103 protein-coding genes, 13 tRNA genes and 6 rRNA genes (2 of these 122 cut by a window edge) are annotated in these 115,343 nt (G+C 38.0%); 94 read left to right on the plus strand and 28 right to left on the minus strand.

All coding sequences use genetic code 11. The features are described from left to right. The 11 genes from mfd to MKX39_RS00325 form a co-directional block, all read left to right on the plus strand. On the plus strand, nt 1-2,473 hold the 3' portion of the coding sequence (gene mfd, locus MKX39_RS00280) for a transcription-repair coupling factor (protein ID WP_340767857.1). Its footprint begins 1,061 nt before the window's first position; the window shows 2,473 of its 3,534 coding nt (coding positions 1,062-3,534); the start codon falls outside the window, past its left edge; the stop codon is at nt 2,471-2,473. An 86-nt stretch (nt 2,474-2,559) separates the two neighbouring features. Beyond that, the gene (gene spoVT / locus MKX39_RS00285) at nt 2,560-3,096 is read left to right on the plus strand and encodes a stage V sporulation protein T (RefSeq protein ID WP_340764319.1); all 537 of its coding nucleotides are present in this window, start codon (nt 2,560-2,562) and stop codon (nt 3,094-3,096) included. Between the two features lie 79 nt (nt 3,097-3,175). Continuing rightward, entirely contained in the window at nt 3,176-4,786 is a 1,611-nt protein-coding gene (locus tag MKX39_RS00290) for a putative polysaccharide biosynthesis protein (RefSeq protein WP_340767858.1), read from the plus strand. 13 nt (nt 4,787-4,799) lie between these two features. Next, entirely contained in the window at nt 4,800-6,260 is a 1,461-nt protein-coding gene (gene mazG, locus MKX39_RS00295) for a nucleoside triphosphate pyrophosphohydrolase (protein ID WP_340767859.1), read from the plus strand. A gap of 4 nt (nt 6,261-6,264) precedes the next feature. Then, nucleotides 6,265-6,555: an RNA-binding S4 domain-containing protein gene (locus MKX39_RS00300; RefSeq protein ID WP_093538643.1), complete on the plus strand. Its 291-nt coding sequence runs from the start codon at nt 6,265-6,267 to the stop codon at nt 6,553-6,555. Between the two features lie 750 nt (nt 6,556-7,305). Beyond that, nucleotides 7,306-7,608, plus strand: a complete 303-nt coding sequence (yabP, locus tag MKX39_RS00305; RefSeq protein ID WP_093538644.1) for a sporulation protein YabP — start codon at nt 7,306-7,308, stop codon at nt 7,606-7,608. Further along, nucleotides 7,605-8,108 (plus strand): spore cortex biosynthesis protein YabQ, encoded by a 504-nt coding sequence (gene yabQ, locus MKX39_RS22300; protein WP_340761082.1) that lies wholly within the window; start codon nt 7,605-7,607, stop codon nt 8,106-8,108. Before yabP ends, yabQ begins: the two co-directional genes overlap by 4 nt. Nucleotides 8,109-8,127: 19 nt before the next feature. After that, nucleotides 8,128-8,523 carry an FtsB family cell division protein gene (locus MKX39_RS00310; protein WP_093538646.1) on the plus strand — a complete coding sequence of 132 codons (396 nt, stop codon included), beginning with the start codon at nt 8,128-8,130 and terminating at the stop codon, nt 8,521-8,523. A 139-nt stretch (nt 8,524-8,662) separates the two neighbouring features. After that, nucleotides 8,663-9,097, plus strand: a complete 435-nt coding sequence (locus MKX39_RS00315; protein WP_093496479.1) for a S1 domain-containing RNA-binding protein — start codon at nt 8,663-8,665, stop codon at nt 9,095-9,097. Between the two features lie 163 nt (nt 9,098-9,260). Next, nucleotides 9,261-10,466, plus strand: coding sequence for an EAL-associated domain-containing protein (locus tag MKX39_RS00320; protein WP_340767860.1), 1,206 nt, complete (start codon nt 9,261-9,263; stop codon nt 10,464-10,466). Nucleotides 10,467-10,492: 26 nt separating this feature from the next. Further along, entirely contained in the window at nt 10,493-10,942 is a 450-nt protein-coding gene (locus MKX39_RS00325) for a DinB family protein (RefSeq protein ID WP_340767861.1), read from the plus strand. A 113-nt stretch (nt 10,943-11,055) separates the two neighbouring features. Here the strand turns inward: MKX39_RS00325 and MKX39_RS00330 are convergent. Then, nucleotides 11,056-11,127 (minus strand) — tRNA-Glu (locus MKX39_RS00330). A gap of 8 nt (nt 11,128-11,135) precedes the next feature. Beyond that, nucleotides 11,136-11,209 (minus strand) — tRNA-Met (locus MKX39_RS00335). A gap of 226 nt (nt 11,210-11,435) precedes the next feature. On the opposite strand from MKX39_RS00335, the gene MKX39_RS00340 reads away from it, so the two are divergent. The 7 genes from MKX39_RS00340 to MKX39_RS00370 all read left to right on the plus strand — a co-directional run bounded on the left by MKX39_RS00340 (nt 11,436) and on the right by MKX39_RS00370 (nt 20,921). Beyond that, a complete protein-coding gene (locus MKX39_RS00340; RefSeq protein ID WP_340767862.1) occupies nt 11,436-13,808 on the plus strand; it encodes a SpoIIE family protein phosphatase in 2,373 nt (790 codons plus the stop codon). Nucleotides 13,809-14,186: 378 nt separating this feature from the next. After that, nucleotides 14,187-15,578 carry a tRNA lysidine(34) synthetase TilS gene (tilS, locus tag MKX39_RS00345; RefSeq protein ID WP_340767863.1) on the plus strand — a complete coding sequence of 464 codons (1,392 nt, stop codon included), beginning with the start codon at nt 14,187-14,189 and terminating at the stop codon, nt 15,576-15,578. Nucleotides 15,579-15,597: 19 nt separating this feature from the next. Beyond that, nucleotides 15,598-16,140, plus strand: coding sequence for a hypoxanthine phosphoribosyltransferase (gene hpt / locus MKX39_RS00350; protein ID WP_093538651.1), 543 nt, complete (start codon nt 15,598-15,600; stop codon nt 16,138-16,140). 97 nt (nt 16,141-16,237) lie between these two features. After that, nucleotides 16,238-18,238 (plus strand): ATP-dependent zinc metalloprotease FtsH, encoded by a 2,001-nt coding sequence (gene ftsH, locus MKX39_RS00355; RefSeq protein ID WP_340761088.1) that lies wholly within the window; start codon nt 16,238-16,240, stop codon nt 18,236-18,238. A 114-nt stretch (nt 18,239-18,352) separates the two neighbouring features. Continuing rightward, nucleotides 18,353-19,135 carry a type III pantothenate kinase gene (locus MKX39_RS00360; protein WP_340767865.1) on the plus strand — a complete coding sequence of 261 codons (783 nt, stop codon included), beginning with the start codon at nt 18,353-18,355 and terminating at the stop codon, nt 19,133-19,135. Further along, nucleotides 19,136-20,017, plus strand: a complete 882-nt coding sequence (gene hslO, locus MKX39_RS00365; RefSeq protein WP_093538654.1) for an Hsp33 family molecular chaperone HslO — start codon at nt 19,136-19,138, stop codon at nt 20,015-20,017. Next, on the plus strand, nt 20,001-20,921 hold the full coding sequence (locus MKX39_RS00370; protein ID WP_340767867.1) for a peptidyl-prolyl cis-trans isomerase: 921 nt from the start codon (nt 20,001-20,003) through the stop codon (nt 20,919-20,921). The genes hslO and MKX39_RS00370 overlap by 17 nt, the downstream gene beginning before the upstream one ends. Nucleotides 20,922-20,970: 49 nt before the next feature. On the opposite strand, the gene MKX39_RS00375 is transcribed toward MKX39_RS00370, so the two are convergent. Together MKX39_RS00375 and MKX39_RS00380 are read right to left on the minus strand one after the other, a co-directional pair. Continuing rightward, nucleotides 20,971-21,945 (minus strand): sensor domain-containing diguanylate cyclase, encoded by a 975-nt coding sequence (locus MKX39_RS00375; protein ID WP_340767869.1) that lies wholly within the window; start codon nt 21,943-21,945, stop codon nt 20,971-20,973. 27 nt (nt 21,946-21,972) lie between these two features. Next, nucleotides 21,973-22,773 (minus strand): alpha/beta fold hydrolase, encoded by an 801-nt coding sequence (locus MKX39_RS00380; RefSeq protein WP_340767872.1) that lies wholly within the window; start codon nt 22,771-22,773, stop codon nt 21,973-21,975. A 264-nt stretch (nt 22,774-23,037) separates the two neighbouring features. Between MKX39_RS00380 and cysK the strand changes: the two genes are divergently transcribed. The 27 genes from cysK (at nt 23,038) to rrf (MKX39_RS00515) (ending at nt 43,051) form a co-directional block, all read left to right on the plus strand. After that, entirely contained in the window at nt 23,038-23,961 is a 924-nt protein-coding gene (cysK, locus tag MKX39_RS00385) for a cysteine synthase A (RefSeq protein WP_340767873.1), read from the plus strand. Nucleotides 23,962-24,155: 194 nt separating this feature from the next. Then, nucleotides 24,156-25,535: an anthranilate synthase component I family protein gene (locus MKX39_RS00390; protein ID WP_340771276.1), complete on the plus strand. Its 1,380-nt coding sequence runs from the start codon at nt 24,156-24,158 to the stop codon at nt 25,533-25,535. Continuing rightward, nucleotides 25,532-26,122, plus strand: coding sequence for an aminodeoxychorismate/anthranilate synthase component II (gene pabA / locus MKX39_RS00395; RefSeq protein WP_093538659.1), 591 nt, complete (start codon nt 25,532-25,534; stop codon nt 26,120-26,122). Before MKX39_RS00390 ends, pabA begins: the two co-directional genes overlap by 4 nt. Beyond that, nucleotides 26,123-26,962, plus strand: coding sequence for an aminodeoxychorismate lyase (gene pabC, locus MKX39_RS00400; protein WP_340761094.1), 840 nt, complete (start codon nt 26,123-26,125; stop codon nt 26,960-26,962). It begins immediately after the preceding gene. Then, nucleotides 26,962-27,819 carry a dihydropteroate synthase gene (gene folP, locus MKX39_RS00405; RefSeq protein WP_340771279.1) on the plus strand — a complete coding sequence of 286 codons (858 nt, stop codon included), beginning with the start codon at nt 26,962-26,964 and terminating at the stop codon, nt 27,817-27,819. Before pabC ends, folP begins: the two co-directional genes overlap by 1 nt. A 5-nt stretch (nt 27,820-27,824) precedes the next feature. Continuing rightward, complete coding sequence (gene folB / locus MKX39_RS00410; protein WP_093538661.1) at nt 27,825-28,190, plus strand: dihydroneopterin aldolase; 366 nt, start codon at nt 27,825-27,827, stop codon at nt 28,188-28,190. Then, complete coding sequence (folK, locus tag MKX39_RS00415) at nt 28,187-28,708, plus strand: 2-amino-4-hydroxy-6-hydroxymethyldihydropteridine diphosphokinase (RefSeq protein WP_340761095.1); 522 nt, start codon at nt 28,187-28,189, stop codon at nt 28,706-28,708. The genes folB and folK overlap by 4 nt, the downstream gene beginning before the upstream one ends. Beyond that, nucleotides 28,660-28,881 (plus strand): helix-turn-helix domain-containing protein, encoded by a 222-nt coding sequence (locus MKX39_RS00420; protein ID WP_093538663.1) that lies wholly within the window; start codon nt 28,660-28,662, stop codon nt 28,879-28,881. Before folK ends, MKX39_RS00420 begins: the two co-directional genes overlap by 49 nt. Next, a complete protein-coding gene (dusB, locus tag MKX39_RS00425; RefSeq protein ID WP_340771281.1) occupies nt 28,881-29,906 on the plus strand; it encodes a tRNA dihydrouridine synthase DusB in 1,026 nt (341 codons plus the stop codon). Before MKX39_RS00420 ends, dusB begins: the two co-directional genes overlap by 1 nt. A gap of 178 nt (nt 29,907-30,084) precedes the next feature. Then, nucleotides 30,085-31,575, plus strand: coding sequence for a lysine--tRNA ligase (lysS, locus tag MKX39_RS00430; RefSeq protein WP_340761096.1), 1,491 nt, complete (start codon nt 30,085-30,087; stop codon nt 31,573-31,575). 444 nt (nt 31,576-32,019) lie between these two features. Continuing rightward, nucleotides 32,020-33,573, plus strand: a 16S ribosomal RNA gene (locus MKX39_RS00435). A 195-nt stretch (nt 33,574-33,768) separates the two neighbouring features. Further along, a 23S ribosomal RNA gene (locus MKX39_RS00440) occupies nt 33,769-36,697 on the plus strand. A gap of 120 nt (nt 36,698-36,817) precedes the next feature. Further along, nucleotides 36,818-36,933, plus strand: a 5S ribosomal RNA gene (rrf, locus tag MKX39_RS00445). Nucleotides 36,934-36,957: 24 nt separating this feature from the next. Then, nucleotides 36,958-37,033 (plus strand) — tRNA-Val (locus MKX39_RS00450). Nucleotides 37,034-37,046: 13 nt separating this feature from the next. Continuing rightward, nucleotides 37,047-37,122 (plus strand) — tRNA-Thr (locus MKX39_RS00455). 8 nt (nt 37,123-37,130) lie between these two features. Beyond that, nucleotides 37,131-37,203: transfer RNA gene (locus MKX39_RS00460), tRNA-Lys, on the plus strand. A gap of 28 nt (nt 37,204-37,231) precedes the next feature. Further along, nucleotides 37,232-37,316, plus strand: a tRNA-Leu gene (locus tag MKX39_RS00465). A 17-nt stretch (nt 37,317-37,333) separates the two neighbouring features. After that, nucleotides 37,334-37,408 (plus strand) — tRNA-Gly (locus MKX39_RS00470). Between the two features lie 15 nt (nt 37,409-37,423). Then, nucleotides 37,424-37,512, plus strand: a tRNA-Leu gene (locus tag MKX39_RS00475). A 15-nt stretch (nt 37,513-37,527) separates the two neighbouring features. Next, a tRNA-Arg gene (locus MKX39_RS00480) sits at nt 37,528-37,604 on the plus strand. A 5-nt stretch (nt 37,605-37,609) separates the two neighbouring features. Next, nucleotides 37,610-37,686 (plus strand) — tRNA-Pro (locus MKX39_RS00485). A 12-nt stretch (nt 37,687-37,698) separates the two neighbouring features. Beyond that, nucleotides 37,699-37,774, plus strand: a tRNA-Ala gene (locus tag MKX39_RS00490). Nucleotides 37,775-37,953: 179 nt separating this feature from the next. Beyond that, nucleotides 37,954-39,507 (plus strand): 16S ribosomal RNA (locus tag MKX39_RS00495). Between the two features lie 94 nt (nt 39,508-39,601). Continuing rightward, a tRNA-Ile gene (locus MKX39_RS00500) sits at nt 39,602-39,678 on the plus strand. Between the two features lie 17 nt (nt 39,679-39,695). Further along, nucleotides 39,696-39,771, plus strand: a tRNA-Ala gene (locus MKX39_RS00505). A gap of 115 nt (nt 39,772-39,886) precedes the next feature. Next, nucleotides 39,887-42,815: ribosomal RNA gene (locus MKX39_RS00510) — 23S ribosomal RNA — on the plus strand. Between the two features lie 120 nt (nt 42,816-42,935). Continuing rightward, nucleotides 42,936-43,051, plus strand: a 5S ribosomal RNA gene (gene rrf / locus MKX39_RS00515). The 16S, 23S and 5S rRNA genes sit together here with 11 tRNA genes alongside, the layout of an rRNA operon. A 208-nt stretch (nt 43,052-43,259) precedes the next feature. Here rrf (MKX39_RS00515) and MKX39_RS00520 read toward each other — a convergent pair. Then, a complete protein-coding gene (locus tag MKX39_RS00520) occupies nt 43,260-43,817 on the minus strand; it encodes a GNAT family N-acetyltransferase (RefSeq protein ID WP_340767875.1) in 558 nt (185 codons plus the stop codon). 366 nt (nt 43,818-44,183) lie between these two features. On the opposite strand from MKX39_RS00520, the gene MKX39_RS00525 reads away from it, so the two are divergent. From MKX39_RS00525 to MKX39_RS00540, 4 genes are all read left to right on the plus strand, one after another. After that, nucleotides 44,184-44,858 carry a response regulator transcription factor gene (locus tag MKX39_RS00525; RefSeq protein WP_093536698.1) on the plus strand — a complete coding sequence of 225 codons (675 nt, stop codon included), beginning with the start codon at nt 44,184-44,186 and terminating at the stop codon, nt 44,856-44,858. After that, nucleotides 44,855-46,234 (plus strand): sensor histidine kinase, encoded by a 1,380-nt coding sequence (locus MKX39_RS00530; protein ID WP_340767877.1) that lies wholly within the window; start codon nt 44,855-44,857, stop codon nt 46,232-46,234. Before MKX39_RS00525 ends, MKX39_RS00530 begins: the two co-directional genes overlap by 4 nt. 74 nt (nt 46,235-46,308) lie before the next feature. Further along, nucleotides 46,309-48,279: an MMPL family transporter gene (locus MKX39_RS00535; protein ID WP_340767878.1), complete on the plus strand. Its 1,971-nt coding sequence runs from the start codon at nt 46,309-46,311 to the stop codon at nt 48,277-48,279. Nucleotides 48,280-48,281: 2 nt separating this feature from the next. Then, complete coding sequence (locus MKX39_RS00540; protein WP_340767880.1) at nt 48,282-48,671, plus strand: hypothetical protein; 390 nt, start codon at nt 48,282-48,284, stop codon at nt 48,669-48,671. Between the two features lie 14 nt (nt 48,672-48,685). On the opposite strand, the gene MKX39_RS00545 is transcribed toward MKX39_RS00540, so the two are convergent. Both MKX39_RS00545 and MKX39_RS00550 read right to left on the minus strand, forming a co-directional pair. Beyond that, nucleotides 48,686-49,588 carry an EamA family transporter gene (locus tag MKX39_RS00545; RefSeq protein ID WP_093536692.1) on the minus strand — a complete coding sequence of 301 codons (903 nt, stop codon included), beginning with the start codon at nt 49,586-49,588 and terminating at the stop codon, nt 48,686-48,688. 13 nt (nt 49,589-49,601) lie between these two features. Next, the gene (locus MKX39_RS00550) at nt 49,602-50,174 is read right to left on the minus strand and encodes a GNAT family N-acetyltransferase (RefSeq protein WP_340767881.1); all 573 of its coding nucleotides are present in this window, start codon (nt 50,172-50,174) and stop codon (nt 49,602-49,604) included. Nucleotides 50,175-50,328: 154 nt separating this feature from the next. Between MKX39_RS00550 and MKX39_RS00555 the strand changes: the two genes are divergently transcribed. The 7 genes from MKX39_RS00555 (at nt 50,329) to MKX39_RS00585 (ending at nt 54,970) form a co-directional block, all read left to right on the plus strand. Then, nucleotides 50,329-50,526, plus strand: coding sequence for a PLD nuclease N-terminal domain-containing protein (locus MKX39_RS00555; RefSeq protein ID WP_093536688.1), 198 nt, complete (start codon nt 50,329-50,331; stop codon nt 50,524-50,526). After that, nucleotides 50,523-51,428, plus strand: coding sequence for an ABC transporter ATP-binding protein (locus MKX39_RS00560; RefSeq protein ID WP_093536686.1), 906 nt, complete (start codon nt 50,523-50,525; stop codon nt 51,426-51,428). The genes MKX39_RS00555 and MKX39_RS00560 overlap by 4 nt, the downstream gene beginning before the upstream one ends. Continuing rightward, the gene (locus MKX39_RS00565; protein WP_340767883.1) at nt 51,421-52,203 is read left to right on the plus strand and encodes an ABC transporter permease; all 783 of its coding nucleotides are present in this window, start codon (nt 51,421-51,423) and stop codon (nt 52,201-52,203) included. Before MKX39_RS00560 ends, MKX39_RS00565 begins: the two co-directional genes overlap by 8 nt. Before the next feature lie 17 nt (nt 52,204-52,220). Next, the gene (locus MKX39_RS00570; RefSeq protein WP_340767885.1) at nt 52,221-52,925 is read left to right on the plus strand and encodes a CBS domain-containing protein; all 705 of its coding nucleotides are present in this window, start codon (nt 52,221-52,223) and stop codon (nt 52,923-52,925) included. Nucleotides 52,926-53,013: 88 nt separating this feature from the next. Beyond that, the gene (locus MKX39_RS00575) at nt 53,014-53,289 is read left to right on the plus strand and encodes a hypothetical protein (protein ID WP_340767886.1); all 276 of its coding nucleotides are present in this window, start codon (nt 53,014-53,016) and stop codon (nt 53,287-53,289) included. Between the two features lie 246 nt (nt 53,290-53,535). Further along, nucleotides 53,536-54,162, plus strand: coding sequence for an NAD(P)-dependent oxidoreductase (locus MKX39_RS00580; protein ID WP_340767887.1), 627 nt, complete (start codon nt 53,536-53,538; stop codon nt 54,160-54,162). 10 nt (nt 54,163-54,172) lie between these two features. Continuing rightward, nucleotides 54,173-54,970: a metallophosphoesterase gene (locus tag MKX39_RS00585; protein ID WP_340767888.1), complete on the plus strand. Its 798-nt coding sequence runs from the start codon at nt 54,173-54,175 to the stop codon at nt 54,968-54,970. Nucleotides 54,971-55,016: 46 nt separating this feature from the next. Here the strand turns inward: MKX39_RS00585 and MKX39_RS00590 are convergent, their stop codons facing one another. The 7 genes from MKX39_RS00590 to putP all read right to left on the minus strand — a co-directional run bounded on the left by MKX39_RS00590 (nt 55,017) and on the right by putP (nt 61,317). After that, complete coding sequence (locus MKX39_RS00590; RefSeq protein WP_093536676.1) at nt 55,017-55,208, minus strand: CsbD family protein; 192 nt, start codon at nt 55,206-55,208, stop codon at nt 55,017-55,019. Nucleotides 55,209-55,271: 63 nt separating this feature from the next. Beyond that, nucleotides 55,272-56,009, minus strand: coding sequence for a hypothetical protein (locus MKX39_RS00595; protein ID WP_340767889.1), 738 nt, complete (start codon nt 56,007-56,009; stop codon nt 55,272-55,274). Nucleotides 56,010-56,011: 2 nt separating this feature from the next. Continuing rightward, nucleotides 56,012-56,539: an RNA polymerase sigma factor gene (locus tag MKX39_RS00600; protein WP_340767891.1), complete on the minus strand. Its 528-nt coding sequence runs from the start codon at nt 56,537-56,539 to the stop codon at nt 56,012-56,014. A gap of 105 nt (nt 56,540-56,644) precedes the next feature. Next, on the minus strand, nt 56,645-57,244 hold the full coding sequence (locus MKX39_RS00605; protein WP_093536674.1) for a response regulator transcription factor: 600 nt from the start codon (nt 57,242-57,244) through the stop codon (nt 56,645-56,647). A gap of 2 nt (nt 57,245-57,246) precedes the next feature. Beyond that, nucleotides 57,247-58,377, minus strand: coding sequence for an ATP-binding protein (locus tag MKX39_RS00610; RefSeq protein WP_093536672.1), 1,131 nt, complete (start codon nt 58,375-58,377; stop codon nt 57,247-57,249). Between the two features lie 89 nt (nt 58,378-58,466). Next, complete coding sequence (locus MKX39_RS00615) at nt 58,467-59,519, minus strand: fatty acid desaturase (RefSeq protein ID WP_093536670.1); 1,053 nt, start codon at nt 59,517-59,519, stop codon at nt 58,467-58,469. Between the two features lie 307 nt (nt 59,520-59,826). Beyond that, entirely contained in the window at nt 59,827-61,317 is a 1,491-nt protein-coding gene (gene putP / locus MKX39_RS00620; protein WP_093536668.1) for a sodium/proline symporter PutP, read from the minus strand. A 133-nt stretch (nt 61,318-61,450) separates the two neighbouring features. On the opposite strand from putP, the gene MKX39_RS00625 reads away from it, so the two are divergent. Both MKX39_RS00625 and MKX39_RS00630 read left to right on the plus strand, forming a co-directional pair. Then, the gene (locus tag MKX39_RS00625) at nt 61,451-62,614 is read left to right on the plus strand and encodes an exonuclease SbcCD subunit D (RefSeq protein ID WP_340761110.1); all 1,164 of its coding nucleotides are present in this window, start codon (nt 61,451-61,453) and stop codon (nt 62,612-62,614) included. After that, nucleotides 62,611-65,691 carry an SMC family ATPase gene (locus tag MKX39_RS00630; RefSeq protein ID WP_340767893.1) on the plus strand — a complete coding sequence of 1,027 codons (3,081 nt, stop codon included), beginning with the start codon at nt 62,611-62,613 and terminating at the stop codon, nt 65,689-65,691. The genes MKX39_RS00625 and MKX39_RS00630 overlap by 4 nt, the downstream gene beginning before the upstream one ends. 380 nt (nt 65,692-66,071) lie before the next feature. On the opposite strand, the gene MKX39_RS00635 is transcribed toward MKX39_RS00630, so the two are convergent. Further along, nucleotides 66,072-67,373 carry a M48 family metallopeptidase gene (locus MKX39_RS00635; RefSeq protein ID WP_340761112.1) on the minus strand — a complete coding sequence of 434 codons (1,302 nt, stop codon included), beginning with the start codon at nt 67,371-67,373 and terminating at the stop codon, nt 66,072-66,074. A gap of 150 nt (nt 67,374-67,523) precedes the next feature. Here MKX39_RS00635 and MKX39_RS00640 point away from each other — a divergent pair, with 150 nt between their 5' ends. The 4 genes from MKX39_RS00640 to MKX39_RS00655 all read left to right on the plus strand — a co-directional run bounded on the left by MKX39_RS00640 (nt 67,524) and on the right by MKX39_RS00655 (nt 70,816). After that, nucleotides 67,524-68,345 (plus strand): ABC transporter permease, encoded by an 822-nt coding sequence (locus tag MKX39_RS00640; RefSeq protein WP_093536662.1) that lies wholly within the window; start codon nt 67,524-67,526, stop codon nt 68,343-68,345. A 4-nt stretch (nt 68,346-68,349) separates the two neighbouring features. Then, entirely contained in the window at nt 68,350-69,129 is a 780-nt protein-coding gene (locus MKX39_RS00645) for an ABC transporter ATP-binding protein (protein WP_093536660.1), read from the plus strand. 11 nt (nt 69,130-69,140) lie between these two features. Next, nucleotides 69,141-70,226 carry an ABC transporter substrate-binding protein gene (locus tag MKX39_RS00650; protein WP_093536658.1) on the plus strand — a complete coding sequence of 362 codons (1,086 nt, stop codon included), beginning with the start codon at nt 69,141-69,143 and terminating at the stop codon, nt 70,224-70,226. 137 nt (nt 70,227-70,363) lie between these two features. Beyond that, nucleotides 70,364-70,816 carry a YaiI/YqxD family protein gene (locus MKX39_RS00655; RefSeq protein WP_340767894.1) on the plus strand — a complete coding sequence of 151 codons (453 nt, stop codon included), beginning with the start codon at nt 70,364-70,366 and terminating at the stop codon, nt 70,814-70,816. Nucleotides 70,817-70,820: 4 nt separating this feature from the next. Here the strand turns inward: MKX39_RS00655 and MKX39_RS00660 are convergent, their stop codons facing one another. Further along, a complete protein-coding gene (locus MKX39_RS00660) occupies nt 70,821-71,672 on the minus strand; it encodes a glycerophosphodiester phosphodiesterase family protein (protein WP_340767895.1) in 852 nt (283 codons plus the stop codon). 188 nt (nt 71,673-71,860) lie between these two features. Between MKX39_RS00660 and MKX39_RS00665 the strand changes: the two genes are divergently transcribed. Genes MKX39_RS00665 through MKX39_RS00680 form a run of 4 tightly spaced genes read left to right on the plus strand, consistent with a single transcriptional unit; the run spans nt 71,861 to nt 76,113 of the window. Then, complete coding sequence (locus MKX39_RS00665) at nt 71,861-72,991, plus strand: ABC transporter ATP-binding protein (protein ID WP_340767897.1); 1,131 nt, start codon at nt 71,861-71,863, stop codon at nt 72,989-72,991. After that, complete coding sequence (locus tag MKX39_RS00670; protein WP_093536650.1) at nt 72,988-73,899, plus strand: carbohydrate ABC transporter permease; 912 nt, start codon at nt 72,988-72,990, stop codon at nt 73,897-73,899. The genes MKX39_RS00665 and MKX39_RS00670 overlap by 4 nt, the downstream gene beginning before the upstream one ends. Beyond that, complete coding sequence (locus MKX39_RS00675; RefSeq protein ID WP_093536648.1) at nt 73,896-74,708, plus strand: carbohydrate ABC transporter permease; 813 nt, start codon at nt 73,896-73,898, stop codon at nt 74,706-74,708. Before MKX39_RS00670 ends, MKX39_RS00675 begins: the two co-directional genes overlap by 4 nt. Before the next feature lie 37 nt (nt 74,709-74,745). Next, entirely contained in the window at nt 74,746-76,113 is a 1,368-nt protein-coding gene (locus MKX39_RS00680; RefSeq protein WP_340767898.1) for an ABC transporter substrate-binding protein, read from the plus strand. 150 nt (nt 76,114-76,263) lie between these two features. Here the strand turns inward: MKX39_RS00680 and MKX39_RS00685 are convergent, their stop codons facing one another. Beyond that, nucleotides 76,264-77,031: a hypothetical protein gene (locus MKX39_RS00685; RefSeq protein WP_445678013.1), complete on the minus strand. Its 768-nt coding sequence runs from the start codon at nt 77,029-77,031 to the stop codon at nt 76,264-76,266. 299 nt (nt 77,032-77,330) lie between these two features. On the opposite strand from MKX39_RS00685, the gene trhO reads away from it, so the two are divergent. Then, nucleotides 77,331-78,278, plus strand: a complete 948-nt coding sequence (gene trhO / locus MKX39_RS00690; RefSeq protein WP_340767899.1) for an oxygen-dependent tRNA uridine(34) hydroxylase TrhO — start codon at nt 77,331-77,333, stop codon at nt 78,276-78,278. Nucleotides 78,279-78,369: 91 nt separating this feature from the next. Here trhO and MKX39_RS00695 read toward each other — a convergent pair whose 3' ends face one another. Then, entirely contained in the window at nt 78,370-78,546 is a 177-nt protein-coding gene (locus MKX39_RS00695) for a hypothetical protein (RefSeq protein WP_340767901.1), read from the minus strand. A gap of 255 nt (nt 78,547-78,801) precedes the next feature. Between MKX39_RS00695 and MKX39_RS00700 the strand changes: the two genes are divergently transcribed. The 4 genes from MKX39_RS00700 (at nt 78,802) to MKX39_RS00715 (ending at nt 82,172) form a co-directional block, all read left to right on the plus strand. Then, the gene (locus MKX39_RS00700) at nt 78,802-79,248 is read left to right on the plus strand and encodes a GNAT family N-acetyltransferase (protein ID WP_093536640.1); all 447 of its coding nucleotides are present in this window, start codon (nt 78,802-78,804) and stop codon (nt 79,246-79,248) included. Nucleotides 79,249-79,263: 15 nt separating this feature from the next. After that, nucleotides 79,264-80,568, plus strand: coding sequence for a D-serine ammonia-lyase (locus MKX39_RS00705; RefSeq protein ID WP_340767902.1), 1,305 nt, complete (start codon nt 79,264-79,266; stop codon nt 80,566-80,568). A 111-nt stretch (nt 80,569-80,679) separates the two neighbouring features. Continuing rightward, a complete protein-coding gene (locus MKX39_RS00710) occupies nt 80,680-81,069 on the plus strand; it encodes a GntR family transcriptional regulator (protein ID WP_340761118.1) in 390 nt (129 codons plus the stop codon). After that, nucleotides 81,066-82,172 carry a DUF1648 domain-containing protein gene (locus MKX39_RS00715; protein WP_340767903.1) on the plus strand — a complete coding sequence of 369 codons (1,107 nt, stop codon included), beginning with the start codon at nt 81,066-81,068 and terminating at the stop codon, nt 82,170-82,172. The genes MKX39_RS00710 and MKX39_RS00715 overlap by 4 nt, the downstream gene beginning before the upstream one ends. Before the next feature lie 89 nt (nt 82,173-82,261). Here the strand turns inward: MKX39_RS00715 and MKX39_RS00720 are convergent, their stop codons facing one another. After that, nucleotides 82,262-82,702: a peptidylprolyl isomerase gene (locus MKX39_RS00720; protein WP_093536632.1), complete on the minus strand. Its 441-nt coding sequence runs from the start codon at nt 82,700-82,702 to the stop codon at nt 82,262-82,264. A 289-nt stretch (nt 82,703-82,991) separates the two neighbouring features. Here MKX39_RS00720 and MKX39_RS00725 point away from each other — a divergent pair, with 289 nt between their 5' ends. The 4 genes from MKX39_RS00725 to nhaC all read left to right on the plus strand — a co-directional run bounded on the left by MKX39_RS00725 (nt 82,992) and on the right by nhaC (nt 88,247). Then, nucleotides 82,992-85,217 carry an S-layer homology domain-containing protein gene (locus MKX39_RS00725; RefSeq protein ID WP_340767905.1) on the plus strand — a complete coding sequence of 742 codons (2,226 nt, stop codon included), beginning with the start codon at nt 82,992-82,994 and terminating at the stop codon, nt 85,215-85,217. Nucleotides 85,218-85,392: 175 nt separating this feature from the next. Continuing rightward, nucleotides 85,393-85,587, plus strand: coding sequence for a YwbE family protein (locus MKX39_RS00730; protein ID WP_093536628.1), 195 nt, complete (start codon nt 85,393-85,395; stop codon nt 85,585-85,587). A 30-nt stretch (nt 85,588-85,617) separates the two neighbouring features. Next, nucleotides 85,618-86,715, plus strand: coding sequence for an amidohydrolase (locus tag MKX39_RS00735; protein WP_340767907.1), 1,098 nt, complete (start codon nt 85,618-85,620; stop codon nt 86,713-86,715). A 128-nt stretch (nt 86,716-86,843) separates the two neighbouring features. Beyond that, nucleotides 86,844-88,247: a Na+/H+ antiporter NhaC gene (gene nhaC / locus MKX39_RS00740; protein ID WP_340771285.1), complete on the plus strand. Its 1,404-nt coding sequence runs from the start codon at nt 86,844-86,846 to the stop codon at nt 88,245-88,247. A 290-nt stretch (nt 88,248-88,537) separates the two neighbouring features. Here the strand turns inward: nhaC and MKX39_RS00745 are convergent, their stop codons facing one another. Continuing rightward, on the minus strand, nt 88,538-89,785 hold the full coding sequence (locus MKX39_RS00745; RefSeq protein WP_340767909.1) for a hypothetical protein: 1,248 nt from the start codon (nt 89,783-89,785) through the stop codon (nt 88,538-88,540). Between the two features lie 89 nt (nt 89,786-89,874). Here MKX39_RS00745 and MKX39_RS00750 point away from each other — a divergent pair, with 89 nt between their 5' ends. From MKX39_RS00750 to MKX39_RS00790, 9 genes are all read left to right on the plus strand, one after another. Next, the gene (locus MKX39_RS00750; protein WP_340767910.1) at nt 89,875-90,987 is read left to right on the plus strand and encodes a mandelate racemase/muconate lactonizing enzyme family protein; all 1,113 of its coding nucleotides are present in this window, start codon (nt 89,875-89,877) and stop codon (nt 90,985-90,987) included. Nucleotides 90,988-91,001: 14 nt separating this feature from the next. Then, nucleotides 91,002-91,691, plus strand: a complete 690-nt coding sequence (locus tag MKX39_RS00755; RefSeq protein WP_340767911.1) for a GNAT family N-acetyltransferase — start codon at nt 91,002-91,004, stop codon at nt 91,689-91,691. A 195-nt stretch (nt 91,692-91,886) separates the two neighbouring features. Beyond that, nucleotides 91,887-93,113, plus strand: a complete 1,227-nt coding sequence (locus MKX39_RS00760; RefSeq protein WP_340767912.1) for an MFS transporter — start codon at nt 91,887-91,889, stop codon at nt 93,111-93,113. A gap of 101 nt (nt 93,114-93,214) precedes the next feature. Further along, nucleotides 93,215-94,873 carry a hypothetical protein gene (locus MKX39_RS00765; RefSeq protein ID WP_340767913.1) on the plus strand — a complete coding sequence of 553 codons (1,659 nt, stop codon included), beginning with the start codon at nt 93,215-93,217 and terminating at the stop codon, nt 94,871-94,873. Nucleotides 94,874-94,945: 72 nt separating this feature from the next. Next, nucleotides 94,946-95,785, plus strand: coding sequence for a MerR family transcriptional regulator (locus MKX39_RS00770; protein WP_340767914.1), 840 nt, complete (start codon nt 94,946-94,948; stop codon nt 95,783-95,785). A 66-nt stretch (nt 95,786-95,851) separates the two neighbouring features. Then, nucleotides 95,852-97,039 (plus strand): MFS transporter, encoded by a 1,188-nt coding sequence (locus tag MKX39_RS00775; RefSeq protein WP_340761128.1) that lies wholly within the window; start codon nt 95,852-95,854, stop codon nt 97,037-97,039. A gap of 120 nt (nt 97,040-97,159) precedes the next feature. Further along, nucleotides 97,160-97,981: a squalene/phytoene synthase family protein gene (locus MKX39_RS00780; protein ID WP_093536610.1), complete on the plus strand. Its 822-nt coding sequence runs from the start codon at nt 97,160-97,162 to the stop codon at nt 97,979-97,981. A gap of 75 nt (nt 97,982-98,056) precedes the next feature. Next, nucleotides 98,057-98,563 (plus strand): ferritin, encoded by a 507-nt coding sequence (locus MKX39_RS00785; protein ID WP_093536608.1) that lies wholly within the window; start codon nt 98,057-98,059, stop codon nt 98,561-98,563. Between the two features lie 162 nt (nt 98,564-98,725). Next, the gene (locus tag MKX39_RS00790) at nt 98,726-99,151 is read left to right on the plus strand and encodes a GatB/YqeY domain-containing protein (RefSeq protein ID WP_093536606.1); all 426 of its coding nucleotides are present in this window, start codon (nt 98,726-98,728) and stop codon (nt 99,149-99,151) included. 151 nt (nt 99,152-99,302) lie between these two features. Here MKX39_RS00790 and MKX39_RS00795 read toward each other — a convergent pair whose 3' ends face one another. Continuing rightward, nucleotides 99,303-100,496, minus strand: a complete 1,194-nt coding sequence (locus MKX39_RS00795; protein ID WP_340767916.1) for a class I SAM-dependent rRNA methyltransferase — start codon at nt 100,494-100,496, stop codon at nt 99,303-99,305. Nucleotides 100,497-100,606: 110 nt separating this feature from the next. On the opposite strand from MKX39_RS00795, the gene MKX39_RS00800 reads away from it, so the two are divergent. Together MKX39_RS00800 and recQ are read left to right on the plus strand one after the other, a co-directional pair. Then, the gene (locus MKX39_RS00800) at nt 100,607-100,840 is read left to right on the plus strand and encodes a hypothetical protein (protein ID WP_340767917.1); all 234 of its coding nucleotides are present in this window, start codon (nt 100,607-100,609) and stop codon (nt 100,838-100,840) included. 37 nt (nt 100,841-100,877) lie between these two features. Beyond that, the gene (gene recQ, locus MKX39_RS00805) at nt 100,878-102,644 is read left to right on the plus strand and encodes a DNA helicase RecQ (RefSeq protein ID WP_093536600.1); all 1,767 of its coding nucleotides are present in this window, start codon (nt 100,878-100,880) and stop codon (nt 102,642-102,644) included. On the opposite strand, the gene MKX39_RS00810 is transcribed toward recQ, so the two are convergent. Beyond that, on the minus strand, nt 102,629-102,850 hold the full coding sequence (locus MKX39_RS00810) for a DUF2187 family protein (protein WP_093536598.1): 222 nt from the start codon (nt 102,848-102,850) through the stop codon (nt 102,629-102,631). The genes recQ and MKX39_RS00810 overlap by 16 nt on opposite strands. A gap of 202 nt (nt 102,851-103,052) precedes the next feature. Between MKX39_RS00810 and MKX39_RS00815 the strand changes: the two genes are divergently transcribed. After that, entirely contained in the window at nt 103,053-103,352 is a 300-nt protein-coding gene (locus MKX39_RS00815; protein WP_340767918.1) for a cupin domain-containing protein, read from the plus strand. A 13-nt stretch (nt 103,353-103,365) separates the two neighbouring features. After that, nucleotides 103,366-104,805 (plus strand): DEAD/DEAH box helicase, encoded by a 1,440-nt coding sequence (locus MKX39_RS00820; RefSeq protein WP_093536594.1) that lies wholly within the window; start codon nt 103,366-103,368, stop codon nt 104,803-104,805. A gap of 238 nt (nt 104,806-105,043) precedes the next feature. On the opposite strand, the gene MKX39_RS00825 is transcribed toward MKX39_RS00820, so the two are convergent. Further along, entirely contained in the window at nt 105,044-105,484 is a 441-nt protein-coding gene (locus MKX39_RS00825) for an NUDIX hydrolase (RefSeq protein WP_340767919.1), read from the minus strand. A gap of 136 nt (nt 105,485-105,620) precedes the next feature. Between MKX39_RS00825 and MKX39_RS00830 the strand changes: the two genes are divergently transcribed. From MKX39_RS00830 to MKX39_RS00845, 4 genes are all read left to right on the plus strand, one after another. Beyond that, a complete protein-coding gene (locus tag MKX39_RS00830) occupies nt 105,621-106,700 on the plus strand; it encodes an AI-2E family transporter (RefSeq protein ID WP_340767921.1) in 1,080 nt (359 codons plus the stop codon). Between the two features lie 13 nt (nt 106,701-106,713). Beyond that, nucleotides 106,714-107,178, plus strand: coding sequence for a PH domain-containing protein (locus tag MKX39_RS00835; protein WP_340761140.1), 465 nt, complete (start codon nt 106,714-106,716; stop codon nt 107,176-107,178). A 92-nt stretch (nt 107,179-107,270) separates the two neighbouring features. After that, nucleotides 107,271-107,657, plus strand: coding sequence for a DnaJ family domain-containing protein (locus MKX39_RS00840; protein WP_093536586.1), 387 nt, complete (start codon nt 107,271-107,273; stop codon nt 107,655-107,657). Between the two features lie 158 nt (nt 107,658-107,815). Next, nucleotides 107,816-108,355, plus strand: a complete 540-nt coding sequence (locus MKX39_RS00845) for a biotin transporter BioY (RefSeq protein ID WP_093536584.1) — start codon at nt 107,816-107,818, stop codon at nt 108,353-108,355. 69 nt (nt 108,356-108,424) lie between these two features. On the opposite strand, the gene MKX39_RS00850 is transcribed toward MKX39_RS00845, so the two are convergent. The 3 genes from MKX39_RS00850 to MKX39_RS00860 form a co-directional block, all read right to left on the minus strand. Next, on the minus strand, nt 108,425-108,634 hold the full coding sequence (locus MKX39_RS00850) for a hypothetical protein (protein ID WP_093536582.1): 210 nt from the start codon (nt 108,632-108,634) through the stop codon (nt 108,425-108,427). Further along, complete coding sequence (locus tag MKX39_RS00855) at nt 108,627-108,938, minus strand: DUF3243 domain-containing protein (RefSeq protein ID WP_093536580.1); 312 nt, start codon at nt 108,936-108,938, stop codon at nt 108,627-108,629. The genes MKX39_RS00850 and MKX39_RS00855 overlap by 8 nt, the downstream gene beginning before the upstream one ends. Before the next feature lie 82 nt (nt 108,939-109,020). Further along, the gene (locus MKX39_RS00860; RefSeq protein WP_340761142.1) at nt 109,021-109,713 is read right to left on the minus strand and encodes a hypothetical protein; all 693 of its coding nucleotides are present in this window, start codon (nt 109,711-109,713) and stop codon (nt 109,021-109,023) included. 426 nt (nt 109,714-110,139) lie between these two features. On the opposite strand from MKX39_RS00860, the gene MKX39_RS00865 reads away from it, so the two are divergent. Further along, on the plus strand, nt 110,140-111,336 hold the full coding sequence (locus tag MKX39_RS00865; protein WP_340761143.1) for an NAD(P)-dependent malic enzyme: 1,197 nt from the start codon (nt 110,140-110,142) through the stop codon (nt 111,334-111,336). Nucleotides 111,337-111,538: 202 nt separating this feature from the next. Next, a complete protein-coding gene (locus tag MKX39_RS00870) occupies nt 111,539-113,695 on the plus strand; it encodes a YhgE/Pip domain-containing protein (RefSeq protein ID WP_340767922.1) in 2,157 nt (718 codons plus the stop codon). 113 nt (nt 113,696-113,808) lie between these two features. Here MKX39_RS00870 and MKX39_RS00875 read toward each other — a convergent pair whose 3' ends face one another. Then, a complete protein-coding gene (locus tag MKX39_RS00875; RefSeq protein WP_340767923.1) occupies nt 113,809-114,768 on the minus strand; it encodes a DMT family transporter in 960 nt (319 codons plus the stop codon). 12 nt (nt 114,769-114,780) lie between these two features. Then, nucleotides 114,781-115,343: the end of a peptidase T gene (gene pepT, locus MKX39_RS00880; protein ID WP_340767924.1), read on the minus strand. The gene runs 664 nt beyond the window's last position; only the last 563 of its 1,227 coding nucleotides appear in the window; the start codon falls outside the window, past its right edge — the gene reads right to left on this strand; it ends in the stop codon at nt 114,781-114,783.

Consider the following 115,343-nt stretch of genomic DNA (forward strand, 5'->3'; position numbering starts at 1 on the left):
GATGTTTTCTAACGAAAAGCTATACTTTTCATTATTCTCTCGTACTTTTTCAGGAATTTCGATTAAAAAGAATATTAGTTTCTCTTGTAAGCCAATGCAAAACTTCCATGGACAAATGCATTTATTGAAGAATGAAATCGAGCGATTTACGCAAGGAAAGTTTCGCTTGTTTATACTAGCGGATGGGAAAGATCGCATCCAAAAAATACATGAAGTGTTAGAAGATTATGAGATTCCCTCACAACTGGGTGCTTCAGCCAATGATATGATGTCACCTGGTATTTTTATCATAGAGGGAGATTTAGAAGCTGGTTTTGAACTTCCATTACAAAGAATAGCTGTTATTACCGACTCTGAGTTGTTTAAACAAAAGCATAAGAAAAAAACGAGAGCTCAAAAGGTAACGAATGCGGAGCGTATAAAAAGTTACTCCGAGATAAAACCAGGAGATAACGTTGTACATATACATCATGGTATTGGGAAATATATTGGAATCGAAACATTGCATGTTAATGGAGTTCACAAAGATTATCTTCATATTCGTTATCGTGGAGAGGATAAATTATTTGTTCCTGTTGATCAAATAGATCTTATTCAAAAGTATGTGGCATCTGGTGAAAAAGATCCAAAACTTCATAAGCTAGGCGGAGCAGATTGGAAGAAGACCAAAACAAAGGTATCAGCAGCAGTTCAAGATATTGCGGATGAGTTAATAAAGCTTTATGCAAAACGGGAAGCAGAAGTAGGTTATGCATTTGAACCAGATAGCGATATGCAGCAGTCCTTTGAAGCAGCGTTTCCTTATGAGGAAACGGAGGATCAGCTTCGTACTATAATAGAAGTGAAAAAGGATATGGAAAAACCTAGACCAATGGATCGTCTAGTCTGTGGAGATGTAGGTTATGGAAAAACGGAAGTTGCCATCAGAGCAGCATTTAAAGCCGTCATGGAAGGTAAACAAGTAGCCTTTCTCTGCCCAACAACTATATTGGCCCAACAGCATTATGAGACTATGTTAGAACGTTTTCAAGATTTTCCGATTGAAGTTGGTCTACTAAGCCGCTTCCGCAACAAAAAACAACAAACTGAAACAATTAGTGGGTTGAAAAAAGGACTAGTAGATGTAGTGGTAGGTACACATAGAATTCTATCCAAAGACGTGGAGTATCACGACCTAGGTCTTTTAGTAGTGGATGAGGAACAACGATTTGGAGTTAAACATAAAGAACGGATTAAACAAATGAAGACCAATGTAGATGTCATGACGTTAACAGCTACACCTATACCTCGTACATTACATATGTCGATGATTGGAGTACGTGATCTGTCTGTCATTGAAACTCCCCCTAAAAACCGTTTCCCGGTTCAAACCTATGTGATGGAGCAAAATAGTGGGCTAGTCCGTGAATCAATTGAAAGAGAACTTGCTCGCGGGGGACAGGCATTTTATCTATACAATCGAGTGGAAGATATTACGAGAAAAGTCGATGAAATACAAATGTTAGTTCCAACTGCAAGGGTAGGATTTGCACATGGACAAATGAGTGAAACGGAATTAGAGTCCGTTATCATTAGCTTTATAGAGGGAGAATACGATGTTTTAGTTACTACGACCATTATCGAAACAGGTATCGATATCCCAAATGTAAATACACTTATTATTCAAGACGCTGATAAAATGGGACTTTCCCAATTATATCAACTACGTGGTCGGGTAGGACGATCTAATCGTGTTGCTTATGCTTATTTAATGCATCAAAGAGATAAAGTTTTGACGGATGTCGCAGAAAAACGATTGCAGGCTGTAAAAGAATTTACAGAGCTTGGTTCTGGCTTTAAAATTGCAATGCGTGATCTATCTATCCGGGGTGCCGGAAACCTATTGGGCTCTCAACAGCATGGATTTATTGACTCAGTTGGGTTTGACCTTTATACACAAATGTTAGAAGAAGCTATTGCGGAAAAACGTACTGGTATTAAAAAAGAAGATATACCAGATATGGAAATTGTCCTATCTACGGATGCTTATATATCCGATGAATATATTCCTGATGGATACCAAAAGATCCAAATGTATAAACGTGTTAAAGCAATGGAAAAAGAAGAGGAATATTTTGATCTCCTAGATGAATTCCAAGACCGGTTCGGGGATATACCTCTCGAAGCAGAAAAATTACTTCGTATAGCCCGTATGAAAATTTGGGGCATAGAAGTAGGAGTAGAATCTATTAAGGAAGTAAACAAAGTTATATCAATTTCTATAAGTGCAGAAGGAACAAGGGATATTAATGGAGCGAAACTGGTAGAAGAATCTATGAAGTATGGACGTGCGGTTGGTTTTAATATGGATAACGGTAGTTTAGTACTGACAATTGATGAACGTAAAACAGGTAAATTTAATCCATTTGATGTATTGGAAGAAATGATGAGACTTTTGCCTGAATCTAAAAAAGAAATAGCAGACGTTAAATAGGTCTTTGCATATTTTTGGCTAACATGATGCATACTATGGCAGAAATGAACTTTAGTTTCCAATCTGTCGAAAGTGAGGCATATTACATGAAAGCAACAGGCATCGTACGTCGTATTGATGATTTAGGTAGAGTAGTAATTCCCAAAGAGATACGTCGAACCCTTCGAATCCGAGAAGGAGATCCATTGGAAATTTTCACGGATAGAGAAGGAGAAATAATCTTAAAAAAATATTCACCTATTAGTGAGCTTGGAGATTTTGCGAAAGAATACGCGGAAACCTTATATGAAACTTTAGGTACTCCGGTATTAATATGTGACCGTGACGAAATGATTGCAGCAGCGGGACTCTCAAAGAAGGATTATTTGAATCGTAGGTTAAGTCCTGGGATTGAAGACATTATAGGTCTGCGCTCCATCGTAATGGAGAAACATGAAAACTCAGTTGAGTGGATTCCTGGAGTAGTTGAAACTGTAAAATCATATTGTATTGCCCCTATTATTGCTTCGGGAGATCCAATTGGAGCTGTACTCATTATTTCAAAAGTACATTTTATAGGCGAAGCTGAACTAAAAGCAATTGAAACTGCAGCAAACTTTTTGGCAAAACAAATGGAAAGTTAATAAAATCTTCCTCTTCTACAAAAGAGGAAGATTTTTTTTGTTATACTATTCCTATCGTATTATGGGAGTAGGATTGGTTATGAGTAATGACTGGAATATGAAAACTTATATGAAGGGTGCAGCTATGCTGACGATTGCTGCTATTATCGTCAAGTTACTAAGTGCGGTTTATCGGGTGCCTTTTCAAAATTTAGTAGGTGATGAAGGATTTTATATATACCAACAAGTGTATCCATTCATTGGCATTATCACTACTTGGACATCGTTTGGTTTCGCAGTTGCGCTGTCTAAAATACTATCGGATTATAAAGCGCTTGGAAAAGAGTATGCTATTCCAAGGATAAAAAAAATTACTTTTTATTATATCGGATTTATTTCTATTTTATTTTTTATTTTATTGTTTATGGGAGCTGGATTCTTAGCTGAAGCTATGGGTGATGCAAATCTTGCGCAGTTATTAAAAGCTGGTTCTTTCGTCATTTTACTAATGCCCATGCTTGCTGTATTAAAAGGGGATTTTCAATCGGATGGGCGCATGCAGCCAGTGGCTTATGCACAGGTGTTGGAACAGGCAGTGCGCGTTTTTGTCATATTATTTGGTACTTGGATTATCGTGTCTACAAGTTTTGATCTATATAAGGCGGGAAGTATGGCTATGTATGGTGCAGTGGCAGGTGAATTAGCTGGCGTCGTACTACTATCCTTTATTTATTGGAAATCGATGAAACATACAAAGACTGAAAAGGCTCAACAAAATGTACCTGTGTGGCCAATTATAAAGAACTTAACGCTACTGAGCTTAAGTGCTAGTATAAGTGCACTATTATTCTTACTGTTTCAGCTAGTCGATTCATTTACAGTCTTTCAAGTCCTGATGGAAAGTGGTATGGAAAGACAACAGGCAATGGAGAAAAAAGGCGTCTATGACCGAGGACAACCACTTGTCCAATTAGGTATTGTCATAGCATCTACGCTTTCTTTAGCAATCGTTCCTCTGGTAGCGCACCGGATGGGTAAAAACTCGGGAAGAACAGCAGTGCCTTTCATGCAACTAACATACCGAGTAGCATTTACTTTTGGAATTGCGGCAGCTCTAGGGCTAATTGTTGTTCTTCCATATGTAAATGAGATGCTATTTCAAACAAAAGAGGAATCTATGACGTTAATGGTTTTTTCTTTTCAAATTGTATGGATGTCTTTAATACTTACATTAATGGCAATGTTACAGGGCAGTGGAATGGTGAAGATACCTACGTTTTTCTTGCTGCTTGGAGTTTTGTGTAAGTGGTTGTTAAATAGTTTGCTGGTCCCCACTTATGGAGTATTAGGAGCAGCTATCTCAGGTAATGTAAGTTTAGCGATTATCTATGTGTTGATGTGTTATTATTTTAAAAAGACTTGGAATGTCCAATTTGCTCCTGCAGTTTTCTATAAAGGGATTACAAAAGCCTCCCTATTAATGATCGTGTGTGTTGTTGTTTATGTAGTATTGGCTGATGCCGTGTTATTTGATAATCTTTCTAGTAGAATACAATCGGTTGTCATTTCGTTAACTGCAGTTATGTTGGGTGCGGCAATTTTTTTAGTAAGTATAGCAAAAGATCGTGTGATAGCAGAGAAAGAGTGGTTTTTATTGCCATTTGGTAGACGAATGGCGACTTTTCAGCTTTGGTTAAATAAAGAAAAGTAAGGTTGTGAGTAATATGAATGAAATTACGATTATTGGTCTTGGAGCGGGTGACCTAGATCAGCTGCCATTAGGTATATATAAAAAGTTAAAAACGGCCGAGTACTTGTATGTTCGGACGGAGCAGCACCCAGTTTTAGAAGAGCTAAAAGCAGAAGGACTTTCCTTCACTAGTTTCGATACAGTGTACGAAAATAATGATCAATTCGAAGGTGTCTATGAAGAAATTGTAAAACGGCTTCTAGAATTGGCACAAGAGCAATCAGTTATATATGCAGTACCTGGACATCCATTAGTTGCCGAACAAACAGTTCAGCTCTTAATTGAAGCGGAAAAACAAGGGAAAATTAAAATCCGTATAGAAGGTGGACAAAGTTTTCTAGACCCCATTTTTGGCGCTTTACGGATTGATCCCATTGAAGGGTTTCAATTACTAGACGGAACAAGCTTTAAGCGTGATGAAGTTCAAATGAATGCACATGTGCTAATTGGACAAGTATATGATGCATTTAGTGCTTCCGAAGTAAAGCTAACTCTAATGGAAAAGTATCCTGACGACTATGAGGTAACGATTGTAACTGCTGCAGGGACTGCTACAGAAAGTTTAACGAAGGTCCCCTTATTTGAACTGGACCGAGTGATGAAGTTAGATAATCTTACTACATTATACGTTCCGCCAATCTATAAAAAAGAAGATCGCTTAAAAGAGTGGCAAACACTTCGTCAAATTGTTTCTGAACTAAGGGGTCCTAACGGGTGTCCGTGGGATAAGGAACAAACACATACAACCTTAAAGAAATACGCTGTAGAAGAGGTGTATGAGCTTCTACAGGCGATTGACGAGGAAGACGATGATCATATTGTAGAAGAATTAGGCGACGTTCTGTTACAAGTGTTTTTACATGCACAAATAGGAGAAGATAACGGATATTTTAGTATGGAAGACGTATTAAACGCTATTTCTGACAAAATGATTCGTAGACACCCTCATGTATTTGGTGAAGTAACAGTAGATAGCACTGAAGACGTTCTCCGTAATTGGCAACAAATAAAGGCAGAAGAAAAAAGAGATTCTGGTGATTCTTTATTAGAAGGAGAAATGCGAGCGGACTCTTCCTTGCTTACTTCTTTTAATTATCAAAAGAAAGTTGCGAAGGTTGGTTTTGACTGGCCAGACGTTTCAGGGGCTTGGGAAAAGTTTGAGGAAGAGCTCGGCGAATGGAAGAAAGAATTAGCGGAGGGTACAAAAGATTCACAAGTAGATGAATTAGGTGATTTGCTATTTACTATTGTAAATTTAGCGCGTTTTTATAGTTTATCTCCCGAGCAGGCAATGATTCAGGCTAATAAAAAGTTTAAAAGCAGATTCCAATTTATAGAGAGAAGTGTGAAGAGTGGAAAAGGAGACTTTTCTCACTATACTTTAGAAGAGCTAGATCTCTTTTGGAAAGAAGCTAAAAAATTAGAGGGGCAGTGACGAAATGAGATTAGATAAATACTTAAAGGTTTCCAGACTTATCAAGCGTAGAACATTAGCAAAAGAAGTAGCGGACCAAGGTAGAATAACGATTAATGGCAAAGTAGCAAAAGCAAGCGCAGATGTAAAAGCTGGGGATGAATTGTCCATTAGATTTGGTCAAAAAGTAGTAACTGCAACGGTAGATGCGGTTAGAGATTCTGCGAAAAAAGAAGAGGCATCATTGATGTTTACAATTATAAAAGAAGAGAGATTAGAAAAAGTAGATCCAGAATTTATTGATGATGAAGATTAGTTAGATATTTTACGTCTAAAACTGTTTCTGTAGTATTCGAATGGCTTTGGACTGGCGGGTCGCTTCATTATTACCGAGTGAATTTTTAAAGAGGTGGTTGTGACAGAAGTCACAACCACCTCTTTTTCTATCGAAAATTTTATGGCTTTTGTCTGTCCGCCATCCTTCTATAACTCTTAGAAACAGGTTAGTGCATTTTGAGATAACTAGAGATAAAATACTTTCCTACTTAAAGAGGAAGCTCATGAAGATACAATTTCGCGAGTTACTTCGCTTCTCTATTGGCTATATACTTACCATTTCTCTAGATTTCCACTAGATAATAGAAAATCTACTTTCTTCATCCTTCATGATGAAATAGTATCTCTAATTTTATAGTAACGTACTACTCACATAATTGATTGTAGTGAAAGGTGGCGACTCCGGCGGGATGAGTGAGTCAGATGAGATATCAAAACGACGCGTTAGCGACGGTGATAGCTCATCGCTCACCCCTCGGAGGCCAACAGGATGTTGGTCACGAAGGCGTTGCCACACGAGTGGCGCTCTTAGCCTTTGAACTCCACCTGTAACGGAAATCAGTAGTATTATTATTCCGTAGATCTAATTTTTTAGTATTCAGGTACTCTAGAATCTAGAGAAGTACCAAATAGAAATTAAATAGTTTCTTGTGAAAAAAAGCATGGTAGTTTGTCATGCTTTTTTTTTTGGAGCATACAATAAAATAGGACAAGAGAGGAGAGAGTATATATGCAATATCAAGCAGAAAATCAAACAATTACTATTCCATCGGGGGACCATTTGATTTCGCTTAGAAATCGTAAGCGCATGGACTTAACGTCTGTAAAATCTATTGAAAAATTTGATCAACAAGAATTTTATGTGAGAACTTCTCAAGGTATACTTCACATCAAAGGAGAAGACTTAAAAATTGTCCATCTTGATGTTGATAAAGGATTATTAACTTTGGAAGGAATCGTTCGAGCAATGCAATATGATGATGAGCAAAGTTTAGACGGAGCTAGAGGATTACTTCATAAATTATTCGGATGACACTCTCATTACAATTCTTTAGTCTATTACTAATGGTCTGTAGTGGGGTATTGGTAGGGGCAATAATCGAAGGAACGCGCTTTATAACGGAAAGTTTCCCGAGGCGTTCCTACGTTTATAAATATCGTGTAGTGCTGGAGGTATTTGTTTGGATCGCACTGGGTTTAGGCTCATTTTATATACTTTTTGATGTGCGGGATGGCGTATGGAGAATTTACGACCCATTAGCACAAATAGTAGGTATTCTCTTATACGATCAATTATTTCAGCCAGTGTTTCGTTTAACAGGTAGAATTATCTTGCGTTTGATCTTCCAACCAATTTGGTGGATAATTCATTTCATTTGGATAGTTATTAATAAAGTTATTCATCTTATTTGGATGCTCATCTCCTTCATCTTAAAACCATTTCAATATATATTTCGAAAAACGTGGCATTTGGCCCTTCAGAAAAAGCCAAACTTCCGTTATAATAGAAAGTACACAAAAAAATTGAAATAGTTTGATAGGAGAGAGCAAAATGGGAGAGAAGCAAAGAAACATACCTACACGGAAACAAATTGCATCGATTAATACTGATTATGTTCGCTCTATCGAACGCCAAGAAAATCGGATCAAAGCAAAAAAGGTTCGTTTAGCTAGACGATTAGTATTATTTACAATTTTATCTTTTGCTTTAGTTGGATTATTAGTATCTACCCTATTGAATAGCAAAAGTGCATATGAAGAAAAACAATTACAAAAAGAGCAAGTGGCTCAGGAGTTGGAACAAGTTAAGGAAGAGCAAGAAATTCTTAAAGTGCAAATTTCAAAACTTAACGATGATGAGTACATTGGCAAACTATTAAGAAAGCAATATTTCCTTTCTGAGGAGGGTGAAATAATATTCACTTTGCCTGGAAAAGAAGAAAAATAACTTTAAAAAAACAAAAGCAAAAGAGTAGTCTTATTGACACTCTTTTTTTGTTAGCTATAATAAAGGTAGGGATTTGTACGGAAAAGCGTATAAGTTCGAAAAAAGAGTCGCTTAAATTTTAAGGAGGAGCATTTTTTTTATGTCAATTGAAGTAGGCAGCAAGGTAGAAGGTAAAGTAACAGGAATCACAAATTTCGGAGCATTCGTCGAACTACCAGGAGGCTCAACAGGTCTTGTTCACATTAGTGAAGTGGCGGACAATTATGTAAAAGATATTAATGAGCATCTGAAGGTTGGAGATGTGGTTGAAGTTAAAGTGATGAATGTTGAAGCGGATGGCAAAATCGGATTATCTATTCGAAAAGCAAAGCCTCAAGCGGAAAGACCAGAGAGACCCGAACGTCCTCAACGTCCACGTGGTGGTAATAATCGTCCAAATGATCGCGATCGTCCAATGAAAGAGAATTTTGAGCAAAAAATGACTAGATTCTTGAAGGATAGCGAAGATCGTTTGTCTACGTTGAAGCGCGCGACAGAATCTAAGCGCGGTGGCAGAGGCGCTAAAAGAGGATAATTTGCTGTCTGTTTTATAGGTAGAAAAAATGTCATATAGATGAAAAGGTGTTGGGCTATGCTAACACCTTTTTTTTGTACACAAAATAGAAGATTAAGCATATCCTTAAAGTAAGGTAACATTAAAAACATAGATATGTTTGAACTTTCAAGGAGGTTATTAGATGGATGCAATGGATGTACTAACGAATATAGAACATGTTAAAGCATATTATCAACCAATTTTTAGTGCGGACGAACATATTGTAATTGCGTATGAAGTATTAGGGAAGTTAGTCAACAAAGAGCAGCTTATAAATTTAAATACCTTTGCATATGATGAGGATATTCCGGTAGAGTATCGATTAGAAGTTGAACGTAAAATATTGCGCTTAGCTCTATCAGAGTTAATGGAAAAGACTAATGACTATGATATATACTTGCCGTGCAACGCGAATTTACTAATACTAGACTATGGAGAGAGTTACTTAGATATTATTAATGAGTTTGTCTCAGAAGACTCTCTTTCAAGAATTGTACTAGTCCTTTCAGAGCATGATTATAAAGGTGATTTTGGTAAACTTAGTAATATACTGAAATATTACCGTACTTACGGTATAAAGATAGCTATAAATCAGGTAGGTTCGGAAAGTCATATAGATTATATAAAAATGTTGTCACCAAATATATTAAAAGTAAATATAGAAAAATTGAGTTATGAGTCTTGGAGTGCGCAAAATGACTTATTTACATCCTTAGGATCGCTTGCTCGGAAGATAGGGGCTAATATGCTGTTTGAAGGGATCGATAGTGTACATCAACTTCAATTTGCTTGGAAAAATGGCGGACGATATTATCAGGGGAAATATCTAGCAACAGCTCAAGCAGATACAGTTTCAAGAGAATTGTTAAAAGATCATTTTAAAGAAAAGTTTCAGCAATTTATAACAACAGAAAAGCGATTACTTGAAGAGAAATATAATGAATTAAAAAATTTGCAGAATATGTTAGAAACAGCAATTGGACATATAAATCCAACTAGTGACAATATAGAGCAGCTTTTATTACTTGCAGAAGAGTTAAATGATTGCTCATTCCGAATATATATTTGTAATGAAGATGGATTTCAACTATCCCCTAATATTATGCAAGTCGACAAAAAGTGGACAGTGCAAGAGGATGCTGTCAACAAAAATTGGAGTTGGCGTCCATACTTCTTAAAAACAATTATAAAAATGCGTAATGACCAAAGTGGTGTATTTTCGGACATGTATAGCGACATTGAAACAGGAGAAATGATGCGTACATTCTCCATTCCACTTAACGATAGGGAATATTTGTTTATTGATATCTCATACGACTATTTATTTAAATATAATATTTTTAGGTAAACTCATAAATAATGGGGGCTAAGCTTGTGACGAAAGAGGAACTATTAAAATCTTATAATGAATATATCAATTGGCTGGATTCTTTATATATATTAGACGAAATAAGAGCAACTGCACCATATGCGAACGGAAAATGGTCCCCAAATGAAATAGTGATGCATCTTGCAGAATGGGACCGATTTACTGTGGAACAGCGCCTACCAAATATGAAAGAAGGGGAAAGGTTTGAAGGGTATCCTGATTTTGAAGCATTTAACGCAAAAGCCGCAGCCCTTGCTCATGAACAAACATTTAAAGAAACCCTTTCTTATGCCAAAAAACAACGTCAAAAAATTATCCAAAAACTTCAGCAAATTGATGAAATAGATTGGAACAAAGTTTTTTATATTGGTAATAGTGAGTGTACTGTTAGTAGTTATTTCACAGACTTTTTGGAGCATGATGCACACCATAGAAAACAAATCTCGGCTCTATGAAGGGTCTTGCATTTGTAAGGTTAAAAGGAATCTTTTTAAAGAACTTCGACAAATTGCATACTTTTCAACATAAAAAAGCAGTTCCTAAAATTCTTAGGAACTGCTTTTTGAGATGACCCCTACGGGATTCGAACCCGTGTTACCGCCGTGAAAGGGCGGTGTCTTAACCGCTTGACCAAGGGGCCGTAAAATATGGCGGCCGAGGGGATCGAACCCCCGACCTCACGGGTATGAACCGTACGCTCTAGCCAGCTGAGCTAGGCCGCCGTTTTAACGAACAAATTATATATTACAAGCGTTTTGCCAAAGTGTCAATGCTTCTTTAAGAGAATTTTAAAAAGATTAAAAGAAAGTTTGTTGCAAATATTCAAATCATTTAATTTATTAGCTGATGAAGTCGAAAAGTTATTTTAAGTTCACGTCAGAAACAGACATACTTTTTGTAGTAATACTAGGTATACTTCCATCAATAGTTGAATAGGAGGTATTCGCTTTGAAGGTTTACGAACAGGAACAAAAACGCGGTATATCGATAAGAAAGATTATGGAGGGTTTCAAAGCCAAGAGAGTAACGCTTTTCTTTTCTATCATTTTTCTACTTCTATCATTTTTTCTAGCACAAGTTGTATTGTTCGAGGCCTCGGTTCCATTTTTCCTTCCTCTTTGGGCACTGGTTAATCTGAGGTTTCAACGTTTCGTGCCTTGGACAGTTGCAGGTGCTATTCTAGGAAGCTTTACTCTCGGATTTGGACAAGTAATTATTCACGCTATGCAGGCATTATTATTTCCGTTTTATCAAAATCGATTTATTAGGAAGATCCCACTACCTTTATATGTACTAATAGATGTCGTATGTATACAAATTGTGTGGCAGTTCGTTTCTTATGGGGGAGAGATTCCAGTTTCAATCTGGCTAGCCATTGGATATGAAGGCATACTAAGTCTATTTATGACCATATTTTTGTTTCAGTTATTTCTTCCCTTTCCGGACCTATTGCACAAAAGGTGGACAGGAGAAAGAATGGGCGCTGCATTACTTATAGGAGCACTTGTCTTGACTGGAATGTCTTCGTATATATTTGGTTACGTATCGATTCCGTTAATGGCGGCTCATTTGGTCATAGCGGTATCAGCGGCAATCGGAGGAGTCCAACTGGCAACGGTAGTAGCTGTACTTTCTGGAACAATATTAAGTATTTCGAAGCTTAGCTTTAGCGGTATGATCGCTGTCTACGCGGTAACTGGCTTCTTGGCAGGACTTCATAAGCCTTTTGGGAGACTGTGGCAAGCGTTTAGTATGCTCGGTGCTACATTTTTCTTTATATTATATGATCGCACCTTACCTTTAGACTCTGTATATATAGGATCACTTGTTATTGCCTCTCTATTATTCTTTATGGTTCCTTCTGCGTGGATTAAGCAATTGAAAGATCAATTGTATCCTGATACAACAAGTGTTCTTTTAAGAAGACAAAAGTGGATGACAGAAAAAGTAAATCATCAGCTCCAAGAGTTTCAGCATTTTGTCGACTTTATCACTCGGTTTATATCGGAGAAATTTGATTCGAAGGCGCTGAGAAAGGATGAAAAAACAGTGCCACTCCCAATTTGTCGTTCATGCTTTCAATATGAAAAATGTTGGGGAGAAAAATCCAATGGTATGCCTGTATTGATAAAGGAATGGGAAGACCAACCTAAAAAGTCTAGAATGCAAACAGAGAATAGAATTCAATATAAATGCGTAAAACCAATACAAGTGATGCATGAGCTGAAGGAAAAAGAAGCTAAACAACAGCTCACGTATGAATTACAACATGGAAAGAAGATGTTTGCGCTCAAATTGAAAGACATGGGCAATCACATGAGTGGATTGATGAGCAATTTAGAAAACAATATAACTATGTATTCTTCTCATGAAGAAGTGATTAAAGAAAAGTTCCAACAAGCAAATATTCCCTTCTTCCAAATAGATGTGTTGAATATTGAGATAGGACAAATGGAGATTGTTTGTTGTTTACCAATTGAAGCAAGAGCAAAAATGGTAGGGGAACGTTTAATTGTTCCATTATTATATGACCTGTTGAACGAACCGTTTGAAATTACGGCTATGAAAGAAATCCATCACCCATACGAGCATATTCAATTAACGTGCAAATCGTCTGTTCGTTTTCAACTTACACATGATGTGTATACATCATCAAGTAAAAACACCATCTATTCGGGGGATGCCCATGCAGTATTCCCATTGCATCCAGGATTGATGGCAGTTATTTTATCAGATGGAATGGGGAATGATGTAGAGGCGCATAGAGAAAGTAGACGTGTCATGCAGTTCATGAGGGAGTGTTTAAATAAAAAAATGGATCCAGAAACAACCATGCATACACTGCACTACATGATGAGTCTACAAAATGACAATGATAGCTATGCAACTGTAGACCTTGCATTGATAGATCTGCAAAAAGGAGAATTGTGGTCTTGGAAGGCCGGAAGTATGTCGACATATCTAATTCGCGGAAATGAAATGAGAAAAATAGAAAGTAAACATGTCCCATTCGGATTCCTACCTACTTTCTCAATAGAAGCCAGAAAAATGGACATAAAAGACGGAGATGTATTGGTTATGCTATCAGACGGTGTATTCTCAGGAAACACGACTGTCGAAAAACAGGAGCAATATTATCAAAAAATACTACAAGACCCAACCATGAATGCAGAACGCTTTGTGAAAATGTTAGAACAAACTTACTCACTACCAGGAGACGACCGCACAGTTATTTTCATGCATGTAGAGCATGTAGTACCAGAATGGTCCCTATTCACACCACGCCAAACAGCCAAACACCAAGAAAGAATGGTACACTAATAGAAAAGCGAAAGGTGCCCGTAAGCCTCGACCAGCGCTGGAAGACAAACGGTAAAGGCGCACTTTGCCTTAACCGCTTGTCTGAAGCGACTCGAGAGGCTGGCACCTGTAGCTAGACAGAATAGAAAAGCGAAAGCGCCTATGTCTGCCCTGGCAGGCACTGGAAGAATTTCGTGGAAAGGCGACCTTGCCTTTCTCGAAATTCTGAAGTGACCCGAAGGGCAAGGCGCTGTAGCTAGACAGAGAAGAAAAGCGAAAGCTCCTATAGGGAAGGGTAGTCTAGGATGCACATCGTGTCCTAGACTGCATAACCCTCATCGTGCGGACCCGTAAGGTCGGGTATTCATTAGGAGAGGGACCAATAATAGAGGTGGAAAAATGCATCCTTTCATTTTAAAAGTAAAAAAATATATAGATAAGTACCAGCTAATACAAAGGGGTGATCGTCTTCTTCTAGCTTGTTCTGGAGGAGCAGACTCGGTTGCTGCAGTGCTTACCTTTCATGAACTTAAGAAGTTATATAATTTACAGCTGGGTATTGTTCATACGGATCACCAGCTTCGAGGGGCAGAGTCGGCAGAAGATATGCACTTTGTTGAAAAATTAGCTATTCGATTAGACATTTCTTTTTATGGTACTACACTGGAAGTGCCTTCTAGAGTCGAGGCAGAAGGTGGAAATGTTCAGGTGATATGCAGAGAAGAAAGGTATGCTTACTTTGATACTGTTATGAAACAAGAAAATTTTGATAAGCTAGTATTCGGTCACCATGCTGATGACCAGATAGAAACAATAATAATGTCATTGGTAAGAGGGACGTTGGCATCTTCTCTTACAGGAATACCGATAACAAGACCTTTTTCAAACGGTAGCATCATTCGTCCATTCCTATGTGTAACGAAGGATGAGATTTTGGATTATGTTCAGTTTCAAAAACAAGCATTTAGACATGACCCCAGTAACGATAAACATACATATACAAGAAATCGTTTACGCCATACTGTTGTACCTCTTTTGCGTCAAGAAAATTTACATGTGGCCGATAGTATCCGGACGTTCGTAGAAAAACAACAACAAGATGACGACTTTTTACAGACACTTGCAAAAGAGAAGTTTGACCAGCTTGTGACAGTTAAAAGTAAATCGAGCTTTTTTATGGATTCAAAGCAGTTTAGGGAAATTCCAGTTGCTTTACAAAGAAGAGTGATTCTAATACTATTAAAGTATCTGTATGATAGCTCTAGTGCGCTATTAAATAATCGCTTAATTGAATCTATTTTAACTGCTTGTAATGAGCAGGATGGGAATACAGTGATTCATTTACCAAAAGATTTTTCCCTCATACGTCATTACAGTCAAATTCAGTTTTCCTCCGCTCCCCTAAAGTCTCTACCAATTCAAAGTCAAATAATTGATGAAGACTGCTGGGTAGAAGTTGGCACTGGTTATTCGATATACTTGACTAGAAACTTAAACGAGCAGATTCCTTCCGATGAAAAGTGGTTTATCCAATTGGATAGTGATTCATTACCTCTTTCTATACGAACGAGGATAGAAGGAGATCGAATACATTTAAAAGGGATGTCTACTCCAAAAAAAGTTTCACGATTGTTTATTGATGAAAAAATTTCGAGTGAAAAACGAGAGGGTTGGCCAATACTTATATCAGCTAAAAATGATATAATGGCTGTAATAGGTCTTCGTTGCGGGCAGCAACTTGAAAAGAATAGAACTACGCAAAATTTTGTATTATACGTGAAGAGATATTAAGCCATAGGAGGATTTAACGATGTTAGAAAAGGATATTTTAGAAGTTCTGTTATCTGAGGAACAAATCAATCAAAAAACACGTGAATTGGGAGCCTTATTAACTGAAGAGTACAAGGATCAATACCCACTAGCAATTGGAATTTTAAAAGGTGCAATGCCTTTCATGTCTGATTTGATGAAACGTGTGGATACATACATTGAAATGGATTATATGGATGTATCAAGTTATGGCAATGCAACAGTTTCTTCTGGAGAGGTTAAAATCGTAAAAGATTTGAACACAAGTGTGGAAGGAAGAGATATTTTAATAATCGAAGACATAATCGATAGCGGGATGACATTAAGTTACTTAGTGGACCTTTTCAAATATCGTAAAGCAAAATCGATTAAAATTGTTACTTTGTTAGACAAACCAACTGGTAGAAAAGTAGACTTAAAAGCAGACTTTGTAGGCTTTGAAGTTCCAGATGCATTTGTGGTTGGATACGGATTAGATTATGCAGAAAAGTATCGTAACTTACCATATGTAGGTGTATTGAAGAAAGAAGTTTACAGTTTTTAGTTTTAAGCCTAGTTAAAAGGCTTTTCATTGTACGTCCAAAAATTCGTATGATAAGATAATCATTAGTTTTTCTGTTTACCTTGTGAGGAGGCTGGGAATGAATCGAGCATTGCGCTACGCCATATTATACTTATTAATATTCTTTGTAATCGTTGGGATTTTTGCTACATTCAACACGAGCAATACGACTACTAAAAATATTAAGTTTAACGAGTTTATGACTTCTCTGGAAAAAGGAGAAGTAACAAGTGTTACATTACAACCTGAATCGGGTGTATATTACGCTGAAGGTGAAATGAAAGGCTATAAAAAAGGAGAAAAGTATTTAGCGATTCTCCCATATAATAGCGAAGATTTACAAACTAAAATTTATACATTGGCAACATCCAATTCAGTGCCTGTAGAATATAAAGAAACTCCTAAAACAAGTGGTTGGGTTCAATTCTTCACTGGATTATTGCCGTTCTTAATTATTATCATTTTATTCTTCTTCTTATTAAGCCAATCACAAGGCGGTGGTAACCGTGTGATGAACTTCGGTAAGAGTAAAGCGAAGTTATATGATAATGATAAGAAAAAAGTTAGATTTAATGATGTTGCTGGTGCAGATGAAGAAAAAGCTGAACTAGTTGAAGTAGTAGATTTCTTAAAAGATCCACGCAAATTCGTGGAAATTGGAGCTCGTATACCTAAAGGGATTCTATTAGTAGGTCCTCCGGGTACTGGTAAAACATTACTTGCTCGTGCAGTTGCGGGTGAATCTGGCGTGCCGTTCTTCTCTATTAGTGGATCGGATTTCGTTGAAATGTTTGTTGGAGTAGGGGCTTCCCGAGTACGTGATTTGTTTGAAAACGCTAAGAAAAATGCACCATGTATTATCTTTATAGATGAGATTGATGCAGTAGGTCGTCAACGTGGAGCTGGACTTGGTGGAGGTCACGATGAGCGTGAGCAAACACTAAACCAACTACTTGTTGAAATGGATGGTTTCGGTGCAAACGAAGGTATTATTATCATTGCTGCAACAAATAGACCAGACGTATTAGACCCAGCACTTCTTCGTCCAGGTCGTTTTGACCGTCAAATTACTGTAGGTCGTCCAGACGTTAAAGGTCGTGAGGCGGTACTTCAAGTACATGCTCGTAATAAGCCACTTGATGAATCAGTTGACTTAAAAGCGATTGCACAGCGTACACCAGGATTCTCTGGAGCAGACTTAGAAAACTTATTAAACGAAGCAGCTTTAGTAGCAGCTAGACGTGATAAGAAAAAAGTCGATATGCGAGATATAGATGAAGCGACTGACCGTGTTATTGCAGGTCCGGCAAAAGCTGGAAAAGTCATTTCTGAAAAAGAAAGAAATATTGTTGCATACCATGAAGCAGGGCATGTGGTTGTTGGTTTAACTTTAGATGATGCAGATATCGTTCATAAAGTAACAATCGTTCCTCGTGGTCAAGCAGGTGGATATGCAGTTATGCTTCCTAGAGAAGATCGTTATTTCATGACAAAACCGGAATTACTAGATAAGATTGCTGGTTTGCTTGGTGGTCGTGTAGCAGAGGATATTATTTTCGGTGAAGTTTCTACCGGAGCACATAATGACTTCCAACGCGCAACAGGTATTGCTAGAAAAATGGTTACAGAATATGGGATGAGTGACAAGCTAGGACCAATGCAATTCGGTCAAGCACAAGGAGGCAACGTCTTCTTAGGTCGTGATTTTAACTCTGAACAAAACTATTCGGATGCAATTGCTTATGAAATAGATCAAGAAATGCAAATAATGATTAAAGATCAGTATACTCGTACGAAACAAATATTAACGGAAAAACGTGAATTATTAACATTAATCGCAAAAACGTTACTAGAGGTAGAAACACTAGATGCTGCTCAAATAATGCATTTACAAGAGCATGGTACCCTTCCTGAACGCTCATATGATGAGATAGATCAAAAAGCTGCTATTGAGCTGAAGAAAGAAGAAGTATCGGATGCAGTAGGTGCACCTGCGGATCCATCTATTAGTGATTTACCAAAAGAAGAGGGTTCACTAAGAGAAACAGAAAGCCCAGTTCAAGAAGAACGTAGAGATTAATAGATAAGAATAAGCTGATTGCCTCCTTATAACTCGAGGCAATCAGCTTTTTTCTTCGTATATATATATGGTATGATGTGTGGGAAACGCAACAAAAAGGTGAGGATAAGCTAGATGATACTTGTTTTAGATACAGGAAATACTAATATTGTGTTAGGGGTTTACGAAAACGATAAGCTGATACATCACTGGCGTATGGAGACAGATCGTTTAAAAACGGAAGATGAGTATGGAATGCAGGTGAAGGCATTATTTACTCATGCCGCCATTTCTTTTGATCAAATAGAAGGCATCATAATCTCTTCTGTTGTTCCACCTATTATGTTTTCCTTAGAAGCTATGTGTAAAAAATATTTTAGCATTAAGCCCATTGTGGTTGGTCCTGGAGTCAAAACGGGATTGAATATTAAATATGAAAATCCGCGTGAAGTCGGGGCCGATCGAATAGTAAATGCGGTAGCTGCTATTCATGAATACGGAAGTCCTCTAATCATTGTAGATTTTGGAACTGCTACGACCTATTGTTTTATCAATGAACTTGGAGAGTATATGGGTGGGGCCATTGCTCCGGGTATAGGTATCTCAACAGATGCCCTATTTAATAGAGCTAGTAAGCTTCCGCGTATAGAGTTGACAAGGCCTGAAAATGTCATTGGGAAAAATACAGTTGCTGCAATGCAAGCAGGAATCGTGTACGGTTATGTAGGGCAAGTGGAAGGTATCGTAAACCGTATGAAGCAAGTATCAAAGAAAACACCTAAAGTAATAGCTACAGGTGGTATGGCTTCCTTAATAGGGGACGAAACGACTATAATGGATGTTATTGATCCATTCTTAACGTTGAAAGGTTTATATTTAATATATCAACGAAATATTGATGAAAGAGGTAATAAATAGATGAGTGATTATTTAGTAAGAGCTATAGCGTTTGAAGGGAGTGTACGTGCCTTTGCGGTTCGTACAACTGACACAGTAGGAGAAGCACAAAGACGTCACGGGACTTGGCCAACCGCATCTGCTGCACTTGGAAGATCGATGACGGCTTCACTAATGATGGGTGCTATGTTAAAAGGTGAAGATAAAATAACGGTAAAAGTAGAAGGAAATGGTCCAATTGGTCCAATGATTATTGATAGTAATGCAAAAGGTGAAGTACGTGGTTATGTCACTAATCCTCAAACCCATTTCGATTTAAACGAACATGGTAAATTAGATGTTCGTCGTGCTGTAGGAACAGAGGGTACACTTACGATTGTAAAAGATTTGGGCATGCGAGACTTTTTTACAGGACAAGTTCCAATTGTATCGGGTGAACTTGGCGAAGACTTCACTTATTATTTTGCTGTTTCTGAACAAGTTCCTTCTTCTGTTGGACTTGGCGTTCTTGTAAATCCAGACAACACTATTCTGGCGGCTGGCGGATTTATAATACAATTACTACCTGGAACAGATGATGAAACGATTACAATTATTGAAGAGCATTTATCTAAGATGGAGCCTGTTTCTAAACTAATCGAAAGAGGTTTAACTCCAGAAGAAATACTATTTGAAATTCTTGGTAAAGATAATGTTCGGATTTTAGATTCTGCACCAGTTTCTTTTGATTGTAATTGCTCTAAAGAAAGATTCGGGAAGGCCATTTTCACACTAGGTGAAAAGGAAATTCGTGAAATGATCGAAGAAGACGGAGGGGCCGAAGCACACTGTCATTTCTGTATGGAGAAATACAATTATTCAGTAGATGAATTGGAGTCATTTATCGATGAAATTAACGCATGATAATAATGCCCCTACTAAAAAGCGCTTAAAAACTAAACCGGTATTAGTTGTTCTAAGTATCCTGTTGCTAGGTAATTTACTGTGGTTCATCGCATGGTTAATACCAAACGATACGACTAAATCTAATGATTCGGAAGAAGTTGCGTCCGTAGCGGGAAAAGTTATTACGAAAGAACAATGGATGGCTTCTATGGAGTCTATCTACGGTAAAGAAGTTTTGTTAGATATTGTGAATGCAGAAGTTATGGAAGCTGCGGCTAAAAAATATAAGATTAAAGTAACGGATGACGAAGTGGATTTAGAACTTGCATTAATACGTTCAACGCAAGACGGCGTGTCCCTACAAACCAATGATGAAGACCTTGTTAGAAAGAGTATTCGTTCTCGCTTAATTCTAGAAAAAGTATTAGCCAAGGATATTGTCATTGAGGACGAGGCGATTAAAGCATTTTATGACAATAACAAAAATCTATACAATACTGCAACATCTTATCGAACAAGTGTCATTTATGTAAGCACAGAGGCTGAAGCCGAAAAAGTTGCAAAAGAGTTAGAAAATGGTTCGTCTTTTGAAGGACTTGCTAGAGAACGATCTGCTGATCCAAGTTCGGCAAGTCTAGGGGGAGATATCGGTTATATATCCGAAGGAAATGAATCGGTGGATAAAGTTTTAATTGATGCAATTCAGAATACGAAAAAAGGTAAATGGAGTAAACCAATTACATTAGCGGATGGAAGATTCGCTGTAGCAATGGTGAAGAGTGTATTTGAAGGTAAATCGTTTTCATATTCTGATGTACAAGATCATATTCGCAGAGAACTGGCGCTTGATCAAATTCCACAATCAGTTACACAAGAAGCTTTTTGGAAAGAGTTTGATGCAGATTGGGTTTATAGTGAGTAATTCATATATTTAGAGACCATCTTTTATAATAAAGATGGTCTTTTCTAATTTAGATGATATGAAAAGTAGCGTGTGTCACTTTATTCCTTCCGCGTTCCTTAGAAGAATAGAGTGCTTTATCTGCGTGTGCCATAATAGAAGAGGCAGTATCCATAGGATTGCAAGTCGCTACACCAATACTCACGGTAATTTTCATAATCTTCCATTTCGCGAATTGAATGGTACTTCTTAATAGCTCTGCTTCTTTTAAAGACTCTTCCTCATTTCTCAAAGGCAAAATAACAACGAATTCCTCACCACCATATCGAGCAATCGTATAGTCTTTTGGGAAAAAATCGTCCAATAGATTAGCTAATTGGATTAAAACCTCATCGCCTACAAGATGTCCATGTGTATCATTGACCGATTTAAAATGATCAATATCTAATATTAACAGTGAAAAGAGGCAATTGGTTTGTTTATATTGCACTAAGTATTCATCTAGTTTTTCAATGAAGCATCTGCGGTTTTTTAAACCTGTAAGTCCGTCGGTAATGGAAAGTATCTCGAGCTTATTATTTAGTTTTAGTAATTCTATTTGCTTATGTTCAAGCTCAAGATGTAGTTCTTCCATTTTTACTAAAGCGACATTTTTCTCGCGATAGGCTTCCTCTACCAGTATTTTAGCTTTACGTATTTCTTGTTCATAATCTATTCGTCTACCCATATGTACAAAAATACAATCTACAACATCAGTTTCCTCATAATATTTCCCGTTAAATAATACTGGAATATCTGTACCATTACTTCCTTTTAAGTTTAAATATATTTCATCCACATATCCATTTAGTTGAATAAAAGGATAAAAACAGGAGTGGAACAATAATTTATTGGCAACGGACATAATAGACTCAATATGATGGGAGATTAAATTGTCTTGTGTGTAGTTTCCCATCTGCAGGAATGTTCTATTTACATCTAAAATTATTCCTTGCGGGGTCATGGAAATGTAACCACACGGCAAACTATACAATCTCTTATCCATCAAAGTACATCCTTCCAATTCAAATATTTACGTCAATAGAAAATTATTTATATAACTAATCGTTTCTTTGGGATGGCTAAGGTGAGGGTAATGCCCCTTAGCTTCCATTAAGTAAAGCGTACTATTCTTCATATGCTCGTGTAAATAATTGCCTACTACTAGAGGTACGATACTGTCATCAGAACATTGCATTATTAACGTAGGTGTTGTTACTTTATCTAAATCTGCACGATGGTCAGAAAAGAACGTAGTCTCAGCAAATTGTCTAGTTATTAAAGGATTTGATCGAGTAAAGCTCTTTTCAAGTTCTTCTGTTAGTGCAGGAACGTCAGGGTTTTTCATACCGAGAGGTGCCATAAAGCTAGCCCAACTAAAATAATTCATTTCCATCATAGTGAGTAGTTCTAGGACATCCTTTTCTTCGAACCCACCATGATATATGTCCCCCTCATTGATATAGCAAGGAGAAGGTCCAATCATTATCATTTTACTGAAGTATTCAGGGCGTTCAATAGATGCAAGCATGCCAATCATGGAACTGACCGAATGTCCGATAAATATAACATTCTTTAATTTGAGTGCTTCCAGAATGTCTAAAACGTCCTGAGCGTAGCCATGAAGTGTGCTGTACTTTTCGAAATCATACGCAGTTAAATCTGAATTTCCTGACCCTACATGATCAAACAAGATTATTTGATAATTTTTTTCAAAAAATGGTGTAATATATCTCCACATATTTTGATCGCATCCAAAACCATGTGCGAATATAATAGTACGGTCGCCTTCACCTAAAATTTTCACATTATTTCTAACTAGTATATTATTCATTAAAAAACCCCGATCATCTTAGATTTGTTTTCATTAAATTTAAGTTGACATTTGCACAAAAAATTCTCCGAAGTATAATCATTGTAAATAATCAATTATACACGAGTTACTTTTAGTATTCTATCGCTTAAATGATAATATGGATAAATTTGCATGATGGAATATTCAGAAATATTGAATGTAAATTTATTGACATTTTCACTGAATCATTGGTATGATTAAGAAATAAAACCTATTAGACAAGTAGGGATTGGGAGTGGAGAAATGACGAAGTTAGCGCAATCTGTATTGGATTTGATCGGAAATACACCAATCGTAAAATTAAACCGTGTAGGAAACCCTGAAGATGCTGAGGTATATGTAAAACTTGAATACTTTAATCCAGGGAGTAGCGTAAAGGATCGTATCGCAATGGCGATGATTCAAGCTGCTGAAAAAGAAGGTAAGTTAAAAGAAAATGGCACAATTATAGAGCCTACAAGTGGTAACACAGGGATTGGTCTTGCTATGATAGCGGCAGCAAAAGGCTATAACGCTGTATTAGTTATGCCTGATACTATGAGCTTAGAGCGTAGAAACCTACTTCGTGCTTACGGAGCGGACCTTGTATTAACTCCAGGTGCTGACGGTATGAAGGGTGCTATTGCAAAAGCGGAAGAGCTTGCAAAAGCAAATGGTTGGTTTATGCCCCAACAATTCAATAATGGAGCAAATCCAGAAATCCATCGCTTAACAACTGGGCCTGAAATCGTAGAGGCATTCGATCAATTAGATGGATTTGTATCAGGTATTGGTACTGGTGGAACAATTACAGGCGCGGGTGGAGTGTTAAAAGAAAACTTCCCAGGTATCCATATTGCTGCAGTAGAGCCAACTGATTCAAATATATTATCTGGTGGTAAACCAGGCCCTCATAAAATTCAAGGTATTGGTGCAGGATTTATACCAGAAGTTCTGGATACAAAGCTTTATGACTCAATCATTCAAGTAACGAATGACGATGCATATGCCACTTCTCGTGAAGTAGCAAAACTAGAAGGTATTCTTGGTGGAGTTTCTGCAGGTGCAGCAATTTATGCGGCCCTTCAACTTGCTAAAGAACTTGGAAAAGGGAAAAAGGTATTAGCCATTGTTCCGGATAATGGAGAGCGTTACTTAAGCACACCTTTATACAAATTCGAAGATTAATAACAAATAGATAGAAAATATGAAGAGAGGGAGCAGGTAATGCTTCCTCTTTTTTTCTGTATTTCATTTTTATAAATTAGTTTCAATTATTTTCTTAGTGGCGAAAAGGAGTAGTTTCAAGTTAAGATGAAATCAAATCGTTTATAGGGGGATTTGAGAAAGTGAATATCAAACTAGAGACACATACCTTTCATATGACAAAGGAAACTTTTTTCTATGCTTATAAAATGTTAACAAAAGAGCAACCATATAACGTGTTTTTAGAGAGTGGCAGGGGTGGTCACTTATCTGTTGCAGCTTGGAATCCTGTAGCTATAGCAAAGTCAGTAGAAAATGGCTTGCAGATTCATTGGAGAAGTGGAGAAAGAGAAGTTCGTGAAGGAGAGGCACTAGAGGAGTTAGAAAAACTAGTTTCTGAATATAAGTTGCCTTTTCAGCAAAATTTACCCGACTACCAAGGTGGGGCTATTGGTTTTATTAGTTATGATTATGCAAGGAAGATAGAAGTTTTACCGGATTTGGCTGAGAATGACTTACATATTCCAGATATCTATTTCCATCTATACGATTGTTGGGCAGTATTAGATATAAAAACAGAAGTGGTCACGTTAATGAAGCTCTCTACTTGTGATGTAGATTTAATGGAACTAAAGCAAGAGTATATGGAAGCTGCTGAAAAGGGAATGGATTTAAGGAAGTTTCATCCTGGTTCTGCAATGGAAGTAGCGGAAGACCCAGCTGAGTTAAAGGTGTCGGTAAGCTCAAGTGAGTTTGAATCTGCCGTATTGAAAGTTCAACAATACATAGCGCAAGGTGACGTTTTCCAGGTTAACTTATCTGTCAGACAATCGAAACAATTGAAAGTAAGTCCAATAGAGATGTATGAAGCGTTGCGTGCATTCAACCCTTCTCCTTATATGGCTTATATACAAGCACCAGAGTTCTCAGTTGTCTCAGGATCCCCCGAATTATTAGTAAAGAAAAAGGGGACTGAGTTATCTACTAGACCAATTGCTGGAACAAGACCACGGGGGAAAAGTGACTCGGAAGATATCTTGTTAGCAAATGAATTGATTGAAAATGAAAAAGAGCGTGCGGAGCATGTCATGCTTGTCGATTTGGAGCGAAATGACCTTGGCCGTGTTTCGTCCTATGGAACAGTGGATGTGGATGAGTTTATGGTTATAGAAAAATACTCTCATGTGATGCATATTGTCTCTAATGTAAAAGGGACACTTCAATCTGGTACATCCAATAAAGAGATCATTCGTGCAATGTTCCCTGGAGGTACGATAACCGGTGCACCTAAAATTCGGACGATGGAAATAATCGAAGAGCTAGAGCCAGTGCGTAGAGGGCTATATACTGGGTCAATTGGGTGGTTAGGATTTTCCGGAGATTTAGAATTTAATATTGTAATACGCACTGCATTTATTCAAGACGGGATGGCTCATATACAAGCTGGTGCTGGCATTGTCATTGACTCGGTACCGAGCGCGGAATATACGGAATCATTAAACAAAGCAAAAGCAGTGTGGCAGGCGAAGGCTATGGCAGAAGGAGGGTACAAATGATCTTAATGATTGATAACTATGATTCTTTTACTTATAATCTCGTTCAATATATAGGAGAGTTAGAAATTGAAGTAAAGGTGGTTCGTAATGACGAAATAACTATAGAGAATATTCTAGAACTAGACCCTCAAGTCATTGTTGTGTCGCCTGGACCATGTACACCAAATGAAGCTGGTATTAGTTTGGAGGTAATTACGTATTTTGCAGGGAAGATTCCTATTCTGGGTGTTTGTTTAGGTCACCAGGCTATTGGACAAGCATTTGGAGGAAAGGTTATACGTGCCGAACGATTGATGCATGGGAAAGTTTCTCCAGTTTTCCATGACGAAACTGGTGTGAATAGCGATATGCCAAATCCTTTTCAGGCGACAAGGTACCATTCCTTACTTGTGGAAAGAGAATCATTACCGGACTGTTTGGAGATTACCGCTTGGACAGAAGAAGGGGAAATAATGGGACTTCGTCATAAAAAGTATGCTGTAGAGGGAGTTCAATACCATCCGGAGTCAATCATGACCGAAGAGGGTAAAAAAATCATCCGTAACTTTGTTGAAACGTATAACTTTACCGCTAAGGAGAGTCATTAAATGGATGCATGGAAAGATGGAAGACTTTACCGCGCAGACGAACTAATGGTATCGGCATATGATCATGGCTTTTTATATGGACTTGGCTTTTTTGAAACGTTTCGTACATACAATGGAAAAGTTTTTTTATGGGATGCGCACTGGAATCGTTTATGCCGGGCACTTTCCGACTTCCGAATAGAGTTGCCCTATAAAGAACAGGAGCTAATTGCAGCGGTAGCAGCACTTACAGAAGCGAATCATGGGGAGGATGGCTATTTTCGGTTGAATATTTCGGCTGGTCCCCACGACATTGGTTTGCAACCTTCGTATTATAAGAAGCCGACAGTAATTTTATATCGTAAAGCATTGCAAATTGCACCTAGGGGCACAGAGAAATCTGCTATCTGGCTAGAGACAGTTAGAAATACTCCTGAAAGTGGTGTGCGTCATAAATCCCACCACTATGCGAATAACGTACAAGCTAGATTCGAGTTAGAGTCGCTAGCTTCTTGTGAAGGTTTTTTCCTAACGGTAGATGGATTTGTAGCAGAGGGAATAACATCGAACATTTTTTGGTCCACTAATGGGAAGTTGTATACTCCATCTTTACAAACGGGTATTTTAGCGGGTACGACACGTGAGTGGGTGAGAAACTGTTCTTTATTTGAAGTGGAAGAAGGTTTCTTCACAAAGGATGAATTAGAAAAGGCGGATGAAGTATTTATCACTAATGCGGTACAGGAAATAATACCGATTAAGCAATTGGGGAAAATCCAGTTTTGGGGTAATGCGGGACCAGTTTATAAGGCGTTACATGATAGCTATAAAAGATGCATACAGCAAGAAGGGATCGAATGATGAATTTACACAAAAATAGTGGCAAGTTTGAAGCTGGTGGAGTTGCGTTAGACTTTCAGAAGGAAACGATTGTGATGGGTATATTAAATATTACTCCTGACTCTTTTTCAGACGGTGGAAAGTTTAACGAAATAGAAACTGCTGTTGCAAGAGCGAAACAAATGGTTGCTGATGGTGCCAAAATAATAGATATTGGCGGTGAATCTACAAGACCTGGCTATACCCGTATTTCAGATGATGAGGAAATTGCTCGTGTTGTTCCTGTCATTCAAGCGATAAGAGCAGAAGTAAATACAGTAATCTCGATTGATACATATAAATCTGCAGTTGCAAAAGCTGCAGTACTTGCGGGTGCACATGTGATAAATGATATTTGGGGAGCTAAGAGAGACCCTGAAATAGCAAAAGTTGCAGCTGATCATGGAGTTCCGATAATATTGATGCACAATAGAAACAATGAAGAGTATACTGATTTCTGGTCAGAAGCAAAACAAGATTTAGAAGAGAGTATTCAAATAACGAAAGCAGCTGGAGTTTCAGACGAGCATATATGGTTGGATCCGGGTATTGGTTTCGCCAAATCAACTACTCAAAACATCTGGATGATACAGCATTTAAGTGATTTAGTTGAGATGGGTTACCCTGTATTATTGGCAACGTCTCGTAAACGATTAATCGGCAACGTTTTAAATCTTCCTGTCGATGAACGAATGGAAGGTACTGGAGCAACAGTTTGTTATGGTGTTCAAGTTGGGTGTCATATGGTTCGAGTACATGATGTAAAAGAAATAACTCGTATGACGAAAATGATGGATGTATTGACTGGAAAAGTGAAGTATATGGAAAGTGAGGCGTAATATAAATGGATTACATACATTTGAATGACTTAGAATTTTACGGATTTCACGGAGCATTGCCAGAGGAAACAAAGTTAGGTCAAATATTTAGAGTAACTATCACGTTAGCATGTGATTTGAAAAAAGCAGGTGAAACCGATAATTTAGAGGAAACTGTAAACTATGCAGAGGTCTTTGAGCTATGCAAAGGAATAGTAGAAGGCAAACCGTATTTATTAATAGAAGCAGTTGCAGAAAAAGTCGCTACATCTATCTTACAAGAATATGCAGAGAAGGTTAGTGGCTGCCGTATCCAATTAGTAAAACCGAATCCCCCGATTGTTGGACATTATGCTTCTGTGGCCGTCGATATTACTAGAGGTACATTATGATGAATACTGTATTTATATCGCTAGGATCAAACATAGGAAATCGTTTGGAGTTCCTTCAGCAAGCAGTGCGGTTGTTGCAGCAAGTAGAAGGAGTGAATGTAGTCAAAGTATCTTCGGTTTATGAAACAGACCCGGTGGGGTATGAGGATCAGGCTGCATTTTTGAATATGGTAGTAGAGATTGAAACGTTATGTAGTCCACATGAAATATTAAAAAAGTGTAATGAGATAGAGGCACAATTAGGACGAACTCGAGAAATCCATTGGGGCCCCCGAACTGTAGACCTTGACATTTTGTTGTATAATAAAGAGAATATGAAAACGGAGGACCTTATTATCCCACATCCACGGATGATGGAAAGAGGCTTCGTGCTTATACCACTTGTGGAATTACAAGCGGATTTAGTAGATCCGCAATCTAAGCAGTTAATAGCAGATGCTGCGCAAGTTCAGAAAGAAGGCGTCCATTTATGGAGAACATTCGATGGGGTCGGCGCATTCGTGCATTTCGTAGGTTAAAAATGGTAAAGCAGGTTGAACTTGCAAAAGAAATGGAAATGTCTGTGTCTATACTTGGTCAAATTGAGCAGGGTAAACGAATTCCGAGTGAGGAGCAATTAGAAAAGATTGCCTCTATACTTCATATACAAGTAGAAGAATTAAAAGGAGAAACAAAGGTAGGTGAACAATGATGGCAAATGCATCGACAAAACCATTTAAAATAGGTAATCACATAATGGATAATCGAGTAGTATTAGCACCAATGGCTGGTATTTGTAATTCAGCATTTCGATTGACTGTAAAGGAATTCGGAGCTGGCTTAGTATACGCTGAGATGATCTCGGATAAAGGGATTGTACAGAAAAACGAAAGAACCTTGAGTATGCTTTATATTGACGAGCGTGAAAATCCACTATCACTTCAGATTTTTGGTGGAGAAAAAGAAACTCTTGTAGAAGCAGCTAAGTATGTTGACCAGAACACGTCAGCGGATATCATTGATATCAATATGGGTTGTCCTGTAAATAAAATCATTAAATGCGAGGCCGGAGCTAGAATGCTTTTGGATCCTAACAAGATTTATGAAATGGTTGCAGCGGTAGTAGATAACGTTAAAAAACCAGTAAGTGTGAAAATGCGTACTGGTTGGGATGAAGAACATCTATATATGGTGGAAAATGCCCAAGCGATAGAACGCGCTGGCGGATCAGCAGTAGCTGTCCATGGTCGTACACGCGTCCAAATGTATGAAGGACATGCAAACTGGGATTTAATACGTCAAGTGAAAGAGGCAGTGAATATTCCTGTTATCGGAAATGGTGACGTAAATACACCTCAAGATGCAAAACGTATGCTAGATGAGACAGGTGTAGATGCAGTTATGATTGGTCGTGCTGCGCTAGGTGATCCGTGGATGATTTACCGTACAGTAGAGTACTTGGAATCGGGTCTGTTAAAACCAGAACCAACTGTACAAGAAAAGATGGACATATGCTTACTGCATTTTGAACGTTTAATGGCCCTAAAAGGTGAAAATATTGCGGTTAGAGAAATGCGCAAACATGCATCTTGGTACTTAAAAGGTATTCGGGGCAATGGTATAGCAAGAAACAAGATTAATCAAACTGAATCTGCACAAGAGTTAAAAGACTATTTACGTTACTTTGCAGAAGAGTCTTCTAAAGAATATGAGGCTGCAGAATCTATCCTGATTTAATCGATAAACCAAAGGGCTGTCACTATAGGTGGCAGCTTTTTCCGTTTAAAACCATAATCAGAATAATAGAAAAAGTATTCTTCTATTAGAAAAAGATGATTAGAATGCAGAAATTGTGTACAATAAATGCATCGTGAAAAAGTAATTACGGATAATAGATAGTGGAGGAGTGACGAACATGTCTAATATGGAAGAATTAAACGATCAACTTTTGGTGAGAAGACAAAAGATGGCTTCAATACAAGAAAAAGGGCTAGATGCTTTTGGTAGTAAATTCGTACGTTCACATTTAAGTAATGAAGTAGTTACTGAGTTTGATCAATTTACAAAAGAACAATTAGAAGAAACACTACATGAAGTGATTATTGCTGGTAGAATTATGACGAAGCGTGGAAAAGGAAAAGCAGGATTTGCGCATATTCAGGATCTTGGTGGCCAAATTCAAATTTATGTACGTAAAGATGCTATTGGTGATGACGCTTATGAGTTATTTAATACAGCTGATTTAGGAGATATAGTGGGTATACGTGGAAATGTATTCCGTACACAAGTTGGAGAGCTATCTGTAAAAGCAACTGAGTTCACATTCTTAACTAAATCTCTACGACCGATGCCGGAGAAATTCCATGGCTTAAAAGATGTCGAGCAACGTTATCGTCAACGTTATTTAGATCTAATGACTAGTGAAGAAAGTAAAAATACATTTATAACGAGAAGTCGTATTATTCGTGCTATGCGTCGTTACTTAGATAACGAAGGCTACTTAGAGGTGGAAACACCAATGTTACATACAATAGCAGGTGGAGCAGCAGCTCGTCCCTTCATAACGCATCATAATGCGTTAGATATGGAATTATATATGCGTATCGCAATTGAATTACATTTAAAACGCCTTATAGTAGGTGGATTAGAGAAAGTCTATGAAATTGGTCGTGTATTCCGTAACGAAGGTGTATCTACACGCCATAACCCAGAGTTTACGATGATTGAATTGTATGAAGCTTATGCAGACTATAATGATATTATGAATCTAACGGAAAACTTAGTTGCTCATGTAGCGCAAGATGTTTTAGGGACAACTACGGTAACTTACGGGGAAGATCAGATTAATCTTGCGCCGGGTTGGAGACGTTGGCATATGGCTGATGCGGTAAAAGAAACTACGGGTGTTGACTTCTGGGCAGAGCTTACAAAGGAAGAGGCGCACGCTTTAGCTAAGGAGCACGGAGTAGATGTAAGACCATCTATGGAAGTAGGACATGTATTAAATGAATTCTTCGAACAAAAAGTAGAAGAAACACTAGTGCAACCGACATTTATCTTTGGTCATCCGGTAGAAGTATCACCACTTGCGAAGAAAAATCCAGAAGACGGCCGCTTTACTGATCGTTTTGAATTATTCATCGTCCGTCGTGAGCATGCGAATGCTTTTACAGAGTTAAATGATCCTATTGATCAACGTCAGCGCTTCGAAGCACAAATGGTAGAAAAAGAAGCTGGTAATGACGAAGCGCATGAAATGGATGAAGATTTCTTAGAAGCGCTTGAGTATGGAATGCCGCCAACAGGTGGTCTAGGTATCGGTATAGATAGATTAGTGATGTTATTAACTAACTCAGCCTCTATTCGCGATGTACTATTATTTCCGACAATGCGTCATAAAGATTAAGATAGGTATTATAAAAAGTGAGTTACTACTATTAGTAGTGGCTCACTTTTTATATTTATACTATATATTGTGTGTGGTATAGTCGTTAGAAGTTTTTAAATAAAATTTAAGAAAACCACTTGTCAGAACGTTTCACAGGTGGTATAGTTATCAAGTTGTCATTTTCATTAGTGACTTACACGAAAAACAAATTAAAAAAAGTTGTTGACAACGATATCAGGATTTGATATGATATTAAAGTCGCCAAAACGACATTACAACAACATGAACATTGAAAACTGAACATGCAAAACGTTAAGAAACATAGCTTTCAACTAACTTGTTAGGATGATAGCAAAACAATTTTGGACATCATTTAATGATGATGCCAGCAAAACAAAATGAGCTTTTAAACTAGTTCTAATTTGTCCGCTTTCAATGTGCTCTGCATACTGGAAGTGAACTATTATGGAGAGTTTGATCCTGGCTCAGGACGAACGCTGGCGGCATGCCTAATACATGCAAGTCGAGCGAATGACGAAGAAGCTTGCTTCTTCTGATTTAGCGGCGGACGGGTGAGTAACACGTGGGCAACCTGCCCTGTAGATTGGGATAACTCCGGGAAACCGGGGCTAATACCGAATAATCCATTTCCTCACATGGGGAGATGTTAAAAGACGGTTTCGGCTGTCACTACAGGATGGGCCCGCGGCGCATTAGCTAGTTGGTGAGGTAACGGCTCACCAAGGCGACGATGCGTAGCCGACCTGAGAGGGTGATCGGCCACACTGGGACTGAGACACGGCCCAGACTCCTACGGGAGGCAGCAGTAGGGAATCTTCCACAATGGACGAAAGTCTGATGGAGCAATGCCGCGTGAGTGAAGAAGGTTTTCGGATCGTAAAACTCTGTTGTGAGGGAAGAACAAGTATGAGAGTAACTGCTCGTACCTTGACGGTACCTCATTAGAAAGCCACGGCTAACTACGTGCCAGCAGCCGCGGTAATACGTAGGTGGCAAGCGTTGTCCGGAATTATTGGGCGTAAAGCGCGCGCAGGCGGTCCTTTAAGTCTGATGTGAAATCCCACGGCTCAACCGTGGAAGGTCATTGGAAACTGGGGGACTTGAGTACAGAAGAGGAAAGCGGAATTCCAAGTGTAGCGGTGAAATGCGTAGAGATTTGGAGGAACACCAGTGGCGAAGGCGGCTTTCTGGTCTGTAACTGACGCTGAGGCGCGAAAGCGTGGGGAGCAAACAGGATTAGATACCCTGGTAGTCCACGCCGTAAACGATGAGTGCTAAGTGTTAGGGGGTTTCCGCCCCTTAGTGCTGCAGCTAACGCATTAAGCACTCCGCCTGGGGAGTACGGTCGCAAGACTGAAACTCAAAGGAATTGACGGGGGCCCGCACAAGCGGTGGAGCATGTGGTTTAATTCGAAGCAACGCGAAGAACCTTACCAGGTCTTGACATCCCGCTGACCGGCCTAGAGATAGGCTTTTCCCTTCGGGGACAGCGGTGACAGGTGGTGCATGGTTGTCGTCAGCTCGTGTCGTGAGATGTTGGGTTAAGTCCCGCAACGAGCGCAACCCTTGATCTTAGTTGCCAGCATTTAGTTGGGCACTCTAAGGTGACTGCCGGTGATAAACCGGAGGAAGGTGGGGATGACGTCAAATCATCATGCCCCTTATGACCTGGGCTACACACGTGCTACAATGGACGGTACAGAGGGTCGCAACCCCGCGAGGGTGAGCAAATCCCATAAAACCGTTCTCAGTTCGGATTGTAGGCTGCAACTCGCCTACATGAAGCCGGAATCGCTAGTAATCGTGGATCAGCATGCCACGGTGAATACGTTCCCGGGCCTTGTACACACCGCCCGTCACACCACGAGAGTTTGTAACACCCGAAGTCGGTGGGGTAACCCTTACGGGAGCCAGCCGCCGAAGGTGGGACAGATGATTGGGGTGAAGTCGTAACAAGGTAGCCGTATCGGAAGGTGCGGCTGGATCACCTCCTTTCTAAGGATAATATCGGAATACGAATTTTTATTCGTATCTTAACGTTTTGCAGTTCAGTTTTGAATGTTCATTTTATATGAAGATTCAACTCTTGTTCTTTGAAAACTGGATAAAACGACATTGAAACAATAAACAACAAGAAATTCTGTTGTGATTATTTACGTAATCACGACGTGTAAGACTTTTTAACTTTTAGGTTAAGTTAATAAGGGCGCACGGTGAATGCCTTGGCACTAGGAGTCGACGAAGGACGGCACTAACACCGATATGCTTCGGGGAGCTGTAAGTGAGCTTTGATCCGGAGATTTCCGAATGGGGAAACCCACTGTTCGTAATGGAGCAGTACATTTGCGTGAATACATAGCGCATCTGAGACACACCCAGGGAACTGAAACATCTAAGTACCTGGAGGAAGAGAAAGAAAATTCGATTCCCTGAGTAGCGGCGAGCGAAACGGGAATAGCCCAAACCAAAAGGCTTGCCTTTTGGGGTTGTAGGACACTCTACATAGAGTTACAAAGGAATGAGTTAGACGAAGCGATCTGGAAAGGTCCGCAGGATAGGGTAAAAGCCCCGTAGTCTAAAATTCATTCTCTCTTGAGTGTATCCTGAGTACGGCGGAACACGTGAAATTCCGTCGGAATCTGGGAGGACCATCTCCCAAGGCTAAATACTACCTAGTGACCGATAGTGAACCAGTACCGTGAGGGAAAGGTGAAAAGCACCCCGGAAGGGGAGTGAAATAGATCCTGAAACCGTGTGCCTACAAGTAGTTAGAGCCCGTTAATGGGTGATAGCGTGCCTTTTGTAGAATGAACCGGCGAGTTACGATCCCATGCAAGGTTAAGTCGAGAAGACGGAGCCGCAGCGAAAGCGAGTCTGAATAGGGCGAATGAGTATGTGGTCGTAGACCCGAAACCAGGTGATCTACCCATGTCCAGGATGAAGGTAAGGTAACACTTACTGGAGGTCCGAACCCACGCACGTTGAAAAGTGCGGGGATGAGGTGTGGGTAGCGGAGAAATTCCAATCGAACCTGGAGATAGCTGGTTCTCTCCGAAATAGCTTTAGGGCTAGCCTCAAACGTTAGAATCTTGGAGGTAGAGCACTGTTTGGACTAGGGGCCCATCCCGGGTTACCGAATTCAGACAAACTCCGAATGCCAATGATTTATGTTTGGGAGTCAGACTGCGAGTGATAAGATCCGTAGTCAAGAGGGAAACAGCCCAGACCACCAGCTAAGGTCCCAAAGTATTTGTTAAGTGGAAAAGGATGTGGCGTTGCTTAGACAACCAGGATGTTGGCTTAGAAGCAGCCATCATTTAAAGAGTGCGTAATAGCTCACTGGTCGAGTGACGCTGCGCCGAAAATGTATCGGGGCTAAACAAATCACCGAAGCTGTGGATTGATACCTTTGGTATCAGTGGTAGGAGAGCGTTCTAAGGGCGTTGAAGTCAGACCGGAAGGACTGGTGGAGCGCTTAGAAGTGAGAATGCCGGTATGAGTAGCGAAAGACGGGTGAGAATCCCGTCCACCGTATGACTAAGGTTTCCTGAGGAAGGCTCGTCCGCTCAGGGTTAGTCGGGACCTAAGCCGAGGCCGATAGGCGTAGGCGATGGATAACAGGTTGATATTCCTGTACCACCAAACCACCGTTTGAGTAATGGGGGGACGCAGAAGGATAGGGTAAGCATGCTGTTGGTTATGCATGTCCAAGCAGTAAGGTGTGAATGTAGGCAAATCCGCATTCTTTAACATTGAGCTGTGATGGCGAGGACGTATGTCTAGAGTTCCTGATTTCACACTGCCAAGAAAAGCCTCTAGCGAGGTGAAAGGTGCCCGTACCGCAAACCGACACAGGTAGTCGAGGAGAGAATCCTAAGGTGAGCGAGAGAACTCTCGTTAAGGAACTCGGCAAAATGACCCCGTAACTTCGGGAGAAGGGGTGCTCTTTTGGGTTCATAGCCTAGAAGAGCCGCAGTGAATAGGCCCAGGCGACTGTTTAGCAAAAACACAGGTCTATGCAAAACCGTAAGGTGAAGTATATGGGCTGACGCCTGCCCGGTGCTGGAAGGTTAAGAGGAGTGCTTAGCGCAAGCGAAGGTGCGAATTGAAGCCCCAGTAAACGGCGGCCGTAACTATAACGGTCCTAAGGTAGCGAAATTCCTTGTCGGGTAAGTTCCGACCCGCACGAAAGGCGTAACGATCTGGGCACTGTCTCAACGAGAGACTCGGTGAAATTATAGTACCTGTGAAGATGCAGGTTACCCGCGACAGGACGGAAAGACCCCGTGGAGCTTTACTATAGCTTGATATTGAATTTTGGTGCAACTTGTACAGGATAGGCAGGAGCCTTAGAGCCCGGAGCGCCAGCTTCGGAGGAGGCGTCGGTGGGATACTGCCCTGGTTGTATTGAAATTCTAACCCATACCCGTAACCCGGGTAGGAGACAGTGTCAGGCGGGTAGTTTGACTGGGGCGGTCGCCTCCTAAAGTGTAACGGAGGCGCCCAAAGGTTCCCTCAGAATGGTTGGAAATCATTCGAAGAGTGTAAAGGCAGAAGGGAGCTTGACTGCGAGACCTACAAGTCGAGCAGGGTCGAAAGACGGGCTTAGTGATCCGGTGGTTCCGCATGGAAGGGCCATCGCTCAACGGATAAAAGCTACCCCGGGGATAACAGGCTTATCTCCCCCAAGAGTCCACATCGACGGGGAGGTTTGGCACCTCGATGTCGGCTCATCGCATCCTGGGGCTGTAGTCGGTCCCAAGGGTTGGGCTGTTCGCCCATTAAAGCGGTACGCGAGCTGGGTTCAGAACGTCGTGAGACAGTTCGGTCCCTATCCGTCGTGGGCGTAGGAAATTTGAGAGGAGCTGTCCTTAGTACGAGAGGACCGGGATGGACACACCGCTGGTGTACCAGTTGTTCTGCCAAGAGCATCGCTGGGTAGCTATGTGTGGACGGGATAAGTGCTGAAAGCATCTAAGCACGAAGCCCCCCTCAAGATGAGATTTCCCATTACGCAAGTAAGTAAGATCCCTCAAAGACGATGAGGTAGATAGGTTCGGGGTGGAAGCGTGGCGACACGTGCAGCTGACGAATACTAATCGATCGAGGACTTAACCAAATTTGTTTAACGTAACAATGTCGTTTATCCAGTTTTGAAAGAATAAAACTTTTTTAAAATAACTCTTGTATTATTCTACAGAGTTGTTATAATAAAGGATGTCTTTCAAAAGTATTCAAGTCTAGTGACGATAGCGAAGAGGTCACACCCGTTCCCATACCGAACACGGAAGTTAAGCTCTTCAGCGCCGATGGTAGTTGGGGGTTTCCCCCTGTGAGAGTAGGACGTCGCTGGGCTTGCAATAAAATTATATATCCCATGGAGGATTAGCTCAGCTGGGAGAGCATCTGCCTTACAAGCAGAGGGTCGGCGGTTCGAGCCCGTCATCCTCCACCATATATTTACTCCTGCCGGAGTAGCTCAACTGGTAGAGCAACTGACTTGTAATCAGTAGGTTGAGGGTTCAAGTCCTTTCTCCGGCACCACTTTTTTCGAGCCATTAGCTCAGTTGGTAGAGCATCTGACTTTTAATCAGAGGGTCGTAGGTTCGAATCCTACATGGCTCATCACTTTTTATAGTGAATTATATTTTTTGCGGGTGTGGCGGAACTGGCAGACGCACTAGACTTAGGATCTAGCGCCGCAAGGCGTGGGGGTTCGACTCCCTTCACCCGCACCATTTAATTTAATAACCGAGCGGAAGTAGTTCAGTGGTAGAACACCACCTTGCCAAGGTGGGGGTCGCGAGTTCGAACCTCGTCTTCCGCTCCAAAGATTCACTAAAGTGCCGGGGTGGCGGAACTGGCAGACGCACAGGACTTAAAATCCTGCGGTAGGTGACTACCGTACCGGTTCGATTCCGGTCCTCGGCACCACTTTTTTGAAACATTGCGCTCGTAGCTCAATTGGATAGAGCACTTGACTACGAATCAAGAGGTTGCAGGTTCGAGTCCTGCCGAGCGCACCATATAACGGGAAGTAGCTCAGCTTGGTAGAGCACTTGGTTTGGGACCAAGGGGTCGCAGGTTCGAATCCTGTCTTCCCGACCAGTTATTATTTTCGGGGCCTTAGCTCAGCTGGGAGAGCGCCTGCCTTGCACGCAGGAGGTCAGCGGTTCGATCCCGCTAGGCTCCACCATGAACATTGAAAACTGAACATGCAAAACGTTAAGAAACATAGCTTTCAACTAACTTGTTAGGATGATAGCAAAACAATTTTGGACATCATTTAATGATGATGCCAGCAAAACAAAATGAGCTTTTAAACTAGTTCTAATTTGTCCGCTTTCAATGTGCTCTGCATACTGGAAGTGAACTATTATGGAGAGTTTGATCCTGGCTCAGGACGAACGCTGGCGGCATGCCTAATACATGCAAGTCGAGCGAATGACGAAGAAGCTTGCTTCTTCTGATTTAGCGGCGGACGGGTGAGTAACACGTGGGCAACCTGCCCTGTAGATTGGGATAACTCCGGGAAACCGGGGCTAATACCGAATAATCCATTTCCTCACATGGGGAGATGTTAAAAGACGGTTTCGGCTGTCACTACAGGATGGGCCCGCGGCGCATTAGCTAGTTGGTGAGGTAACGGCTCACCAAGGCGACGATGCGTAGCCGACCTGAGAGGGTGATCGGCCACACTGGGACTGAGACACGGCCCAGACTCCTACGGGAGGCAGCAGTAGGGAATCTTCCACAATGGACGAAAGTCTGATGGAGCAATGCCGCGTGAGTGAAGAAGGTTTTCGGATCGTAAAACTCTGTTGTGAGGGAAGAACAAGTATGAGAGTAACTGCTCGTACCTTGACGGTACCTCATTAGAAAGCCACGGCTAACTACGTGCCAGCAGCCGCGGTAATACGTAGGTGGCAAGCGTTGTCCGGAATTATTGGGCGTAAAGCGCGCGCAGGCGGTCCTTTAAGTCTGATGTGAAATCCCACGGCTCAACCGTGGAAGGTCATTGGAAACTGGGGGACTTGAGTACAGAAGAGGAAAGCGGAATTCCAAGTGTAGCGGTGAAATGCGTAGAGATTTGGAGGAACACCAGTGGCGAAGGCGGCTTTCTGGTCTGTAACTGACGCTGAGGCGCGAAAGCGTGGGGAGCAAACAGGATTAGATACCCTGGTAGTCCACGCCGTAAACGATGAGTGCTAAGTGTTAGGGGGTTTCCGCCCCTTAGTGCTGCAGCTAACGCATTAAGCACTCCGCCTGGGGAGTACGGTCGCAAGACTGAAACTCAAAGGAATTGACGGGGGCCCGCACAAGCGGTGGAGCATGTGGTTTAATTCGAAGCAACGCGAAGAACCTTACCAGGTCTTGACATCCCGCTGACCGGCCTAGAGATAGGCTTTTCCCTTCGGGGACAGCGGTGACAGGTGGTGCATGGTTGTCGTCAGCTCGTGTCGTGAGATGTTGGGTTAAGTCCCGCAACGAGCGCAACCCTTGATCTTAGTTGCCAGCATTTAGTTGGGCACTCTAAGGTGACTGCCGGTGATAAACCGGAGGAAGGTGGGGATGACGTCAAATCATCATGCCCCTTATGACCTGGGCTACACACGTGCTACAATGGACGGTACAGAGGGTCGCAACCCCGCGAGGGTGAGCAAATCCCATAAAACCGTTCTCAGTTCGGATTGTAGGCTGCAACTCGCCTACATGAAGCCGGAATCGCTAGTAATCGTGGATCAGCATGCCACGGTGAATACGTTCCCGGGCCTTGTACACACCGCCCGTCACACCACGAGAGTTTGTAACACCCGAAGTCGGTGGGGTAACCCTTACGGGAGCCAGCCGCCGAAGGTGGGACAGATGATTGGGGTGAAGTCGTAACAAGGTAGCCGTATCGGAAGGTGCGGCTGGATCACCTCCTTTCTAAGGATAATATCGGAATACGAATCTTTATTCGTATCTTAACGTTTTGCAGTTCAGTTTTGAATGTTCATATTAATATATGGAAATTCAAAGAGGGCCTATAGCTCAGCTGGTTAGAGCGCACGCCTGATAAGCGTGAGGTCGATGGTTCGAGTCCATTTAGGCCCACCATACCCTTTTTTTGTTTCGGGGCCTTAGCTCAGCTGGGAGAGCGCCTGCCTTGCACGCAGGAGGTCAGCGGTTCGATCCCGCTAGGCTCCACCAAAGATTATAATTTGTTCTTTGAAAACTGGATAAAACGACATTGAAACAATAAACAACAAGAAATTCTGTTGTGATTATTTACGTAATCACGACGTGTAAGACTTTTTAACTTTTAGGTTAAGTTAATAAGGGCGCACGGTGAATGCCTTGGCACTAGGAGTCGACGAAGGACGGCACTAACACCGATATGCTTCGGGGAGCTGTAAGTGAGCTTTGATCCGGAGATTTCCGAATGGGGAAACCCACTGTTCGTAATGGAGCAGTACATTTGCGTGAATACATAGCGCATCTGAGACACACCCAGGGAACTGAAACATCTAAGTACCTGGAGGAAGAGAAAGAAAATTCGATTCCCTGAGTAGCGGCGAGCGAAACGGGAATAGCCCAAACCAAAAGGCTTGCCTTTTGGGGTTGTAGGACACTCTACATAGAGTTACAAAGGAATGAGTTAGACGAAGCGATCTGGAAAGGTCCGCAGGATAGGGTAAAAGCCCCGTAGTCTAAAATTCATTCTCTCTTGAGTGTATCCTGAGTACGGCGGAACACGTGAAATTCCGTCGGAATCTGGGAGGACCATCTCCCAAGGCTAAATACTACCTAGTGACCGATAGTGAACCAGTACCGTGAGGGAAAGGTGAAAAGCACCCCGGAAGGGGAGTGAAATAGATCCTGAAACCGTGTGCCTACAAGTAGTTAGAGCCCGTTAATGGGTGATAGCGTGCCTTTTGTAGAATGAACCGGCGAGTTACGATCCCATGCAAGGTTAAGTCGAGAAGACGGAGCCGCAGCGAAAGCGAGTCTGAATAGGGCGAATGAGTATGTGGTCGTAGACCCGAAACCAGGTGATCTACCCATGTCCAGGATGAAGGTAAGGTAACACTTACTGGAGGTCCGAACCCACGCACGTTGAAAAGTGCGGGGATGAGGTGTGGGTAGCGGAGAAATTCCAATCGAACCTGGAGATAGCTGGTTCTCTCCGAAATAGCTTTAGGGCTAGCCTCAAACGTTAGAATCTTGGAGGTAGAGCACTGTTTGGACTAGGGGCCCATCCCGGGTTACCGAATTCAGACAAACTCCGAATGCCAATGATTTATGTTTGGGAGTCAGACTGCGAGTGATAAGATCCGTAGTCAAGAGGGAAACAGCCCAGACCACCAGCTAAGGTCCCAAAGTATTTGTTAAGTGGAAAAGGATGTGGCGTTGCTTAGACAACCAGGATGTTGGCTTAGAAGCAGCCATCATTTAAAGAGTGCGTAATAGCTCACTGGTCGAGTGACGCTGCGCCGAAAATGTATCGGGGCTAAACAAATCACCGAAGCTGTGGATTGATACCTTTGGTATCAGTGGTAGGAGAGCGTTCTAAGGGCGTTGAAGTCAGACCGGAAGGACTGGTGGAGCGCTTAGAAGTGAGAATGCCGGTATGAGTAGCGAAAGACGGGTGAGAATCCCGTCCACCGTATGACTAAGGTTTCCTGAGGAAGGCTCGTCCGCTCAGGGTTAGTCGGGACCTAAGCCGAGGCCGATAGGCGTAGGCGATGGATAACAGGTTGATATTCCTGTACCACCAAACCACCGTTTGAGTAATGGGGGGACGCAGAAGGATAGGGTAAGCATGCTGTTGGTTATGCATGTCCAAGCAGTAAGGTGTGAATGTAGGCAAATCCGCATTCTTTAACATTGAGCTGTGATGGCGAGGACGTATGTCTAGAGTTCCTGATTTCACACTGCCAAGAAAAGCCTCTAGCGAGGTGAAAGGTGCCCGTACCGCAAACCGACACAGGTAGTCGAGGAGAGAATCCTAAGGTGAGCGAGAGAACTCTCGTTAAGGAACTCGGCAAAATGACCCCGTAACTTCGGGAGAAGGGGTGCTCTTTTGGGTTCATAGCCTAGAAGAGCCGCAGTGAATAGGCCCAGGCGACTGTTTAGCAAAAACACAGGTCTATGCAAAACCGTAAGGTGAAGTATATGGGCTGACGCCTGCCCGGTGCTGGAAGGTTAAGAGGAGTGCTTAGCGCAAGCGAAGGTGCGAATTGAAGCCCCAGTAAACGGCGGCCGTAACTATAACGGTCCTAAGGTAGCGAAATTCCTTGTCGGGTAAGTTCCGACCCGCACGAAAGGCGTAACGATCTGGGCACTGTCTCAACGAGAGACTCGGTGAAATTATAGTACCTGTGAAGATGCAGGTTACCCGCGACAGGACGGAAAGACCCCGTGGAGCTTTACTATAGCTTGATATTGAATTTTGGTGCAACTTGTACAGGATAGGCAGGAGCCTTAGAGCCCGGAGCGCCAGCTTCGGAGGAGGCGTCGGTGGGATACTGCCCTGGTTGTATTGAAATTCTAACCCATACCCGTAACCCGGGTAGGAGACAGTGTCAGGCGGGTAGTTTGACTGGGGCGGTCGCCTCCTAAAGTGTAACGGAGGCGCCCAAAGGTTCCCTCAGAATGGTTGGAAATCATTCGAAGAGTGTAAAGGCAGAAGGGAGCTTGACTGCGAGACCTACAAGTCGAGCAGGGTCGAAAGACGGGCTTAGTGATCCGGTGGTTCCGCATGGAAGGGCCATCGCTCAACGGATAAAAGCTACCCCGGGGATAACAGGCTTATCTCCCCCAAGAGTCCACATCGACGGGGAGGTTTGGCACCTCGATGTCGGCTCATCGCATCCTGGGGCTGTAGTCGGTCCCAAGGGTTGGGCTGTTCGCCCATTAAAGCGGTACGCGAGCTGGGTTCAGAACGTCGTGAGACAGTTCGGTCCCTATCCGTCGTGGGCGTAGGAAATTTGAGAGGAGCTGTCCTTAGTACGAGAGGACCGGGATGGACACACCGCTGGTGTACCAGTTGTTCTGCCAAGAGCATCGCTGGGTAGCTATGTGTGGACGGGATAAGTGCTGAAAGCATCTAAGCACGAAGCCCCCCTCAAGATGAGATTTCCCATTACGCAAGTAAGTAAGATCCCTCAAAGACGATGAGGTAGATAGGTTCGGGGTGGAAGCGTGGCGACACGTGCAGCTGACGAATACTAATCGATCGAGGACTTAACCAAATTTGTTTAACGTAACAATGTCGTTTATCCAGTTTTGAAAGAATAAAACTTTTTTAAAATAACTCTTGTATTATTCTACAGAGTTGTTATAATAAAGGATGTCTTTCAAAAGTATTCAAGTCTAGTGACGATAGCGAAGAGGTCACACCCGTTCCCATACCGAACACGGAAGTTAAGCTCTTCAGCGCCGATGGTAGTTGGGGGTTTCCCCCTGTGAGAGTAGGACGTCGCTGGGCACTAAAAGAAGTCGTTACCGAGTTAAATCGGTAACGACTTCTTTTTACATATTTATGATTTAGTGTGTTTTCAAATTCTTTAACAATAGAATGAATGTTAATCTTAGCTAGTGTTCATGGAATATGTGGGAACCAATACTGTTTGTAATAAAAATGCACACCAAGTGAGTTAGAAATATATCTGCATTCTGGAATTTCAGCGAGATCATTAAAACTCTTCTTTTAAGATAGAGTACATTTTTAAATCTCGATGTTCTCCTTTCACAAATATACCTTTTCTAATTATTCCTTCAAGAGTCATTCCTGCTTTTTCCATTACTCGTGCTGAAGCAATATTTTCTACATCACACCTTGCTTGAACACGAACCAAATCCATTTCTTCAAAGCCAAACTTTACTAATTCCTTTGCTACTTCAGTAGTTAGGCCTTTTCCCCAATAGTCTCTAGAAATAACATATCCGATTTCAGCAATTTTATGATTTGGTTGCCACCAAACAAAATCAATAGTCCCGATAAATTTTCCGTTTTCCTTATATTCGATTCCCCACGGTGACACCTGCTTATTTTCATATTTATTCAATACAAATTCAACAAAACCTTTTGTATCCGCTATTGTTTCATGAGTATTCCAAGTTACATACTTAGATACTTCTTCATCTGAACCGTACAAATACATATCTTCAATATCTTCTTCTGTGACTTTTCTAAGAATAAGGCGTTCTGTTTCTAGGATAGGTAAATCACTATATATTTTCTCAATGTTCATTTAATCCCCTCCATTAATTATAGTCAGAAGTAAAGTAGTAGGTATCATCATCCCATTCTACTATAAAAATCCTTTGTCTTACACATACCCGCAAAAAGTTATCAGCAGTCAGTTCCTCTATAGAAGAAATTTGCCGTCTATCTGCTTTTGTAGCCCGGGACATGGAGGTTGTCTCCAATAATAGCCGGGGTCTCTCTCGTTAGAGTAGGGTACGATGGGCAGTAAAAAGCAATCGTTACTAAGCAAAATGGTAACGGCTTTTTACGTCTATTTTAAAGTACTTCTATATTTTTCTACTAACTACTTGCTGTATTACAATTAAACAGACACAATACGTAGTAACTACATTTATATAGGAGGGTTAAAGTGGCAGTAATATTAGCAGTAGACGATGATATTCATACACTTGAACTAATTTCGATTTATTTATCTCAATCTGGGTACCGTGTTATTAAAGCTGTAAATGGAACAGAGGGATTACATATGTTGGAACGTCAACTTCCAGATCTCGCAATAATTGACGTCATGATGCCTGTTATGGATGGCCTTCAACTAACCAGGTTAATACGAGAACAATACAATATTCCTGTATTGCTTTTAACAGCAAAAGGAAAACTAGAAGATAAAGAAAAAGGATATATTGCTGGGTCAGATGATTATTTAGTAAAACCTTTTGAACCTAAGGAATTGTTATTTCGTATCCGCGCTATTTTAAGAAGGTATGATAAAACAAGCGATGTGAACATCCGCTTTGGTAATATGTTAATCAATCGTAAAAGCTTTGAAGTACTAGTGGGAGAGGAAATTTTAGTTTTACCATTAAAAGAGTTTGAGTTGCTATCTAAGTTGGCTTCTAAACCAAACCAGGTGTTTACTCGAGATCAGTTAATAGAAACAGTATGGGGGATTGATTTTGAAGGAGATGAACAAACATTAAGTGTTCATATAAAAAGGGTAAGAGAGCGACTAACTAAACTAGAAACGTCTGTACAGATTACTACTATCCGTGGCGTGGGTTATAAGTTGGAAGAGTCTATATGATGAAAACTTTATATAGTAAGTTCGTGTGGATGACCCTGTTGATAATGATCGCTAGTGGAACGTTGGGATTTATGGTAGTAAATACGTATTACCACCACAATCTTAAGGAGAAAAATGATGAAAAAAATGTATTAGTTGCAAGATCAATTGTTGAAAGTATTAATATGTCTAATAGTGAGCTGGATCCTCTTCTCCACTCATTAGGCAATACGGGATATCAGTTATACGTCGTAGGCGAAAATGGGTTTAAAAGAGCTTACGGGGGTGAATTTCGAGTTCAGAAGATTGATCAGACAATTGTTGAAAGTGTTTTAAGTGGGGAAACTTATCATGGTATGAGAGAGTTTCCTAAAGAAACTTTTATAACAGGTTATTTTTCAAATGAATTAACTAATACGGTTGGTGTCCCGTTTACCTACGGAGGGGAAAATTATGCTTTATTTCAACGACCGAATATTAAATTCTTATTCAATGAAATTCATCTGTTATTAGGTGGATTAGTGGCGATAATGATTATTTTAAGTGTGATAGCGATGTTGGTAGTGGCTAAAATAATGGTTGTGCCGTTAACTAAATTGACGATAGCAACAAATAAAATAGCTAATGAAGATTTCCAAGCAGAGTTACCGGTATATCAGCGAGATGAAATAGGACAACTAGCAGATAGCGTTCGAAATATGGCCAAGCAACTGGATGCAACTGATCGGTACAAAAAGGAATTCATCTCCAGAGTATCCCATGACTTTCAAACACCACTTTTGAATATACAAGGATATGCTCATTTATTAAAAGAGGGAGATCTAAACCCGATTGATCATTTAAAGTACGTTACAATTATTCAACAAGAATCCAAGCGGCTCTCAAATGTTATGAAGCAGCTACTAGTACTTACTTCATTTGATCAAGCTCACAGCCTTACAAAAAAAGAATTCTTTTCACTAGATATTCAGTTAAAACAAGTCATTCAAAAATTTAGGTGGCTACTGGATGAAAAAGAGATATCTATTAATATAAAGTTAAGACCTGTAATTATATACGGTGATAGTGAAATGCTTGAGTATGTTTGGGAAAATATTATTTCTAATGCTATAAAGTATAATCACTCTCCGGGGGAAATACATATTGCTTTAGAAGAAAGAGAAGAATTTGTAACTGTCACTGTTCAGGACACGGGAAGTGGGAGTAAGCATACTAAATATAACCAATGGACTGAAAGATTTTATAGAGAGGATGAGGCTCGTTCTACTCAGATTGAGGGAAGTGGACTAGGTCTAGCGATTGTTCAGGAAGTTATACAATCACATGAAGGTATTCTTTCTTTTGAAAGTGTTGTACCTCATGGAACCAAAGTAATTATCCAATTAAACAAGCTGTAATTATCTGTTCATCTTCCGTTCACTTTCAACTTGTATAGTACCTCTTATAAGGAAATACAATAGGAGGTACAGTTATGAAAAATAAACGGAACTGGCTAGTTATTATAGTTAGTTGGCTTATAGTGTTAGGATTACTTTCGTTCTTTGCTCCTTCCAGTAAAGAAGTAGCAAGTACATCAAAAAATAGTGGACTTCCAGAAACTTCTTTGTCGATTCAAGCAGATAAAGTTATAAAAGAAAATTTTTCTAGTAATGAAGGAATACCTCTAATCATTGTTTTCGAGAAATACAAGGCTAATACTGAGGAAGAAATCCAAAGTGTATTAGAATTAATGGAACAAAATTACACAAGTATAACGAAGTTTTCTAAAATTCCTTTGGAGCAAAGAGGTTCTTTTGTGTCTGAAGATAAAAAAACATTCTTTGTGCCTTTAATCTTAGAAGGAGAATTAGAAAGCAAAGAGATTCATAAAAAAGTAGAAGAAATAAAGAGTAATGTATCTCACATTATCCCATCTGATTTTAATATTTATTATACTGGACCTGCTGGAATCGCAAGCGATACAATTGAGCTATTTTCAGAAGCAGATGTAGTTTTACTCCTAGCTACAGTAGCGATTATTTTTATCCTACTAATTATTATTTATCGTTCATTCATACTTGCTATTATTCCTTTAATTGGAGCAGGGATAGTGTATGGAGTAGTGGATAGAATTATTGGTCTTACTGGTAAGTTCACATCTATTACGATTGAAAGTCAGGCACTGTCAATTATGACGATCTTGTTGTTTGCCGTGATAACGGATTATTCCCTATTGGTATATGCGAGATATAAAGAAGAGCAAGACATGAAGATAGCACTTACTAAAACGAAAGAAACCATTCTTTATAGTGGTGGAACTATTTTGGTAGGTGTTGCAACACTTGCTTTTGCCCTCTATGAACCATATCGAAATTTTGCTCCAGTGTTTGCGATTGCAATAGTTATTATGTTAATCGCAGGGCTTACATTATTGCCAGCATTGTTTGCAGTAGTAAAAACACCGAAAAAAGGAGAAAAAACAACAAAGATTTGGGAAAATGTCGGATATATTAGTACTAGCAAACCATGGAAAGTAGCAATACCAATTTTGTTACTGCTAGGTATTGGTACGTGGCATGTAACAACAATCTCCTATTCATACGATTTATTGGCATCATTCCCAGAGGAGTTATCTTCTAGAGAAGGCTTTGCGAAACTTGGAGATGCATTTTCCGCTGGGGAAATAGCACCAACAACAATTCTCATAAAGTCAAAAGATGAGAATACGATTGCCAATATTCGAGAGAAGATAGAAGGTAGACCACTAATAAATGAGGTACGACCATCTCCTTCCAAAAGCGATCTATACACACAGTTTTCCATCATTTTAAAAGCAAACCCTTATAGTATGGAGGCTTTGAATGAGGTCGAAACAATAAGGGCTGAATTGAAAGACAGCCAGGTTTTAGTAAGTGGTGAGACAGTGAAACAAGTAGATATCCGAGAGATTAATAATAGAGATACCTTACTTGTAATGGGATTGATGACGTTATTAATCGGATTAATACTAGTCTTTCAATCTCGTTCTATTCGGGCATCCTTGTTGATGATATTCTCTATTTTGTTGTCATTCGGAGCAGCTTTAGGATTTTCCACATGGATTTTTGAGTTATTTTACGGATATATGTCTTTTAGTTATCGAATCCCACTTTACACGTTTGTTTTTTTGGTAGCACTAGGTGTAGATTACTCAATTATGTTAATGAGTAGGTTGAAAGAAGAACGAAAACAGTATGATGAACGAATGGCAATTGCGAAGGCTGTGGAAAAAACAGGTGGTGTTATTTCTTCAGCAGGATTAATACTTGCGGCTACCTTTGCCGTTTTAATATCACAGCCAGTTATAGAGCTTAAACTATTTGGTTTCGCTGTCGCAGTTGGGGTATTGTTGGATACGTTTATCGTTCGACCGTTATTATTACCTGCGTTATTAACAATTACAACGAAAAATAGGGGGAAATGAATATGCAAAAAAGATGGAGTATACGACTAGTTCGAGCAGGAGCATTATTTGGATTATTGGGAGCGTATCTTGGTTCTCATATGGCAGGTGCGGGATCATATGCACTTCGTCCAATTCATGCCCATATATTATTGGTAGGGTGGTTATCATTGTTTGTGTATGGACTATTTTATAAATTATACAAAGTGAAGTTTCCTAAGCTTGTTGCGCTTCACGGGTGGTCAGCTATAATTGGGGCAATTGGTTTAACGGCAGGAATGTACCTACAGTTCATCCAACCGTTCAATATAAACGAAACGTTTGCATTAGTTGCGTATATTATTGGTGGATCTACTTTATTGCTGAGCTTTGCAGTCTTTGTACTCGTGACTTTTACAATTGAAATAGAATAAAAAAAAGCTGGAGGTTATATATTAACCTTCAGCTTTTTGTTTTTTCGATTATCGGCATATGATGGAATACACATTCCCAATAAAATGATCACTATTCCTGCTACTTGTAATATAGAAAGAGCTTCACTTAACACAATAACTGATACGATAACAGCAACTGGCAACTCCATTGCACTTAATATGGAAGAAACCGCACCGCCAACTTTAGGAACTGCAATTACAAAGAAGTAAATTGGGATGATGATACCCATTAATCCAAGAGCTAGTCCATAAAACAATAGTGGTTCTGTAAACAGTTTTCCATTCCACATAATTTCTGGACTTTGGAAGATGGCAATCATAATCATTGCGATAAAAGAGACGAATAATAGACGAGTTGTTGTATTCATACCTTCTACTTGCTTTGTGTTGACATTCATATTTAAGGAAAAAGAAACGGCAGCAGCTAAACCATAAACCCAGCCTCTCCAGTCAATTCCACTTAAGTCGACATCTAGTATTCCTGCAGCTAGAATAGTTCCTATAAATAAGATAATAAGAGAAATAGTTTCTGCTCTAGATGGAAGTCTTTTTCTAATAATACAATCGATTAGTGTTCCAATCCATGTAAATTGGAAAAGCATAACAACTGCAAGAGAGGCAGGTAAGTATATGAGAGACATCCCGTACACAATTCCTGTTGTAGCGGTAAATACACCTGCCAATAAAATAATCTTAAAGCCTCCATTTAAACGAGGCAGTTTTCGTTGTGTTAACAGATATATTAATAATGCTAAAAGAAATCCAACGATATATTGACTAGAAATTGCTTCTGAAGCCGTATAGCCATCTCCAATTGCTAGTTTAACCATAGTTGATAATGTCCCGTAACTGCTTGCAGCAAACACAACCATTAGGGGGTAAATCCATAATTTCATAAAAAATTCTCCTTTAATTTGCAACTACTGTTTTCACCATATGATGAAAAGGCTCACCAATAATTGTCCAAGGACATAGGGTAACAAATCCTAGACGATTATACAAGCGAATTGCTGCATCTTTCTCCATCTCCACATTCAAGGCTAGCTTACCGCCACCTGAACTTTTAACTAAATGTTCAGCATAACTCAATAATTTCGTGCCTATGCCATGACCACGGTAGGCTGGATTAACTACAACCGTGTCTATATACCATTCTCCCGGGGCAGTTTCCGGATCTATAGTGACAGCAGCACCTTTTTTGTTAGAAAGATAAGCTTCTAAATTTGCATCAAGGCTAATTGCCTGTTCCGAATTATAAAATACCAGTACACCCGCAACATGACCATTCAGTTCTGCAATATACGTATTTAAATAAGAATGTCGATTATCAGTCCGTGTAAATAGGTGTATAAATTCTTGGGTAATGGCTACTTCTTCTGTTTCACCAGTCATCTGCATAGAGATGTCTCCAATAGCCTCCATGATAAGAGGAATAGCCTGAGCTGCGTCTTCTTTGTAAGCTTTTCTGATTAATATTTCCATTTAATGTTCACCTTCCAACTCGTAATTATACCATAAGTTGTCTAAATAGACTTGTTGACTATTTAGGATTATAAATAATGGGAAAATTAAAAAAATAAATGAAACCTTCCTGTTCTATATATAGTAGAATAGAAAGAGAAAAGGAGGAATAGCAATGGACTTGAATTCAATACCTTGGAACCTCATCTTACCTGTTCTAGTAATTCAATTATTATTAGTAGTGGTCGCATTAATCGATCTAGTACGTGTCAAGAGCACCAATGGACCAAAGTGGATGTGGGCACTTATCATTGTTTTTATTAATATTATTGGTCCTGTTGTGTATTTTATATTGGGGAGGCGAAATGATTGAAAACATTTCTACATGTACAGGCACTAACAAAGGAATATGGCAAAGAAAAAGCGGTAAATCAAGTTACTTTTTCATTATATAAAAATACTGCAACGGCTTTGATTGGTCCTAATGGTGCTGGGAAAACAACCACTCTGTCTATACTAGCGGGGTTATTAAAACAGACTAGCGGATCGGTAGTTATTGATGGAGACATACAAGGAGATATTAGAAGTGAAATTGGCTTCTTGCCTCAGTATCCTCAGTTCTATTCGTGGTTAACAGCACTTGAATTTATCGAGATGGTAGCGAAGTTAAGTGGAATAGACGGGAAAATGATTAAATCTCAGTCAGTTAGAACATTAGATTTTGTTGGTCTAGCAGATGCTAAAAACAAGAAAGTAGGAACATTTTCTGGGGGCATGAAGCAACGACTTGGGTTAGCGCAAGCAATCGTTCACAAACCTGGTTTGCTTTTGCTAGATGAACCTGTATCTGCATTAGATCCGATGGGTAGACGTGAAGTTTTGAATTTACTGAAAGAACTACAAGAACATACGACTATTTTATATTCAACTCATATTTTAAATGACGCCGAAGAAATGACCGACCAGTTATTGTTCTTAAGGAAAGGGGAATTAGTTGAGCAAGGATCCTTAAAGGAAGTGCGAGACAAATACGCAAATCCCCAGTATAGAATCTTATTTGCTGATACGGAAGAAGCAGCAAAATTTGTCGAAATTAGCCCATGGCCTGCTAGACAGGAAAATGAGGTTGCCTTTGTCCATCTGGAAGATAAGAAACCGATAATGAATGAAGTATTACAGGTACTTGCTAATAGCAATTTACGCTTATCGAAGGTTGAGCGAGCATCGGCTAGTTTAGAAGAAATCTTTTTGCAGGTGGTGAATAAACATGAGTAACTTCTCAATACTATTTCAAAAAGAGTGGCGTGAAAATGTACGGAATTTCAAAATTTTATGGATACCGCTTGTATTTATCCTGTTTGGTATTTCTGAACCTTTGACTTACTATTATTTGCCACAAATTTTAAATACGGTAGGAAATATGCCAAGTGATATGGTTTTTCAGCTTCCCGAGTACACCCCAGAACAAATTGTTATGTCAACTGTAGGGCAATATCAGTTTATCGGAATGTTAATCATAGCATTTGGGTTTGCCGGTATCATTGCTAGGGAGCGCAAAAACGGAACAGCAACTATGTTATATGTAAGACCAATTTCTTATAACGCATACGTGTTTAGTAAGTTAGCTATTATGGGCATCTTAATAGTAGGAAGTGCATGTATAGGCCTGTTGGCAAATCTCTATTACACGTATATTTTATATGGAGCAGTGGGGACGGCAGCATTTATTGGGTTCTTAGGAACATACAGTATTTGGTTGTTGTTTGCCATTAGTATTGTTATTTGTAGCAGTGCAGCTTTTTCTACAGGAGTTGCTTCTGTTACATCGATTTTCTTTCTCATAATTGTACCGTTAGTAGATGGTCTCTTAGGTACTTACTGGACTATTTCACCATGGAAGTTACCAATGTATGCGGGACAAATGTTAAGTAGCGATATAGACAATACACCTTATATTTGGAGTTTGATTGTAACATTGGTGATAATTGTACTATTAATCGTCGGAGCAGCTTTTATAACAAAAAGAAATGTATCAAAGGCAAAAATATAATAATGAGGTGATTTAAGATGGTGGCTCGTAACTCTGATAAATTTATTGTATCCTACAACCGAATAGACCAATTGATGAAAGATCTTCTTGGTACGAATGAACATATGGCATTTTTTAGATTAATTGATTTTGCTAAAAAGAAAAACGCCATTATCAGACGGTATGAGGCAGATTTACGAGAATTTGGTGATTTAAGAAATGCCATTATACACCATCGTACCTCATTGGAATACGCTATTGCTGAACCTCATGATGACGTTGTAAAAAAAATGGAGGAAATTGAAGGGGCATTAGCTAAGCCAATTACAGTAGCTCAAATGTTCCAGACAAATGTGACGATCTTTCAAGAGACCGATTCACTTAGCTATGCCCTAAAAGTAATCAAAGATAAAAAGTACAATCAATTCCCAGTATATAAGGGAAATTCTTTTAAAGGTTTAATCACCCCTGTAGGCATAACTAAGTGGATGGCAAGTAAAGTGGATTCAGATTCCTTCTCAAGAAAGAGAACAATGTTATCAGAAATACTGGCACATGAAAGCAATAGAGATAATCACCGATTTATACAATCGAAAGCATCTGTTTTTGAGGCAGTAGATATATTTAAGTCTTCTGTTACACGTGGGAGGCGCTTAGAAGCACTGCTCATAACAGAAGATGGAAAAGCAAGCAATAAATTGATCGGGATTATTACTCCAATGAGTCTACTGAAAATAGAATAATTCTTAAAAAAGTAGTCTTTTTCTAGGGCTATGTCATAATAATAAAGTAGGCACTAAAGTATGTGAAAGTCGAAAAAGGGGGGATTTGGTGGATTCTTTAGAGAAAGTGCAAGAACAGCGATATGACAATTTTGAAAAGACTAGTAATGAGATGACAGTTGGGGATTGGTTAATTACGACGCTTATACTAATTATTCCAATTGTTAATATTGTTATGCTGTTCATTTGGGGTTTTGGAAATCCAGACCCAAGACGTAACTACGCACGAGCTTCACTAATCTGGATAGCAATCTGTATTGTATTAATGCTTATTTTTTATGGAGTAGTATTTGCATTTATTTTTTCTTCTTTTAATAGTTATTGAGTATTTCCTGGGAAATAGCATAGTTCGACACGACCGAGTATTCCTTTGTAAAAGAAGGAATACTCTTTTTGATGTTATAATAAAGAAAAGCGAAAGCGCCTATGGAAGCCCTGACTAGCACTGGAAGGATTTCATATAAAGGCGTTCTTTGCCTTTATATACTGAAGAAGTAACTTGAGAAGTTTAGTACTAGACAGAAACTAACTAAAAACATAAGATTAGTTCTTTTTAAGGGAGATGAAATAGATGAAAGTAGCACTCTTTGGAGCCACTGGACGTGTGGGACATGCTATTCTAACGTTATTATTAGAACAGGGTATAGAAGTTACTGCAATGGTAAGAAACCCTGAAAAGATGCAACCTCATGCTAAATTATCCGTCCTACAAGGCGACGCAAAAAATAGTGCAGATATTGTAAATGCTACGCTAGGAGTAAATGCAATTATAAGTGCACTTGGAACCGACAAAACAAGTGTATTAACAGAGTTCACCTCACACATAGTTCCCATTATGCACCAACAGCAGCTAAAGCGGATTATTACAATTGGTACTGCGGGAATATTAAATAGTAGAGCAGAACCGGGATTGCTCCGTTATCAATCATCTGAATCTAAGCGTAAATCGGTAACGGCTGCGCAAGAACACCATAAAGTTTTCAATATATTAAAAGATACTGCACTCAAGTGGACAATTGTTTGTCCAACCTATTTACCGACTGGAGCTTCTACAGATGATTACATTGTAATGAGGGATTACCTGCCAGAGGGTGCTGTGCAAACTACCACTGGAGATACTGCCTTATTCACTGTAAAAGAGCTAATGAAAAATGAACATTTGGGTCACAGAGTAGGTATAAAGAGTCCACGATACTAGGAGAAAATAAATGAAGAAACTGTTAATGTTAATCGTAGTGGTTATTACTTTATTGTACATAAGTAATAGTAGGATTCAAACTACCGAAATTATTGTAGAATCAGATAAAGTTCCTATGAGTTATGATGGAGTGAAAATCCTGCAGATTTCGGACTTACATGATGCAACCTTTGGAGAAAACCAGGAGAACTTAGTTGAAAAGATAAAGAAAACAAAAGCAGAACTTATTTTTATCACAGGAGATCTAGTTGATAGTAACCGATATAATTTGGACCAAAGTTTAGAATTAGTAAGGCAGATTATAGATTTTGCTCCCATTTATTACGTAACGGGAAACCACGAAATCGCTACTAATGACACCGAGAACATAAAGAATTCCTTAACTGAACTTGGCGTAAATGTACTGTCTAATGAGGAACAAATAATAGAACATAAAGGGGAAGACATTCGAATTATTGGTATCGAAGATCCTCTAAATGGAGTTTTAGTGAGCGAGGCTTTAAGTCAATTTGTGGATAATGATTTATTTACTCTCGTACTTTCCCATCGACCTGAGACTTTTCAAGATTATGTAGAGAACAAAATGGATGTTGTTTTTACTGGACATGCACATGGTGGGCAGTTTCGACTTCCAGGACTTGGGGGACTAGTGGCACCAGGACAAGGCTTTTTCCCAACATACACTGCTGGAATGTATACCGAGAACAGTACGCATATGATTGTGAGTAGGGGATTGGGTAATAGTGCAATTCCGTTTAGAATATTCAATTCACCTGAGATCGTCGTTGTGACATTAAAAAGTATCTAAAAGGAAAAAGACCGCTGACTAATTTACTTAGCCAGCGGTCTTGCTTTTATAAGTGTTTATCTTTACGGTCGAAGCGGTCTTTTAGTTCTCCTACTTCTTGTTGAACTTCACCTTTTAACTTATCCACTTTACCTTCTGCTTGTAATTTATGATCGTTGGTTGCATTTCCAACTTGGTCTTTTGCTTCACCTTTTGTTTTGTTTACGGCACCTTTAACTTTGTCAGATAATCCACTCATGTAAATTCCTCCTTCAGTTTTTATACTCTACTATTTAAATACCCTGGTGGAGAAGTTTTAAACTTACTCTACTATCTTAAACTCTTGCAGCATGGCATAAAATCTTGCGCCATGGCCTTCCGCTGCTTCTAAAAAATATTTCTCTGTAATGACAAAGCTTCCACCTTTTAAATTATCTACAACGTATACATTTGTTACAGGACTATTCCATTCTGATCCGCTAATACCGTGTAATTTAAAACCTTCTAATGGATCAGACACAGATTCTGTTTCTGTCACCTTTGTATATTCCGAAGCAAGGTCTGTTTCTAGGGTCATGACCATTTCTTGAGGAGTGATATCTGTATACTGTTTAATTTCCATTGAGACTTCGGGATACCTTTTTTCTAATGGCTCTTTAGTTGTGATAATATCAGACGTTTCACCTGGTACAAGTTTATAGCGGTCTTCATCTATATAGATAATATAGTTGGAATCCTTCCCTTCTTGTAGATTTACATTAGTTTCTTCGTTGTTTCCTTCAATACTTTGTATAATCTCTTTTTCCGGAACGAACATATCTTTTATTTGTTTAATAAAGGCATTACCTGACTCCGTTTGTGTGCTAAATAGAATCATTACTCCAGCTGCCGCAGCAATAGCGATTGGAATTATTTTGGATTTCCTTTTCTTCTCTTTTTGGCTTTTCGTTTGGAAGAGTTCTTGGTCTATTTGGCTCCAAATATCATCTTTTAATGCAGAAGGAGTATCTTTCGTATGGTCTAAAATTTCTTTCTTAACTCGATCATCTAATTGGTCCATTTTTAACTTCCCTCCATTTCCAGCAATTCTAATTGAGTCTTTAACAAGTTTCTTCCGTTAAAAAGCCTCGATTTCACAGTGTTCTGATTCAAATCGAGGATAGTAGCAATTTCTTTCTCAGAAAAACCTTTTATATATTTGAGTAAAATAGGAATGCGATATATGTCAGCCATATTTTGAATCATGCTATACAAATCGGATAAATTCTCTCTTGAATGCTCCCTCAGCTGTTCCTTATTTTCCATTGTAGAAGTGTCGATTGGAGTATTTTTCTTTTCTTTTGATAAAATACGATAACATTCATTAACTAAAATACGATAAAACCATGCATCGAACGGAAGAGTGGAGTTGTAGGAAGATATATTGCGATAAACTCGTATAAAAGCTTCTTGCACTGCATCCTTTGCGTGTTCGTCATTTCTTGTTATTGCTTTTGCTGTTCTAATTGCATAGTTTTCATACATATCGTAAAACTGTTTAAAAGCATCACGGCTACCGTTTCTAATGTCTTCTAAGATGTCATCATTCATGTACGCTTTTTCACTCCCTTCACTATATATACCCTGCGAGTTCTCAAAAAGTTTAGTCCATAACAAAAAAAGCTTAAAGCAGTGTGCTTTAAGCTTTTACGATTACTATTTAAACCATCCTTTTTCTTTAAATCTAGAAATGGCCTCAATTCGATTTCCAACATCTAGTTTATCTAAAATAACGGAGATATAATTGCGGACAGTGCCCGTTGTGATAAATAGTTCGCCGGCAATTTCTTTTGTGTTTTTTCCATTTGCTATTAACTCCAGAACCTGACTTTCACGTTCTGTAAGAGGATTTTCTTCTTCGTAAGCCATATCCACAAGCTCAGGAGCGTATATTCGACGACCATCCATAATTACACGAATAGAATTTGCTAGCTCTTCACTTGGACTATCCTTTAATAGGTACCCATTTACGCCTGCTTTGCGTGCACGCTCAAAATATCCAGCCCTTGCAAAGGTGGTCAAAATGATTACCTTACAATCATTTTCTTTTAGTTCTTCTGCGGCATCCAGTCCAGTTTTAATAGGCATCTCAATATCCATAATACAAACATCTGGTTGCAATTGTTCAATCAGCTTTAATACTTCTTCACCATTATTGGCCTTACCTACAACTTCCATATCCTCTTCCAAATCGAGTAGTGAACCAAGAGCTCCTAGCACCATTCGTTGATCTTCTGCAATGACAATTCGTATCATGTCTATTCCTCCTGACTGGGTTGCTGTATAACATTGGGTACCCGTATATTCAGTGTAGTTCCATTTTTCGAATGAATATCTAAGGTTCCATTTACAAATTCAAGTCTTTCTTTCATGCCACGTAGGCCATGCCCCTTAGACCAATTTACCTTTTCTCCCATACCTTGGCCGTTATCATACACTTTTAGTAGAGTTTCTTTCGCTGATTGTTTGATAGAAATAGAGCAAGTAGATGCGCTACTATGTTTCACTACATTATTTACTGCTTCTTTTAAACACATACTAAGTACATTTTCTACAAGCAATGGAGTATTTACTAATTTAGGTGTACCAGTTACCGTACACTCTATCTGTGCAGCTTTTAGTATCTGGTTGATCCGGAAAAGTTCATCTTCAAGTTTAGTTCCGCGCATATTTGTAACCAATTCTCGAACCTCTTTTAAGACAGAACGCGCGGTTTGGTTGATATCCAATATTTCTATTTTAGCGGCTTGTGGATTTTTTTCGATCAATCGACCCGCTAAATCACTTTTAAGTCCGATCAGCGAGAGCTTTTGTCCAAGCGTATCATGCAAATCTCTCGCGATTCTTTCTCTTTCTTCAATAATAATATACTGGGAAATCTTTATTTGTGCTTCTTCTAGTTGGTCCTCTAATGCTTCTCGTTGGTTTCGAGTATATGTATTGAAGGGCAACAAAATAACACCTATCAAACAAATGATAAGAAACGGCATATGGGATAGAAATAACTCAGTTTGGGTAAAAAATCCGATAATAACAGCCGCAATTGTAGCAACTAGATGAATACTATAAATAACAAAGAAGCTAAATCTTCTCTTTATATTCCCGATTAAAAAGGACAAGAAAATAGAGAAGTATATATAACCGTATAGGTAGGTCATCCAAACACTGATGGAAATTTGTAGTGCAACGGAGAGATATAGTAACCAACCTTTAGTAGAAAAGGATGAACGATAGGCAATGAAAAATAGTAAGGTTAGTGCTAAACCAATAACAATCTCTAAAGGAGTTGTAGATCTAAATATAAAAAAGAATGGAAAAATGCAAAAAACAATCCAAGCATAAATACTTAGCCAAGGATATTTGGGGAATATTTGATACCATTTGGACATGTATTTCACCTTCTTACCTATGTATAGTTATAATCATTATAATGCAAAAACCATTCCTAGGTAATTCTGGGAATGGTTTTTGCAGAATTTTACTTACTTTCAAATGTTGAGTTTTTTGAGTTCAACTTCGTATTTTGCTTAGTATTATTTAATAAATGTTTTATCTCTTTAAAGTTAACAAAACTTTTATTATCCTCATCGAATAGTCGGAAGTGGATAGACTCCAAACTCTTACGTAAGTTAATCGTAGTAGCTTGGTGTAAAGGTGGTGTAGAGTCATGCGCTTTTTCTAAGTTATAGTTAGGAACACGTGGACTTAGATGATGCACATGATGGAATCCGATATTTCCAGTTACCCATTGTAAAACACGTGGCAACTTGTAATAAGAGCTTCCTTCTATAGCTGCTTTTACATAATCCCATTCTGACTCATCTTCAAAATAAGAATCTTCAAATTGATGCTGAACATAAAATAACCAAATTCCTAATGAACCAGCTACGAAAAGTATTGTTCCTTGGATAATCGCAAATGCTTGCCATCCAATTAACCAAATCATTAACGCATAAATAGCAACTACAGATATATTGATTAAATACGTATTGTTGCGTTCTTTTCCGCGGGCACCTTTACGGTTTATACGATTACTTACTAAGAAAAGTAGCGCTGGTCCTAAACCGAACATTACGATAGGGTTTCTATATAAACGATAGGAAAGTCTTTTCATCGGTGTTGCTTCAATATATTCATCAACGGTCATCATCCAAATATCGCCGACACCGCGTTTGTCTAGGTTTCCACTAGTAGCATGATGGATATTATGTTCGCGTTTCCATTTTTCATAGGCAAAAAGCGTAATGATTCCGGTGATTGTTCCAGTAATATCATTGGCTTTTTTATTTTTAAAGAAAGAACCATGTGTACAGTCATGAAAGATGATGAATACTCGAACGACAAATCCTGCTGCGATAACAGACAAAGCAACGGTTAGCCAAACGGACACATCTAAACTTATATAAGCTAAAAACCATAGGATGAAAAATGGTGGGATAGTATTGATTAGTTGAATAATACTCTTATTTAACTCTGAGTTTTCAAAGGGTTTTACGTTTTTACGTAATGCGAGTGTTTTTTCTCTGCTCATTTTATTCCTCCTAGTAAGAACTATTACCTTAATAATAAGGAAAATCACAAATTAGTAGTAGGCATAAACGTCAAGTCATAAGTATGACAAGTGTCATATAGGACATATAGGTTATACCAACATAAAAGAGTGAATAGTCCTTTATAATAAGAGTAAAAGCAGCACCTCCATGAAGAGATGCTGCTTGCATAATCATATAATTATCCTTACCCAGTTATTAAATAACCATTGAGTAACAAAACGTATTCATAGAAATACTTTGTGTAAGAAATTTTTACAAATCCGTGTTATTACTGGATTTTTAATGTTATTTTTCTTTACTTTCCTTCAACAAACGTAATGTTTCATCGAATTCTTTTTCGATTTCAGCATTCGGTTTGTATGTCATTAAGCTGACTACAACTGCCACGATCAATGCAAGAACAAAACCAGGGACGATTTCATATAGTGCTCCTGAAAGTGTATCATTTGTACCCCAGAATACTACAACGACAGCCCCGACAATCATACTTGCTAATGCACCAGTGGAAGTAATTTTTCTCCAGTAAAGTGTTAGCAAGATAACCGGACCAAATGCTGCACCGAAGCCTGCCCACGCAAATGCAACAAGACCTAAGATTGTTTCATTTTGTTCCCAAGCAAGGATTGCAGCAGCTACGGAAACTACTAATACAGCGATACGACCATAGTTTACATATGTTCTGTCGGATGCATCTGTTTTAATAATGGCTTTGTATAAATCCTCTATTAAAGCTGAAGAAGTAACGATTAATTGAGATGAGATTGTACTCATAATAGCTGCTAAAACTGCTGCTAATACTAAACCAGCGATAAACGGATGGAAAACAACTTGTCCTAGTACGATGAATACTGCCTCAGGACTTGAAAGTGAAACATCTGGATTTTGTTGGAAATATGCAACACCAACAAGTGCTGTAGTAATTGCGCCTAGAAGACTTAGAATCATCCAACCGATACCAATTCTGCGAGCTTGTTTAGTTTCTTTAACAGAACTAATAGCCATAAAGCGAACGATAATATGTGGCTGTCCAAAGTAACCAAGGCCCCAAGCTATAGAGGAAATGATACCTGCAGCTGTTGTTCCAGCGATAAGACTTAAGTGCGTAGGATTCACAGCTTTAATAGACTCCACTGTTTCACCAATTCCACCAGTCATAAATACACCAAAGATTGGTACACATATTAAAGCAAGGAACATAAGTAATCCTTGAAGGAAATCTGTATAACTAACAGCAAGGAACCCTCCAAATAATGTATAAGCTACAACTACTGCTGATACGACTAAAAGTCCTGTATGATAGTCTAAACCGAATGAGCTTTCAAAGAAAACTCCTCCTGCTACCATTCCAGAGGATACATAGAACGTGAAAAATAGTAAAATGATTAAACCGGATGCAACACGTAATAATCGAGATGATTGCTTTAAACGGCTTTCTAAATAACTAGGAATTGTAATAGAATTGCTTGATACTTCTGTGTATACACGAAGTCTCGGTGCTACGTATAGCCAGTTTAAATATGCACCAATTGTAAGACCGATGGCTATCCAAGCTTCACCCATTCCTGATAAATAAATTGCGCCTGGTAAACCCATAAGTAACCAACCAGACATATCTGCAGCCCCAGCACTAAGTGCGGTAACAGCGGGACCTAGTGAGCGTCCGCCGAGCATATAATCCGTTAAATTGGTAGTTTTTCTATAAGAGTACCACCCAATTGCGAGCATTGCGATCATATAAATTATAATGGCCGCGAGTTGATAAGTTTCTGCTGACATGATAAATCCTCCTCCCTTTTTTCATCATAACATGGAGGTAAACGAGGTGCATCAAAAATTTTTCAATATCCATAATTTCCTATTACTTTAGAATTATCAAATAAACGAATAATAATAGAAGGAGTGAATTAAATTGAAATTTTTTCACACAGCAGACTGGCATCTGGGTAAATTGGTTCAAGGGATATATATGACAGAGGATCAACGATTTGTATTAGAACAATTTCTCCAAGCAATTGATATAGAAAAGCCAGATGCAGTAATTATTGCAGGAGACTTGTACGATCGAGCAGTACCACCAACGGAAGCGGTACACTTATTGGATGAATTGTTTGCAGAGATTGTGTTGAAACGCAATACCCCATTATTAACTATTGCAGGAAACCATGATAGCCCTAGTCGACTAAACTTTGGTAGCCAGCTTATGAAAGAAACGGGTTTACATATTGTGGGACAATTAAGTCGGAACATGAAATCTATAGTTTTAAACGATACTTATGGAGAGGTGCATTTCCACCTTGTGCCATACGCGGATCCTTCCCAAGTCCGATATCTAATGGAAGATGAGACAATAATTACACATAACCAAGCTATGAAAAAAATAATAGAATTAATAGAAGAGAAGATGGACAAAACAAAAAGGCATGTATTTGTAGGACATGCCTTTGTTACCCCACATGGTCAAGAACAGGAAAATACAAGTGATTCCGAACGTCCTTTAGCTATAGGTGGAGCAGAATATGTAAATGCAAGTCTATTCCAACCGTTTCATTACACGGCTCTAGGGCATTTACATCAAGCCCACTATGTTTTAAACGAAACAATCCGCTATTCAGGTTCACCACTAAAATATTCTATTTCGGAGGAGCACCATAAAAAGGGCTTTTTCATCGTGGAGATGGATGCAGAAGGTAAAACGACTGTAGAAAAAAGATTACTTGCACCAACTCGAGATATGAGAACGGTTGAGGGTTTTTTGCAGGATATATTAATGCAACCTGTTAGTGAAGATTATGTGTTCGTGAAATTACTAGATGATACGCCAGTTTTATCTCCGATGGAACAAATCCGGACCGTTTATCCTAATGCCATGCACGTCGAAAGAAAAGCGTTTCAATTAATTGGTTTGTCAGAAGAACCAGAAGTTGGACGGACGAAAAAGGATGAATATACACTGTTCCGTTCGTTTTACTCCGAAGTTAGTGGTAAAGAAGCATCGGTAGAGACCGGGGAAATATTTAAAGAAGTATTAACTGTATTAGCACGAGAAGAACGGGAAGGGGGAAAATCCAATTGAAACCGATTCAACTGAAAATGAGTGCGTTTGGTCCTTATAAATTCACAGAAACAATTGACTTTACTGAACTAAAAGGAAATAGGCTATTTGTTATTTCCGGAGCAACAGGAGCAGGGAAAACAACTATATTTGATGGGATTTGTTTTGCGCTTTACGGTTCAGGAAGCGGGGAGGATCGTCGCGATACGAAAACGATGCGTAGTGATTTCGCAACAGATGATACACATACTTCTGTTGAGTTAGTCTTCGAGATACATAATAGACGTTACCGCATATTGCGACAATTAGGTCACGTGAAAAAAGGCAATAAAGGTGCAACGGGTGAACGATATGAATTTTTTGAGATACAAGCTGCTGGAGAAGTACCTGTTGTCGAACGACAGATTGTATCGGAGATCAACAAAAAGGTAGAAGAAATCATTGGGTTGACTTTAGATCAGTTCAGTCAAATTGTCATGCTCCCACAGGGAGAGTTTCGAAAGCTATTGACCTCTACTACAGAAAACAAAGAAGCTATTTTACGAAAGATTTTTAAAACAGAGCCCTACAAAATGATTCATGAAAAACTCAAAGAGAAAAAGATAATTGCAGAGGCAGAACTTAGAAAAGAACAATTGACACAGGATAATTTTACAGAAAAAATTATTGCTTCCTTTCCACTACGTGAATCTAACCTTTTTACATTAATAAATGAAGCTAATTTTAACACCTTTCAATTAGTAGAGGCATTAAAAGAAGAGACTAGCTTTTACAAAGAGAAAATTATACAAGACGAACGTAAATATGAAGAAGCATATGAGCTTCATATGAACAAACAGAAGGTCTATCATGAAACCAAAGCTATCAATGATCGCTTTATCGAGTTGGAAGTAAAGGAACAACAACTTAAGGCCTTAAAAGAGCGTGAAAATGAGTTCTTAGAAAAGCAGCAACAGTTAGATTCTGCGGAGCGTGCAAGTATTATAGAGCCAATTGAAGCTTATTTCAATGAGCTTGAGCTAGAGGTTAGAGGAAAGCGGACTTTATTGGAGAAAGCGCAGAAAGAAAATATGATTGCAGAGGATAATTTGAAACAAACAGAAATTATCTTTACAACCGAATCGAATAATAAAGAAGCACGCGAAAAAAGTGTGGAAATGGTTATCTACTTAAACAGTCTATTACCTATATTTGAAGAGTTGGAGATTAAGAGGAAAGAGTTGTTATTACTTGAAAAAGGTAGTTTAGAGGCTGAACAAAAGCTTTCGACAATAGCTGCTAATCTCCAAAAACATAAGAACTTGTTAAAAGAACAGAAGTTAGAAATAGAGAAGTTAGAAGAACTACTAGAACCTTTAGACAGTAAGGTACAACAGCTTACTTTGCTCCAAGCGCAGCATAACAAACTGCAAGAATATAAAGTCGTTGACCAGGAACTGCATATACTGATCTCAGCGGAAGCCAAGCAACAGGACAAATTTGAACAATGCAAAGAAACGTATGAGGATATTGAACAACAGTGGTTAGGGAATCAGGCAAGTTTAATTGCATCTAAACTAGTAGAGGGCGAGCCATGTCCAGTATGTGGTAGCAAAGAGCATTCCACATTGCATATTGATATAGGTGAAAGTTTTGTTGATGAAGGTGAGCTTCGAATGGCGAAGGCTGCGTTAAATAAGGAAGAATCGACTTTATTGACCTTTAAAGCGAAAAAAGAAACAGCAGAAGCTCAAATACAAAAAGTGCTCGTTCAGTTGAAGGAACATGAAGTAGAGGCAGAATTGGTCGAGCAAGTAGAAACCAATCTGCTCGATTTGCAAAGAGAGGTACAGCAACTTCGCTTAAAAAAAGAACTGCTATTTTCTTTAAAACAACCTTATAAAGAGTCCATAGCCAAAGTTGAAAATCTAGAACAGAGTAACTTAGTGATGGAAGCATTTTACAGAGAGCAGTCAAGCCAAGTGAAGCAAGCAAGAGCGGTATATGAGTCGAAGCTTTCCACAATACCTGGTCATATACCGACTTTACAAAATCTACAAACAGAAATTACTTTTGCAACAAAGCAAAAAGAACAATTAGCCCTTGCATGGGAAAATGTACAAAATAGGATGCAGTCAACCCATGATGCGTGTACCACAGCCCGCTTAGCACTAGAGCACACCTCTAAATCATTACAAGAAGCGGAAGTAAAACGCGAAAAAGCTTTAACCCAATTTAGAGAATCCTTGAGCAAAGCAACGTTTGAAACTTTAGGAGAGTATTTGGCTGCTAAACTAACCGAAACAGAGCGCTCAACCCTAAAATATCAATGTGAAGAATATAAGCAAAGGCTCCATACATTTACGGAGCAAGTAAGAGAAAGAAAAGGACAACTGGAAAACAAAACAAAAGTTGAACTAAAGCCTCTCGAGGATGAATTGAATCAGTTAAAAGAAATGTACGAGCAGGCTTTAACGATATGTAATAGTACAAAAGAGTACGTAAAGGCAGGAAAAGAAATAGAAGATAAGATTGCTTCTACTAGTGAGAGAATTACTCTATTAGAGGAACAAGTACATCGAATTATGGATCTCTATGACATATTGAGGGGGCATAACCAAAAGAAAATATCATTTGAGCGTTATGTACAAATAGAATACTTGGAGCAAATTGTTCAGGCAGCGAACGAACGATTAAAGCATATGTCGAATGGTCAGTTCCAATTGCTGCGAAGTGATAGACAGGAAACACATGGGAAACAAAGTGGACTCGGGTTGGATGTATATGATGCCTATACAGGTCAGAAACGAGACGTAAAAACATTGTCAGGTGGCGAAAAGTTTAATGCTTCATTATGTCTAGCACTTGGAATGGCCGATGTTATTCAAAGCTTCCAAGGCAATATTCGTATCGAGACCATGTTTATCGATGAAGGATTCGGATCTCTTGATGAGGAGTCTCTCAACAAAGCAATCGATACATTAGTTGATCTGCAAAAATCTGGACGTATGATTGGCGTTATCTCCCATGTAGCAGAGCTAAAAGCAGCGATCCCAGCCATTTTAGAAGTGGAGAAACAAAAGGCAGGTTATAGCAGTACAAAATTTGTTATTAAATAGACCAATTTCATAATAGATTATTTAGTGAAATCCGGATATGATTTGAGGTTTACACGGACCCTGACAGTTTATAATGAATTAATTAGCAGCAACTAATAAATGAGTAGAAATTGATTAATTATAAATAGAACGGAATAAAATTGTGTTATTTTGGATAGAAGATAATAGTAGTCTAGCTCAATAAAAAGTACCTTTCATTAGTTGTCTAAGAGATGTAGGCAGGCGACTGACTGACAAACAACATAAGAATAACAAAAAAAGTGATATTGGTTATGACGGTCGTCACAACCAATATCACTAAAATTCAAACGATAATAATAGAAAGTCTAAAGTCCTTCGAAAGCAATAGAAACAGGACATCTTATGCTTTATCTCAATACTTATCTTATAATATCTAAAAATTCTTCCTCGCTATACACCTCAAGCATATTTAAGGCGGATAAACCTTGTGGGTCAACTATCTTTGGATCTGCTCCATACTCATATAGGAGAGCAGCCATTTCATAGTTTTGGTATTCCAATGCAGCGGTTAACGTATTAGAGTAATTATCTGAGGTATTTGGATTAGCCCCAGCCTCTAATAACTTTTCTGCTATCGCAATATTTCCTGCGTATATTGCATAATGAAGAGCAGTTGTTCGCTCTGAGTCCATCTCTTCTATATCAATTCCACTAGATAGTAGACTATTAACTTTTTCTTCATCCCCATCTGAAACAGCTTCCATTAGAGGAGTTAAGGTCAATGAATACTCATCACTTAAATAATCTTCTTCAGGAGATAGTTCATTGAAAATACTCCCAGAAAACAAACTAGCATAAGTGAGTGTACCAGCTGCAAATAAAGCTATGACCGCAATATAACAAACAAAGAAAATTCCAATGAGTGCACCCACTCCAAGAGCAATTTTGCTGGAGTTAGAATAGTAATTTGGTGTACCTTCTATTCTCATAAAGTTCCCGACAGCTTGAATTCGTTTAGGTAAAAGTGGATGACTGGATAACACTTCGCTTAACCATACGGCAATATTCGATTCTGTATGGATTTGTTCCAAATATGCGTCTTCGTTTACTTCTGAATATAACTTTTTTCCAACGCCAAGAATAGTAAGCGCTTGTTTAGCAGCCATTCCATTTTGTATATAATAGGCAGCTTCACGATCACAGGTATATTCACAAGATCTACTATACGCTTGCGAGAGAAATGGTATAAATTGTGCAGGCATGATTAAAATGTTCTTCCACACATGTCTTCTCTTTACATGAGAAAGTTCGTGGGCAATGATAAAATCAAGCTCTGCTTCACCTCGTTCTCTAGCTAACTCAAAAACTTCCGAATAAATAACTACCATATTTCTTCCTAGAAATCTTGTAGCAAATGCATTAAATGCTCCTTCTGAATGAATAACGAACACATCAGGAACTTTTTTTATGTTCATTTTTTCAGACAAAGACACGACACGCGCGTATACATCCGGGAATTGCTTTTCACTAATACGTATCCCATTTCCTCGAATAGAGCCGAGCATAACTACATTAGCATAAAGCAAAAATACGAAAAGAATTAATAAAATAGCTATACCAAATAAAGACACGATAGCAAGTATGTATAATAACAAACTGAAAATAACACTAATAACGAAATATGGCATTTCCCTATTAGAAGTTAACTCCTTCGACGACAAATAAATTACCTCCCCCAAATATTTACCAATTTATCATCCTACGTCTTTTCTGTCAAACTAGAAAATTCTGATAGATACTATCTAGTATACCGTATGTCTTTCACACAAATTCCCCTTTCATCATATTATTTTTACAAGAGGTGGTGAAAAATGCACGAGGAAAAAGAGGGTAAATTATACAATCCCTATGAAATGGAACAACAAGAATGGAAGAAGCGACAGGTAAAAGAGAGAGGAAAACAATTATTAACCATTATTTCTCCTATTTTCATTCTTTTACTTTGGGAAATTTGTTCAAGAACAGGTGTACTTGATATACGATTTTTTCCACCCCCATCTGCCATTGTTTCTACATTTTTTGAATTGATGACAAGTGGGTTGTTATGGACACATATTTCTGTCTCTTTGTATAGAATAGCCGCAGGATTTTTATTAGGTGTAATACCAGGAATAATTATTGGGCTACTAATGGGATTGTACGCCCCGATCCGTCATTTTATCTCACCGATTGTCATGGCTTTTATGCCTATCCCGACTTTGGCTTTACTACCGATCATCATTATCCTTTTTGGTATTGGAGATTTTTCAAAAGTTGTTACTATTGCAGGAAGTGTATTTTTCCCAGTGGTTATTAATACTGTCGCTGGCGTATTGAATATAGAAAAAGTTCACTTAGACGTAGCCAAAAATTATGGTGCAAGCCCCACTGATTTCTTTCTTAGAATTGCTTTCCCGGGCGCCCTTCCAGTTATGTTAGAAGGAATTCAAATGGGGCAGGCGATTGCGCTACTGACGATTGTCGCAGCTGAGATGATGGGGGCAACATCAGGTATCGGTTATTTAATCTGGACTTCCTATAAAGCGTTTATGTTAAAAGAAATGTTCGTCGGATTGATCCTCATTTCTTTCTTTGGATTTATGTTTTCTCTTTTATTACGCGGACTACAAAGAAAAATTATCCCTTGGAGGTGATTAGATGGACCAACCAGTAAAAATTTCTATTGATAATCTCACGAAAGTATTTTATAAAAAAAATAATAGTGTGACAGCTATACAAAATATTACGTTAAACGTAGAAGAAGGAGAGTTTGTCTGTATAGTTGGTCCAAGTGGATGTGGAAAAACAACTTTACTACGAATACTTGCTGACCTGGAACAACCAAGTTCGGGTACATTTTCAATAGAATCAGATACAGACTTCCGGCCATTGCAATCAATGGTATTTCAAGAAAAGGGAGTTATTCCTTGGTTGACTGTAGAAGAAAATGTAGCATTTGGACTGAATATGCGTCATCTGCCTAAAGAGTTTGTTCGAAAGCAAACCAATTATTATTTAAAGAAAGTTGGTCTTACAAAGTTCTCAAAGCTATACCCAAAAGAACTTTCAGGGGGCATGAAACAACGGATAAGTATTGCACGAGCTTTTGCAAATGATCCGGAAATATTGCTAATGGATGAACCATTTGCAGCGCTGGATGAACAGAACAAGTTCATCTTGCAAGAAGAGCTGCTATCTATTTGGTCTGAGACGAAAAAAACGGTGATTTTTATTACGCATAGTATCGATGAGGCTTTGTTATTAAGTGACCGTATTGTATTGATGAGTGCTCAACCGGGAGAGATAGTAGAAGAGATAAAAGTACCTCTGCCAAGACCACGTACGATGGAGCAAGTTCGTGCCAATCTGGAAATGGCGGAGCAGTTTATAGCGATCTGGAATCATCTACAGCAGGAAGTTCAAAAGTCGAGAAAGTAAGGAGGAAATATGTGAAAAAGTGGGGCTTTTTAATTGTAGTATCTTTTGTACTTTTACTAAGTGCATGTAGTTCTAAAGATAAGGACAGTTCATCCAAAGTAGATGATGAGGTGAGTAAAGAAAATCCTTCAGGAGATCTTGCACCACTAGAGGAAAAGGTTAAGGTTGTTATCGCTGAAGATGGATCTGCCTCTGGAGCTGGGTTTTATATCGCAAAAGAAAAAGGGTACTTTGAGGATTACAATATAGATGTAGAGTTTGCGGTGTTCTCGAATAGTGATGAAATGTTGCCGGCCCTTGCTTCTGGAGATGTAGATATCGCAGGAGGAGTATCGACTGCGTCATTCTTTAATGCTATTGCACAAGGAATTGACGTGAAAATTATTGCAGACAAAGGGCATAATGTTCCAGGAAAATCTTATTTTTCATTTGTAATTGGAAATCAAATGGTAGATGAAATAAAAAATTATGAAGACTTTAAAGGAAAAAAAATTGCAATATCCTCTAAAAACTCGATTGATGAATATATCTATTTGGAAATGCTAAAGCATGCTGGATTAACGACTGAGGATGTAGAGCTTGTATTACTTGCGGATTTCGGAAGTATGCTAGGTGCAATTGAAAATGGCTCGATTGATGCAGCGTTACAAATTGAGCCATTAATAGCGCAAGGTGTTGAAAATGGATTTCATCAACGGTTTGGAGATGCGACTGACTATGCACCTGAGTCTCAAATTGCTATGGTATTAGGTTCACCACAGTTCATGAGTGATGAACAGGAGGTCTCCCTGCGGTTCATGGCTGCCTATTTAAAAGGGGTTCGTGATTACAATGATGCCTTTATTAAAGGGGAGAACAAAGCTGAAATTATAGACATCATGACAAAGCATACATCTCTAAAAGATACTTCGCTCTGGGAAAAAGTATTTGTAACTGGATTAAACCCAGACGGTACAATGTTTTTAGATGATGTATTAAAACAATATAATGCATACAAAGAAAACGGAGCTATTAGTGGGGATGTAGATTTTGATAAGGCGGTAGATACGTCGGTAACAGAAAAAGCAGTAGAAATTTTAGGAGCATATGAAAAGTAAACGTCCAGAAATTTGGGCGTTTTTTTTCAAAGATAAGGATAAGTAGGAAGGTTAAAAGGCAATTCCGACAGATTATACTTTACTAGATTGGATATAATATAATGTAAGGATAAGCAAGTGAAAATGAGGTGCGTAAAATGGTAAATGTTTTAGTTGATGCTGACGGATGTCCAGTAGTAGATTTAACGATTTTTGTGTCGAAAAAGTTTAATATGAACGTTACTTTACTATGTGATACTGCGCATTATATGCAACGAGAAGGTGCAGATACAATAATGGTATCTAAAGGAGCAGATGCAGTAGACTTTGTTCTAGTAAATAGAGTGAAAAAAGGGGACATAGTCGTTACCCAAGACTATGGCCTAGCGGCAATGGTATTGGCTAAGCAAGGTTTTGCAATCGATCAAAACGGACGATGGTATACTCCTGAGAACATTGACCAACTGTTAGACAGTCGCCATATATCTAAGAAAATTAGGCAGGCAGGGGGGCGCTTAAAGGGTCCTAAGAAACGTCAAAAAGAAGACAATGAAAAATTTGAAGCAAGCTTCCATAAATTATGTGAGCATGCGCTTCAAGCAGGAAGTTAACTTTCTACTGGAGCTCACTTAAGATGGGATTATCAACAAATACCCCGTTTGCATCAAGATGGATCGCATTCTTCATTTCATTTTCAGTTTTAATAGAATATAGATGCACCTGCATTCCATTTAATTGGGCTTCGTGAATAAATTCTTGATCGACCGATTTTAAATTAACCCCAATTCCACTAGCATAAGTTTGCAAACGTTCATAATCTAAATGAGATAACGCAGCTTTCTCTTTAAAACTAAACAGTTGAACAAGAGGAAGCGTCGGCTCTAGTGTATGAAACTTTGTTAAAGTATCCTCATTGAATGACTCCACAATAACTTTTGGCAAGGTGTGGTCCTCTCCTAATAAATCATACTTTTTTAATAAACTGAAAAGCTTCTCTTCCATTCCCTTATAAATACGTGGTGACTTTAACTCAATATAATAATTTACATCATCCCCGAACTGAACAAAAATCTCTTCTAAGGTGGGGACTTTCTCTTGTTCAAACTCTTTGTTAGCCAAATCTGGATATGCTTCATTAAACCATTTCCCTGCATTTAACTGCTTCAATTCTTCCAACGTATACTCCTTTACAAAGCCAAGTCCATCCGTTGTACGATCAACCTTTTCGTCGTGCATAGCAACTAACACTCCATCCTTTGTCATTTGTAAATCTATTTCAATATAGTCTACATCCGCTTGGTGGGCTATCTCATAAGCAGTCATCGTATGCTCCGGTGCAAAAGCAGAAGCCCCGCGGTGCGCTATGATTAATAACTTGTCGTTGGAAATTGGTTGTATACTGTTTTCCGAGTTATCACAGCCTGCTATTAAACATAAACTTACTAGTATAGTAAATAATAAGCGCATGAGAGACTCCTTTCTAGTAAAGTTTTAATAAGATTTAGTTAAAAATGTAAATATTTAGTAAAAATTGACAATTACTTTACATTATAAAGTTTTGTCTAGTAGAATGAGTTTATTGGAATAATTAACATCTATTTTAGCTAGGTCGTCACTATAATTTTACTTGATAAAGGTAGAGAGGATGGAATGCTATGAAGAGGGTTGAATTGATTGATGTCTCGAAATCGTATGATAAGCAATCTAACGTTATATCCAATATTAACGTAACTATTGAACCGGGGGAATTTTTTGTTCTCGTCGGTCCTTCAGGATGCGGAAAAAGTACAATGCTTCGAATGATTGCGGGATTAGAAGATATAACGGGTGGTATCTTGAAAATTGGTGACATAGAAGTGAATGACTTGCCACCAAGCAAACGAGATTTATCCATGGTGTTTCAAAACTATGCATTATATCCTCACCTATCGGTTGAAGACAACATTCAATTTGGTTTACATGTAAAAAAAATTGATAAAAAAGAGCGAGCTAAACGAACAAGTGAAGTAGCAGAAATGCTTGGGTTGACGGATTACTTAAAGCGGAAACCTAGAGAGTTATCGGGTGGTCAGCGTCAAAGAGTCGCATTAGCTCGAGCAATTGTAACAGAAGCACCTATTTGTTTAATGGATGAACCCCTATCTAATTTAGATGCAAAGCTACGGGCACATATGCGTTCTGAAATAAGGCAAATTCAAAGACGTTTAGGAATTACGATGATTTATGTGACACATGACCAAATCGAAGCAATGACTATGGGTGATCGAATAATGATTCTCCATGAGGGATCCATCCAGCAAATAGGCAAGCCTATCGATATTTATAATAATCCGGCTAACCCTTTTGTCGCTACATTTATAGGTTCACCTCCTATGAATCTAGCAACTGGTGTTGGCGATAAAATAATGAGTACAATTCGATTAAGCGATTCTATTGTGATTCCAATACCAACAGCAGATGCGCATTATTTAACTGAACAAATAATTGTAGGGATACGACCTGAGCATATTAAAGCGGCAACCAAAGAGACAGTGGAAAAAGACAAATTCATAGTGGAAGTTTCTAATGTAGAAATTTTAGGTAATGAAACAATTTTCACCTTTTTATTAAATGGGGAATCCTGGCAAGTTAAGTGGAGTGGACAATGGCAAATTGAAATAGGCGATAATATTCCTCTAATGATGAATTATGAACCCTTCTGCTTCTTTGATAGTGAGACAAAGAAAATTATTAAAACTCCATCAGACGTCGAAAATCATGTATTTGGTAAAGAGGTATTTGTATGACGACGGTAACCAAACGAAGAAAAATTAGCTATTGGCAACGGTCATCTAATGTGAGGACCGCCCTATTGTATTTATTGCCCTCCATTATACTATTTACAGTATTTGTTTTTTATCCGATGTTTCGAACTATTTACTTAAGCTTCTTTTTAACAGATCAAGCAGGTGAAGCTGCGATTTTTGTGGGTCTAGAAAACTATACTTATTTACTAGAATCAGATGCATTTCTCAATAGTATTAAAGCAACGTTCTTATTTGTTTTGTATACAGTTCCAACAGGAATCATTATTGCCCTCATTTTAGCGTTACTTGCAAATGAAAAACTGAGAGGAATCGGGTTTTTCAGAACGATCTATGCTTCCACAATGGGGGTATCTGTAGCAGCCTCCTCAGTCGTTTGGTTATTTTTATTTCACCCAAGTGTTGGGATGTTCAATAAATTTTTGAATATCTTTAATCTCCCACAAATTGAATGGCTATTAGATCCAACATGGGCATTATTTTCAGTGTCCCTCTCGACTATTTGGCTAAATACAGGGTTTTCCTTTTTGATAATACTTGGTGGTTTACAAAACATTGATGAGTATTTATACGAGAGTGCACGTATTGATGGTGCTAGTTATTGGTATCGATTAAAGAGGATTACAATCCCTATGCTTTCTCCAACTTTGTTTTTCATCATTACCATTTCACTTATAAATGCTTTTCAAACTTTTGGACAAATTGATATTTTAACGAAAGGTGGACCCTCTCAATCTACCAATTTAATCGTATATTCCATTTATAGAGAAGCGTTCATCAATTATCAATTCGGAACAGCGAGTGCCCAGGCGGTGTTCTTGTTTATATGTATTTTAATCGTAACAATTTTACAATTTAAGCTTGGGGAAAAGAAGGTGCATTACCAATGAGGGTATGGAAAAAGCTAATTCTTTATTTCTTATTGATTGTTACATCAATTATTATGTTTTTTCCAATCATTTACGCATTTATGATAAGTTTCATGACGGGTGGAGAGATTTTATCTGGAAAGTTACTACCGTCTACCTTTAGTCTTGATAATTATGTAAAGGTGTTTGATCGGCTTCCTTTATTTAATTACCTGATCAATAGTTTTGTCGTTTCACTGGGAGTAATGCTTGGTCAGTTAGTTGTTTGTAGCTTGGCTGCATATGCATTTGTTTTTATCTCGTTTAAGGGTAGAGACTTTATCTTTTTCTTATTTATCTCGACAATGATGATTCCGTGGGAAGCGACGATGATTCCAAACTTTTTCACCATCCAAAAACTAGATTGGATTAATACTTATCAAGGAATGACATTGCCGTTTTTTGCTTTAGCATTTGGGACATTTTTACTGAGACAACATTTTAAGACTATTCCAAAAGAACTTCATGAGGCTTCGCAAATAGCAGGATTGAGTAAGTTTGGATTTTTCTTTCGAGTAGTATTACCTGTTTCAAAAACAAGTCTTGTTACATTAGGGGCTTATGGGTTTTTGACAACATGGAATATGTATTTATGGCCACTTTTAGTGACAACCAATAACTCGGTTCGTACCGTCCAAATCGGTTTGAAGCAACTTCAATCGCAAGAAGTAGCAACAGAATGGGGGGTGGTTATGGCAGGCGTAATTGTAGTAATCATACCAACACTACTATTATTATTTTTAGGTCAAAAGCAATTACAAAAAGGGTTAACGCAAGGAGCTCTAAAATAACGGTTGTTCAAAACTAAAAAAGAGGTGTACGTTAATTATGAGGAAATCATCTAAATTTGGATTTTTAGCTTTATTATTACTTAGTCTTTTTGCTTTAGTAGCATGTACCAACAGTGATAGTAGTTCGTCTGAAAAGGATGGTAATGAGGGAAAAACAGAAAAAGAAGTAGTTACCACTGAAGAAGGCAAAACAGTTATTTCCTTTTGGCATGCAATGTCTGGAGCAGGTCAGACTTCTTTAGATGCTATTGTTGCAGATTTTAATGCATCTCAGGATAAATATGAAGTGCAGGCAGAATTCCAAGGGTCATATGAAGAATCATTAACGAAGCTTCGTAGTGTTGGAGGTACAAAAGATGCCCCAGCCATAACGCAGGTATTTGAAGTAGGAACAAAATATATGATTGATAGTGGCTTTGTAGAGCCAATCCAGAATTTTATCGATAAAGACAAATATGACCTTTCTCAGCTGGAAGAAAATATATTAAATTACTACACGGTAGATGATCAGTTATACTCTATGCCATTTAACTCATCAACACCCGTAATGTTATATAACAAAGATGCATTTAAAGCGGCTGGTCTGGATCCAGAAAAAGCCCCAGAAACATTTTCGGAGGTTATTGATGCAGCTGCAAAATTAAAAACAGATGATATGAAAGGTTTCTCCATGCTGACATATGGATGGTTTTTTGAAGAGTTAGTTGCTACGCAAGGTGGTCTATATGTAAATGAAGAAAATGGTCGTGCTGGTGATGCAACAGAAGCTACTTTCAATGGACCAGAAGGACTAAATGCCTTCAATTTTTTAGACACGATGAACAAAGCAGGAACTTTCGGGAACTTTGGAACAAATTGGGATGATATTCGCGCAGCATTCCAATCTGGAAAAGTTGCAATGTATATGGATTCCTCTGCAGGGGTAAAAGGTATTATTGATAACGCTCCTTTTGAAGTAGGAGCAGCATATATTCCATACGCAGACGAAGTAAAACGTAATGGTGTTGTAATTGGTGGTGCATCCCTATGGATGTCTAAAGGAATTGCAGAAGCAGAACAAGAAGCAGCTTGGGAATTTATGAAATACTTAACTACGCCAGAGATTCAAGCAAGATGGCACTTAGAAACAGGGTACTTCGCCATTAACCCATCTGCATATGAAGAACAAAACGTCAAAGATGCATGGGAGGTTACACCACAGTTAAAAGTTACTGTAGATCAATTGCAAAGCACTGAGCCTTCTATTGCAACACAAGGTGCTCTAATATCGGTATTTCCTGAATCACGTCAACAGATTGTAACGGCTCTTGAAAATCTATACCAAGGAATGGATGCTCAGGAAGCGCTAGATGCAGCTGCAGAAGGTACCAATCGTGCGATAGAAATTGCCAATAAAACAAAATAGACAAGAATATATAAACGAACAAGAGGCATTCATATGCTTGCTTGTTCGTTTTTTGTTATGCTCCCGTAAATAACATAAACATATTATAACGCCTTACCTATGGAGCTCAACTTAATCTTTTTGATGGAGATACGATATACTAAAATTCTATTATTCCAGGGTAGATAATTCCTTGTATTGCTTTAGGACATCCACTAAAAACTGCAGATCATAACCAGTTATATCATTTATTTTTTCAGCCCAATCTTCTATTGAATGCAACTTCGGTTCATTAAACAACCCCTCACTTGTACTTAAAAAACTTTCCCAGTTATAGAATTCCCAATGTGCAATTTCATTTTTAAAAGGAGTTCTACATTCTAATAAAGGTCGCGGCTTAATAAAGTTTTGAGAGAACTCGGCGGCTTGCATAAAGTAATTCATTTCTATTGGTTTAGTATCAAATACCTGATTCGATATTTTCCCATTTGGTCTGTGGTAAAGGATCTCTATACCGCGTTTGCTTGGTTTCACTTGAATCGTTGCTGCTGGAAAAAAACCATTGAGTTTTTCATCAGTATATTCTTGGGTGTCGGTATCTATTAAGATTGGTCTTAACCATTGGTCTCCTAAATCACAAAAAAAACGGTTACCTAACTCATCTAAAGCGATGACTGCAACATGAGCATGAGGGGTACTTAAGTTATGGCCTATCGGATAGGCAGTGATACCATCCTTTTTAAATTCATCAAGTAACAGAAATGCAAGGTCAAAGCAATTACCCGATAAACCAAATTGATGCCGGTGTTCTCTCATAAGAGAAACATCTCTTTGTTTTGTTACGCTATTTTTGTGGTAAAACCAAACTTTTGTCAATGTCTCCATGGGGAAATCATCAAACTTCATCCAGGTATTTAAAATGCTTTTGGATGCTAACATAATATTAAGGTCACCTACTTCTGGAAATTGTTATTATCTACTCGGTAAATTATTTTAAATAAACCTACTGCCACTATATTAGATTCTCTACAAGTACTGTAAAACCTTCACGCCAAACTGCTTAAATACAGTATATGGTGGCTCTACTATTAAACAGAGTACCTAAAAGAGAATTTAAACTTTCTATCTCAAGTCTTTGAGTTGCTTTTTTAATTTTAAAAAGAAACAATCTATTTAACATTTGCTATTTTTTTTGGTATATTATACGGTGGACAAAATTAGAAAAGGTGGAGTAAAAAATGGACACAAATGCATACAGAGTATTACTTTACTATAAATATGTCCCGATTGAAGATCCAGTAACATTTGCGCAAGAACATCTTGCAGCATGTAAGGAAATCGGGTTAAAAGGGCGTATTTTAGTATCAGACGAAGGTATAAACGGAACTTGTTCAGGAACGTTTGAACAAACTGAGGCATACATGAATATGATGAAGGCAGACGAACGATTTGCTGACATGGTGTATAAAATAGATGAAGCAGAAGGACATGCCTTTAAAAAAATGCATGTACGTCCTAAAAAAGAGATTGTGCATTTAGGATTAGCGGACGATATTAATCCAAATGAAATAACAGGACAATACCTTTCTCCGAAAGAGTTTTTCGAACAAATGCAGGCAGAGGATACAGTTGTCATTGATGCTCGTAATGATTATGAATTTGATCTAGGACATTTCCGTGGTGCGATTCGTCCAGAAATTCGCAACTTCCGGGACCTACCAGACTGGATGATTGAAAACAAAGAAATGTTCGAAGGTAAAAAAGTACTTACGTATTGTACTGGCGGAATACGCTGTGAAAAATTCTCAGGATGGTTAGTAAGAGAAGGCTTTGAGGGTGTAGGTCAACTACATGGTGGAATTGCAACTTACGCCAAGGATCCAGAAGTACGTGGACAACTTTGGGATGGACAAATGTACGTATTCGATGAGCGTATCGCTGTCCCGGTAAACCAGGTAGAGCATGTCGTGGTTGGTAAAGACCATTTCACAGGGGAGCCATGTGAGCGTTATGTAAACTGCGCAAATCCTGATTGTAATGACAAAATTCTTTGCTCAGAAGAAAACGAACATAAGTATCTGCGCAGCTGTTCGGACGAATGCCGCGAGCATCCTCGCAATCGCTACATCGTAGAACATAAATTATCTGATGAAGAAGTAGAAGCTAGATTAGCTGCTATAAAATAATAAACGAAAGCCCATGCTGATTTGACTAGCATGGGCTTATTTAATAGATATGAAAATCATTTCCACGAGCACGACTTCAAACTACCGACCTCTAATTTAAATGGAATATTTCTGAAATGATTTCAGCACTTCCTGGAGAAAACATAAATATTGATAACGCAATACATAATAGTCCAACAACTATTAAAATGAATTTTTTGTTTCCAAGTAGCCCCTTAATTACTAAAAATATTCCTACGAATAGTATTAAGAAATACCAAAATCCCATTGTCTCACTCCTCTGGTTAATTTAATATAGGGACGTTAATGTTCCTCATAAGTTCTGCCATAAGCAAACGATACATTGATTTTACTTGCTTCAACGGGCTCACCAAAATAAACACTGATTGTAAATGACGTATACTAAGCAGGACAGTATAAAGCATGGATGATGGTAATATATTAAACATATAGAGGGGATTTGCCTTCCTATATAGAAAGTAACAAAGAGTTCATTTTTCAAAAATAGAATGGAGGAACGTATATGTCAATCGAAGTGAAAAATATTTCAGATTTGAACGCAGTCAACGTATCCAAACTAATTCAAGAAAGTGAAAAGGAAGGGTATCGTTTTGTATCCAGATTAGCTTCCGAATATGAAGACGGGACACATCGCTTCAGCGAACAAGGAGAGGCAATTTATGGAGCGTGGGATGAAGATGAACTGGTAGCACTAGGTGGTTTGTTTAAAAATACTGCTAGTGAAGCTGACAACTCCGCAAGACTATATCGATTTTATACATTACCTGAGCATCGTCGCAAGGGTATAGGAAGCGAACTGTTGAAAGTGGTTTCTGAAAATGCCAAAGGTCACTTTAAGGAAATAACAACTAAAACAGAGTCCGCAAAGGCAGATTCATTTTACCGTGCTAATGGGTTTAAATTTGACGAGCGCTCTCCGGATACTACGCATGTGTTGAGCTTAGAATAGAAAGGGTTTACAACGATGAATAACCAACAATTAGAAATGAAATTCCCCTTAATCTCCAAGATGCAAAGGAAAGAAGAAATAATATGGTTTAATCCAAATAAAATAGATTCAGAAGAGGCATTAAAAAATGTTTCTGTTACTGCTGAAATGGTTCAAGATGCAAGCGATCGTTTAGATCGCTTTGCATCTTATTTATGTATTGCTTTTCCAGAAACAGCAAAAGCAAAGGGGATTATTGAGTCTCCACTTGTAAAAATTCCTACAATGGAATCTTCCATAAAAAAATTCTTTCATACAGAGTTTGATGGAGAATTGCTGTTAAAATGTGATAATGCCTTACCAATTTCAGGATCTATAAAGGCCCGTGGTGGTATTTATGAGGTGCTTAAAATTGCAGAGCAACTTGCGATGCGAGAAGGTTTATTGGAAGAAACAGATGATTATGCTATTCTCTCAACCGATAGATTTAGACAGTTTTTCTCAAATTACTCGATTGCAGTAGGTTCTACTGGAAATCTTGGATTAAGCATAGGAATAATTAGTGCCAAATTAGGATTTCGAGTAACTGTGCATATGTCTAGTGATGCGAAACAATGGAAAAAGGATATGCTTCGTTCAAAAGGCGTAACGGTTGTAGAGTATGACTTTGACTATAGTATTGCGGTGATGGAAGGTAGGAAACAGGCGGAGAAAGATTCAAAGTGCTTTTTTATCGATGACGAAAATTCCATCGACTTATTTGTCGGATATGCTGTTGCTGCAAGTAGGTTGAAAACTCAACTAGAACAAATGCAAATCATTGTCGACGCCGAACATCCACTTTTCGTATATTTGCCTTGTGGAGTTGGTGGTGGGCCAGGAGGAGTGGCGTTTGGACTAAAACTAATATTCGGGGACTATGTGAAGTGCTTTTTTGCAGAGCCTACGAACTCCCCTTGCATGCTACTTGGTTTAATGACCGGATTACATGAAAATATTTCAGTAGCTGATATCGGCCTTGATAACAAAACAGTTGCAGATGGACTGGCTGTAGGTCGACCGTCAGGGTTTGTAGGAAAAACGCTTGAGCAGCTCATAAGTGGAAGCTTCACGATTAAAGATAAAACACTTTATGAGCTTTTAGCTTTATTGGCTGACACGGAAAATATTCTATTAGAACCTTCTGCACTTGCGGGCATGACAGGACCAATTCATTTAACAACACAAGGAGTACCCTTGAAAAAAACTACTCATATAGTTTGGGCAACTGGCGGAGGAATGGTTCCTTCTCAGGAAATGCAAATCTATTATGAAAAAGGAAAACAATATCTTTTGAACTAAATATCAATCCTACTTAGAGTCTAAGTAGGGTTTTTTTATTGTTATTTGCTCTACTATATATAGAACAAATGTGTTATGCTATATATAGAACAAAATAAGGGAGGGTGACTCATGTTTATTGAAATAGAATCTAATTCTGATGTCCCCATCTATTTGCAGTTGGCACACCAACTTATGGAAGGTATAGTACGAGGTGAGTTAAAGCCAGGTGACTCGCTACCGTCTGTTAGAGCGTTTGCGAGTGATCTTGGGATGAATATGCATACAGTAAATAAGACATATCACTATCTAGAGGAAAAAGAGTTTATACAAATAGTGGCAAAATCAGGTGTAATTATTCGACCAAGTGGTATTCCGAAGGCAACAGAGGAAGAAAAGCAAAAACTTGAAGCTCAGCTAAGACCAATTATTACAGAGGGATTAGTTCGAAAGCTCTCAGAAGAAGAACTAGTAGAGATGGTACGCAAGCTCGTACAGAATATTGAGGAGGGGAACAAATGATTATTACACTCTTTGGATTCATCCTATTATTTATAACTATTTTACAAGCATTTATGCCGAAATTTCTAAAGCCAACAGAAGCATTTGGCGTGTATATACCAGATAGTCATACAAAAGATTCAGTGGTGATAAAATTAAAAAATACCTATACGACGGTTGTACTAACGTTCGGAATGATTATTTTTGGGGTCTATCTCTGGTGGGCTTTAACTCAAAATCCGGCAGAAGAAACGTTAGCTTTAGTGAGTGTAGGAGTTCAGTTTACAACGTTGTTTGTGAGCATTGGCTATTATTTTATGATGCATCTTCGAATGAAAAGACTAAAAGAAACACAAGGGTGGTTAATAGGGAAAAGTGAAGTGAGAGTAGTTGATGTAAAGTTTCAGGAAAAACTCAAACTAATACCCCGTGTACTCTTTATCATTCCTATGTTTGTTACTATAGGTTTAATCATATATACATTTATGAAATATGACCAAATGCCAGAGATGATTCCTACTCACTGGGGACCTACAGGAGAAGCAGACGCGTTCAGCGAAAAAACATATTTTAGTGTAGTTGCACTGCCACTTATTTTACTTGTGATGCAAGGTATGTTCCTTATGATGAGTGAAGGTATGAAATTTTCGGGAGCTCGCCTTAATCCAGCCAATAAAAAAGCTTCACTTGTGCAGCAACTAGCATTTCGAAAATATACGAGTTTGTTAGCGCTCTTTATCACTATTGGAATAACACTTATGATGGGATATTTTCACTTGCAGACGATTCATCCCGAGATATCCTCATCTCTTATCATGTGGGCTCTCCCTCTAACTTTCTTAATACTAACATTTGCAGTTGTTGGCATTTATGTAATTAAAGTAGGACAAAGTGGATCTCGATTAAAAGTAGAAGAAAACAGTCCAGCCATAGAAAACAAGATAGCTGTTGACGAGGACCGATATTGGAAGGGCGGGATGTTTTACATGAACAAAAACGATCCAAGTATTATGGTAGAAAAGCGATTTGGTGTAGGTTGGACTTTAAATTTTGCTCATCCTATAAGTTGGATTGTTTTACTCGTGCCTCTTCTACTTATATTCGGCATATCATTTTTATTATAAGAAAAAGCAGCTCCCCAATTATTGGGGAGCTGCTTTTTGCTTGTTTCAAGAAAGAGTATGCTTTGCGCTGCAAAGCGGCGTCAGTTTTCTTATTCAGCGTCGAAAACTTCTACTTTTTCCATTTTAGCGCCATTTTTCATAGCTTTTGCTACTTCAAGTCCACTTGTAACTTGACCGAAAACAGTATGAACACCATCTAAATGTGGTTGAGGTGCGTGTACGATAAAAAATTGGCTAGAACCAGTGTCTTTACCAGCATGTGCCATTGAAAGGCTTCCTGCTTGGTGTTTGTGTGGGTTTCCAGCTGTTTCACATTTAATGTTTTTGCCGCTACCGCCCATACCTGTACCAGTTGGGTCTCCACCTTGACTTACGAAACCAGGAATTACACGGTGGAATACTACTCCGTTATAGAATTCGCTGTTTGCTAACTCTTCAAAGTTTGCAACTGTGTTTGGTGCCTCATTTGGGAATAGATCAAATTCAATTTTTTCACCAGAATCCATTAAGATATAACCTTTTTTTGTCATTTAAAACACTCCTTTTTCGTTTAAATCCTTCATTAGTATAGCATGTACCTAAATCATTTTCCAAAAACAGAGACTGTAGAAGAGTTTCGTATATTTTTAAAAAGAAATTAGCCTATTGTGGTCAAAATCCTTACCTAATACTAATGATGTTTTACAGATAAAGGTTATTTAGCACTCCTGTCGAATTAGTTAATTGAAAGAATCTTTATAAAAATATTAATATTCTATTTATAATTACCAAAATTTGCTTTACAATATAATTATTACCTAAAAAGGGGGACTATTTAAATTGAAGAAGATAGGGATTATATTAACTGCATCTGCTTTATCGATTGGGATGTTTTCATCTGCTGTTAGTGCAGCGAGTACAGTTACTGTAGGAGGACAACCAGTAAATGTGGTAGCACAGGTGAATTCAACAGAAAAGGTTGTTACTAAGGAGGACTTACTTAAAAAGTTTCGCTCTGCTTTTCCAGGGTTTTTTGACTTTGTGAATGCAAGTGATTTTCATATGAGTTCATATGATTACCCGGAGAGGGAGGAAACAAATTATCAGATGTTTTTCAATAAGTTGCAGAATGGGAAGGATACTTATGGGAATATATCGTTTTATGGAGAAGATTTAGAGGTAGAATCCTTCAGCTATGAGCCGATTAGAACTCCAGACTCTTTGTTTCCAGCCAAGGTTTCTAAAGAAGAAGCTAAAAAAGTGGCAACTGACTTCGTTAAGAAGTTTCTTAAAGCTGGCAATTACAAATTAAATGAAGAAAATAATGATTACTTTTATTACTCAAAACAAATATTAACTAGTCCTATTAGTTATTCTTTTTCTTTCAATCGTATGAAGGATGATGTTGCGATTGCTGATCAACTTGTAACTGTAACAGTTCTTGGAAACGGAGAAATTGTAAATTTTTATAATTCAGCAATAACTAAATCTCCTACTTTTGACGATGTAAAAAAGGTGAAAGATCAAAAGGACGCATTAGAAAAAATGAAAGAAAATCTTACCGCGAGGCTACAATATCAAGTTAACACCAACTATGAAACTGGGGAAAATGATGTAAAACTGGTTTATGTGCCTGATGTTCTGAGTGTTAGTGCTGTTACGGGTGAATGGTTTAACGGTAAAGAATTTTTAGCGGAACAACCAACTAAAATGGAATATGAAAAGGTTACTAACTCGGCATTGCCAGTCAGGCAAAATGGAATGACGAAGGAAGAGGCAAAGAAAGCAGCAGAAAAGTTATTACAAGTAAAGTCTGACAAGGTCAAGTTGAGTATTCAATCAGTAGAAGAAGTAAAAAATAGTTATGGGCAAGAAGTAATAAGTATTCAATATATGTATAACTACGCTAATGGAGGAAGTGGTTCCTCATTAGAATTTGAGAAGAAAACTGGGGAGTTGCTTCAGTATCATAATGCACAAAATAGTATGATGATTGAACTGAACGGTACAAAGGAGGAAGTTGCTCCTATTTCTAAAGAAGAGGCGATTGCTCAAGCAGTCAAGTACTTAAAGGAATTAGTGCCATCTTATCTTCATGAATATGCTATGCCTTTAGAGGACAGTTTTGTCGATGACGCAAGGGGGAATTACTACTTAAACTTCCCTCGTATAGTAAATGGGGTAATGGTTAGTGGGGATCAAATTAGTGTAAGTATTTATAAGGATGGCTCTTTGGAAAATCTAAGTGTAAGCAGGCCACAAATTGAAGAATGGCCGACATTGGATAAAGTTATTTCTTTAAAAGAAGTGGAGGATACGTTGAGTAAAGCATTAAGTCTAAAAATGAGTTATATGAAGGGAAATCACAAGAAAGAAAATAGTCATTATGATTTAATATACTCTCCGTTATTCAATGAAACTGCCTTTAATGTGTTAGATGCCAATTCTGGAAAATGGATTAATCAATACAATATAGAAGTGACACCTGAGGTTTCTCATCCAACAGCAGCAGAAGAGCTGAACTATTTAATTAAGGCAAAGGTATTGACGGTAAATGATCCAAAAACCTTTAACGGGGATGCAGCTGTGTCTAAAGGGGAAGCAATCAAGATCATGATGAATTCTTTAACGTATATTTATGAGACAAACATTAGAGAGTCAGAGAGTATGAAGCAATCTTTTACAAACATTAACTCCAAACATGCTTCCTATCAAGCTGTTGAGCGTGCAGTAGAAGCGGGTATTTTAAAAACAGATCAAAAGACCTTTGATGTAAGTAATCCTGTTACTAAAGAAGAGCTAGCCGTATGGTATATTCGAGCACTAGGTCTTGAGCAAGCAGCTATACAAAAAAATATTTTTAAAAACGAATTTACTGATGGCAAAAAAGTTACGGAGGCAAATATTGGTTATGTGATTTTGGCAAACTCACTTGGATTAGTAAAGGCAGAAAAAAATCATTTTAACCCCAAAAAAGAAATAACATATGCAGATTTAGCGGTGTCCTCAATCCGCTTAGCTCATGAAATCTCCAATAAGGGAAGAGATTTCAGATACAGTTATTAAATCATAGAAATATAAATAAAATTAGAGGGTCATGACAACCAGTCATGACCCTCTATATTGCTGCGTTAAAATAGGAAGAATTAGATTAGGATTTACCTTCAATGTCACACTTTAATTTTCAAAATACTGAAACTAGATCATGAAAGTGGTACGATAAAAAAAGAGGTGAATTCAAATGAATGGACAGAATAGAAAAGACGTTAAACCTGGCATAGAAGTGTATATCGTATTAAAAAAAGATCAACGATCAGGAGAGAAAACGAAAGGGATCGTAAAAGATTTATTGACGAATTCTTCCTTTCATCCGCATGGCATAAAAGTTCGCTTAACAGATGGACAAATAGGACGAGTTTGTGAAATCATAGGATAAATTATAAGGTGAAAAGGAGTGTAGTTGAAAGTGCAAGTAGAATCTCAAATTTTACAGTGGTTTAACCACTTTCATCAATATCCAGAAGTGAGCTGGAAGGAATACGAAACGACGAATAAACTTGCGGAAATTCTGGATAGTTTGGGTATTTCCTATCGTAGATTTGATGATGTAACTGGATTGCTAGCGGAAATCGGGGAAGGGTCAGAAGTAATTGCGGTTCGAGCTGATATTGATGCTCTCTGGCAAGAAGTGGATGGAGAGTTACGTGCCAATCATTCCTGTGGACATGATGCCAATATGTCTATGGTGTTGGGAGCATTATTGTTACTAAAGGATAAAAAGTTGAATAAACGAATCCGCTTCATCTTTCAACCGGCAGAAGAGAAAGGTAATGGAGCAAATTCGATGATTGACCGTGGGGCCTTGACGGATGTAACACATCTATTTGGTGTGCATTTACGACCAATTGAGGAGCTTCCTTTTGGAAAAGTTTCACCAGCTATACACCATGGTGCGGCATTATTTGTAGAAGGTAAGATAAAAGGAATAGATGCACATGGTGCTAGGCCACATCAAGGCAATAATGCCATTGATGTAGTAATGGCCATTCATCAAGCATTGAAAAACATGTACTTTTCCCCATTCGAATCATATTCTGCGAAGCTAACAAAAATTCAAGCAGGCGGAGAAAATGCGAATATCATTCCGGGAAATGCTACGTTTTCTATCGATGTGAGAGCAGCGAGTAATAGTGTTTTGTATCAACTAAAAGATCAGATAGATAAAGACTTGAATACAATTCAACAATTATTTGATATAAAGATCGAGTGGGAATTTCAAGATATTACACCAGGTGCTGAAGTATCGAAGGAGGCTGCAACAATTTCAAAACAAGCGATAATGGAAGTTATAGGTATGGAAAATTTAGCAGAAGAAGTAATCACTTCAGGAAGCGATGATTTCCACTTCTATACTATTAGACATCCAGAAGTAAAAGCCGCAATGATTGGTATTGGTGCGGATTTGACACCAGGATTACATCACCCCAATATGACCTTTAACAAAGATGCATTAATAATAGGTGCAAAAGTAATAGAGAAAACGCTTTCAAATAGTGCAAAATAATATTGACTAGTGTTTCGTTTCGATTTAATATTACTCTATTAACGACTATTAAACGTCAATTTAGAATTGTCTTAAAGTTGTAAGGGGGAAATATTTTGCCAGAACAGAAAGTAGTAAGTAAAAAAGAGATGTCTTTACTTTGGGCTCTTACACCATTAGTTATTATGATACTGACTATGATTATAACAATTATTAAATTAGATCAAGGTCCACATATTCCATTAATCGTTGGAACTACTGTTGCGGCAATTGTTGCATGGAAGCATGGATTTAAATGGTCTGATATTGAGGAAATGATGTATAAAGGTATTAAATTAGCATTACCAGCAGTAGTTATTATTATTTTAGTAGGACTAATCATTGGTGCTTGGATTGGCGGAGGGGTAGTTGCTACAATGATTTTTTATGGTTTGAAAATTATTACTCCTGCTTTCTTCTTAGTGACAATATGTATAATTTGCGCCATTGTTTCTCTAGCCATCGGTAGTTCATGGTCTACTATGGGAACTATTGGTGTTGCAGGAATGGGAATTGGTCTTAGTATGGGAATTCCGGCTGGAATGATTGCTGGAGCTGTAATTTCAGGAGCATACTTTGGGGACAAGATGTCGCCATTATCTGATACAACAAACCTTGCTGCGGGATTAACGGGCACAGATCTTTTTGTACATATTAAACATATGTTTTATACTACAATACCAGGAATTTTAATAGCTCTTGGTGTATATGCTTTCCTTGGAAATAAATATAAATCTAGTAATATCGACCAAGAAGGTATTAACCAAACAATATCTATGTTAGATCAAAGCTTCGTCATTTCGCCATGGTTATTACTAGTTCCACTTGCGGTAATAGTATTAGTTGCGCTTAAAGTACCAGCTATACCAGCATTGCTTGTTGGGATTTTATTGGGCTTTTTATCTCAAATACTTATCCAAGGCGGCAATGTTGCAGATGCAGTTGGAGCATTACAGAGTGGGTATGTAATCGATACTGGGAATGCGATGGTAGACGAATTGTTTAACCGTGGCGGCTTAGATTCGATGATGTATACAGTTTCCATGACGATTGTTGCGATGACTTTCGGTGGGATACTGGAATACTCAGGAATGCTTCAATCCATTATGAGTCAAATCTTAAAATTTGCTAAATCAGCAGGATCGCTTATCGCATCTACAATTGTTGCTTGTTTCGCGACCAATGCAACTTGCTCAGAGCAGTACATTTCTATCGTTGTGCCAGCTCGTATGTTTTCGAAGTCATACACAAAAATGGGATTACATTCTAAAAACCTATCAAGGGCTTTAGAAGATGGAGGTACACTTACTTCGGTCTTTGTTCCTTGGAATACGTGTGGAGTGTTTATCTTAGCGACATTAGGTGTTGGGGTAGCGGAGTATGCAGCATTTGCCATTTTAAACTTTATCGTACCAATTATTTCTATTATCTATGCCATGACTGGCTTTACGGTTCAAAAATTATCAGAGGCTGAAAAGTTAGAGATATTGAATAAAGAAACTGCAGAAGCATAATTCGAAAATGTGCAAGCATTGAATAGAAAAAGGGAGTTCTTATTAGAACTCCCTTTTTTGATGGAAGGCAAACGCTATAAAATTACCGAAAAGAAATGTCGGTCATGATGATAGTCATGATTAGCTTCAAGTAAAGTAACCTGGTAATCATATAGAAATAAATCTGTCTGTCCAAAGCACTTCGGAACATAATAATTTTGTTCTTAAAGGACCGGGAATCTTTTTCCTGTTTTTTCATAAAACTTCTATTAAAAGATACTGATTGATATTGCGATGCAGATGTCGAGGTTCTAGCTGTAGGTTGGAAAGTTTAGCTCGTATATAGCGCGTGGTCGGCCTTGTTGATAAGTCATCTCTTCCCCTATGATCTGTGCATACCCATGATCTGTAAGTTTTTTTAAGATACGTTCAGTGGTTCTTCTACTAACTTGTAAATAGACTTCTAGATCATATGCAGTAAACTCGGTGGACTTTCTTAGACGACTAAATTTTACTACTTTGGACAAGTTTGCTGGGCTTAATGTTGTTTGTTTCGCTATTTGCACAAGTAGTGGATCACTATTTTTCAGTTCTACCTGTCTATTGCTGTTCGGAAACGGTCCGAGTAATTCCTTGGAATCCGTTAATAAGTAAGCTGTATTATCAGTAGTATAAGATAGGGCGTCCTTTGCATTTTGAGTAGCTTCTATAACTGTTTTTCCATAGCCGAAAGCGATTTTAATGGGTGAAAAAGATGAACTCAACCAGGAATTAATCATGGAATTATTGTTTAAAGCTTCTTCCACATTACCTTGAGTTGAAAATAAGCTATATAAATTGTCTGCTTCTTTTACGGTGTTAGCTTGAATAGCTGCTGCAATCTGTTTTACTTTGTCTTCTGAAATGGCGTGATTTTTACTTGTTTGTATATAACCAATGGCTATTTTGGCTGACTGACTTTTGAATAGAAGGGCAAGTGATTTTGTATCCTCTAATCCCTTAATGATAGAGCTTTTTGGATCAATCATTCGAACGACAGACAAACCGTTGTCCCTTAATCTTTGATAAACTGCGTGAATACTAGTTATGGCTAATAAGGAGGATCCATTTTTCTGCAAGTTTGTGTGGAATGCTACTATTTCCTCTAAGTCAAAGGAGGTATCAATTTTCATCAAAAAGGGTGTTTCATTGAACTGCCCAATATCCTCTAAAACACTCATTGCACTTGCTGGATCGATTATGTCAATTGATAATTTATGTATGGCAGTTGGATGAGTAAAGCTAAGTGATAGTAGAGTTGTAGTGATAACGCTTTCATCTTGTTTCAAATAAAAAGATGGAATTGGTAGTTTTAAAACAGACTCTTGCGCGTAGTAAAATGGAAATGATCCTGAAAAAAATACGGCATCACAAGGTTTTATAATTGATACTATATCTTTTGCATCAGAAGGTATATTATATGTATAATAATCCATTCTAACGGATGGAAGTTCATGTTCAAAACTTCTTAAACGTTTGATGAAATTGGCCGATCCTAGTACAGCAATGCGTGTAATCATTGGGTCACCTCTTTTTTAGGTTTTTAACGACTATTTAACGACAACTATATCGAATTACATTCATGATGTAAAGAAAGTAGGAATTTATAATGAAAATTAAAGAAATAGATATTTACGCAATTAGATTACCTTTAATAGATCCATTTATAATAAGTTATCATACCTACGATGATATGCCATCTATTATTGTTAAGCTAACGACAGATACAGGTTTAGTAGGATACGGAGAAGCAGTTGCAGATGAGCATGTGACAGGGGAAACTTGGGAAAGTACATATGCATTACTGAAATCTACATTAGCACCAGCTATTATTGGAGAAAATCCTATGGAGTTTGAACGTTTACATGAAAAAATGGACAAGGCCGTTTATCTGGCTCCTGCAGCAAAAGCAGCCATAGACATTGCTTGCTACGATTTAGCAGGAAAAAAACTTGGTGTTCCTGTTTACCAATTACTAGGCGGGCGTTACCACGAAAAGTTCCCTGTCACACATGTTTTAAGTATTGGAAAACCAGATGATATGGCAGAAGAAGCTGAGAGAAGGATAAAAGAAGGGTATTCCTCTTTTAAAATGAAGGTCGGGACAGACGTACAGGTTGATGTAAAACGTATTCAGGCAGTACGGGCTAAAGTTGGAGAAGAGGTTGCCATTCGTGTAGATGTAAATCAGGGTTGGAAAAATAGTGCTACTACCATTATGGCTATGCAAAAGTTAGAAAAGGAAGGACTAGATTGGTTAGAGCAACCGGTAGTAGCGGATGACTTCAATGGAATGGTAGAAGTGAAGGCTAAAACAAGTACTCCTCTGATGATGGACGAAGGCTTACGAAACCTTCGTGATATGCGTGAGCTAATCGAAAAACAGGCTGCGCATAAAGTGAATATTAAACTGATGAAGTGCGGTGGGATTTACCCAGCGATGAAATTAGCTCATATGGCGGAAATGGCAGGTATCGATTGCCAAATCGGTTCCATGGTTGAATCTTCTATCGGATCTTCAGCAGGATTCCACATTGCATTTTCTAAAAAAGTATTTACTAGTGTAGAACTAACTGGTCCTTTAAAATTCTCTAAGGATGTTGGGAACTTACACTATGATGTTCCATTTATACAGTTAAATGAACGCCCTGGACTAGGAATTGATATAGATGAAGAAATACTCAAGGAGTTAACTGAGTTCTCCACAAAAGTAACAATGTAAGAGGAAGTGTTCGCATGAAGGAATGGAAAGGTAAACTTGGAGAGAAAGAATATATTGTTCGTAAGTTAAAGCCCGATCATATGGATAGTATTTTACGTTTACAACATATCGTTTTACAAACGATGGAAAATGATAATTTCCTCTCTCCACTAACAAAAGAAGAATATGAGTACTCCATAGCACATAACTTAATGATTGGAGCATTTGTAGACAATAAGTTAATCGCATTTAGAGCTTTGGCGTTACCACCAATGGATGATGATCATCTAGGTATTGATATTGGTCTGTCCTCGGAGCAACTGGGGAAGGTCGTTTATCAGGAAATTACGAATGTTCACCCAGATTACCGAGGATTTGGTATGCAAAAGAAACTTGGCGTTATCATTATGGAAATCCTAGACGCTTCAACTTATACACATGTCTGTGCAACAGTTGCACCATTTAATATTCCTAGCTTAAAAGACAAACTTAGCCAAGGAATGGTAATAGGCGCCTTAAAAAAGAAATACGGAGGCATGCTGCGATACGTATTTTATAAAAAAATTCATGTGAATCGTGCCAGTGGAGAAAAGTTATTAGAAATTCCTATGGATGCGATTGAGAAACAGCAGCAGGTTATCGCGGATGGCTGGATTGGTACAGCTATTTTTCAAAAAGAAAACAAATGGTATGTAAACTATGAAGAAAAAGGGACATATTTTTAAATCCAAACCACTTAGTGATTAATCTCACTGAGTGGTTTTTTCTGTATACAATATGATCAATTCACGAAAAGGTATTTACAATCTATCAGTTGCTTCCGTCAAATGTATGAGGAAGACTCAAGACCAATGGCTGAACCAAATAGCAGAATTTTCAATTATAGTGAAATAATAAGAATAAGTTAAGGGGTGTTTCAAATGAAAAACTTATATAAAGACTCCCGCTTTCGACTCATTATATCAGCTAATATTGCTTCTTCTATTGGCTCGGGAATAACGATGATTGCGATACCATGGATGCTTGTATCAAGTGATGATGGTAATAAGGTTTTTGGATTTATAACAATTGGTATGACGATATTGAGTTTTATCCTCACACCATTTATAGGGAATCTAGTGGATAAAGTATCTCGAAAGAAATTACTAATTGTTAGTGAAATCGTATGTTTTGTTCTACTGTTTATATTTTCTCTGCTAGGCTTTATGGGCTTACCATATGAAATTTGGCATTATACGATTATCTATATGATTGGTAGTTTGTATTACACTATTTTTTATCCGACGATGTTTGCTCTAAATCAAGAGATATTTACGAAGGATCATTATAAATCATTAAATGGAACGATGGAAGTCCAGGGACAACTATCTAGTATGATTGCGGGTGGTTTAGCTAGTATCTTGTTGATGAAATGGGAACTGCATTATATTCTATTACTAAACACGATATCTTATGGTGCTGCTATTTTCTTTTATTTGAAGTTACCGTATGTGAGATTACCAACTATAAAAACGGAAGTTGTTAAATCACAGGTAAGTGAAGGAATTAGGTATATGTTGGCTCGTCCTGCTGTATTTATATTTTTATTGTTTTCTTTCATGCCTTTTATCGGAGTGATGCTTACAAATTACTTATTTCCTGTCTATTTAGTGGATGTACTTGAGGCAGATGCGAGTGTTTATGGAATTGAAGGAATGATCTACGCAATAGGAGCAGTAATTGCTGGTGTTTTCGTACCCACATTATCCAGTAAGTTTGGAAATGAAAAGACGATCATTTTTGGGATATTGGTATATACGATAGCCATATCCTTAATAGTCTTCGTGGATTTACCTGTATACCTATCCCTTATGTTATTTTTGGCAATAGGTAATAGCAGCACAAGGGTTGCTAGAAACTCTTTCTTAATGGATCATATTCCCAACAATATAATAGGGAGAGTAGATAGTTTGTTTCGTACATCAGGTCTTTTAATCAGAATTCTCTTATTAGCACTATTTACTGAAATGGTGTCCTCAGACCTCATCGTTTATTGTTTTATCGTGCTAAGTGGGATATTAATGGTTTCTTTGTCATTAGTACTTATATCGTTGAAAAAGGGTGTTAAAGAAAAGGAAATAAATTGTCCAGTTATAGCAAATACTTAGGGAGCTAGTGCAAGTTGGTTGCTACTCTAGCGTCTTTTTTGAAACCATTTCCCATCTCGTCCGTAAAATAACTATGAACAAAAAAGAGAGGGATTGAGAAAATGACCAGTGTATTTATTATTTCGGCAGTTGCAGCTATAATTACCGCATTATTAGTTGTTCCGTTAACAGCTAAAAGAAAAGATATGGTAACTTCCATTATTGGTCTGTCTATATTAACTTTTATCGTACTAGCGATTATATATTATGTAACGAACTTAGATCGTAATTGGACAGCGTTATGGCCGTTACTAGTTATTACAACATTAGCAGGAATGTTGTTAGCTAAAGGAAAAGAGCAAAAAGCAAAAGGTATTCTGTTTTTAGGAAGCTTAGTAATCGCAATTTTCATGCTGACGGCGCCTTTTTGGAATGCTGATGAAAAATTTAAAGTAGCAGAAATGAAACAAGAGGTGGAAATTGAAGCATTTGATGAAACGAAGACACCTGCTAGTGTACCACCAAAATTTGCACGCAATAAAATGAAAAAAGCTTTTGGTCAAGTACCAAATACAAGCTATTATGAATTAGGTAATTTACAAATTCAAAAGGTAAAAGATGAGTACGTATATATTGCTCCAGTAGAATTTTCTGGACTATTCAAATGGTGGAATGGAGACGTAACACCGGGTTATTTTACAATGAGTGCAACAGATTCATCGGATAATCCAAAATTTGTAGAAGCAGAAATGAGCTATACACCGTCTTCTTACTTCCATAAAAATTTGGAAAGACATATGCGTATGAAACATCCAACTAAAATTTTCTACGGTGCACCTCAGTTAGAAATTGACGAGGAAGGAAAACCATATTACATCAGATCTTACGGTAGCTTCATCTCAGCGCGAAATGGATTTGAGGTAAAAGGTATCGTTGCGGTAGATCCTGCTACAGGACAGACGGATTCCTATAAAATTGCAGATGTCCCGGCATTTATAGACGGCGCTGTATCACCTGAAACGGTGAGTCTACAAAATAGTTATTTTGGTAACTATATACATGGATTTATCAATAGTCTATTTGGTAAAAAAGATGTGAGATTACCATCAGATGAAGGAACAGAAGCAAATGTTAGTCCAATCTTCGGAGAAGACGGACAAATGTATTACTTCACAGACTTTACGAGTCCAAAAGAGGGAGTAGACTCGATGCTTGGTTACTCATTAACCGATGGTAGAACAGGCGAGGCTACGTTTTATACAGGAAATCTAGAAGACTCATATATGGATTCTCAAGGGGCATTACAAATTATCGAAAAGAAATTCATTGAGAAAAAATGGTCTGGCGAGATGCCCGTATTGTACAATTTTTACGGAGAAGCTAGTTGGTTAACACCAGTGTTAGACTCTAATGGGTTCTTGCAAAATTACTTTATAGTATCAGCAGCAAATCCTGAGATATCTGTTTACGGAAATACGCCAAATGAAGCGCTAAAACTATATAAAACAGCTATTCAACGTGGTGGAAGTTCGGTAGATGGTAGCTCCGATGCAGAAGAGAAATCGATAACTGGTACGGTTGTACGTGTATTTAAAGAACGTGTAGGCGACTTTACGCAAGTATCGTTCCTATTAGATGACAAACAAAGTTATATCGTATCTTCCGAAGTTGCTCCCCTTGCCGTTTATATGCAAGAAGGAGATAAAGTACAAGTAACTTTCTTAAATACAGGAGAACTTTTCTTGCCAGTAAAAGAGGTAACGATTCAAGGAATTGAATAGTATATAAATGAAAGCTATCCTAGATTAAATAGGATAGCTTTTATTAGAGCTTAATAAACGGAGGAAATGATTTTGAAAGTTCATTACTTAACGATAGGGGAAGTAGCAAAGCTAAGCAATATATCGGTTCAAACTTTACGATACTATGATCAGATTAATTTGTTTAAACCTTTCGAGATAAATACGAGCAATAATTATAGGTATTATCAAAATACGCAATTATATTATTTAGACATTATTAAATCATTAAAGTACCTTGGATTATCGCTAGAAGAGGTTAAATCAGTCTTAAAGTTAAAGCCTGAAGAACTAGTTATATATTTAGAAACCCAAGAGAAAAGAATTGAGGAACAATTTCAAAGGCTCCATAATACGAAGCGGGTATTACAGCGCAAAAAAGAGCAAATACAATCTTTCGTGCTGGAACCAAATATGATGACGGTTAGCAAAAAGAACTTACCGGCACAAAAAATAGTGAAGATTAAAACCTATAATATGAAGGTCGATGATATTCCAAATAGGGAGTTTGGTCGTATTAGTAAAGTGTTAGAAGATGAAGGTAGCATATTTGATACATTGTATGGTGGAGCGTTTTCCTTCCAAAAATATGAATTTTTAAATGATATAAACTATGATTATTTTTTTGCATATATCGTAACGGATAAGGATTTTGAAGAAAAATATGAAGATGTGGAAATTAGTGTGTTACCTGCTGGAGAATACCTTAGCATTTCATTTGTTTTGGAAGACAATGAATATGTGGAATGCTACCAAAAGTTAATCGACTATATAGAGAAACACCAAGTAGTAATAGATCCCATTGTATATGACGTGTGGATGCCGATAAATTATTCGGCTTCCAAGGAAGATGAATTTTTAGTAGAACTCAAAATACCTATTCAAACTACTTGACCCTATAGTTACTATAGGGTTTATTTTTATTTATATGCTGAGTAAGAATTATAAGGAGTTTTAAAGATGGGTTCGCAAAAAAGTGGTTTAAATAAAGTAATTTATCTAGTTTTAGTAAATTTGTTTATTGTATTTTTAGGTATAGGATTAATTATTCCAGTGATGCCAACATTAATGCGTGAGATGAGCTTAGAAGGCTCTACGATGGGCTATTTAGTTGCGGCTTTTGCATTTGCACAGTTGTTAGTCTCTCCAATTGCAGGTAGATGGGTAGATTCGATTGGTCGTAAAAAGATGATTGTCATTGGTATGTTCATATTTGGGGCATCGGAAATGCTCTTCGGTCTTGGACAAGATGTGAAGGTATTGTATATGTCTAGAATATTGGGAGGAATTAGTGCGGCATTCATCATGCCAGCTGTAACGGCTTTTGTTGCCGATGTTACTACCTTAAGGGAAAGGCCAAAAGCGATGGGCTATGTGGCTGCAGCAATCAGTGCTGGATTTATCATCGGGCCAGGAATCGGCGGATTCTTAGCGGAACATGGAACGAGACTTCCCTTTTTTGTTGCTGCAGGTCTTGGAATTTTAGGTGGAGTATTTTCACTTATTATTTTGAAGGAGCCTGAAAGAGCTCATATAGAAAGCGAAGGAGAACCAGTTAAACCACGTTTTCGTAAAGTATTGGAACCAATTTATTTGATACCGATGATTATCATTTTAGTATCTAGCTTTGGCTTAGCGGCCTTTGAAACAGTATATTCGCTTTTTGTAGATCACAAATACGGATTTACACCAAAGGATATTGCGCTAATCATTACGGTAAGTGGTGTTCTAGGAATTATATTCCAAGTGCTAACTTTCGATCGTATTGTAGGGAAAATAGGAGAAATTCGGTTGATTCAAATTTGTATAGGTGTATCAACGATTTTCATTTTTGCCATGATAAAGGTTTCTGCCTACTGGTCTATATTGCTCGTAACTTTTGTGATTTTCTTGCTGTTCGACTTAATGAGACCAGCGCTGACAACTTATCTATCCAAAATTGCTGGTAATGATCAAGGCTTTGTTGGAGGACTAAACTCTACGTTTACGAGTATAGGTAATATTATTGGTCCAAGTATTGCAGGTATACTGTTTGACGTGCATATTGATTATCCATATGTATTAGCAATGGTCATACTAGCGATTAGCTTTGTAATTTCATTGTTTTGGAAGAAACAAAAGCCAGTTTTTAAGGAAACAGCTGAATAAAGCTACTGTGGCTTTTAGCATTGTACTCATCAAAATGGGAGTCATTTTATCTTTTAGTAAAAATCCTATACAATAGAGTATATAGGATTTAACGTGAATCATTGAAACGGAGGACTAGTCGTGCATGATGTAGCAAAGTTACAAAAAGAAGCGATGGACATGCTAAAGAAAACAAGTAGAACTTTTTATATTCCAATTACTTTTTTAGAATCTAAACTGAAAAAGGCGGTTGCCTCTGCTTATTTATGTATGCGTGCGATAGATGAGATTGAAGATCATGAGTCATTAGGTGCACAAGAGAAACAAGAACTGTTACTTGCTACTAGCAAGATGCTTAAAAATGGGTTTGATAAGAAGCTATATGAACAGCTAGTTGAACCATTTCAGGAAATTCTTCCACCTGTATCGTTAAGACTTGGCGACTGGCTAGAAATTTGCCCGGATGATTTAGTAGAAAAAGTAAAAGATTCAACGAGTGAGATGGCAGAAGGAATGGCTAAATGGGTAGGTAAGAACTGGCAAGTGAAGACGAAAGAAGACCTCGATGAGTATACCTACTACGTAGCTGGTCTTGTGGGAGTGATGCTTTCGGATTTATGGAAGTGGAGCGCAGACATTGACACAGACCGTGATTTAGCAATTGCATATGGACGAGGACTCCAAGCAGTGAATATATTGCGAAACAAAGATGAAGATAGCGAACGAGGTGTACAATTCTTCCCAGAAGGTTGGACAAGAGCGGATATGTTCGAGTATGCGGAAAGTAATTTAGCTCAAGCTGATGAGTATATCAAGAGTATCGACAGTAAAAGTATATTGTTATTCTGCAAACTACCTCTTGCACTTGCACACAAAACACTAAAAGCACTGAAGAGCGGGAAAGAAAAAATGACTCGATCGGAAGTAGAGCAAACTGTTGAGGAAGTACAAGCAGAGGTGTAAGGTCGTATTTAATATGGATAAAGCTGTATACTAAAAGATGAAATGAAATATTTCTACTATGAGAGGAGTTTTACTATGTTATCAAAAAAATTACATGAAGCATTAAACGATCAAATGAACTTTGAGTTTTATTCTGCACATACATACCTTGCAGCAGCTGCATATTGTACGGCTGAAGCATACGATGGATTTGCTAATTTCTTTTTAGTTCAGGCAGAAGAAGAACGTTTCCATGCCATGAAATTTTATAACTTTTTAAGTGATTTGGGATACCGAGCTACAATTGATGGTTTTGACAAACCGGGTAATGAATTTACTTCGACTTTAGATGTTTTTGAGACTTCCTTAAAACATGAAAAAGAAGTGACGCGTCGTATTTATCATCTTTCTGATATTGCATTAGATGAGCGTGAACATGCAACGATGGCATTCTTAAAATGGTTCATTGATGAGCAAGTGGAGGAAGAGGCTTCATTTGATACACTGATTAACAAAATTAAACGCATTGAAAATGATTCCAATGCTATGTTTATGTTGGATTCTGAGCTAGCATCCAGATCATTCACACCAGACGAAGCTTAATAAGTAGCTTCGAGAGTTGGTTCTAAGTCTAATATAACGTTATTAAAAGGCTCTAATATTCTGAAGTTTACTTCGGTTATTTGGAGCTTTTCTTCCATAAAAGTAGAGTTCTTTTTGAGAGGTTTAAGTTATATATCAAAAGATAAAGGGAGGAATAAAAGAATGCTGAAAACAATTGTATTCGACCAAATAAAACGCGCGATGAAAGAAAAAGATGTGCTAGCAAAGGGAGTATTAACTATTCTCAAGTCTGCGTTAGATAGTGCAGAAAAAGAAAAAGGTTCTGCCCTTTCGCCCGAAGAAGAAATTGCTATTGTAAATAGAGAAGTAAAACAAACAAACCAAGCATTAGATGGTGCAAAAGCAGCTAATCGTGAAGATTTAATAGAAAAAGAAAATGCAAAACTAAAATTACTAGCAAGCTTCTTGCCTACCCAATTAAGTGAAGAAGAAATAGTAACACTTTTAACGGAAGCTGGAGTCGTAAAAGGAATGAACATGGGAGATGCCATGAAAATCGCTAAACCAATACTTACAGGAAAAACAGATGGATCCACCATGTCCAAAGTAGTGAAAAGTATAATTTAAAGCGTATCAACGCCATTAGATTACTAAAAAAGAGAGGTTGGTTGTGACGTTCGTCACGACCAACCTCTCTAAAATTCATGGTGAAATTTCTGTTCACAGTACTCGATAGGAAATAAAGAACACTTAACGCTTTTCTTTCCGATGTTCTACCTTACTTTGCTCGTATAAATAGAACTTTTAAGTAATTACCTTCTTTAAAAAGTGGAGAGGTTCTAAAATCGGTTGGAAGAGAGAACTCTTCCTCAACTGTATATTTTCGGTTGCATTCTTTAAAAGCTTTCTCTACAAATGTTTTGAACTTCTTCATCCCAAACGTGGCATTATTAGTAGAAGCGACAATGACACCATTTTTTTCTGTAATATTAATGGCATCTATAAGCAGTTTAGTATAATCCTTGGCAGAACTAAACGTATACTTTTTAGAACGAGCAAAACTAGGTGGATCGAGAATAACCATATCAAAGGATAATTCTTTACGTTTCGCATACTTGAAGTAATCAAATACATCCATCACAATAATATCTTGTTGTGCTACATCGATTCCATTTACTTCAAATTGTTCCGTCGTCTTACTTAAGCTTCTTTTAGCAAGATCTACACTTGTTGTCTTCGTAGCACCACCAACTGCAGCAAATACAGAGAAAGCTCCAGTATACGAAAAGGTGTTTAATACCGTTTTCCCTTTTGAATAATTATCTCGAATTGTTTTACGAACATCACGTTGATCTAAAAACACTCCAACCATTGCCCCATCATTTAAGTAAATAGCAAAGTTTTGCCCATTTTCTTTTACAAGAAGAGGGAACTCTCCGCGTTCACCTTTAACAAAATCATCGTCTTCCACATACTGTCCTTTCGTATCAAAACGTTTCTTTTCATAAATACCTTTATAGGGAGTGGAAGCTTCTAGGGCTTCTAAAATGATTTTTTTAAAGGAATAAATTCCCTCACTATACCAGCTGACTAAATAGTATCCATCAAAATAGTCAATGATTAAACCACCGATACCGTCTCCTTCCCCATTAAATACACGAAAGGCTGTTGTATCGGCATTATGATAATAGTCGTCACGGTGTTTAATCGCCGTAGCTATTTTTTTTTGGAAAAATGACTGATCAATTTTCTCGTTTTCATTTTTTGTTAGGAGCCAGCCAAGTCCTTTGTTTTGTTTTCCAACATAGCCTTTTCCGATAAACTGGCCAGCAGCATTTTGAATTTTTAGTATAGATCCTTCTTCAAGAGACTCTGGTTCTAGGAAACCGTCTTTCATCAATATCGGAACACCTTTTTGTAATTCTTGAGCAAGTGTTTCAGTTACTTTAATATCGAATTCATTTTGTGTCATTTTATTCATCCTTATATGTTTTTTATATATTATCTCATACGTCTTGGTAAAAACCCTTGATAGTCTTATGGTACAATATACTATACATGCGCAGAGGAAGGAAGTTTGCAATGAAAAAGTCAAAATTAATCCCACCAATTATGATTGTTGTGGCGGTGCTGGCAACTATTATTTTAAACCAAGAAGAATATTCGGAAGTAACCATTATAAACAAAATACTTATTATTGTAGGAGCAGCTGTTTTATCTTCCGTAATTGGTTATTTCCTGCTAGGAACAGACGTAGATAAAGTGGATCCAAAACCAACTAATAACGTAGTAAATAAAACTAATAAGAAAAAATAGAGGCTTTACTTTCTCAAAAATGATTGGAGTGACCTAAGTGTTAGATAAAGCACGGCAATTATTACAAACTTACTTTGGATATGATTCCTTTCGTGAGGGACAAGAAACAGTTATTAACTATGTACTAGATGAGAACTCTAGCCTTTGTGTAATGCCTACAGGGGGAGGGAAGTCTCTATGTTACCAAATCCCCGCACTTATGCTAGAAGGCACTACGATTGTCATTTCTCCTCTAATCTCCCTTATGAAAGACCAGGTGGATACTTTAATTCAGGCTGGGATCCCTGCAACCTTCATAAACAGTACATTAACTGCAGAAGAAGTGAGACAAACAATGGAGGAAGTACAAAATGGCCAATATCGGTTACTTTATATAGCTCCAGAGCGTCTAGAATCTCCCAACTTTTTAAACCAATTAAAAAAAGTTAAAGTTCCTTTAATAGCAGTGGATGAAGCACATTGTATTTCTCAATGGGGTCATGATTTCCGTCCAAGTTACCGGGCTATTCATCGATTAAAGGAAGTATTTACAGAGCAGCCAACAGTACTTGCCCTAACAGCTACCGCAACGCCAGCCGTACGAGATGATATTTGCCGATTGTTACAAATTCAAGAAGATAATACAGTTATTACGGGATTTGCACGATCAAATTTAGCTTTTTCGGTCGTACTTGGACAGGATAAAAATAAGTTTTTAAAAGAATTTATTAAAAAAAATGCCAGCGAAGTAGGCATTATCTATGCTGCAACTAGAAAAACAGTGGATTTGTTATATGATCTATTAAATAAGGCGGGAATTGAGACGGCAAAGTATCATGCCGGGCTGCCAGAGAGTTTTCGAAACAGTGAACAAGAACGTTTCTTAACAGATGAAGCGCAAGTAATGGTTGCAACCAATGCATTTGGTATGGGGATTGATAAATCCAATGTACGCTACGTAATTCATTATCAGTTGCCAAAGAATATGGAAAGCTATTATCAGGAAGCTGGAAGAGCAGGGCGAGATGGCTTACCAAGTGAATGTGTAGTTTTGTATGCATCACAAGATGTTCAAACGCAACGATTCTTAATAGATCAAGCAATGGACCGTGATCGAATTCCTCAGGAACTAGAAAAACTGCAGGGAATGGTGGATTACTGTCACACAGAAAACTGTTTGCAACAATTTATAGTTACTTATTTTGGAGAGCCAGATGCTCCTAAATGTGGCAGATGTGGAAATTGCACAGATTCAAGAGAAGTACAAGATGTAACAAAAGAGGTTCAAATGGTTCTTTCATGTGTGGTTAGAATGGGGCAAAGATTTGGAAAGACGATGACTGCTCAAGTATTGACTGGTTCTGAGAACAAAAAAGTAATCGATTTTGGTTTTACGAAGTTATCAACTTATGGAATATTAAAGGGTAAATCATTAAAGGAAGTTTCTGGACTAATGGAGTTTATGATTGCAGAAGGGTTTCTTTCAGTGAAGCACGGTAGTTTGCCAACCATTTATGTATCTGATGCTGGAAAAGAAGTATTGTTGGGGAATAAAAGAGTGGAACGTAAAGGTGTAACGGTGACGAAACAAATTGCGAAGAGTGATCCATTGTTCGAAAGACTAAGAATACTTCGGAAAAAAATTGCGGACGAAGCTGGTGTACCACCATTTGTTATTTTTTCTGATAAGACTCTGCAGCATATGTGTGCAGAGCGCCCGCAAACCGAAGAACAATTATTAGAAATTCACGGAATCGGTGAAAACAAACGAGAAAAATATGGACAAGTTTTTCTCGAGGAAATTCACAATTATACTATCGTGTAGTTTTTATGAGATACTACTGTAAGATTAGAAGGTACATTAATCTTTTTGGCATCTTCAGTAGAGATTTCGACAATTACTGATTGCTCTAGAATTTTAAAAATAGTACCTTGAACTTCGTGATCATTACGAGTGAAAGAGATCTTCTCATCAATTTTCCTAGCTGCCACAAAGGGGGAAACTTCCTTAGGTTGTCGTTGAAAACTCATGTGTATGCCTCTTTTCTAGTTTTATTCCGCATTAGCGATAGTTTAATTATACCATAGATTAGGGTTGAAAATCTGTAAAAGAGATTATTAAAACTCGAATACAAGGGAATGACGTCGAATATTTTTGATATATTGGAGAAACTAAGTATATGATAGGGTTAACAGATTTGTTTGGAACCAATATGAATGGGAGGAACGTCAGATGAATTTAATCGGAACACCTTATGTATTGGACGAAAAAGAAAAACAAATTACGACCGTTATTAAAGAAGAAGATTTTGATATCATGAATATTCAATTGCGTGCTGGGGAAGAAGTAAAAGAACATCATGCTAATGCAAATGTATTGATTGTTGTTAGAAAAGGGAAAGTACAGTTTACGGTAGAAGGTGTGGAGCATACTGTAACGACTGGGACCATCTTGCATATGAAACCATTGGAAAAGCATGCCTTAAAAGCATTAGAAGATTCGGATATAGTTGTAACTAAAATAAGTTTGTAAGAGGAGATTATGCATAGTGCATTTTAAAGAGTTTAAGTTAGATGAGAAAATTTTACGTGCCATTGAACAATTAGGCTACACAGAGCCAACAGAAGTGCAACAGAAGGTAATACCAGTAGTTTTGGAAAAACAGGACGTATTAGTGAAATCTAAAACCGGCAGTGGAAAAACAGCTTCTTTTGCTACACCATTATGTGAGCTTGTAGACTGGGAGGAAAACAAACCTCAAGCATTAGTGCTAACACCTACAAGAGAGCTTGCTGTTCAGGTTCAAGAGGATATTACCAATATTGGCCGTTATAAACGTATAAAAGGGTTAGCTCTTTACGGAAAGTCACCTTTTGCTAGACAAAAGTTAGCTTTAAAGCAAAAAACGCATGTGATTGTAGGTACTCCAGGTAGAGTACTAGACCATATCGAAAAAGGAACGTTAGATGTATCTAAGATGGAATATCTAGTTATTGATGAAGCAGATGAAATGCTGAATATGGGCTTTTTAGAACAAGTAGAATCTATTATTAAATTACTTCCAAAAGCTCGTACAACAATGCTATTTTCAGCAACTCTTTCTGACCAAATAAAAAAATTAAGTACAAAGTATATGAAACAAGCAGTATCCATTGAAATTGATGCATCGGAAGAAAATGCTCCAGACATTGAACATGTGAAGTATGTTGTAGTTGAGGAGTTAAAGCTTTCATTACTAGAGAAGCTAACAATTGTGGAGAACCCAGACAGTTGTATTATCTTCTGTCGTACAAAAGAACGCGTAGAACAACTAGTAGATGTGTTAGATGAAAAAGGATATACCGCTGACAAAATACATGGTGGGATGATGCAAGAGGATCGCTTCGAGGTAATGGATGATTTCCGAAAAGGGGAATTCCGTTATCTAATTGCTACGGATGTGGCCGCTCGTGGGATTGATATTGATGATATTACTCATGTAATACATTATGATGTTCCATTAGAGGAAGAAAGCTATGTACATCGTACTGGTAGAACAGGTCGCGCAGGGCGAAGTGGTAAATCGATAATGTTAGCAACTCCTTTTGAAGATAAGTTTGTAAGAGGAATCGAATCATTTATCGGCTTCGAAATTTCCACAGCATCAGAACCTACTAAAGAAGAGATAGTAAAAAGTCGTGCTGCATTTGATGTGAAAATGCAGGAGCAACCCGAGGCTAAAAAATCTAAGGGTGAGCAACTAAACGCCAATATTACTAAACTATATTTCAATGGTGGTAAGAAAAAGAAAATCCGTGCCGTCGATTTTGTTGGAACCATTGCAAAAATTGAAGGAATCACTGCAGATGATATTGGAATTATTACGATTCAAGACACAGTATCCTATGTAGAAATTTTAAACGGTAAAGGCTCGCTTGTATTGAAAAATATGAGAAATACAACAGTCAAAGGTAAATTACTAAAAGTGCATATTGCCAACAAATAAAGAAGAGGCTTTCCAATGGGAAGCCTCTTTTATTGCATTCCACTATCATTCGAAAAAATTATCCCTTTTGCTAGTAAAATGTAGTAATGCAAAAGTAAATATAGACTTAAAAGTAACATCCCAAAGACCGTTAGTATTCTACAAACAGAAGCTAGTAAACTATACATGAGCACAAGTAAAATCCAAATTGTAGCTTATTACTTTGACACAAGGAACTACCGGAACTTTCCTATAAGTACTAAAGTAAAGCATCCTCAATAAACTTTCGATAACTCTCCATAATTCCATTAGGCAATTGTGTAGGAGGATAAAACTGAAGACTAATGGATTCAACTTCATCTGCTAAAACTTCTCCGCTATATTCTGATGTTTTGAAAACTGCAGAAACGGAGTAAAATTTATCGCCGTTCGGGTTTTCAATATAATAGTCTGGGCCAGAATATACATTACAGAGTTGTAGTTTCCCTACAAGTAGAGCAGTTTCTTCCAGTACTTCACGTCTGGCTGTATCCTCAAAACTTTCACCGAGTTCCATTAGACCTCCAGGTAGACCGTAAATACCTGGTTCACGTTCTTGCAGTAATATTTCACCTTTATCGTTCAATATAAGCACATTAGAGCCAGGTAATATTAGAGGTTGATGTCCTACATATTGTCTTAGCTGTTTGTAGTATTCCATGTAAAATCATCCTTCCGATAATAATTGTAAAAGTGTAACTTAAATAATGGTACGATATGTATTAATAATTGAAACTTTCAATTAGGAAAAAACGTAAAACATAGTACTTATTAATAATAGAGGAAGTGAGCATCACATGACAAAGAAACTGTGGTTTCAAACAGGAGTAGCAATACTACTGACGCTAGTTATTATACGCATGTTCATGGAAGTCAAAAGTATTTTTTCACCGCTTTTGATCATTGGACAAACAATATTCTTACCATTACTTTTAGGTGGTGTTCTTTTTTATCTGTCACGTCCATTATTAAAATGGTTAGAATCAGTTAAATTCCCGAGATGGGCAAGTATTCTATCGGTATTTGCTGTTATTGGCTTAATAGGCTGGCTTTTTTATGCACTAATTGGTCCGCCACTCACCAAGCAGGTGAACAACTTAGTTAAAAACACTCCAGAAATAGTAGAAGACGTGGAGCAGTTTACAAAATATGCGCTATCTCAAAAAGATCTTTTACCAGAGACACTACAAGATACAGTGGATGATGCAACAGGGAAGATTAACGATATAGCTGTTTCAGCTGGTTCGTTGCTTTTCAAATTCATTCAAGGTGTGTTCCAAGGTATCTTTGTACTTGTACTTGTGCCGTTTTTCCTTGTCTATATGTTAAAAGACCATGAAAAGTTTGCACCCTTCGTTTCTAGTTTTGCTAAAGGGGAGAAAAAGACCTGGATTCGTAAGACTTTAGCAGATATTGATGATACATTGCGCTCATATATTCAAGGTCAATTATTTGTCAGCTTTTTAGTTGGATTAATGTTGCTGATTGGCTATTTTGCTATTGGATTAGAATATGCCTTATTACTAGCAATATTTGGAATGATGATGAATGTTATCCCGTTTTTAGGGCCCTATATTTCGGTGATACCAGCGATAATCATTGCCCTTACTCAAGAACCAAAGTTGGCAATTTATGTAGCAATTATTATGTTAGTGGCACAACAGATTGAAAGTAATTTCATCACACCGAATGTTATGGGGAAATCCTTAGATATTCATCCATTGACGGTCATTACAGTTATTTTGGCAGCGGGGAATATCGCAGGGTTATGGGGAATTATATTAGCTATTCCTACCTATGCAGTGATAAAGGTTATTTTAAAAAATATCTATGCTAACCGAGTGGGGATAAAGGATGCTGCTACAAAGTCAGTGTAGGAGGTAGAATTGGATGAAATTCCGTTCGAAAATGGATAGGACGTTTAAGATGATGATGTCGGTTGCGCTAGTTATTATTGCGTTAGCGATAATGTGGCCAGTAGCATACGAATTGTTCTATACAAATTCACCTGATTATTTGGCTATTTGGATTATGATTGCTTTATTTTTAGTATGTACCGGTTTTCTCATATGGATTTCTTTTGACATTCATTACATATTTTACGATGACTATTTATATGTCAAAGGAGGTCCTTTTCGAAGTAAAATAAAGTATAAGGATATGACGAAGGTAAATAAATCATCGAATATATTAGTGGGCTATCGTATTCTTTCCTCCAAGGATGCACTGGAAATTCATTATAAAAACTCGTTAATGGGGAGTATAATAATTTCTCCAGACAATCAGGAACAGTTTTTACAATTATTATTACAAAAGGCGCCACATGCTACCTCTAATGTAATACCTCACGTATAGCTAGCGTTGGGGGCAGTAGATGATCGCACTTGCATAGTATATTATTAATGGCATTCCAAGATGAAATCAATCATTCAGGGAAGAGGTGCATTATGGATAATGATAGCTTCAATAAGCCAAGTAATGACTTGATAGGGGATATTCTTAAAGAGTATTCGAAGACAGGTGGCATGGACAACTTAAAGGGCGCGGGGAAGCCAATATCGGAGGAATACTTAACCGGTGATATCTTTCAACACTTCCAAAAAATTGCGAAGGATGCTGGATATAAACCACACTGGTTAAAGCTTCAGCATGAGATAAGGGACGAACTGCATGATATTGCGAAAAATTATTTAAATGGTGAAAAAGAAGGACTACAATTTAGGGTAACAAAGGTAAATGATAAAATAATGCAGTACAATAAAGCATGTCCACCACCTATGCAAAAAGGATTGGTGAGATTAGAAACAATAGATTCCGCCGCTAGCAGATGGTAATAATAACTAAGCCACAATCCTCTGGATTGCGGCTTTTTTTAGCGTTAACGTACTTCTTAAATAATTGTATTGACGGAAGTTCTATTTCTTATTAAAATACAAATGAGTTAACATTAAAATTAAATTAGGTTAACTCATTTATTAAGGGGGAAACTTTTATGAGAAATGAACGTTTAAAAATGATGATTGTAGCCGCATTGTTTGCAGCTATCATAGCAGTTGCTGCACAAATCATGATTAATGTTCCACCTGTACCATTTACATTAATGACAATTGCGGTAATGCTAACAGCAACTATATTAGGGGCTAAGTATGGAACTCTTGCAGTAACGGTATATGTATTAATGGGCGTAATTGGAATTCCAGTATTTGCTGGGATGAAAGGTGGATTTGGTATTGTACTTGGACCGACAGGTGGATACCTGTTAGCAATAATACCTGCTGCGCTATTTGTCGGGTGGTATTTGGATACTTTTAAGTATTCGAGGATGCAAGCAATTATCGCAAATATCATAGCCGTATTTATCATACTAATACTTGGTTCTATTTGGTTGAAAATAGTAGCTGAACTTCCTTGGGATGCAGCGTTTAAAGGAGGAATGCTACCATTTATCCTTCCCGACCTTGCAAAAGCGGTTGTTGCTGCACTAATAGGCATTATTATTCGGACAAGACTGGTAGCGGCAAAACTAATATAAGCTTCTGTGTAAAGTCATTGTATAAAAAAAGCACTTGCTCCTAGTGGGATAGTGGAGCAAGTGTTTTTCTTATTTGGGGTATCGTTCTGAACTAAGTGAACGATTTTTTGTGTGGTTGTGGTCTTTTTCATCTAGAAATTCAATATTTATATCCTCGACAGGAAGGGCATCTACAGTTTGCATGTCTTCATGCATATCAAATAGGCTTTCCTTAGTAGTACGTACTCCATCGGGATTGTCAAGGATCCTTCCAGTTGCTTCCTTACGAATATCAGCCATTTTTAACCATGTTTAAAAGCATATGACTAAGGGCTTGTTGCTGCTCTTTGTCTCCACTTTTCCACAATTGTTGAAGAACATGTTCTTCTCGGTTGCGTGGTTCTTCGTGGTTGGCTAAATAACCAGCAACTTTTTCAGTAGCTTTAGCTAATGTTTCATCACTAAGTCCCATTTTTTCACCGGCTGCAACTTTTCCAGATAAATACGATTTAAAGTTAGAAAAATTTTGTAGAATTTGTTCTTTTTCTTCTTGACCAATACTATCAAGCTTAGCATCGACACGCTCATCTATATTGTTTCCCAATCTTCCTCACTCCTTTTTTATTGAACTCTACTTAGGTATGTCCAAAGAGTGTGCAATCATGCATAAGTAATCTAATAATTTTTTATTTTGATTGTGGACAAAAGCCACATTTTTGCAATCCGGGTATATCCTTTGAAAAGCAGCAAGTGGTTCTAATTGTTGTATTTAATAGTTCTGCGGGTTGTTGATCTTTCAAATAAAGTCGGAAATATTCTTTCGTACTAAATGACTCCCAAATGGACGAATCCTTTAACAGATACCAATCATTTCTGGCTTTCTCTTCCAACGCGGGATTTTCAAAAAAGGTATAGTAATGCCATAGTAAGTAACCAAACACATTTTCCCAAAGAACTAATGGAGATATACTACATTTTGAGCGGAGTTGTTTGATTATAGAAAAACATTGTTGTTCCCATATAAGTTGAACATCCAATTTGCGATTTTCTTGTACGTCTCGAAAATATTCTGGAGGGATAAATGTACTGATTGTTTTATTCCCATATTCTGTTGTACTAAAAAACTGGAGCTGTTCTATAGGTCCATCCCAAATTTCATCATACATAGTCATCATATAAAACTGCATGGAGATGAACATTCCGACCCTTCTCATAAAGAAAGAAGCTGCAATGGGTTCATTAGGTGAAGAAGAGATTAGCTTAATAATAGGGAGTGCATTAGCGATATCATTCCCTTTGAATAATATTGTTCCGTTAGGTTGGATAAATACACTATAGTTATTTAATTGTTGGATTTGGTCACTCGATAAGTTTGTCATATATGTAGTATACATTTTTTTATAGAAACAGTTGACTTTTTAATTGAAAATGATTATCATTACCATATAGAAAGTTTCTCCTAGTTGAGAAGTTTAAAAACAGCGACTTTTCTCCAAATTGTAGCTGGTGATAGGCACACCTTAACCCCCTCAAAGTTGAGATAGTGCATAAATACGTCGGTAGCCTTTAATAGGTTACCGATTTTTTTATTAGAGCAAAAGAATTAAATCGATCTCCAAAATAATTTAACTTTATTTTCCAGTAAAATATAAACATAGGAAGTTATTTGTGAAGAACTTCACTAATCATTAACTGTTGACATCCACTTTAATACTATCTATAATTCTCAGAATATAAAGATTATTTAGATAAAACTTAATAATCCTTATCAATTGGGAAAATACTAAAGGATGGTGGATGTGTCGATGGATTTAAGAACAAGAGCATTACGATTGCATCGTGAAAGTAAGGGAAAGATGGAAGTTGTCTTTAAGGTTCCCATGAACAGCATGGAGGATTTAAGTTTAGCCTACTCACCAGGTGTTGCAGAACCGTGTATTGAAATCCACAACAATCCATCCACTATTTATGACTATACTGCTAAAGGAAACTTGGTTGCAGTAGTGACAGATGGTACTGCAGTATTAGGACTCGGTGACATTGGACCAGGAGCTGCCTTGCCTGTTATGGAAGGGAAAGCAATTTTACTAAAAAGGTTTGCTGGTGTAGATGCCTTCCCGATTTGTTTGGACACAAAAAACGTGGATGAAATAGTCCAAATTGTTAAGGCGTTAAGTCCAACTTTTGGTGCTATAAATTTAGAGGATATTTCGGCTCCACGTTGTTTTGAAATTGAAGATAGACTTCGCATGGAATTAGATATTCCTGTTTTCCATGATGACCAACACGGTACTGCAATTGTAGTAGGTGCTGGACTTCAAAATGCGATGAGACTAGTAAACAAAACAAGTAATAATGTTAAAGTTGTGATTAATGGAGCAGGTGCTGCTGGCATGGCAATTTTAAAAGTACTTCTCCAGTTGGGATATACTAATATCATTATGTGTGATTCAACGGGGATTATTTATGAAGGCCGTGAACAAGGGATGAATCCTATTAAACAATCGATTGCAAGTTTAACAAACCCACTTGGTTTAACAGGTTCTTTAAAAGATGCGATGGAAGGATCAGATATATTTATCGGTGTTTCTGTAGCTAATTTACTGACAAAAGACTTAGTTCTTTCGATGAACACGGATTCCATTATTTTTGCACTAGCCAATCCTAATCCTGAAATTTCATATGAGATTGCAAAGGAGTGGGGAGTTAGAGTAGTAGCAACAGGCCGATCAGATTATCCAAACCAAGTAAATAATGTATTGGCTTTTCCTGGAATTTTCAGAGGTGCTTTAGATGTTAGAGCCACCGATATTAATGAGGATATGAAGTTGGCTGCCGTTGAGGCAATTGCTTCATTAGTAAATGACAATGAGCTTAAAGATGACTATATAATTCCAAGAGCTTTGGATGAAAGGGTTGTTCAGGTTGTGGCTTCAGCAGTAAGTAAGGCTGCAATTTCTTCGGGAGTGTCCACACTTTATGAGCCAGTACTTAAAAGTTAGTAAGTAATGGAAGGATATAGGTAAATATAGCTTATTTAACGACTTAATGTAGTAATTAAGTCGTTTTTTGTCGCATATTTTATAGTTCAAATTACTATTCTAGAAAAATAATGAAATTTCCAAATATTTAAAATATAATAGATGTAGAAGGGAAATGAATGGTCATTCATTTTATTCTAAAAAAGGGTAAAGGGGATAGAGTATGGGAGCGTTCAAAATGCTAGGTCTGGAGTTAGCTAGGCTTACAGAGAAGAAAGGGGTGTTGTTTTCTGTATTAGGAGTATTACTAGTACCAATTGTTTATGTAGCAATCTTACTTTCAGCAACATGGAGTCCTTACGATAATCTAGATAATCTACCTGTGGCATTTGTGAACAAAGACTTAGGTGCAAACTCCGGGGGATCAGCCATTAATATTGGACAGGACTTAGTAGAAGAATTACAACAAAATCCTGCCTTAGGTTGGGAATTTGTCTCACAAGAAGAAGCAAACAAGGGGTTAAAGAGTCAGAAGTACTATATGGTAGTGGAGATTCCTGAGGACTTCTCTCAAAAAGCATCCTCTGTACTTGATGCAAATCCAGTAGTGCCAGAATTACGTTATATTCAAAATGAAGGCCTAAATTTCATGGCTTCTCAAGTAACAAAAAGTGCTACAGAAAAACTAAGAGAACAACTAGGCAATAAAATAACAGCAACCTATACTCAAACATTATTTTCTAGACTTGGAGATATTTCAAATGGCTTCGCTTCTGGTGCAGATGGATCCAATAAGCTTTTTGAAGGAACTACAACATTGAGTGATGGAACAAGCCAGTTACTACAATCTTTAAATGATAAGTCTGGTGATATTCAAAAGTTAGCAACTGGTGCTGCAACAGCGGAAAGTGGCGCAGGGCAACTTCTTAGTTCCGTAAAAAACGGAGAAGGTGATATTAAGAAGCTAGCGGCAGGTTCTAAAGAAGTGGTACAAGGTATTAATAGTCTTAGGGCTGGTTCCGAACAAGTACTAAATGGACTGAAATCGGCTAAAGCGGGTAGCACTAGTTTAACTACCGGATTAGAAAAACAGTTACAACCAGGAAGTCAGCAATTAGCAAGTGGTTTAGGAAAAGTGACAGAAGCTACGAAAACGCTTACAGGAGGGTCGCAAGGATTAACAGAGGGATTAAAGGCATATTTAGGGAAGCATCCTGAACTTGCACAAGATATTGAATTTATGACTCTTGTTGGTACGAGTGATGCGGTTTCTAAAGGCTTAACGCAATTTAGTCAACAAGTTCAACCTTTAAAAACGGGAGCAGATGCTTTAGTTGCAGGTGCTTCGCAACTGACAGCAGGTTCTAAACAGCTAGATGCAGGTCTTAACCAATTAGTAAGTGGTCAAACAGCAGCTACAGCTGGTATTGATCGTTTAAAAAGTGGTGCTACCCAAGTTGCGAATGGTAACGCAACGGTTTCTACTTCTTGGACGAAAGTTGGTAATGCCGTTTCTGGACTTAAAGATGGACTAACTCAAATAAGTTCTGGAAACCAAACAGTGGCTGTTGGTTGGGAAACAATGACTTTAGGAGTTACTTCACTAAACGATGGTGCAACACAACTTAAGTCTGGTAGCCAAGAGCTTTCTACTGGATTAGCTGGTGGTGCTAGTGAGGTTAGTGGTATTCAAGTGAGTGATGCTAACATAGCGATGTTTGCAAATCCCGTAACTTTAACTGGAGAAAAGGTTAATAATTATAAATTCTATCGTGATTCTACAGCTCCTTATATTATGTCTTTAGCATTGTTTGTAGGTATCTTATTATTATCTTTTGTAGTTGAATTTAAACGACCTGCTACTACTCCAGGATCTGTGATTAGTTGGTATGCTAGTAAATTGATGCAGCTTTCTTTGTTTGCAATAGCACAAGCATTAATCGTGTCGCTATTTACGTTAGTATTTATTAAACTACAAGTGGATAGTATTCCTTTGTTTATATTGTTCACTATTTTTGTTAGTTTAACATTTATGTCCATCGTATTTTTCCTAGTAACATTGGGAGGGAATATTGGTCGCTTTGTAGCACTTGCTTTTATTGTTTTGCAACTATCTACTACAGGATCGAATTTACCAATTCCGATGTTACCAGAAAATTTACAAGCATTAAGTAAATATCTACCGTTAACATACTCTAATGCAGGGTTTAAATCGATTATTTCTTTAGGAGATACAGGTTTCATGATTATGAATATGTGGTTCCTTCTAATTTGTTTAATCGTAAGCTTAATATTAACTTTTGTAGTCTTTGCTTTCAATTTTAAACGCGTTTCTACAAGCAATCATGACAATGATGGATTAACTGGTGCAAACGTGTAATTGCATAATTAAAAGAGGATTGACGGCTGCTAAAGCTGTCAATCCTCTTTTTAAGAACAAAAGTGAGATAATGCGGGTCTAACACAGCACCCGAATCCACTTAATCTTAAAAATTATATTTTAGTTTGTCCTTTTAAAGCTCTCGTATTTAATAATTTTGTATAGTAACTATGTAAGAACATACCTAAAATAATAATTCCAAGTCCTATAAGTGCAATTGGTGCTGGTAAAGGCACATGTAGTAAAAACATTTCACCAATAATGACGAAAATGATTTCGGTTGACTGTGTCGCTTCTACAGCAGCTAGTTTCCCTTGGTGATTTCGAACTCGATCTGTTGCCATGAAAAATAGAATAGTAGCGATCACTCCAGAACTCACAGCTACAATAAATGATTGAAACACTTGGCCAGAAGATGGTAAACCTACGGTAAAAATCGCATAAATACCCATTAAGATCCAGGCAGGCATAGACGCAACAGTCATGCCTAAAACGCGTTGAAATGTATCCAAGCGTCCATTCAAATGTTCCATCATTTTACGATTCCCTAAGGGATAAGCCAATGCAGCTATAAGTACAGGTAAAATCCCTAAAAAAATCATTTGCAAATTAACTGTATCTGTATTTGGAATCTGTATAAGAATAATTCCTACTAAAATAAGTAGGGAAATAAATAATGAGACGACCGGGATTTTTTGTTTAATGATTCTGTTTTCCATTTTTATCAAAAATAATGGCGCAAGTAGAACTCCAGCAACAATCGTGAATTGCCACATTCCAGATATTAACCAGCCAGGCCCATAAGCTGCTGCAAAAGTGAGCGGTGCATAAAATAATACAAATCCTACAAAGCTCCATAGAAACCAAGCAGCAGGTGCAGATTTTATTTCTTTATAGGTTGGAGTTAAACCTTTTCGATAGTAGACAATGATGAATAAAAAAGGCAACATGAAGAAATATCGAAGGGAGGAGCTCCAAATCCAACTCCCCCCAGATATTTCCATAGAACGATTAAGTATAAAGGTTACTGCAAAAAATAGGGAGGCTAAAATACCTAGTAATATTTCGCGCATATTAGCACCTGCTTAAGCCTGCTGTTCAAACGACTGGATAATACCCTTTACAACTTCTGTTGATTTTGCCATATCATTTACAGAGATGAACTCGTATTTTCCGTGGTAGTTTTCCCCACCTGTAAATACATTAGGTGTAGGCATTCCCATATAGGAAAGCTGTGAGCCATCTGTTCCTCCACGTACTGGAATAATAAGTGGTTCTATATCTAAAGCAATCATCACATCTTTTGCTACATTTAAAATTTCAATAACAGGTGTGATTTTTTCACCCATATTGTAGTATTGATCGTTTAACTCTACAGAGATAGCAGTTGCTCCGTATTCTGCTTTAATCTTTTCAGCAGTATCTAGGAATAATTGTTTTTTCGCTTCAAATTTCTCACGGTCATGGTCACGAATAATATAGCTAAGCTCTGTTTTTTCTGTATCGCCATTAATATTCATCAGATGTATAAAACCCTCGTATCCATCGGTTTTTTCAGGTACTGCATCTGTTGGCATGTGAGATTGAAATTTTGTAGCCATTGTAATGGAGTTCACCATTTTGTCTTTTGCAGACCCTGGGTGCACAC

The organism is Psychrobacillus sp. FSL K6-1464, assembly GCF_038003145.1.
In the GTDB taxonomy this organism is placed as follows: domain Bacteria; phylum Bacillota; class Bacilli; order Bacillales_A; family Planococcaceae; genus Psychrobacillus; species Psychrobacillus psychrotolerans.

Coding starts and splice junctions, on each gene's coding strand:
- spoVT (WP_340764319.1), top strand. CDS start 2,560: ATGAAAGCAACAGGCATCGTACGTCGTATTGATGATTTAGGTAGAGTA.
- MKX39_RS00290 (WP_340767858.1), top strand. CDS start 3,176: ATGAGTAATGACTGGAATATGAAAACTTATATGAAGGGTGCAGCTATG.
- mazG (WP_340767859.1), top strand. CDS start 4,800: ATGAATGAAATTACGATTATTGGTCTTGGAGCGGGTGACCTAGATCAG.
- MKX39_RS00300 (WP_093538643.1), top strand. CDS start 6,265: ATGAGATTAGATAAATACTTAAAGGTTTCCAGACTTATCAAGCGTAGA.
- yabP (WP_093538644.1), top strand. CDS start 7,306: ATGCAATATCAAGCAGAAAATCAAACAATTACTATTCCATCGGGGGAC.
- yabQ (WP_340761082.1), top strand. CDS start 7,605: ATGACACTCTCATTACAATTCTTTAGTCTATTACTAATGGTCTGTAGT.
- MKX39_RS00310 (WP_093538646.1), top strand. CDS start 8,128: ATGGGAGAGAAGCAAAGAAACATACCTACACGGAAACAAATTGCATCG.
- MKX39_RS00315 (WP_093496479.1), top strand. CDS start 8,663: ATGTCAATTGAAGTAGGCAGCAAGGTAGAAGGTAAAGTAACAGGAATC.
- MKX39_RS00320 (WP_340767860.1), top strand. CDS start 9,261: ATGGATGCAATGGATGTACTAACGAATATAGAACATGTTAAAGCATAT.
- tilS (WP_340767863.1), top strand. CDS start 14,187: ATGCATCCTTTCATTTTAAAAGTAAAAAAATATATAGATAAGTACCAG.
- hpt (WP_093538651.1), top strand. CDS start 15,598: ATGTTAGAAAAGGATATTTTAGAAGTTCTGTTATCTGAGGAACAAATC.
- ftsH (WP_340761088.1), top strand. CDS start 16,238: ATGAATCGAGCATTGCGCTACGCCATATTATACTTATTAATATTCTTT.
- MKX39_RS00360 (WP_340767865.1), top strand. CDS start 18,353: ATGATACTTGTTTTAGATACAGGAAATACTAATATTGTGTTAGGGGTT.
- hslO (WP_093538654.1), top strand. CDS start 19,136: ATGAGTGATTATTTAGTAAGAGCTATAGCGTTTGAAGGGAGTGTACGT.
- MKX39_RS00370 (WP_340767867.1), top strand. CDS start 20,001: ATGAAATTAACGCATGATAATAATGCCCCTACTAAAAAGCGCTTAAAA.
- MKX39_RS00375 (WP_340767869.1), bottom strand. CDS start 21,945: ATGGATAAGAGATTGTATAGTTTGCCGTGTGGTTACATTTCCATGACC.
- MKX39_RS00380 (WP_340767872.1), bottom strand. CDS start 22,773: ATGAATAATATACTAGTTAGAAATAATGTGAAAATTTTAGGTGAAGGC.
- cysK (WP_340767873.1), top strand. CDS start 23,038: ATGACGAAGTTAGCGCAATCTGTATTGGATTTGATCGGAAATACACCA.
- MKX39_RS00390 (WP_340771276.1), top strand. CDS start 24,156: ATGACAAAGGAAACTTTTTTCTATGCTTATAAAATGTTAACAAAAGAG.
- pabA (WP_093538659.1), top strand. CDS start 25,532: ATGATCTTAATGATTGATAACTATGATTCTTTTACTTATAATCTCGTT.
- pabC (WP_340761094.1), top strand. CDS start 26,123: ATGGATGCATGGAAAGATGGAAGACTTTACCGCGCAGACGAACTAATG.
- folP (WP_340771279.1), top strand. CDS start 26,962: ATGAATTTACACAAAAATAGTGGCAAGTTTGAAGCTGGTGGAGTTGCG.
- folB (WP_093538661.1), top strand. CDS start 27,825: ATGGATTACATACATTTGAATGACTTAGAATTTTACGGATTTCACGGA.
- folK (WP_340761095.1), top strand. CDS start 28,187: ATGATGAATACTGTATTTATATCGCTAGGATCAAACATAGGAAATCGT.
- MKX39_RS00420 (WP_093538663.1), top strand. CDS start 28,660: ATGGAGAACATTCGATGGGGTCGGCGCATTCGTGCATTTCGTAGGTTA.
- dusB (WP_340771281.1), top strand. CDS start 28,881: ATGGCAAATGCATCGACAAAACCATTTAAAATAGGTAATCACATAATG.
- lysS (WP_340761096.1), top strand. CDS start 30,085: ATGTCTAATATGGAAGAATTAAACGATCAACTTTTGGTGAGAAGACAA.
- MKX39_RS00520 (WP_340767875.1), bottom strand. CDS start 43,817: ATGAACATTGAGAAAATATATAGTGATTTACCTATCCTAGAAACAGAA.
- MKX39_RS00530 (WP_340767877.1), top strand. CDS start 44,855: ATGATGAAAACTTTATATAGTAAGTTCGTGTGGATGACCCTGTTGATA.
- MKX39_RS00535 (WP_340767878.1), top strand. CDS start 46,309: ATGAAAAATAAACGGAACTGGCTAGTTATTATAGTTAGTTGGCTTATA.
- MKX39_RS00540 (WP_340767880.1), top strand. CDS start 48,282: ATGCAAAAAAGATGGAGTATACGACTAGTTCGAGCAGGAGCATTATTT.
- MKX39_RS00545 (WP_093536692.1), bottom strand. CDS start 49,588: ATGAAATTATGGATTTACCCCCTAATGGTTGTGTTTGCTGCAAGCAGT.
- MKX39_RS00550 (WP_340767881.1), bottom strand. CDS start 50,174: ATGGAAATATTAATCAGAAAAGCTTACAAAGAAGACGCAGCTCAGGCT.
- MKX39_RS00555 (WP_093536688.1), top strand. CDS start 50,329: ATGGACTTGAATTCAATACCTTGGAACCTCATCTTACCTGTTCTAGTA.
- MKX39_RS00565 (WP_340767883.1), top strand. CDS start 51,421: ATGAGTAACTTCTCAATACTATTTCAAAAAGAGTGGCGTGAAAATGTA.
- MKX39_RS00570 (WP_340767885.1), top strand. CDS start 52,221: ATGGTGGCTCGTAACTCTGATAAATTTATTGTATCCTACAACCGAATA.
- MKX39_RS00580 (WP_340767887.1), top strand. CDS start 53,536: ATGAAAGTAGCACTCTTTGGAGCCACTGGACGTGTGGGACATGCTATT.
- MKX39_RS00585 (WP_340767888.1), top strand. CDS start 54,173: ATGAAGAAACTGTTAATGTTAATCGTAGTGGTTATTACTTTATTGTAC.
- MKX39_RS00590 (WP_093536676.1), bottom strand. CDS start 55,208: ATGAGTGGATTATCTGACAAAGTTAAAGGTGCCGTAAACAAAACAAAA.
- MKX39_RS00595 (WP_340767889.1), bottom strand. CDS start 56,009: ATGGACCAATTAGATGATCGAGTTAAGAAAGAAATTTTAGACCATACG.
- MKX39_RS00600 (WP_340767891.1), bottom strand. CDS start 56,539: ATGAATGATGACATCTTAGAAGACATTAGAAACGGTAGCCGTGATGCT.
- MKX39_RS00605 (WP_093536674.1), bottom strand. CDS start 57,244: ATGATACGAATTGTCATTGCAGAAGATCAACGAATGGTGCTAGGAGCT.
- MKX39_RS00610 (WP_093536672.1), bottom strand. CDS start 58,377: ATGTCCAAATGGTATCAAATATTCCCCAAATATCCTTGGCTAAGTATT.
- MKX39_RS00615 (WP_093536670.1), bottom strand. CDS start 59,519: ATGAGCAGAGAAAAAACACTCGCATTACGTAAAAACGTAAAACCCTTT.
- putP (WP_093536668.1), bottom strand. CDS start 61,317: ATGTCAGCAGAAACTTATCAACTCGCGGCCATTATAATTTATATGATC.
- MKX39_RS00640 (WP_093536662.1), top strand. CDS start 67,524: ATGCACGAGGAAAAAGAGGGTAAATTATACAATCCCTATGAAATGGAA.
- MKX39_RS00645 (WP_093536660.1), top strand. CDS start 68,350: ATGGACCAACCAGTAAAAATTTCTATTGATAATCTCACGAAAGTATTT.
- MKX39_RS00655 (WP_340767894.1), top strand. CDS start 70,364: ATGGTAAATGTTTTAGTTGATGCTGACGGATGTCCAGTAGTAGATTTA.
- MKX39_RS00660 (WP_340767895.1), bottom strand. CDS start 71,672: ATGCGCTTATTATTTACTATACTAGTAAGTTTATGTTTAATAGCAGGC.
- MKX39_RS00665 (WP_340767897.1), top strand. CDS start 71,861: ATGAAGAGGGTTGAATTGATTGATGTCTCGAAATCGTATGATAAGCAA.
- MKX39_RS00670 (WP_093536650.1), top strand. CDS start 72,988: ATGACGACGGTAACCAAACGAAGAAAAATTAGCTATTGGCAACGGTCA.
- MKX39_RS00675 (WP_093536648.1), top strand. CDS start 73,896: ATGAGGGTATGGAAAAAGCTAATTCTTTATTTCTTATTGATTGTTACA.
- MKX39_RS00680 (WP_340767898.1), top strand. CDS start 74,746: ATGAGGAAATCATCTAAATTTGGATTTTTAGCTTTATTATTACTTAGT.
- MKX39_RS00685 (WP_445678013.1), bottom strand. CDS start 77,031: ATGTTAGCATCCAAAAGCATTTTAAATACCTGGATGAAGTTTGATGAT.
- trhO (WP_340767899.1), top strand. CDS start 77,331: ATGGACACAAATGCATACAGAGTATTACTTTACTATAAATATGTCCCG.
- MKX39_RS00695 (WP_340767901.1), bottom strand. CDS start 78,546: ATGGGATTTTGGTATTTCTTAATACTATTCGTAGGAATATTTTTAGTA.
- MKX39_RS00700 (WP_093536640.1), top strand. CDS start 78,802: ATGTCAATCGAAGTGAAAAATATTTCAGATTTGAACGCAGTCAACGTA.
- MKX39_RS00705 (WP_340767902.1), top strand. CDS start 79,264: ATGAATAACCAACAATTAGAAATGAAATTCCCCTTAATCTCCAAGATG.
- MKX39_RS00710 (WP_340761118.1), top strand. CDS start 80,680: ATGTTTATTGAAATAGAATCTAATTCTGATGTCCCCATCTATTTGCAG.
- MKX39_RS00715 (WP_340767903.1), top strand. CDS start 81,066: ATGATTATTACACTCTTTGGATTCATCCTATTATTTATAACTATTTTA.
- MKX39_RS00720 (WP_093536632.1), bottom strand. CDS start 82,702: ATGACAAAAAAAGGTTATATCTTAATGGATTCTGGTGAAAAAATTGAA.
- MKX39_RS00730 (WP_093536628.1), top strand. CDS start 85,393: ATGAATGGACAGAATAGAAAAGACGTTAAACCTGGCATAGAAGTGTAT.
- nhaC (WP_340771285.1), top strand. CDS start 86,844: ATGTCTTTACTTTGGGCTCTTACACCATTAGTTATTATGATACTGACT.
- MKX39_RS00745 (WP_340767909.1), bottom strand. CDS start 89,785: ATGATTACACGCATTGCTGTACTAGGATCGGCCAATTTCATCAAACGT.
- MKX39_RS00750 (WP_340767910.1), top strand. CDS start 89,875: ATGAAAATTAAAGAAATAGATATTTACGCAATTAGATTACCTTTAATA.
- MKX39_RS00755 (WP_340767911.1), top strand. CDS start 91,002: ATGAAGGAATGGAAAGGTAAACTTGGAGAGAAAGAATATATTGTTCGT.
- MKX39_RS00760 (WP_340767912.1), top strand. CDS start 91,887: ATGAAAAACTTATATAAAGACTCCCGCTTTCGACTCATTATATCAGCT.
- MKX39_RS00765 (WP_340767913.1), top strand. CDS start 93,215: ATGACCAGTGTATTTATTATTTCGGCAGTTGCAGCTATAATTACCGCA.
- MKX39_RS00775 (WP_340761128.1), top strand. CDS start 95,852: ATGGGTTCGCAAAAAAGTGGTTTAAATAAAGTAATTTATCTAGTTTTA.
- MKX39_RS00785 (WP_093536608.1), top strand. CDS start 98,057: ATGTTATCAAAAAAATTACATGAAGCATTAAACGATCAAATGAACTTT.
- MKX39_RS00790 (WP_093536606.1), top strand. CDS start 98,726: ATGCTGAAAACAATTGTATTCGACCAAATAAAACGCGCGATGAAAGAA.
- MKX39_RS00795 (WP_340767916.1), bottom strand. CDS start 100,496: ATGACACAAAATGAATTCGATATTAAAGTAACTGAAACACTTGCTCAA.
- MKX39_RS00800 (WP_340767917.1), top strand. CDS start 100,607: ATGAAAAAGTCAAAATTAATCCCACCAATTATGATTGTTGTGGCGGTG.
- MKX39_RS00810 (WP_093536598.1), bottom strand. CDS start 102,850: ATGAGTTTTCAACGACAACCTAAGGAAGTTTCCCCCTTTGTGGCAGCT.
- MKX39_RS00815 (WP_340767918.1), top strand. CDS start 103,053: ATGAATTTAATCGGAACACCTTATGTATTGGACGAAAAAGAAAAACAA.
- MKX39_RS00825 (WP_340767919.1), bottom strand. CDS start 105,484: ATGGAATACTACAAACAGCTAAGACAATATGTAGGACATCAACCTCTA.
- MKX39_RS00830 (WP_340767921.1), top strand. CDS start 105,621: ATGACAAAGAAACTGTGGTTTCAAACAGGAGTAGCAATACTACTGACG.
- MKX39_RS00835 (WP_340761140.1), top strand. CDS start 106,714: ATGAAATTCCGTTCGAAAATGGATAGGACGTTTAAGATGATGATGTCG.
- MKX39_RS00840 (WP_093536586.1), top strand. CDS start 107,271: ATGGATAATGATAGCTTCAATAAGCCAAGTAATGACTTGATAGGGGAT.
- MKX39_RS00845 (WP_093536584.1), top strand. CDS start 107,816: ATGAGAAATGAACGTTTAAAAATGATGATTGTAGCCGCATTGTTTGCA.
- MKX39_RS00850 (WP_093536582.1), bottom strand. CDS start 108,634: ATGGCTGATATTCGTAAGGAAGCAACTGGAAGGATCCTTGACAATCCC.
- MKX39_RS00860 (WP_340761142.1), bottom strand. CDS start 109,713: ATGACAAACTTATCGAGTGACCAAATCCAACAATTAAATAACTATAGT.
- MKX39_RS00865 (WP_340761143.1), top strand. CDS start 110,140: ATGGATTTAAGAACAAGAGCATTACGATTGCATCGTGAAAGTAAGGGA.
- MKX39_RS00870 (WP_340767922.1), top strand. CDS start 111,539: ATGGGAGCGTTCAAAATGCTAGGTCTGGAGTTAGCTAGGCTTACAGAG.
- MKX39_RS00875 (WP_340767923.1), bottom strand. CDS start 114,768: ATGCGCGAAATATTACTAGGTATTTTAGCCTCCCTATTTTTTGCAGTA.